Annotated in this window: 106 protein-coding genes and 14 tRNA genes (1 of these 120 running past the window's edge); 59 read left to right on the top strand and 61 right to left on the bottom strand. The window is 53.0% G+C overall.

What is annotated here, in order from left to right:
• Positions 1-352 precede the first annotated feature (352 nt).
• Positions 353-1,405, bottom strand: a complete 1,053-nt coding sequence (aroG, locus tag ACIPDS_RS13765) for a 3-deoxy-7-phosphoheptulonate synthase AroG (protein ID WP_400736694.1) — start codon at positions 1,403-1,405, stop codon at positions 353-355.
• Between the two features lie 334 nt (positions 1,406-1,739).
• On the opposite strand from aroG, the gene zitB reads away from it, so the two are divergent.
• Positions 1,740-2,684 (top strand): CDF family zinc transporter ZitB, encoded by a 945-nt coding sequence (zitB, locus tag ACIPDS_RS13760; protein ID WP_400736691.1) that lies wholly within the window; start codon positions 1,740-1,742, stop codon positions 2,682-2,684.
• On the opposite strand, the gene pnuC is transcribed toward zitB, so the two are convergent.
• From pnuC to sdhC, 28 genes are all read right to left on the bottom strand, one after another.
• Complete coding sequence (gene pnuC, locus ACIPDS_RS13755) at positions 2,681-3,400, bottom strand: nicotinamide riboside transporter PnuC (RefSeq protein ID WP_166514900.1); 720 nt, start codon at positions 3,398-3,400, stop codon at positions 2,681-2,683. The genes zitB and pnuC overlap by 4 nt on opposite strands.
• 23 nt (positions 3,401-3,423) lie before the next feature.
• Positions 3,424-4,467, bottom strand: a complete 1,044-nt coding sequence (gene nadA / locus ACIPDS_RS13750; protein ID WP_400736687.1) for a quinolinate synthase NadA — start codon at positions 4,465-4,467, stop codon at positions 3,424-3,426.
• A 282-nt stretch (positions 4,468-4,749) separates the two neighbouring features.
• A tRNA-Lys gene (locus ACIPDS_RS13745) sits at positions 4,750-4,825 on the bottom strand.
• Between the two features lie 33 nt (positions 4,826-4,858).
• Positions 4,859-4,934: transfer RNA gene (locus ACIPDS_RS13740), tRNA-Lys, on the bottom strand.
• Between the two features lie 145 nt (positions 4,935-5,079).
• Positions 5,080-5,155 (bottom strand) — tRNA-Lys (locus ACIPDS_RS13735).
• Between the two features lie 3 nt (positions 5,156-5,158).
• A tRNA-Val gene (locus ACIPDS_RS13730) sits at positions 5,159-5,234 on the bottom strand.
• 52 nt (positions 5,235-5,286) lie between these two features.
• Positions 5,287-5,362: transfer RNA gene (locus ACIPDS_RS13725), tRNA-Lys, on the bottom strand.
• Between the two features lie 2 nt (positions 5,363-5,364).
• Positions 5,365-5,440 (bottom strand) — tRNA-Val (locus ACIPDS_RS13720).
• A 127-nt stretch (positions 5,441-5,567) separates the two neighbouring features.
• Positions 5,568-5,643 (bottom strand) — tRNA-Lys (locus tag ACIPDS_RS13715).
• A gap of 165 nt (positions 5,644-5,808) precedes the next feature.
• On the bottom strand, positions 5,809-6,597 hold the full coding sequence (gene cpoB / locus ACIPDS_RS13710) for a cell division protein CpoB (protein ID WP_400736684.1): 789 nt from the start codon (positions 6,595-6,597) through the stop codon (positions 5,809-5,811).
• 9 nt (positions 6,598-6,606) lie between these two features.
• Entirely contained in the window at positions 6,607-7,128 is a 522-nt protein-coding gene (gene pal, locus ACIPDS_RS13705) for a peptidoglycan-associated lipoprotein Pal (RefSeq protein WP_166514892.1), read from the bottom strand.
• 38 nt (positions 7,129-7,166) lie between these two features.
• Positions 7,167-8,459, bottom strand: a complete 1,293-nt coding sequence (gene tolB / locus ACIPDS_RS13700; protein ID WP_400736774.1) for a Tol-Pal system protein TolB — start codon at positions 8,457-8,459, stop codon at positions 7,167-7,169.
• A 131-nt stretch (positions 8,460-8,590) separates the two neighbouring features.
• Positions 8,591-9,838, bottom strand: coding sequence for a cell envelope integrity protein TolA (gene tolA / locus ACIPDS_RS13695; RefSeq protein ID WP_400736679.1), 1,248 nt, complete (start codon positions 9,836-9,838; stop codon positions 8,591-8,593).
• A gap of 91 nt (positions 9,839-9,929) precedes the next feature.
• Positions 9,930-10,358 carry a colicin uptake protein TolR gene (tolR, locus tag ACIPDS_RS13690; protein WP_035892731.1) on the bottom strand — a complete coding sequence of 143 codons (429 nt, stop codon included), beginning with the start codon at positions 10,356-10,358 and terminating at the stop codon, positions 9,930-9,932.
• A gap of 3 nt (positions 10,359-10,361) precedes the next feature.
• A complete protein-coding gene (gene tolQ / locus ACIPDS_RS13685) occupies positions 10,362-11,054 on the bottom strand; it encodes a Tol-Pal system protein TolQ (protein ID WP_166514889.1) in 693 nt (230 codons plus the stop codon).
• Complete coding sequence (gene ybgC, locus ACIPDS_RS13680) at positions 11,051-11,455, bottom strand: tol-pal system-associated acyl-CoA thioesterase (protein ID WP_035892730.1); 405 nt, start codon at positions 11,453-11,455, stop codon at positions 11,051-11,053. Before ybgC ends, tolQ begins: the two co-directional genes overlap by 4 nt.
• Before the next feature lie 145 nt (positions 11,456-11,600).
• Positions 11,601-11,897: a cyd operon protein YbgE gene (gene ybgE, locus ACIPDS_RS13675; protein WP_400736673.1), complete on the bottom strand. Its 297-nt coding sequence runs from the start codon at positions 11,895-11,897 to the stop codon at positions 11,601-11,603.
• Complete coding sequence (cydX, locus tag ACIPDS_RS13670; RefSeq protein WP_166514887.1) at positions 11,897-12,010, bottom strand: cytochrome bd-I oxidase subunit CydX; 114 nt, start codon at positions 12,008-12,010, stop codon at positions 11,897-11,899. The genes ybgE and cydX overlap by 1 nt, the downstream gene beginning before the upstream one ends.
• 14 nt (positions 12,011-12,024) lie before the next feature.
• Positions 12,025-13,164, bottom strand: a complete 1,140-nt coding sequence (gene cydB, locus ACIPDS_RS13665; RefSeq protein WP_400736669.1) for a cytochrome d ubiquinol oxidase subunit II — start codon at positions 13,162-13,164, stop codon at positions 12,025-12,027.
• 15 nt (positions 13,165-13,179) lie between these two features.
• Positions 13,180-14,748: a cytochrome ubiquinol oxidase subunit I gene (gene cydA, locus ACIPDS_RS13660; protein WP_166515084.1), complete on the bottom strand. Its 1,569-nt coding sequence runs from the start codon at positions 14,746-14,748 to the stop codon at positions 13,180-13,182.
• A gap of 853 nt (positions 14,749-15,601) precedes the next feature.
• Positions 15,602-16,471, bottom strand: a complete 870-nt coding sequence (gene sucD / locus ACIPDS_RS13655; RefSeq protein ID WP_166514885.1) for a succinate--CoA ligase subunit alpha — start codon at positions 16,469-16,471, stop codon at positions 15,602-15,604.
• A complete protein-coding gene (sucC, locus tag ACIPDS_RS13650) occupies positions 16,471-17,637 on the bottom strand; it encodes an ADP-forming succinate--CoA ligase subunit beta (protein WP_003022927.1) in 1,167 nt (388 codons plus the stop codon). The genes sucD and sucC overlap by 1 nt, the downstream gene beginning before the upstream one ends.
• A 144-nt stretch (positions 17,638-17,781) precedes the next feature.
• Positions 17,782-19,011, bottom strand: a complete 1,230-nt coding sequence (odhB, locus tag ACIPDS_RS13645; protein ID WP_400736662.1) for a 2-oxoglutarate dehydrogenase complex dihydrolipoyllysine-residue succinyltransferase — start codon at positions 19,009-19,011, stop codon at positions 17,782-17,784.
• A 13-nt stretch (positions 19,012-19,024) separates the two neighbouring features.
• Positions 19,025-21,826, bottom strand: a complete 2,802-nt coding sequence (gene sucA, locus ACIPDS_RS13640) for a 2-oxoglutarate dehydrogenase E1 component (RefSeq protein ID WP_400736659.1) — start codon at positions 21,824-21,826, stop codon at positions 19,025-19,027.
• Positions 21,827-22,170: 344 nt separating this feature from the next.
• Positions 22,171-22,887 (bottom strand): succinate dehydrogenase iron-sulfur subunit SdhB, encoded by a 717-nt coding sequence (gene sdhB / locus ACIPDS_RS13635; RefSeq protein ID WP_035892722.1) that lies wholly within the window; start codon positions 22,885-22,887, stop codon positions 22,171-22,173.
• Positions 22,888-22,902: 15 nt separating this feature from the next.
• Positions 22,903-24,669, bottom strand: coding sequence for a succinate dehydrogenase flavoprotein subunit (sdhA, locus tag ACIPDS_RS13630; RefSeq protein ID WP_166514882.1), 1,767 nt, complete (start codon positions 24,667-24,669; stop codon positions 22,903-22,905).
• Positions 24,669-25,016: a succinate dehydrogenase membrane anchor subunit gene (gene sdhD, locus ACIPDS_RS13625; protein WP_153743392.1), complete on the bottom strand. Its 348-nt coding sequence runs from the start codon at positions 25,014-25,016 to the stop codon at positions 24,669-24,671. The genes sdhA and sdhD overlap by 1 nt, the downstream gene beginning before the upstream one ends.
• Positions 25,010-25,414, bottom strand: a complete 405-nt coding sequence (gene sdhC / locus ACIPDS_RS13620; protein ID WP_166514881.1) for a succinate dehydrogenase cytochrome b556 subunit — start codon at positions 25,412-25,414, stop codon at positions 25,010-25,012. The genes sdhD and sdhC overlap by 7 nt, the downstream gene beginning before the upstream one ends.
• A 636-nt stretch (positions 25,415-26,050) precedes the next feature.
• Between sdhC and ACIPDS_RS13615 the strand changes: the two genes are divergently transcribed.
• Positions 26,051-27,334 carry a citrate synthase gene (locus ACIPDS_RS13615; protein WP_166514880.1) on the top strand — a complete coding sequence of 428 codons (1,284 nt, stop codon included), beginning with the start codon at positions 26,051-26,053 and terminating at the stop codon, positions 27,332-27,334.
• 474 nt (positions 27,335-27,808) lie between these two features.
• Here the strand turns inward: ACIPDS_RS13615 and nei are convergent, their stop codons facing one another.
• Genes nei through ACIPDS_RS13590 form a run of 5 tightly spaced genes read right to left on the bottom strand, consistent with a single transcriptional unit; the run spans position 27,809 to position 31,694 of the window.
• Entirely contained in the window at positions 27,809-28,600 is a 792-nt protein-coding gene (gene nei / locus ACIPDS_RS13610) for an endonuclease VIII (protein ID WP_400736652.1), read from the bottom strand.
• Positions 28,601-28,628: 28 nt separating this feature from the next.
• Positions 28,629-29,363, bottom strand: coding sequence for a 5-oxoprolinase subunit PxpA (gene pxpA / locus ACIPDS_RS13605; RefSeq protein WP_400736649.1), 735 nt, complete (start codon positions 29,361-29,363; stop codon positions 28,629-28,631).
• Entirely contained in the window at positions 29,353-30,285 is a 933-nt protein-coding gene (pxpC, locus tag ACIPDS_RS13600; RefSeq protein WP_166514877.1) for a 5-oxoprolinase subunit PxpC, read from the bottom strand. The genes pxpA and pxpC overlap by 11 nt, the downstream gene beginning before the upstream one ends.
• On the bottom strand, positions 30,279-30,935 hold the full coding sequence (pxpB, locus tag ACIPDS_RS13595) for a 5-oxoprolinase subunit PxpB (protein WP_400736645.1): 657 nt from the start codon (positions 30,933-30,935) through the stop codon (positions 30,279-30,281). Before pxpB ends, pxpC begins: the two co-directional genes overlap by 7 nt.
• Positions 30,936-30,950: 15 nt before the next feature.
• Entirely contained in the window at positions 30,951-31,694 is a 744-nt protein-coding gene (locus tag ACIPDS_RS13590; protein WP_400736770.1) for a type 2 GTP cyclohydrolase I, read from the bottom strand.
• Between the two features lie 281 nt (positions 31,695-31,975).
• On the opposite strand from ACIPDS_RS13590, the gene dtpD reads away from it, so the two are divergent.
• Positions 31,976-33,457 (top strand): dipeptide permease DtpD, encoded by a 1,482-nt coding sequence (dtpD, locus tag ACIPDS_RS13585; RefSeq protein ID WP_400736642.1) that lies wholly within the window; start codon positions 31,976-31,978, stop codon positions 33,455-33,457.
• Between the two features lie 99 nt (positions 33,458-33,556).
• On the opposite strand, the gene phrB is transcribed toward dtpD, so the two are convergent.
• Together phrB and ACIPDS_RS13575 are read right to left on the bottom strand one after the other, a co-directional pair.
• A complete protein-coding gene (gene phrB / locus ACIPDS_RS13580) occupies positions 33,557-34,978 on the bottom strand; it encodes a deoxyribodipyrimidine photo-lyase (protein WP_400736639.1) in 1,422 nt (473 codons plus the stop codon).
• Between the two features lie 166 nt (positions 34,979-35,144).
• Positions 35,145-36,170 (bottom strand): NAD(P)-dependent alcohol dehydrogenase, encoded by a 1,026-nt coding sequence (locus tag ACIPDS_RS13575; protein ID WP_400736636.1) that lies wholly within the window; start codon positions 36,168-36,170, stop codon positions 35,145-35,147.
• Positions 36,171-36,275: 105 nt separating this feature from the next.
• Here ACIPDS_RS13575 and ACIPDS_RS13570 point away from each other — a divergent pair, with 105 nt between their 5' ends.
• A complete protein-coding gene (locus tag ACIPDS_RS13570; RefSeq protein WP_400736633.1) occupies positions 36,276-37,196 on the top strand; it encodes a LysR family transcriptional regulator in 921 nt (306 codons plus the stop codon).
• 49 nt (positions 37,197-37,245) lie between these two features.
• Here ACIPDS_RS13570 and ACIPDS_RS13565 read toward each other — a convergent pair whose 3' ends face one another.
• Positions 37,246-37,809: an RNA polymerase sigma factor gene (locus ACIPDS_RS13565; RefSeq protein WP_400736630.1), complete on the bottom strand. Its 564-nt coding sequence runs from the start codon at positions 37,807-37,809 to the stop codon at positions 37,246-37,248.
• A 5-nt stretch (positions 37,810-37,814) separates the two neighbouring features.
• On the bottom strand, positions 37,815-38,285 hold the full coding sequence (locus tag ACIPDS_RS13560) for a hypothetical protein (protein WP_400736627.1): 471 nt from the start codon (positions 38,283-38,285) through the stop codon (positions 37,815-37,817).
• Between the two features lie 463 nt (positions 38,286-38,748).
• On the opposite strand from ACIPDS_RS13560, the gene ACIPDS_RS13555 reads away from it, so the two are divergent.
• The gene (locus ACIPDS_RS13555) at positions 38,749-39,810 is read left to right on the top strand and encodes a glycosyltransferase family 32 protein (RefSeq protein WP_400736624.1); all 1,062 of its coding nucleotides are present in this window, start codon (positions 38,749-38,751) and stop codon (positions 39,808-39,810) included.
• A gap of 188 nt (positions 39,811-39,998) precedes the next feature.
• On the opposite strand, the gene ACIPDS_RS13550 is transcribed toward ACIPDS_RS13555, so the two are convergent.
• The 3 genes from ACIPDS_RS13550 to ACIPDS_RS13540 all read right to left on the bottom strand — a co-directional run bounded on the left by ACIPDS_RS13550 (position 39,999) and on the right by ACIPDS_RS13540 (position 43,560).
• Positions 39,999-40,889: a hypothetical protein gene (locus ACIPDS_RS13550; protein ID WP_400736621.1), complete on the bottom strand. Its 891-nt coding sequence runs from the start codon at positions 40,887-40,889 to the stop codon at positions 39,999-40,001.
• A gap of 823 nt (positions 40,890-41,712) precedes the next feature.
• On the bottom strand, positions 41,713-42,573 hold the full coding sequence (locus ACIPDS_RS13545; protein WP_400736618.1) for an alpha/beta hydrolase: 861 nt from the start codon (positions 42,571-42,573) through the stop codon (positions 41,713-41,715).
• A gap of 27 nt (positions 42,574-42,600) precedes the next feature.
• Positions 42,601-43,560, bottom strand: a complete 960-nt coding sequence (locus ACIPDS_RS13540) for an SGNH/GDSL hydrolase family protein (protein ID WP_400736615.1) — start codon at positions 43,558-43,560, stop codon at positions 42,601-42,603.
• A 491-nt stretch (positions 43,561-44,051) separates the two neighbouring features.
• On the opposite strand from ACIPDS_RS13540, the gene ACIPDS_RS13535 reads away from it, so the two are divergent.
• Positions 44,052-44,636 carry a helix-turn-helix domain-containing protein gene (locus ACIPDS_RS13535; RefSeq protein ID WP_400736612.1) on the top strand — a complete coding sequence of 195 codons (585 nt, stop codon included), beginning with the start codon at positions 44,052-44,054 and terminating at the stop codon, positions 44,634-44,636.
• Between the two features lie 20 nt (positions 44,637-44,656).
• On the opposite strand, the gene ACIPDS_RS13530 is transcribed toward ACIPDS_RS13535, so the two are convergent.
• Both ACIPDS_RS13530 and ACIPDS_RS13525 read right to left on the bottom strand, forming a co-directional pair.
• Positions 44,657-45,100: an acetyltransferase gene (locus tag ACIPDS_RS13530; RefSeq protein WP_400736609.1), complete on the bottom strand. Its 444-nt coding sequence runs from the start codon at positions 45,098-45,100 to the stop codon at positions 44,657-44,659.
• A 185-nt stretch (positions 45,101-45,285) separates the two neighbouring features.
• Positions 45,286-45,492, bottom strand: coding sequence for a YbfA family protein (locus tag ACIPDS_RS13525; protein WP_061283424.1), 207 nt, complete (start codon positions 45,490-45,492; stop codon positions 45,286-45,288).
• Positions 45,493-45,797: 305 nt separating this feature from the next.
• Between ACIPDS_RS13525 and kdpF the strand changes: the two genes are divergently transcribed.
• From kdpF to potE, 9 genes are all read left to right on the top strand, one after another.
• On the top strand, positions 45,798-45,887 hold the full coding sequence (gene kdpF, locus ACIPDS_RS13520; protein WP_077625464.1) for a K(+)-transporting ATPase subunit F: 90 nt from the start codon (positions 45,798-45,800) through the stop codon (positions 45,885-45,887).
• Positions 45,887-47,566 carry a potassium-transporting ATPase subunit KdpA gene (kdpA, locus tag ACIPDS_RS13515; RefSeq protein ID WP_400736603.1) on the top strand — a complete coding sequence of 560 codons (1,680 nt, stop codon included), beginning with the start codon at positions 45,887-45,889 and terminating at the stop codon, positions 47,564-47,566. The genes kdpF and kdpA overlap by 1 nt, the downstream gene beginning before the upstream one ends.
• 20 nt (positions 47,567-47,586) lie before the next feature.
• Positions 47,587-49,635, top strand: coding sequence for a potassium-transporting ATPase subunit KdpB (gene kdpB, locus ACIPDS_RS13510; RefSeq protein WP_400736600.1), 2,049 nt, complete (start codon positions 47,587-47,589; stop codon positions 49,633-49,635).
• A gap of 10 nt (positions 49,636-49,645) precedes the next feature.
• Positions 49,646-50,221, top strand: coding sequence for a potassium-transporting ATPase subunit KdpC (kdpC, locus tag ACIPDS_RS13505; RefSeq protein ID WP_400736768.1), 576 nt, complete (start codon positions 49,646-49,648; stop codon positions 50,219-50,221).
• Between the two features lie 2 nt (positions 50,222-50,223).
• Positions 50,224-52,911: a two-component system sensor histidine kinase KdpD gene (gene kdpD / locus ACIPDS_RS13500; protein ID WP_400736765.1), complete on the top strand. Its 2,688-nt coding sequence runs from the start codon at positions 50,224-50,226 to the stop codon at positions 52,909-52,911.
• The gene (gene kdpE, locus ACIPDS_RS13495; RefSeq protein WP_400736597.1) at positions 52,908-53,585 is read left to right on the top strand and encodes a two-component system response regulator KdpE; all 678 of its coding nucleotides are present in this window, start codon (positions 52,908-52,910) and stop codon (positions 53,583-53,585) included. The genes kdpD and kdpE overlap by 4 nt, the downstream gene beginning before the upstream one ends.
• Positions 53,586-53,864: 279 nt before the next feature.
• Positions 53,865-53,969, top strand: coding sequence for a leader peptide SpeFL (gene speFL / locus ACIPDS_RS13490; protein WP_006819052.1), 105 nt, complete (start codon positions 53,865-53,867; stop codon positions 53,967-53,969).
• A 243-nt stretch (positions 53,970-54,212) separates the two neighbouring features.
• Positions 54,213-56,408 (top strand): ornithine decarboxylase SpeF, encoded by a 2,196-nt coding sequence (gene speF / locus ACIPDS_RS13485; protein WP_400736592.1) that lies wholly within the window; start codon positions 54,213-54,215, stop codon positions 56,406-56,408.
• A complete protein-coding gene (potE, locus tag ACIPDS_RS13480; protein ID WP_166514857.1) occupies positions 56,405-57,721 on the top strand; it encodes a putrescine-ornithine antiporter in 1,317 nt (438 codons plus the stop codon). Before speF ends, potE begins: the two co-directional genes overlap by 4 nt.
• Before the next feature lie 582 nt (positions 57,722-58,303).
• On the opposite strand, the gene pgm is transcribed toward potE, so the two are convergent.
• Complete coding sequence (pgm, locus tag ACIPDS_RS13475; protein ID WP_400736587.1) at positions 58,304-59,944, bottom strand: phosphoglucomutase (alpha-D-glucose-1,6-bisphosphate-dependent); 1,641 nt, start codon at positions 59,942-59,944, stop codon at positions 58,304-58,306.
• 33 nt (positions 59,945-59,977) lie between these two features.
• Positions 59,978-60,544, bottom strand: a complete 567-nt coding sequence (gene seqA, locus ACIPDS_RS13470; RefSeq protein WP_166514855.1) for a replication initiation negative regulator SeqA — start codon at positions 60,542-60,544, stop codon at positions 59,978-59,980.
• Positions 60,545-60,726: 182 nt separating this feature from the next.
• On the opposite strand from seqA, the gene ybfF reads away from it, so the two are divergent.
• The 4 genes from ybfF to fur all read left to right on the top strand — a co-directional run bounded on the left by ybfF (position 60,727) and on the right by fur (position 63,342).
• A complete protein-coding gene (gene ybfF, locus ACIPDS_RS13465; RefSeq protein ID WP_400736584.1) occupies positions 60,727-61,491 on the top strand; it encodes an esterase in 765 nt (254 codons plus the stop codon).
• Between the two features lie 130 nt (positions 61,492-61,621).
• Complete coding sequence (gene ybfE / locus ACIPDS_RS13460; RefSeq protein WP_166514853.1) at positions 61,622-61,915, top strand: LexA regulated protein; 294 nt, start codon at positions 61,622-61,624, stop codon at positions 61,913-61,915.
• A gap of 150 nt (positions 61,916-62,065) precedes the next feature.
• Positions 62,066-62,596 carry a flavodoxin FldA gene (gene fldA, locus ACIPDS_RS13455; RefSeq protein ID WP_166514852.1) on the top strand — a complete coding sequence of 177 codons (531 nt, stop codon included), beginning with the start codon at positions 62,066-62,068 and terminating at the stop codon, positions 62,594-62,596.
• Positions 62,597-62,889: 293 nt separating this feature from the next.
• Entirely contained in the window at positions 62,890-63,342 is a 453-nt protein-coding gene (gene fur, locus ACIPDS_RS13450) for a ferric iron uptake transcriptional regulator (RefSeq protein ID WP_166514851.1), read from the top strand.
• A 122-nt stretch (positions 63,343-63,464) separates the two neighbouring features.
• Here fur and chiQ read toward each other — a convergent pair whose 3' ends face one another.
• The 5 genes from chiQ to nagE form a co-directional block, all read right to left on the bottom strand.
• Positions 63,465-63,806 carry a ChiQ/YbfN family lipoprotein gene (gene chiQ / locus ACIPDS_RS13445; protein ID WP_166514850.1) on the bottom strand — a complete coding sequence of 114 codons (342 nt, stop codon included), beginning with the start codon at positions 63,804-63,806 and terminating at the stop codon, positions 63,465-63,467.
• Positions 63,807-63,856: 50 nt separating this feature from the next.
• Positions 63,857-65,263: a chitoporin gene (chiP, locus tag ACIPDS_RS13440; RefSeq protein ID WP_166514849.1), complete on the bottom strand. Its 1,407-nt coding sequence runs from the start codon at positions 65,261-65,263 to the stop codon at positions 63,857-63,859.
• A gap of 499 nt (positions 65,264-65,762) precedes the next feature.
• Positions 65,763-67,421 carry a glutamine--tRNA ligase gene (gene glnS, locus ACIPDS_RS13435; RefSeq protein ID WP_400736577.1) on the bottom strand — a complete coding sequence of 553 codons (1,659 nt, stop codon included), beginning with the start codon at positions 67,419-67,421 and terminating at the stop codon, positions 65,763-65,765.
• A gap of 92 nt (positions 67,422-67,513) precedes the next feature.
• Positions 67,514-67,906 carry a hypothetical protein gene (locus ACIPDS_RS13430; protein WP_400736574.1) on the bottom strand — a complete coding sequence of 131 codons (393 nt, stop codon included), beginning with the start codon at positions 67,904-67,906 and terminating at the stop codon, positions 67,514-67,516.
• Between the two features lie 102 nt (positions 67,907-68,008).
• Complete coding sequence (gene nagE, locus ACIPDS_RS13425) at positions 68,009-69,955, bottom strand: PTS N-acetyl glucosamine transporter subunit IIABC (RefSeq protein ID WP_400736571.1); 1,947 nt, start codon at positions 69,953-69,955, stop codon at positions 68,009-68,011.
• A 340-nt stretch (positions 69,956-70,295) separates the two neighbouring features.
• Here nagE and nagB point away from each other — a divergent pair, with 340 nt between their 5' ends.
• The 5 genes from nagB (at position 70,296) to asnB (ending at position 76,380) form a co-directional block, all read left to right on the top strand.
• On the top strand, positions 70,296-71,096 hold the full coding sequence (gene nagB / locus ACIPDS_RS13420) for a glucosamine-6-phosphate deaminase (protein ID WP_166514846.1): 801 nt from the start codon (positions 70,296-70,298) through the stop codon (positions 71,094-71,096).
• 58 nt (positions 71,097-71,154) lie between these two features.
• Positions 71,155-72,303, top strand: coding sequence for an N-acetylglucosamine-6-phosphate deacetylase (nagA, locus tag ACIPDS_RS13415; protein ID WP_400736567.1), 1,149 nt, complete (start codon positions 71,155-71,157; stop codon positions 72,301-72,303).
• An 8-nt stretch (positions 72,304-72,311) separates the two neighbouring features.
• Positions 72,312-73,532, top strand: coding sequence for an N-acetylglucosamine repressor (locus ACIPDS_RS13410; protein ID WP_400736563.1), 1,221 nt, complete (start codon positions 72,312-72,314; stop codon positions 73,530-73,532).
• 68 nt (positions 73,533-73,600) lie between these two features.
• The gene (locus ACIPDS_RS13405) at positions 73,601-74,353 is read left to right on the top strand and encodes an HAD-IIA family hydrolase (protein ID WP_166514843.1); all 753 of its coding nucleotides are present in this window, start codon (positions 73,601-73,603) and stop codon (positions 74,351-74,353) included.
• Between the two features lie 362 nt (positions 74,354-74,715).
• Positions 74,716-76,380: an asparagine synthase B gene (gene asnB, locus ACIPDS_RS13400; protein ID WP_400736559.1), complete on the top strand. Its 1,665-nt coding sequence runs from the start codon at positions 74,716-74,718 to the stop codon at positions 76,378-76,380.
• Positions 76,381-76,846: 466 nt separating this feature from the next.
• Here the strand turns inward: asnB and ACIPDS_RS13395 are convergent, their stop codons facing one another.
• From ACIPDS_RS13395 to ACIPDS_RS13375, 5 genes are read right to left on the bottom strand one after another with little or no spacing between them, the layout of a single operon-like run.
• On the bottom strand, positions 76,847-78,931 hold the full coding sequence (locus ACIPDS_RS13395; RefSeq protein ID WP_400736556.1) for a heavy metal translocating P-type ATPase: 2,085 nt from the start codon (positions 78,929-78,931) through the stop codon (positions 76,847-76,849).
• On the bottom strand, positions 78,928-79,230 hold the full coding sequence (locus ACIPDS_RS13390) for a YtxH domain-containing protein (RefSeq protein WP_400736553.1): 303 nt from the start codon (positions 79,228-79,230) through the stop codon (positions 78,928-78,930). The genes ACIPDS_RS13395 and ACIPDS_RS13390 overlap by 4 nt, the downstream gene beginning before the upstream one ends.
• Positions 79,217-79,528 (bottom strand): hypothetical protein, encoded by a 312-nt coding sequence (locus ACIPDS_RS13385; RefSeq protein WP_400736550.1) that lies wholly within the window; start codon positions 79,526-79,528, stop codon positions 79,217-79,219. The genes ACIPDS_RS13390 and ACIPDS_RS13385 overlap by 14 nt, the downstream gene beginning before the upstream one ends.
• Positions 79,512-80,201, bottom strand: coding sequence for a hypothetical protein (locus ACIPDS_RS13380; RefSeq protein WP_400736548.1), 690 nt, complete (start codon positions 80,199-80,201; stop codon positions 79,512-79,514). The genes ACIPDS_RS13385 and ACIPDS_RS13380 overlap by 17 nt, the downstream gene beginning before the upstream one ends.
• A gap of 14 nt (positions 80,202-80,215) precedes the next feature.
• Entirely contained in the window at positions 80,216-80,545 is a 330-nt protein-coding gene (locus tag ACIPDS_RS13375) for an HMA2 domain-containing protein (RefSeq protein WP_400736545.1), read from the bottom strand.
• A 205-nt stretch (positions 80,546-80,750) separates the two neighbouring features.
• Between ACIPDS_RS13375 and ACIPDS_RS13370 the strand changes: the two genes are divergently transcribed.
• The 8 genes from ACIPDS_RS13370 (at position 80,751) to ACIPDS_RS13335 (ending at position 82,023) form a co-directional block, all read left to right on the top strand.
• Positions 80,751-81,116 carry a hypothetical protein gene (locus ACIPDS_RS13370; protein ID WP_400736542.1) on the top strand — a complete coding sequence of 122 codons (366 nt, stop codon included), beginning with the start codon at positions 80,751-80,753 and terminating at the stop codon, positions 81,114-81,116.
• A 200-nt stretch (positions 81,117-81,316) separates the two neighbouring features.
• Positions 81,317-81,393 (top strand) — tRNA-Met (locus ACIPDS_RS13365).
• A 9-nt stretch (positions 81,394-81,402) separates the two neighbouring features.
• Positions 81,403-81,487: transfer RNA gene (locus ACIPDS_RS13360), tRNA-Leu, on the top strand.
• 23 nt (positions 81,488-81,510) lie between these two features.
• Positions 81,511-81,585: transfer RNA gene (locus tag ACIPDS_RS13355), tRNA-Gln, on the top strand.
• A gap of 36 nt (positions 81,586-81,621) precedes the next feature.
• Positions 81,622-81,696, top strand: a tRNA-Gln gene (locus ACIPDS_RS13350).
• A gap of 19 nt (positions 81,697-81,715) precedes the next feature.
• A tRNA-Met gene (locus tag ACIPDS_RS13345) sits at positions 81,716-81,792 on the top strand.
• A gap of 46 nt (positions 81,793-81,838) precedes the next feature.
• Positions 81,839-81,913: transfer RNA gene (locus tag ACIPDS_RS13340), tRNA-Gln, on the top strand.
• 35 nt (positions 81,914-81,948) lie between these two features.
• A tRNA-Gln gene (locus ACIPDS_RS13335) sits at positions 81,949-82,023 on the top strand.
• A gap of 275 nt (positions 82,024-82,298) precedes the next feature.
• Here the strand turns inward: ACIPDS_RS13335 and ubiF are convergent.
• On the bottom strand, positions 82,299-83,474 hold the full coding sequence (gene ubiF / locus ACIPDS_RS13330) for a 3-demethoxyubiquinol 3-hydroxylase (protein ID WP_400736762.1): 1,176 nt from the start codon (positions 83,472-83,474) through the stop codon (positions 82,299-82,301).
• Between the two features lie 140 nt (positions 83,475-83,614).
• Between ubiF and miaB the strand changes: the two genes are divergently transcribed.
• The 10 genes from miaB (at position 83,615) to rihA (ending at position 94,434) form a co-directional block, all read left to right on the top strand.
• Entirely contained in the window at positions 83,615-85,039 is a 1,425-nt protein-coding gene (gene miaB / locus ACIPDS_RS13325; protein ID WP_400736539.1) for a tRNA (N6-isopentenyl adenosine(37)-C2)-methylthiotransferase MiaB, read from the top strand.
• A 155-nt stretch (positions 85,040-85,194) separates the two neighbouring features.
• Positions 85,195-86,241: a PhoH family protein gene (locus tag ACIPDS_RS13320; RefSeq protein WP_166514837.1), complete on the top strand. Its 1,047-nt coding sequence runs from the start codon at positions 85,195-85,197 to the stop codon at positions 86,239-86,241.
• Positions 86,238-86,711, top strand: coding sequence for an rRNA maturation RNase YbeY (gene ybeY / locus ACIPDS_RS13315; protein WP_400736535.1), 474 nt, complete (start codon positions 86,238-86,240; stop codon positions 86,709-86,711). The genes ACIPDS_RS13320 and ybeY overlap by 4 nt, the downstream gene beginning before the upstream one ends.
• A 156-nt stretch (positions 86,712-86,867) precedes the next feature.
• Positions 86,868-87,746 (top strand): CNNM family magnesium/cobalt transport protein CorC, encoded by an 879-nt coding sequence (corC, locus tag ACIPDS_RS13310; protein ID WP_166515079.1) that lies wholly within the window; start codon positions 86,868-86,870, stop codon positions 87,744-87,746.
• A gap of 5 nt (positions 87,747-87,751) precedes the next feature.
• On the top strand, positions 87,752-89,290 hold the full coding sequence (lnt, locus tag ACIPDS_RS13305) for an apolipoprotein N-acyltransferase (RefSeq protein ID WP_400736532.1): 1,539 nt from the start codon (positions 87,752-87,754) through the stop codon (positions 89,288-89,290).
• Positions 89,291-90,036: 746 nt separating this feature from the next.
• A complete protein-coding gene (locus tag ACIPDS_RS13300) occupies positions 90,037-90,948 on the top strand; it encodes an amino acid ABC transporter substrate-binding protein (protein ID WP_400736529.1) in 912 nt (303 codons plus the stop codon).
• A gap of 170 nt (positions 90,949-91,118) precedes the next feature.
• Positions 91,119-91,859, top strand: a complete 741-nt coding sequence (locus ACIPDS_RS13295; protein ID WP_166514833.1) for an amino acid ABC transporter permease — start codon at positions 91,119-91,121, stop codon at positions 91,857-91,859.
• Positions 91,859-92,536 (top strand): glutamate/aspartate ABC transporter permease GltK, encoded by a 678-nt coding sequence (gene gltK, locus ACIPDS_RS13290; protein WP_166514832.1) that lies wholly within the window; start codon positions 91,859-91,861, stop codon positions 92,534-92,536. The genes ACIPDS_RS13295 and gltK overlap by 1 nt, the downstream gene beginning before the upstream one ends.
• Positions 92,533-93,258, top strand: a complete 726-nt coding sequence (locus ACIPDS_RS13285) for an amino acid ABC transporter ATP-binding protein (RefSeq protein WP_400736524.1) — start codon at positions 92,533-92,535, stop codon at positions 93,256-93,258. Before gltK ends, ACIPDS_RS13285 begins: the two co-directional genes overlap by 4 nt.
• 240 nt (positions 93,259-93,498) lie before the next feature.
• Positions 93,499-94,434, top strand: a complete 936-nt coding sequence (rihA, locus tag ACIPDS_RS13280; protein ID WP_400736521.1) for a pyrimidine-specific ribonucleoside hydrolase RihA — start codon at positions 93,499-93,501, stop codon at positions 94,432-94,434.
• 92 nt (positions 94,435-94,526) lie between these two features.
• On the opposite strand, the gene ACIPDS_RS13275 is transcribed toward rihA, so the two are convergent.
• Positions 94,527-95,009 carry a zinc ribbon-containing protein gene (locus ACIPDS_RS13275; RefSeq protein ID WP_166514829.1) on the bottom strand — a complete coding sequence of 161 codons (483 nt, stop codon included), beginning with the start codon at positions 95,007-95,009 and terminating at the stop codon, positions 94,527-94,529.
• Between the two features lie 203 nt (positions 95,010-95,212).
• Here ACIPDS_RS13275 and leuS point away from each other — a divergent pair, with 203 nt between their 5' ends.
• The 15 genes from leuS to lipA all read left to right on the top strand — a co-directional run bounded on the left by leuS (position 95,213) and on the right by lipA (position 110,799).
• On the top strand, positions 95,213-97,795 hold the full coding sequence (leuS, locus tag ACIPDS_RS13270; RefSeq protein WP_400736518.1) for a leucine--tRNA ligase: 2,583 nt from the start codon (positions 95,213-95,215) through the stop codon (positions 97,793-97,795).
• A 14-nt stretch (positions 97,796-97,809) separates the two neighbouring features.
• Positions 97,810-98,382 carry an LPS assembly lipoprotein LptE gene (lptE, locus tag ACIPDS_RS13265; RefSeq protein ID WP_400736515.1) on the top strand — a complete coding sequence of 191 codons (573 nt, stop codon included), beginning with the start codon at positions 97,810-97,812 and terminating at the stop codon, positions 98,380-98,382.
• A complete protein-coding gene (gene holA / locus ACIPDS_RS13260) occupies positions 98,382-99,413 on the top strand; it encodes a DNA polymerase III subunit delta (protein WP_400736512.1) in 1,032 nt (343 codons plus the stop codon). Before lptE ends, holA begins: the two co-directional genes overlap by 1 nt.
• Positions 99,406-100,065, top strand: a complete 660-nt coding sequence (gene nadD / locus ACIPDS_RS13255) for a nicotinate-nucleotide adenylyltransferase (protein WP_166514825.1) — start codon at positions 99,406-99,408, stop codon at positions 100,063-100,065. Before holA ends, nadD begins: the two co-directional genes overlap by 8 nt.
• A 27-nt stretch (positions 100,066-100,092) precedes the next feature.
• Positions 100,093-100,704, top strand: a complete 612-nt coding sequence (locus ACIPDS_RS13250; protein ID WP_166514824.1) for an adenosylcobalamin/alpha-ribazole phosphatase — start codon at positions 100,093-100,095, stop codon at positions 100,702-100,704.
• A 258-nt stretch (positions 100,705-100,962) separates the two neighbouring features.
• The gene (rsfS, locus tag ACIPDS_RS13245; protein ID WP_166514823.1) at positions 100,963-101,280 is read left to right on the top strand and encodes a ribosome silencing factor; all 318 of its coding nucleotides are present in this window, start codon (positions 100,963-100,965) and stop codon (positions 101,278-101,280) included.
• Positions 101,281-101,283: 3 nt separating this feature from the next.
• Positions 101,284-101,751: a 23S rRNA (pseudouridine(1915)-N(3))-methyltransferase RlmH gene (gene rlmH, locus ACIPDS_RS13240; protein WP_400736505.1), complete on the top strand. Its 468-nt coding sequence runs from the start codon at positions 101,284-101,286 to the stop codon at positions 101,749-101,751.
• Between the two features lie 26 nt (positions 101,752-101,777).
• On the top strand, positions 101,778-103,679 hold the full coding sequence (gene mrdA, locus ACIPDS_RS13235) for a peptidoglycan DD-transpeptidase MrdA (RefSeq protein ID WP_166514822.1): 1,902 nt from the start codon (positions 101,778-101,780) through the stop codon (positions 103,677-103,679).
• Between the two features lie 2 nt (positions 103,680-103,681).
• Positions 103,682-104,794, top strand: a complete 1,113-nt coding sequence (gene mrdB / locus ACIPDS_RS13230; RefSeq protein WP_400736501.1) for a peptidoglycan glycosyltransferase MrdB — start codon at positions 103,682-103,684, stop codon at positions 104,792-104,794.
• A 10-nt stretch (positions 104,795-104,804) separates the two neighbouring features.
• Positions 104,805-105,914, top strand: coding sequence for an endolytic peptidoglycan transglycosylase RlpA (gene rlpA, locus ACIPDS_RS13225; protein ID WP_400736498.1), 1,110 nt, complete (start codon positions 104,805-104,807; stop codon positions 105,912-105,914).
• A gap of 138 nt (positions 105,915-106,052) precedes the next feature.
• The gene (gene dacA, locus ACIPDS_RS13220) at positions 106,053-107,252 is read left to right on the top strand and encodes a D-alanyl-D-alanine carboxypeptidase DacA (RefSeq protein WP_062775199.1); all 1,200 of its coding nucleotides are present in this window, start codon (positions 106,053-106,055) and stop codon (positions 107,250-107,252) included.
• Between the two features lie 106 nt (positions 107,253-107,358).
• The gene (gene ybeD, locus ACIPDS_RS13215; protein ID WP_062775201.1) at positions 107,359-107,622 is read left to right on the top strand and encodes a DUF493 family protein YbeD; all 264 of its coding nucleotides are present in this window, start codon (positions 107,359-107,361) and stop codon (positions 107,620-107,622) included.
• Between the two features lie 101 nt (positions 107,623-107,723).
• Positions 107,724-108,365, top strand: a complete 642-nt coding sequence (gene lipB / locus ACIPDS_RS13210; RefSeq protein ID WP_400736493.1) for a lipoyl(octanoyl) transferase LipB — start codon at positions 107,724-107,726, stop codon at positions 108,363-108,365.
• Between the two features lie 311 nt (positions 108,366-108,676).
• Positions 108,677-109,633 (top strand): YbeF family transcriptional regulator, encoded by a 957-nt coding sequence (locus ACIPDS_RS13205; RefSeq protein ID WP_400736490.1) that lies wholly within the window; start codon positions 108,677-108,679, stop codon positions 109,631-109,633.
• 200 nt (positions 109,634-109,833) lie between these two features.
• Positions 109,834-110,799, top strand: a complete 966-nt coding sequence (lipA, locus tag ACIPDS_RS13200; protein WP_400736487.1) for a lipoyl synthase — start codon at positions 109,834-109,836, stop codon at positions 110,797-110,799.
• Between the two features lie 210 nt (positions 110,800-111,009).
• Here the strand turns inward: lipA and tatE are convergent, their stop codons facing one another.
• Together tatE and ACIPDS_RS13190 are read right to left on the bottom strand one after the other, a co-directional pair.
• Complete coding sequence (tatE, locus tag ACIPDS_RS13195; protein ID WP_166514816.1) at positions 111,010-111,210, bottom strand: twin-arginine translocase subunit TatE; 201 nt, start codon at positions 111,208-111,210, stop codon at positions 111,010-111,012.
• 126 nt (positions 111,211-111,336) lie between these two features.
• The gene (locus tag ACIPDS_RS13190; RefSeq protein ID WP_400736482.1) at positions 111,337-112,125 is read right to left on the bottom strand and encodes a deaminated glutathione amidase; all 789 of its coding nucleotides are present in this window, start codon (positions 112,123-112,125) and stop codon (positions 111,337-111,339) included.
• A 117-nt stretch (positions 112,126-112,242) separates the two neighbouring features.
• Between ACIPDS_RS13190 and crcB the strand changes: the two genes are divergently transcribed.
• Positions 112,243-112,620 (top strand): fluoride efflux transporter CrcB, encoded by a 378-nt coding sequence (gene crcB, locus ACIPDS_RS13185; RefSeq protein ID WP_400736479.1) that lies wholly within the window; start codon positions 112,243-112,245, stop codon positions 112,618-112,620.
• Positions 112,621-112,687: 67 nt separating this feature from the next.
• On the opposite strand, the gene cspE is transcribed toward crcB, so the two are convergent.
• Both cspE and pagP read right to left on the bottom strand, forming a co-directional pair.
• Positions 112,688-112,897, bottom strand: a complete 210-nt coding sequence (gene cspE / locus ACIPDS_RS13180) for a transcription antiterminator/RNA stability regulator CspE (RefSeq protein WP_000034826.1) — start codon at positions 112,895-112,897, stop codon at positions 112,688-112,690.
• A gap of 162 nt (positions 112,898-113,059) precedes the next feature.
• Entirely contained in the window at positions 113,060-113,635 is a 576-nt protein-coding gene (gene pagP / locus ACIPDS_RS13175; RefSeq protein WP_400736759.1) for a lipid IV(A) palmitoyltransferase PagP, read from the bottom strand.
• 681 nt (positions 113,636-114,316) lie between these two features.
• On the opposite strand from pagP, the gene dcuC reads away from it, so the two are divergent.
• Positions 114,317-115,343, top strand: partial view of an anaerobic C4-dicarboxylate transporter DcuC gene (gene dcuC, locus ACIPDS_RS13170; protein WP_166514812.1) — the 5' portion only. The gene runs 344 nt beyond the window's last position; 1,027 of the gene's 1,371 nt are visible here — the first part of the coding sequence; it begins with the start codon at positions 114,317-114,319; its stop codon lies off the right edge, out of view.

Here is a 115,343-nt window from a genome sequence, read left to right as displayed (position 1 = left end):
TATTTCGGTGCATTCCCGGCGGCGCTTCGCTTGGCCGGGCTACTTTTGGACGTAGCCCGGGCGAGGTGCGGAGCACCGACCCCGGGGAACAACATCAGCCGCGACGCGCTTTTACCGCATTCGCCAGTTGACGCAGGATGGTGTCAGTATCTTCCCAGTTAATGCACGCATCGGTGATGCTTTTGCCGTACACCAGCGGCTCGCCGCTGTCTGTGACTGGTAAAATAAAAAAAGCGTGGAATTTTCCACGCTTTTTTTATTTCGGTGCATTCCCGGCGGCGCTTCGCTTGGCCGGGCTACTTTCTGGACGTAGCCCGGGCGAGGTGCGGAGCACCGCCCCCGGGGAAAAACATCAGCCGCGACGCGCTTTTACCGCATTCGCCAGTTGACGCAAGATGGTGTCAGTATCTTCCCAGTTAATGCACGCATCGGTGATGCTTTTGCCGTACACCAGCGGCTCGCCGTTGTCTGGGTTCTGATTGCCTTCTACCAGATGGCTTTCAATCATCACGCCCATAATCGCTTTCTCGCCGCTGGCAATTTGTTTGCTAACGTCAGCGCCCACTTCCATCTGCTTTTTGAACTGCTTGCTGGAGTTAGCATGGCTGAAATCAATCATGATTTGCGCCGGCAGGCCGGCTTTCGCCAGACCTTCTTTCACTTCTGCTACGTGAGCGGCGCTGTAGTTAGGCTCTTTGCCGCCGCGCAAAATGATATGGCAATCACCATTACCACTGGTATTCACAATGGCTGAGTGGCCCCATTTGGTCACAGAAAGGAAGCAATGCGGGGCGCCAGCGGCGTTAATGGCATCAATAGCCACCTTAATGGTGCCGTCGGTACCATTTTTGAAGCCCACCGGACATGAAAGGCCGGAAGCCAGCTCGCGGTGAACCTGAGATTCAGTGGTACGCGCACCAATCGCGCCCCAGCTCATCAAATCAGCCAGATACTGCGGGGTGATCATATCGAGGAACTCGCCCGCCGCCGGCAGGCCGGTATCGTTAATATCCAGCAGCAGCTTACGAGCAATGCGCAGGCCGTCGTTAATCTGGAAGCTGTTATCCATATGCGGATCGTTTATCAGCCCTTTCCAGCCTACGGTAGTGCGCGGTTTTTCAAAATAGACGCGCATGACGATTTCCAGTTCGCCATTAAGCTCCTGACGAATTTTCAACAGACGCTGTGCATACTCTTTCGCAGCAAGCGGATCGTGAATAGAGCATGGCCCAATCACCACCAGCAGACGATCGTCTTCACCTTTAAGGATCTGATGAATAGCCTTACGCGCATGAGAAACGGTGTTCGCGGCGTTTTCAGTGGCGGGGAATTTTTCAAGGAGTGCTACAGGAGGTAATAACTCGTTGATCTCTTTAATACGTAAATCGTCGTTCTGATAATTCATGACCATTCCAGTGTTGCCATACTTATATTGGTGAGTGCAATCCCTTCAATCTATCTCGCCAGTGAAAAAGTGTAAACTGGATTTTACACCTCAGCCGAATAATAACTAATAAAACCCTATAAAATGGAGTTTTATTTCATATGAATGAAATCAAAACCCCGCCAACAAGCATAAAACGCTTTAAAGATTCAAAAAAATAATATATTTCAATTAAGCACGACCTTCAATGCCCTATTTTCATCCTGCCACCTTCGTTTGGTATTTTTGTGCGCAGAATGCAAAGATCTGCAATGATGTCAGAGAGTCACATTAAAAATCAGGAAGGATAATCTTCATGGCGCATAGTCAGGATCAACATTCACACGCCGCACCTGATGACGGGAATGCCCGTCGTCTACTGCTGGCTTTTGGCGTTACCGCCGGATTTATGGTTATCGAGGCTATAGGCGGAGTCGTTTCCGGCTCGCTGGCGCTGCTGGCCGATGCCGGTCATATGTTGACGGACTCCGCCGCCCTGCTCTTTGCTTTGCTGGCCGTCCATTTCGCCCGCCGCCCGCCAGGCGGTCGCCATACCTTTGGCTGGCTAAGGCTGACCACGCTCGCGGCCTTCGTGAATGCCATTGCTCTGCTGTTTATTATTATTTTAATTGTCTGGGAAGCGGTTAAGCGCTTCTACACACCACAGCCAGTGGCGGGAACCACGATGATGGTGATCGCCGTTGCCGGGCTACTGGCAAATATTCTGGCGTTCTGGATATTGCATCGAGGCAGTGAAGAAAAGAATCTGAACGTGCGGGCGGCGGCGCTGCATGTGATGGGCGATCTATTGGGGTCAGTGGGAGCGATTATTGCCGCAGTCGTTATCATGACCACCAGCTGGACGCCTATTGATCCTATTTTGTCGGTACTGGTTTCATGCCTTGTCCTACGTAGTGCGTGGTCGCTGCTAAAAGAGAGCCTGAATGAACTTCTGGAAGGAGCGCCACAATCGCTTGATGTGGCTGCGCTTAAGCGCAATATGCGCCGATCCCTACCGGAGGTGCGCGATGTGCATCATGTGCATGTCTGGCTGGTGGGTGAAAAACCGCTGATGACGCTGCACGTGCAGGTGGTTCCACCGCACGATCATGACGGCCTTTTGGACCGCATCCATCATTTTCTCGAAGAACAGTATCAGATTGAACATGCCACCGTGCAGATGGAGTACCAGCCTTGTAGCGGCCCGGAATGCCGTCTTAACGAGGCGCATTCCGGGCACGACCATCATCATCACCATTAATGAGTTAACGCGCGAGAGCCTCGCTCACGCGCGCTTTTCATCCACATCCGGCTACCATTAAGCGCAATAAAGGTCAGGATTAAATATTCCAGCGCCATGGCATAGACGCCCTGAAGGGTAAAGATCGCCACGCTAATCACGTTTATCACCACCCAAAGAAGCCAGTTTTCAACGTATTTACGCGTCATCAATACCATCGCGGCAATCGACAATACCATCATGCATGAATCCCAGAATGGGAAAGCATCCGGTTGCAGCACCGGCATTGTCACATTCATGCCCAGCGTCTGCATCACGCTCACCGCTATATGCGTTAGCACCGCAAAGACGGGATCGATATAAACCGTCATTAAGCCAATCGCAATCACGCAGGCCGCCAGCCAGGCCAGCGCCTTGGGCAACGGCAGCCAGCGGATTTGCAGTTCCGCTTCGTTCTGACCGGTTTGCCGCGACCATGCGTACCAGCCGTAAAGATTGGCCGCAAAGAAGAAGAGCTGTAGCAGCAGGCTTGCGTAGAGCTGGATCTGGAAAAAGATAATCGCAAATAGCGTGACGTTAATCAGCCCAAACAGGTAGTTAACGATTTTCTCAAGGCTTGCCAGCCAGATGCACAGCAAACCCGCAATCGTTCCGATCGCTTCAATCCACGACAGATCGTAGCCACCGGCACCCAGGGGGATATGCACGAGGATATTCTGCGTACTTAAAAAATCCATTTTAACTCCAGCAAATTAGAGGATTACCCTCGAAGTGTAGCCGCAAAATCCAGCATCCGGTTGAGCGGAGTTAACGCTCCCTGCCGCAGCGCTTCATCCACATGGATTTCATGCGCCGCACCGCTATTTTCCAGACTCTCAGCAATCGCCTTAAGGCCATTCATCGCCATCCACGGACAGTGCGCGCAGGTGCGACAGGTCGCCCCTTCTCCGGCAGTAGGCGCTTCGAACAGTTCTTTGTCCGGCACCGCCTGCTGCATTTTATAAAAGATACCGCGGTCGGTTGCCACGATAAGCTGCTGGTGAGGCAGGGTTTTCGCCGCATTGATAAGCTGACTGGTGGAACCCACGGCATCAGCCATATCGACAATCGCCTGCGGTGATTCTGGATGCACGAGCACCGCCGCCTGCGGATAGAGTGCTTTCATGCGTTCCAGCGCCAGGGTTTTAAACTCATCATGAACGATACAGGCACCTTGCCAGCACAGAATGTCAGCGCCGGTTTGCTTTTGCACGTAACGTCCCAGATGACGATCCGGCGCCCAGATAATTTTCTCTCCCAGGCTGTCGAGATGTTCAATCAGTTCAACGGCAATACTGGAAGTCACCACCCAGTCGGCGCGCGCTTTTACCGCCGCGGAGGTATTGGCGTAGACCACCACCGTTCGATCGGGATGCGCATCGCAGAAATCATTGAAGGCATCAATGGGACAGCCGAGATCGAGCGAACATTCAGCTTCCAGGGTCGGCATCAGAATCGTTTTTTCCGGGCTGAGTATTTTTGCTGTCTCCCCCATAAAACGCACGCCGGCGACCAGCAGCGTGGAGGCCGGATGTTTGGCACCAAAGCGTGCCATCTCCAGCGAGTCTGATATACAGCCGCCGGTCTCTTCCGCTAGCTGTTGAATCTCCGGGTCGGTGTAGTAATGCGCCACCATGACGGCATCGCGCTCTTTGAGTAATCGTTTGATTTTCTCGCGATAAAATTGTTTCTCATCGAGAGTTAATGGAACAGGCTTAGGCGGGAATGGGTAAATTGCGGCTTCTGGGTCAAACATCACGCTCATTATGCTTCTCGTTTTACTGGCTTAACGAAATAAACGGTTATTCGGCGAAGATTCGCCGTTACCACGGCAATATGTTTTATATGCTAAACAAGATAGCCGATTGCGTGAGAAAAGTCGTGGTGAATTTTGTGCCCTTTTCCCGGAGTCGGTGCTTTGCACCTCGTCCGGGCTACAGGTACCGCACAGGTAGCCCGGCCGAGCGTCAGCGACGCCGGGGATAAGCTAAAGATGGGTATCAAATCGCAGATAGCAAAAAAGCGCCTTTAGGGCGCTTTTTTACATTGGTGGGTCGTGCAGGATTCGAACCTGCGACCAATTGATTAAAAGTCAACTGCTCTACCAACTGAGCTAACGACCCTTTGGTAAGGGTACTACGTAAATCATTTCAGGATGGTGGGGCGTGCAGGATTCGAACCTGCGACCAATTGATTAAAAGTCAACTGCTCTACCAACTGAGCTAACGCCCCATTAGGGTGCTGCCTGAAAGATTTCTACTCGGCACCATCATTAAGATGGTGAGTCGTGCAGGATGACTCGACTTAGTCTCGCCCTACGGGCCGTTGCTAAAGCAACGTTATCCTTCACGTTTAACACCCAAGTACGGTGTTGAATTGGTGGGTCGTGCAGGATTCGAACCTGCGACCAATTGATTAAAAGTCAACTGCTCTACCAACTGAGCTAACGACCCGAGTGGTGGGTGATGACGGGATCGAACCGCCGACCCCCTCCTTGTAAGGGAGGTGCTCTCCCAGCTGAGCTAATCACCCGAAACTGCGCTGGATACTACCTTTGTGGCTTCCACCGTGCCCACCATAATGATGGTGGGGCGTGCAGGATTCGAACCTGCGACCAATTGATTAAAAGTCAACTGCTCTACCAACTGAGCTAACGCCCCGGTGGTGGGTGATGACGGGATCGAACCGCCGACCCCCTCCTTGTAAGGGAGGTGCTCTCCCAGCTGAGCTAATCACCCGATACTACGCTGGATACTGCTTTAAGTGGTGGGTCGTGCAGGATGACTCGGCTTTGCCTCGCCCTACGGGCCATTGCTTACGCAACGTTATCCTTCACGTTTTACAATCGCGTTCCACCTTAGCGATTGGTGGGTCGTGCAGGATTCGAACCTGCGACCAATTGATTAAAAGTCAACTGCTCTACCAACTGAGCTAACGACCCACTTTTTTCATCGCTTTCAGGCTGTTCGATATCCCTTGGCAACGGCGGCATATATTACTGAATTCAGAATTCAGCGCAACAAATATTTCGACAAAGATCACTTAACTGCTTATGTTTCATGCGGGAAGACCAGAAATAACGCGATTTCTGGTCTTACTTCACGCATTACAGTCCGCTAAGACGTTTTTGCGCTTGCTTCGCACCGTCGGTACCTGGGTACTTGCTGACAACCTGCTGGTAAACCGCTTTCGCTTTTGCGGTATCACCCTTGTCTTGCATGATTACCCCAACCTTAAACATTGCGTCAGCCGCTTTAGGCGACTTCGGATAGTTTTTCACCACAGAGGCAAAGTAGAACGCTGCGTCATCTTTTTTCCCCTTGTTGTAGTTCAACTGCCCAAGCCAATAGTTCGCATTGGGTTGGTAGGTTGAGTCAGGGTACTTTTTGACGAAATTCTGAAAGGCAGCAATCGCATCGTCCTGACGAGCACTATCCTTCACCAGCGCGATAGCTGCGTTGTAATCAGTATTGGCATCACCTGTCTGTGCAGGTGCGCCTGAGGCCGCTGTATTACCGCCCGCAGGCGCTGGTGCTGCCGTCGCATTGCTTTGGTCGCCCGAAGCTTGCTGCGTCTGCGCCCCACCGCTGGTTAAGCCGTCAATTTGCAGCATGATCTGCTTTTGACGATCCATCACCTGATTCAGCTGATACTGACTTTCCTGGATCTGACCACGAAGCGCGTCAATATCGGTCTGGTTATCGGAGAGTTGTTGCTGGAGTTGGGTCAAAAGCTGACTGTGAGCATTGGAAATACGCTCGAGTTGAGTGACACGGTCTTCGACCGAGCCTGAGCCGACACTACTGATTGGCGCCTGCGCAAAAGCGGCCCAGGGGGCCGCTATGCCAACCAGTAACGACAGACTCAACATGTGATGTCTGAAGTTACTGCTCATGCAATTCTCTTAGTAAACCAGTACGGCACGACGGTTTTTGGAGTAAGCCGCTTCGTCGTGACCCAGTACTGCAGGTTTTTCTTTACCGTAAGAAACGATGGAGATCTGGTCAGCTGAAACGCCTTTACCCTGCAGGTACATTTTAACAGCGTTAGCACGACGTTCACCCAGGGAGATGTTGTACTCAGGAGTACCACGTTCGTCCGCGTGACCTTCTACGGTGACTTTGTAAGACGGGTTGCTACGCAGGAAGTTAGCGTGAGCATCCAGCATTGCAGCGAAGTCAGAACGGATATCGTACTTGTCCAGATCGAAATAAACGATGTTGTTCTGCTGCAGCTGCTGCATCTGAAGACGCGCTTGCTCTTCAGAGGACATGTTGCCGTTACCGTTCGCATCCATACCAGTGCCGGCACCCAGCATGCCTTCGCCGCTCTGGTCATTGCTAGCGTTCTTGTTTGAAGAACATGCCGCGATTGCCATAACAGGCAGAGCGATCAACAGCCCTTTCAGCACTTTGTTCAGTTGCATTTCTATGATTCCTTTAGTAATCAATTGTTTAATTATTATTACAGATACGGCGACCAGGCAGGGAATTTGACCTGTCCATCAGTTGCCGGAAGACGCGCTTTGAAACGCCCATCTGTAGAAACCAGATTCAGCACGGATCCCATCCCCTGAGAAGAGCTGTAGATTACCATAGTGCCGTTAGGTGCCAGACTTGGCGTTTCGTCCAGGAACGTTGACGACAGTACTTGCACGCCACCCGCTACCAGATCCTGCTTAGCAATGTGCTGCTGGCCGTTAGCCGAGCTGACCATTACCATTAACTTACCGTCGCTGCTGACATCAGCATCCTGGTTCTGTGAACCTTCCCAGGTGATACGCTGCGGAGCACCGCCGTTAACATTGACTTTATACACCTGCGGACGACCTGCCTGGTCAGAGGTAAAGGCCAGGTTCTGGCTGTCCGGGAACCAGGTTGGTTCGGTGTTGTTGCTGCGACCATCGGTCACCTGACGGATCTGGCCGGAGCCGATATCCATCACGTACAGGTTCAGACTACCGGTTTTAGACAATGCAAACGCCAGTTTGCTGCCGTCCGGTGAGAACGCTGGTGCACCGTTGTGACGCGGGAATGACGCAACCTGACGCACGGCACCGTTAGCCAGCGTCTGGATAACCAACGCAGAACGACCGCTTTCGAAGGTCACATAAGCCAGTTTAGAACCGTCTGGAGACCATGCCGGTGACATCAGCGGCTGTGGAGAACGGTGAACCACGAACTGGTTGTAACCATCGTAGTCAGAAACGCGCAGCTCATACGGGAACTGCCCGCCGTTGGTTTGAACGACGTAAGCAATACGGGTACGGAACGCGCCCTTAATGCTGGTCAGCTTCTCGAACACTTCGTCACTTGCAGTGTGCCCCGCATAGCGCAGCCACTGTTTGTTAACTTTATAGGTGTTCTGAGCCAATACGGTACCCGGTGCGGCTCCCGTATCAACCAGCTGATAGGACACATTGTAGCTACCGTCGGCGTTAGGGCTGACCTGGCCGACAACAACGGTATCAATACCCAGCGCAGACCAGGCCGCTGGCTGAACTTCCTGAGCGGAGGCCGGCTGCTGCGGCAGACGCGCTCTGTCTAATGGGTTGAATTTCCCGCTGTTACGCAGGTCAGCGCCAACGATGCCGCCGATATCTTCAGGCGCAGCGCCTGGCCCCGCCCACTTGAATGGAACCACACCAATCGGACGTGCCGAGTCTACCCCTTGGGTGATCTCGATACGTACTTCTGCGTGCAGCACGGCTGCCCACAGTATCAGAAAACCAAACGCTACTCGTAATGCCTGCTTCATCATTTCTCCCTTATCCAGGCGGAAAGCCCACGATAATTTAGCAGAATGTTAACAAACTAAAATATACAAAACTACCAAAACCCTGCGACGATCTTGCCTTTATTTTTCACGTTCTCACGCAAAAACGTTATTTACGGCTTGAAGTCCAGCGGCGCATTTTTAAAAGTCTGCCAGACCGCTTGTGACGGCGGTTTCGGGAACTTGGTCATCCGGTTGGTTGCCGCCAGCATTTGCTGACAGAACGCAGGATCGCCACCTTCCTGTTTAACGCTTAACACGGTGCCATCTTCAGCCATGTTCACCCTCAACGTACAGGTTTTCCCTTTATAGGTATCCCAGTCATAGAGATGGCCTTTGATAGCAGCCTGGACTTGAGCAATATAAGACGCAATTTCCGCCTGAGACGCCCCGCCCTGACCTGGCTTGTTACCTTTAGCAGGAGAATTACCACCAGCGCTACCGCTGGTATTACCTTTCGGCGCATTCTTACCCGAACTGAGATCGCCCAGCAGATCGTCTACGCCAGCTGCTGCCGCGGCTTTTTCGGCAGCGGCTTTCTTCGCTGCGGCCTTGTCGGCTGCCGCTTTTTCTGCCGCAGCTTTCTTATCCGCAGCCGCTTTCTCAGCGGCAGCTTTTTTGTCTGCCGCCGCTTTCGCAGCAGCAGCGGCCTTAGCAGCCTCAGCCTTTTCAGCAGCCGCGGCGGCTTTGTCGGCAGCAGCTTTTTCGGCTGCGGCTTTCTTAGCGGCTTCAGCTGCAGCTTTCTTCTCAGCATCTGCAGCCGCTTTCGCGGCGGCAGCTTCAGCAACCTTTTTCGCATCGGCTGCGGCTTTCGCGGCTTCAGCTTCGGCTTTTTTCTGTGCGTCGGCAGCGGCTTTCTTCGCAGCTTCCGCCGCGACCTTCGCCTGAGCGTCAGCTTTAACTTTAGCATCCGCTGCAGCTTTTACAGCAGCTTCTGCCGCTTCTTTAGCCTGCGCATCCGCTTTGGCTTTCGCATCAGCAGCCGCTTTAGCTGCCGCTTCTTCAGCCTGTTTTTGCTGTTCCTGGGCCTGCTTAGCCGCTTCCTGCGCCTTCAGACGTTCCTGCTCAGCGGCCTGTTTTTCACGTAGCTCTTCAGCCTGCTGCTGGGCCTTTTTCTCACGTTGCTCTTGCGCACGTTTAGCACTGGCCTGCTGCTGCTGTGTACGATTATAGTTCTCGACGACCGCACCGGGATCGACCATTACCGCGTCGATCGACGAACCGCCGCCACCGCCGGCTGCAGCGTCTATATGCTCATCGAACGAACTCCAGATCAGCCCTGCAAAAAGAATGACGTGCAGCACTGCGGAAATAATTATCGCTCGTTTAAGCTTGTCGTTTTGCTCGGTTGCCTTTGACACTCTCGGTTCCCAAAAACTGTTCACCCATTACCCTACCGCACGCGACGCAGGTTGTTTCCGACCCGCGTCAGCCTGTGCGGCATATCAGCGATTAGATCGGCTGAGTCATTAACCCGACCGATTTCACCCCGGCGCTGTGTAACAGGTTAAGCGCTTTAATTATTTCATCATAAGGCACGTCTTTCGCGCCCCCAATTAAGAAGACCGTTTTCGGATTCGCCTGTAAGCGGCGTTGCGCTTCAGCAACCACCTGTTCTGGCGGCAGCTGCGGCATCTTCTCTTGACCAACGTTCACACTGTATTGTCCTACACCGGACACTTCTACAATGACAGGTGGTTCATCATTGCTGCTGACAGCCTGTGATTCGGTTGCATCAGGGAGATCCACTTCCACGCTCTGCGTAATGATCGGCGCTGTCGCCATAAAGATCAGCAGCAGCACCAACAACACATCCAGCAGCGGAACGATGTTAATTTCGGACTTCAGTTCGCGACGCCCGCGTCCACGTGCTCTGGCCATGGCTTACCCCTTGTTGCTCTCGCTGACGGTAAAAGCCTGACGGTGCAGAATGGCAGTGAACTCTTCCATAAAGTTGTCGTAGTTCAGCTCCAGCTTGTTCACGCGCTGGTTTAGGCGGTTGTACGCCATAACCGCAGGAATTGCCGCGAACAGACCGATAGCCGTGGCGATCAACGCTTCCGCGATACCCGGAGCCACCATTTGCAGCGTTGCCTGTTTCACCGCACCCAATGCGATGAAGGCATGCATGATCCCCCAGACGGTACCAAACAGACCAATGTATGGACTGATAGAACCGACGGTTCCCAGGAAGGGAATATGCGTCTCCAGCGTTTCCAGTTCACGGTTCATGGAGATACGCATCGCACGCGACGCCCCTTCCACTACCGCTTCCGGCGCATGGCTGTTCGCCCGATGCAGTCGCGCAAACTCTTTAAACCCGCTGTAGAAGATTTGTTCTGAGCCCGCCAGATTATCACGACGCCCCTGGCTCTCCTGATACAGGCGAGACAGCTCGATACCGGACCAGAATTTATCTTCGAACGCCTCAGCTTCGCGGGTAGCCGCGTTGAGGATGCGCGTTCTCTGGATAATGATGGCCCAGGATGCGATTGAAAAACCAATCAAAATCAGCATGATAAGTTTAACCAGAAGGCTTGCCTTCAGGAACAAATCAAGGATATTCATGTCAGTCACTGCTTAAACTCCGCGACAATAGACTTGGGAAGCGCACGAGGCTTCATGATGAGTGGATCAACACAGACAATCAGGACTTCAGCTTCGTTCAGTACCTTATTTTCCGCGTTGACTATTCGCTGCGTGAACACCATTGAGGTACCCCGCATTGATGTAATTTCTGTCTGGACTTCGAGCATATCGTCGAGTCGCGCCGCTGCAAAATATTCCAGCGTCATTTTACGCACGACAAAGGCCACGCGTTCAGCCAGCAGAACCTGTTGGCTGAAGTGATGGTGACGCAGCATCTCTGTGCGTGCTCTTTCATAGAAAGCCACATAGCTGGCGTGGTAGACCACACCCCCAGCATCGGTGTCTTCGTAGTAGACCCGCACTGGCCATCGAAACAGCGTTGTATTCACTTTACGTCCCGGTAATGCAAAATAATTTTGGGTTTTTGAACTTCGCTACTATACGCGCGGCAATGATGGTTTGGAATGGGGAGAAGTAAACGGAGAGTAAATTTTTATGGGCTTGTGCAAGCCCATCTTTATCAGGCGAGAGTTTTTACTGGTTAAAGAAAAAAATCAGACCAGCAAACAGGACTAAATCAGCGATAAGAGGACAGAAAATCCCTTGCCAGTGAACCGAACGCGGGCGGAAGCCAACCCCGTGAATCACGCCTGCGCACACTGACCACATCAGCAGAAAACCGTGCCAGATTTCCAGCTCGCTGGTCTTCGCCGCAAAGCGCGTCGGATCCCAGAAGATGCAGCCTGCGAGTGCAAGGGCCATAACAAGGGAAAGCGCCCGCAAGGGGCGCTTATCCATTATCGCGTACAGCATTGCGATAATTTTTTTCATCAGTGCTTGTCTTCACCCGCATTGGTCGCTTCAACGTGCTCTAGCGCCAGGGCGGTAATCACGCCGAATGCACAGGCAAGAAGCGTTCCCAAAATCCATGCGAAATACCACATATTCAGCTCCTTACTTAGTACAGAGAGTGGGTGTTACGTTCGATATCGTCTTTGGTGATGCGACCGAACATTTTCCAGTAACACCAGCTGGTGTAGGCCAGAATAATCGGCACGAAGACAATCGCTACGTAGGTCATCAGATTCAGCGTCATCTGGCTGGATGTCGCATCCCACATGGTCAGGCTCGCATTCATCATTGTGCTTGAAGGCATAACGAACGGGAACATCGCAATACCGGCAGTCAGGATGATGCACGCCAGGGTGAGCGAGGAGAACAGGAACGCCCATGCGCCCTTGTCGGCCTTGGTCATCAGCGCAGTCAGCAACGGCAGCACCACACCAAGCGCAGGAATAGCCCACAGCGCTGGCATGTTGTTGAAGTTCACCATCCATGCACCCGCTTCACGCGCCACTTCTTTGGTCAGTGGGTTAGACGGGCCTGCGTGATCGATAACTGATTTCACCACGTAGCCATCGATGCCGTAGTACACCCAGACGCCTGCCAGAGCGAAGCACACCAGAGTGACCAGCGCCGTCACCATAGAGACGGTGCGGGTACGCAGGTGCAGTTCACCCACGGTACGCATTTGCAGGTAGGTCGCGCCCTGAGTCAGGATCATCGCGACGCTAACAATACCCGCCAGCAGACCAAACGGATTCAGCAGCTGGAAGAAGTTACCGGTGTAGTACAGACGCATATATTCGTCGACGTTAAACGGCACGCCCTGCAACAGGTTGCCAAACGCCACGCCAATCACCAGCGGCGGCACGAAGCTACCGATGAAGATGCCCCAGTCCCACATGTTGCGCCAGCGGCTGTCTTCAATCTTCGAACGGTAGTCAAAACCGACCGGACGGAAGAACAAGGATGCCAGCACAAGGATCATCGCCACATAGAAACCGGAGAACGCAGCGGCATACACCATCGGCCATGCGGCGAACAGCGCGCCACCAGCGGTGATGAGCCACACCTGGTTACCGTCCCAGTGTGGAGCGATGGAGTTAATCATGATCCGACGTTCGGTGTCATTACGACCGAGGAAACGGGTGAGCATGCCCACCCCCATGTCGAAACCATCGGTGACGGCGAATCCAATCAGCAAGACGCCGATCAGCAGCCACCAGATAAAACGCAATACTTCATAATCGATCATTTGACGACTCCTGTCTTAGCGTGCCGGCTGAGTAGTCGCGGTAGACTGCTCATAGTGGTAACGACCGGTTTTCAGGCTGCTTGGTCCCTTACGGGCGAATTTGAACATCAGATATAGCTCTGCCACGAGGAACAGGGTGTACAGACCACAAATCAGCAGCATCGAGAAGATCAGGTCGCCCGCGGTCAGGCTGGAGTTAGCCACTGCCGTTGGCAGCACCTCACCAATTGCCCACGGCTGACGGCCGTATTCGGCAACAAACCAACCGGACTCAATCGCAATCCATGGCAGAGGAATCGCATACAGCGCAGTGCGCAGCAGCCATTTTTTGCTACCAATCTGGTTACGAATAACGGTCCAGAAGGAGACAGCGATAATCGCCAGCATCAGGATGCCGCACGCGACCATGATACGGAAGGCGAAGTACAGCGGCGCCACGCGTGGAATAGAATCTTTGGTTGCCTGAGAAATCTGTGCTTCCGTCGCATCCGAAACATTCTCGGTATAGCGTTTGAGCAGCAGACCATAACCCAGGTCTTTCTTGACGTTGTTAAATTCATCACGCACCGTCTGGTCTTTCGAGCCACCGCGCAGCTGTTCCAGCAGCGAGTAGGCCTTCATACCGTTACGGATACGCTCTTCGTGCTGCACCATCAGGTCTTTCAGACCGGTCACCTGCTTATCAACAGAGCGGGTGGCAATGATACCGAGCGCGTAAGGAATTTGAATGGCGAAATGGTTTTCCTGCGCATCCTGATCCGGGATCCCAAACAGGGTAAAGGACGCAGGTGCTGGCTGAGTTTCCCATTCGGCTTCAATGGCTGCCAGTTTGGTTTTCTGAACGTCGCCCATTTCGTAGCCGGATTCATCACCCAGAACGATAACAGAGAGGATCGCCGCCATACCAAAGCTTGCTGCAATGGCGAAAGAGCGCTTCGCAAAAGCGAAGTCACGGCCGCGCAGCATGTAGTAGGAGCTGATACCGAGGACGAACATTGCGCCGCAGACGTAGCCTGAAGCAACGGTGTGAACGAATTTAACCTGTGCGACCGGGTTTAAGACCAGCTCGGAGAAGCTGACCATTTCCATACGCATGGTTTCGAAGTTGAAATCAGAAGCGATTGGGTTCTGCATCCAACCGTTCGCCACCAGAATCCACAGTGCGGAGAGGTTGGAGCCAAGCGCCACCAGCCAGGTGACAGCCATGTGCTGGACTTTACCCAGACGATCCCAACCGAAGAAGAACAGACCTACAAAGGTAGATTCGAGGAAGAAGGCCATTAAGCCTTCGATGGCCAGCGGCGCACCGAAGATATCGCCTACATAGTGGGAATAGTAGGACCAGTTAGTCCCGAACTGGAACTCCATGGTCAGACCGGTCGCCACACCCAGCGCAAAGTTGATACCAAACAACTTGCCCCAGAACTTGGTCATATCTTTATAAATCTGTTTGCCGGAAAGGACGTAAACCGTTTCCATGATTGCCAGCAGGAACGCCATACCGAGCGTCAGCGGAACAAACAGGAAGTGGTACATCGCGGTCAAGGCAAACTGCAAGCGCGACAGTTCGACTATATCTAACATCATGACTCCTTGCTCATCGCATGAAGACTCCGAGATTGAACCCGTCTCCGGGATTCAAACACATGCCCCAATACAAATTAATTTGTCCCCTTCCCTACTGCCGCCCCATGCTGAGGACAGAAAACGGTAATAAGTGAAAGTTACAAACGTGTTAATAAAAAACTCAATTGATCCCTAAAATATATTACGCTGTAAAACCCTTACAATAAACAGGTTTTTATTGGAGAAGTTTTACGTTTTTCGACGGTGATCAATTTATAGCGAATCAAGCGACTTTCAGCCAATTTGATCCACGACAATTTAACGGTTTTGATGAGTTATATCCAGTGATTACATATTGATTTAAATCAACTTAGGTTCACTTTGTTAATTTTGTTTTTAATTGGGAATCATGATGAACGAGTTGTTAACAATGTGTTTTTAATTTGAGTTTTTCAGTTGCCAAATAAAGCGTATTTGCACCAAAAGGTAATTGAATTTAACGCAACCGCGCGACGATAGTCAGAAATACTCTGTATAGTTCAAAATAGACCGTTCGTCATTTTTTTCTCTCTGCCAGCAAACCCCGCATCGAAAATAACATTTCTTTCACTTTAAATATTAATAAATTAACATTCACTGGATTCATCAATCTTGCCTCTCGCTACCCCCTTAGGGGCAAAAAAGATTGTTCGCGCAAAAATTAGTCGATAAAAGTCAACATTCTCTCCTCGCAGCGGTACCTGGATACGACGACATCAGTGAAAATGGCATAAAAAAAGGCCGCCCAGGGGCGGCCAACCATGTCGAAACTAGACATATAAAGCTCCCTCCTTCCCTGTATCTGCGGGAATTCATGAGGGAGCAGAGAGGATTACTTGATGACTGACTTCAGCGCTTCGCCAATGTCGGCCAGGCTGCGAACGGTTTTCACGCCAGCCGCTTCCAGAGCAGCAAACTTCTCGTCTGCAGTCCCTTTACCGCCTGCGATGATGGCGCCTGCGTGGCCCATACGCTTACCTTTCGGCGCGGTAACGCCGGCAATGTAGCCGACAACCGGTTTAGTCACGTGTTCTTTGATGTACGCAGCCGCTTCTTCTTCTGCGCTACCGCCGATTTCCCCGATCATCACGATCGCTTCAGTCTGCGGATCTTCCTGGAACAGCTTCAGGATATCGATAAAGTTAGAGCCCGGGATCGGGTCACCGCCGATGCCCACACAGGTGGACTGGCCGAAACCGTAATCGGTGGTCTGCTTAACCGCTTCATAGGTCAGGGTACCGGAACGGGAAACAATACCCACTTTACCCGGCTTGTGAATGTGACCCGGCATGATGCCGATTTTGCATTCGCCTGGGGTGATAACGCCCGGACAGTTCGGGCCGATCATGCGTACGCCAGCTTCATCCAGTTTCACTTTCACGGTCAGCATATCAAGCGTTGGGATGCCTTCGGTGATGGTGATAATCAGTTTGATGCCCGCATCGATAGCTTCCAGAATGGAGTCTTTGCAGAACGGTGCTGGAACGTAGATAACGGTCGCGGTTGCGCCCGTCGCTTCTACCGCTTCACGCACGGTGTTAAATACTGGCAGGCCCAGGTGAGTGGTGCCGCCTTTGCCTGGAGTCACGCCGCCAACCATCTGCGTACCGTAAGCAATCGCCTGTTCGGAGTGGAAAGAACCCTGGCTACCGGTGAAGCCCTGGCAGATAACCTTGGTGTTTTTATCGATTAAAATGGACATTATTTCCCCTCCACTGCGGCGACAACCTGCTGTGCTGCGTCCGTCAGACTTTTTGCTGCAATAATATTCAGGCCGCTGTCAGCCAATTTTTTCGCGCCGAGTTCGGCGTTGTTGCCTTCCAGACGAACGACAACCGGGACGTTAACGCCCACTTCTGCGACTGCGCCGATGATACCGTCAGCAATCAGATCACAGCGGACGATACCGCCGAAGATGTTCACCAGAACCGCTTTCACGTTGTCATCTGACAGGATGATTTTGAATGCTTCGGTTACGCGCTCTTTGGTCGCGCCGCCGCCAACGTCGAGGAAGTTAGCCGGTTCGCCGCCGTGCAGTTTCACGATGTCCATGGTGCCCATTGCCAGGCCCGCACCGTTAACCATACAGCCGATGTTGCCGTCGAGAGCAACGTAGTTCAGTTCCCACTGTGCAGCCTGCGCTTCACGTGGATCTTCCTGAGACTGGTCGCGCATTTCACGCAGATCAGCCTGGCGGAACAGTGCGTTGCCGTCAGCGCCCAGTTTGCCGTCGAGGCAGATAAGATCGCCCTGCTTGGTGACAACCAGCGGGTTAATTTCAATCAGCGCCAGATCGCGCTCAAGGAAGATAGTCGCCAGACCCATGAAGATCTTGGTGAACTGCTGAACCTGTTTACCTTCCAGACCCAGTTTGAACGCCAGTTCACGACCCTGATAAGGCATAGGACCGGCCAGCGGATCGAGCGCAACTTTGTGGATCAGGTGCGGGGTTTCTTCCGCCACTTTTTCAATTTCCACGCCGCCTTCGGTAGACGCCATGAACACCACGCGACGGGAGCTACGGTCAACAACCGCGCCCAGGTACAGTTCTTTACCGATGTCGGTCGCGGCTTCAACCAGAATCTGGTTAACCGGCTGACCGTGCGCATCTGTCTGATAGGTCACCAGACGTTTACCCAGCCAATGCTCAGCGAAAGCGCGGATGTCTTCTTTGGAGTTAACGACCTTCACACCGCCCGCTTTACCGCGGCCACCAGCGTGAACCTGACATTTCACTACCCACGGGCCAGCGCCGATTTTTGAAGCGGCTTCTTCTGCTTCGCGCGGAGTAGTACAGGCATAACCCACCGGAGCCGGTAAGCCATAGCGGGCAAAGAGTTGTTTTGCCTGATATTCATGTAAGTTCATGTGTTCTATCCATCCTTCAGGTAATCATTATCTTAAACCGTAGGCCTGATAAGGCGCGCTAGCGCCGCCATCAGGCATTGCATCAACGCCGGATGGCGGCGTGAACGCCTTACCCGGCCTACAGGCAGGTGATACTCTTATTTACTACACGTCCAGCAACAGACGGGTTGGATCTTCCAGCAACTCTTTGATGGCCACCAGGAAGCCTACAGACTCGCGTCCATCGATCAGACGGTGGTCGTAGGACAACGCCAGGTACATCATTGGCAGAATTTCCACTTTGCCATCTACCGCCATTGGACGGTCTTTAATGGCATGCATACCCAGAATCGCGCTCTGAGGCGGGTTGATAATCGGGGTAGACATCAGGGAACCAAATACGCCGCCGTTGGTAATGGTGAAGTTACCGCCGGTCAGGTCTTCGACGGTCAGCTTGCCGTCACGGCCTTTCAGGGCCAGCGTTTTGATGTTCTTTTCAATATCAGCCATGCCCAGCGCATCCACATCACGCAGCACTGGCGTCACCAGACCACGCGGGGTAGAAACCGCCATGCTCACATCGAAATAGTTGTGATAAACCACATCGTCGCCATCAATTGACGCGTTCACTTCCGGGTAGCGTTTTAGCGCTTCAACTACCGCTTTCACGTAGAACGACATAAAGCCCAGACGGATGCCGTGACGTTTTTCAAACGCGTCACCGTACTGCTTACGCAGATCCATGATTGGCTTCATGTTGACTTCGTTGAAGGTCGTCAGCATGGCGGTAGAGTTTTTCGCTTCCAGCAGACGCTCGGCAACGCGCTTGCGCAGACGGGTCATTGGAACGCGTTTCTCAGAACGGCCCGCCAGCGGTGCAACCGGTGCAGCGGCTGCTGCTGGTGCCGCTTCAGCTTTCGCCGGTGCTTTCGCCGGTGCTTTCGCCAGATGTTTCTCAACATCTTCACGGGTCAGACGACCACCCACACCCGAGCCTTTGATCGCGTTGGCATCGAGGTTGTGCTCAGCCAACAGACGACGGATCGCTGGGCTCAGTGCATCGTTGTTCTGCTCGGTTAGTGAAGCCTGTTGGCGCTGAGCCGGGGTAGACTCTTTGCTTTCAGATTTCGCGCTGGTTTCTTTACCACCGCTGTTGCCTTCACGCAGGCGACCCAGGATCTGACGGGAGGTGACGGTCGTACCTTCATCTTCCAGAACGGCATCCAGAATGCCATCCGCCGACGCCGGTACTTCCAGTACCACTTTGTCAGTTTCGATTTCTACCAGCACTTCATCACGAACAACCGCATCGCCAGGTTTTTTATGCCAGGTTGCCACGGTAGCATCCGCTACGGATTCAGGCAGGTCGGGAACCAGAATATCTACGCTACTCATTTTGTATCCTTAATTAATCGACGTTCAGCGCGTCATTGACCAGATCTTGTTGTTGCTTCTGGTGAACAGACATATACCCTACCGCCGGCGAGGCGGAGGCTGGGCGACCTGCGTAACGCAGAGCAGACCCAAATGGAATCACATCACGGAAATGATGCTGGCTGCAGTACCATGCGCCCTGGTTGAGGGGCTCTTCCTGACACCAGACAAAATCGTGCACGTGAGTAAATGGTTTTAATGCTTCTTGTACTGCGTGGTGCGGGAACGGATACAGCTGTTCGATACGCACGATAGCGACATCTTTTTGATCGTTTTTGCGGCGCTGTTCCAGCAGGTCGTAGTACACCTTACCCGAACACAGCACAACGCGTTTCACCGCCTGCGGATCCAGTTCATCAATCTCGCCGATGGCCGGCATAAAGGTGCCGTTCGCCAGTTCGTCGAGAGAAGATACCGCCAGCGGATGACGCAGCAGAGATTTAGGAGACATCACCACCAGCGGACGACGCATCCCGCGCAGCGCCTGACGACGCAGCATGTGATAAACCTGAGCTGGGGTTGATGGCACGCAAACCTGCATGTTTTGCTGCGCGCAAAGCTGCAGATAACGTTCCAGACGCGCGGAGGAGTGCTCCGGCCCCTGCCCTTCGTAGCCGTGCGGCAGCAGCATCACCAGACCGCACATACGGCCCCATTTCTGCTCGCCGGAGGAGATGAACTGGTCAATCACCACCTGCGCACCGTTGGCGAAGTCGCCAAACTGCGCTTCCCAGATGGTCAGCGTACGCGGTTCAGCCGTGGCATAGCCGTATTCAAAGGCCAGTACCGCTTCTTCAGACAGTACGGAGTCCCAGACTTTGAAGTCGCCCTGACCGTTGTGGACATGTTGCAGCGGCGTATAGGTAGAACCGTTAGTCTGGTTGTGAATGACCGCGTGACGGTGGAAGAAGGTTCCGCGCCCCGCATCTTCGCCGGACAGACGCACCGGTACGCCTTCATCAACCAGCGTGGCATACGCCAGGTTTTCCGCGCCGCCCCAGTCGAACAATTTCTCGCCCGTGGCCATTGACTGACGGTCGCCGTAGATTTTCGCCACGCGTGACTGCATTTCAATTGCGTCAGGAATGGTACTGATACGGGTAGCCAGCTCCTGCAAGCGCTTCATATCAACCTTGTTCGGGTAGCTCTCATCCCACTCGTGGTTGAGGTACGGCGACCAGGTAAAGGAGTGCAGGTTCATCGGACGCCACTCTTTCACCACGCATTCGCCCGCGTCGAGCGCATCGCGATACAGGTTAACCATCTCGGTTGCGTCTTCAAGCGTCGCGACTTTCTCCGCTTCCAGCTTGTCAGCGTAGATTTTGCGTGGGGTCGGATGCTTTTTGATTTTCTGATACATCAGCGGCTGAGTTGCACTCGGCTCGTCGGCTTCGTTGTGGCCGTGACGGCGATAGCAGACCAGATCGATGAACACATCGCGTTTGAAGGTATTACGGAAGTCCAGCGCCAGACGGGTAACGAAAGCGACCGCTTCCGGGTCATCCGCGTTCACGTGGAAGATTGGCGCCATCACCATCTTACCGATATCGGTACAGTACGGCGTCGAGCGCGCATCCAGCGGGTTGGAAGTAGTGAAACCCACCTGGTTGTTAATGACGATACGCACCGTACCGCCAACTTCATAACCGCGCGCTTTCGACATGTTCAGGGTTTCCTGAACCACGCCCTGACCCGCTACCGCCGCATCACCGTGAATGGTAATTGGCAGAACCTGATTGATGCTTGGTTTTTCCAGACGGTCAAGACGAGCGCGAACGGAACCGATAACCACCGGGCTAACGATTTCCAGGTGCGACGGGTTAAACGCCAGCGCCAGGTGAACCAGGCCGCCTTCGGTTTCGATGTCAGAAGAGAAGCCCATGTGGTACTTCACGTCACCGGTGCCGAGGTGTTCTTTATGTTTGCCGGAGAACTCGTCGAACAGCTCTTGAGACTGTTTGCCGAGGACGTTAATCAGGACGTTCAAACGACCGCGGTGCGCCATACCCAGCACCACTTCACGCGTGCCGCTCTTACCGGCATGGCGAATCATCTCTTTGAGCATTGGCACCAGCGCATCGCCGCCTTCCAGCGAGAAGCGTTTAGCGCCCGGGAATTTCGCGCCCAGGTAACGTTCCAGACCTTCAGCTGCGGTCAGTTCGCTCAGGAAACGTGTCTTTTCCTCAGCGCTAAATGTGGCGTGCCCCGCTTCAAAACGCTGCTGAATCCAACGTTTTTCTTCGGTGCTGGTAATGTGCATGTATTCCGCGCCGATATGGCCGCAGTAGGTCTGCTTGAGCGCATCAATCAGTTCACCCAGCTTCATCGTTTCTTTGCCGATAGCAAAGGAACCGACGTTAAAGGTTTCCTGGAAATCAGCTTCCGTCAGATCGTGGAAAGCAGGATCCAAATCAGCGACGATATCTTGTTTCCACAGCCCTAACGGGTCGAGGATCGCATGCTGGTGACCACGGAAGCGATAGGCGTTGATAAGCTGCAGGACTTTGACCTGCTTCGCGTTCGCATCAGGATCGGAAATAGAGGAAGAGTAACGTGAGGCATCCTTCGCGAGACGACGGAAATAATCACGTGTTGTTGAATGGAGTTGATCCGGTTTGACTCCGGTGCCAGGTAACTGCTGGAACGTCGAACGCCAGTTAGCGTCTACCGAGTCAGGGTCGGTTAAGAAGTCTTCATAGAGCTGTTCTATCCAGCTCTGGTTAGAGCCAGAGAGGTAAGAAGAGTCCAACCAGGCTTTCAAAGCGCTGTTCTGCATCGTGATCCCTTAAGCATTTTATGCTTACTTCGCCGTGGATACTACCACGCACACCGCTGTGCGTGCCGGGGTTCACCTGTTGCGGACTGTCGTGTTTTCTGCGTCCGCTAAGGAACCTTTAAAAACTGTCTAATCATCCCGATTAGGTAGCCCGGACGAGGTGCGGTAGCGCCGACTCCGGGGGTTCCCCGGCGTCGCTACGCTCGGCCGGGCTACTTATATGGCAGTTTTTAGAGATTTCCTGTACTGCTGTATTGCCTGATGGCGCTGCGCTTATCAGGCCTACGGGGGATGTGCCCTGTAGGCCGGATAAGACGTTTACGTCGCCATCCGGCAACCACTACTTATGCACTACGTTGCAGCAGCATCGACTTAATATGGCCGATGGCGCGCGTCGGGTTCAGCCCCTTAGGACATACACTGACGCAGTTCATGATGCTATGGCAGCGGAATACGCTGAAAGCGTCACTTAATCCCTCAAGGCGGCTGTCGGTTTCGGTATCGCGGCTGTCAATCAGGAAGCGATACGCCGCCAGCAGACCGGCCGGGCCGATAAACTTATCCGGGTTCCACCAGAACGACGGGCAAGACGTCGAGCAACATGCGCAGAGAATACACTCGTACAAACCGTCGAGCTTCTCACGCTGCTCTGGCATCTGCAGATGCTCACGAGCCGGAGGATTTTGCCCATTATTCAATAAGTAAGGCTTAATCTTCTCATATTGTGCATAGAATTGCCCCATGTCTACCACCAAATCGCGGATAACCGGCAAACCGGGCAGTGGACGGATAACAATTTTCTTGCCCGGCTGATTTAATGCCGAGATTGGCGTGATACATGCCAGGCCATTTTTGCCGTTCATGTTCAGGCCGTCGGAGCCACAAACCCCTTCACGGCAAGAGCGACGGAACGACAGCGACGGGTCTTTCTCTTTGAGCTGCATCAGCGCATCAAGCAGCATCATGTCACGACCTTCTTCCGCTTCCAGGGTGTAATCCTGCATGCGCGGAGCATCGTCTACGTCCGGGTTATAACGATAAACTGAGAATTCGAGTTTCATTGTCCTGTCTCCGCATTAGTAAGTACGAATCTTCGGCGGGAATGCCGGACGCAGTTTCGGTTCCATATTGACGTTACGACGCGTCATAGTTTCCGACTCTGGCAGATACAGGGAATGGCACAGCCAGTTTTCATCATCACGATCCGGGAAGTCGAAGCGGCTATGCGCGCCACGGCTTTCAGTACGGAAGTTCGCCGACACCGCGGTGGCGTAAGCGGTTTCCATCAGGTTATCCAGTTCCAGGCACTCAACGCGCTGGGTGTTGAACTCGCTGGAAGTGTCATCCAGACGGGCGTTTTTCAGGCGCTCGCGAATCGCTTTCAGCTGTTCAAGACCTTTCGCCATCGCATCGCCTTCACGGAATACCGAGAAGTTATGCTGCATACATTCTTGCAGTGCTTTACGGATCTCGACCGGATCTTCGCCGTTACGATTACCGTTCCAGCGGTTCAGGCGTTCCAGAGAAGCGTCGATTTCTTCTTCGGTTGCTTCGCGCAGATCGCCCTGTTCAGCGATAGACTCTTGCAGATGCAGACCGACCGCACGACCGAACACCACCAGGTCAAGCAGCGAGTTACCGCCCAGACGGTTAGCGCCGTGCACCGATACGCAGGCGATTTCACCGACGGCAAACAGGCCAGGAATCACCACATCTTCACCCTGCTCGTTCACGGTCAGCGCCTGGCCGCTTACTTTGGTCGGAATACCGCCCATCATGTAGTGGCAGGTTGGGATGACCGGAATCGGTTCTTTAACCGGGTCAACGTGAGCAAAGGTACGGGAGAGTTCCAGGATACCCGGCAGACGGGATTCCAGAACCTCTTTACCCAGGTGGTCGAGTTTCAGCTTCGCGTGCGGGCCCCACGGGCCGTCGCAGCCGCGACCTTCACGGATTTCGATCATGATGGAACGCGCCACCACGTCACGACCCGCCAGGTCTTTCGCATTCGGGGCGTAACGCTCCATAAAGCGCTCGCCGTGTTTGTTCAGCAGGTAACCGCCTTCACCACGGCAACCTTCGGTGACCAGAACCCCTGCCCCGGCAATACCGGTTGGGTGGAACTGCCACATTTCCATATCCTGCACCGGCACACCGGCACGGATAGCCATACCCACGCCGTCACCGGTGTTGATATGCGCGTTCGTCGTAGACTGGTAAATACGGCCTGCGCCGCCGGTTGCCAGCACGGTAGCGCGGGCTTTGAAGTACACCACTTCACCGGTTTCGATACACAGGGCGGTACAACCGACCACCGCGCCATCGGCGTTTTTCACCAGATCCAGCGCGTACCACTCAGAAAAAATTGTGGTGTGGTTTTTCAGGTTTTGCTGATACAGCGTGTGCAAAAGCGCATGACCGGTACGGTCAGCCGCCGCTGCGGTACGTGCCGCCTGCTCGCCGCCGAAGTTTTTCGACTGGCCGCCAAACGGACGTTGATAGATAGTACCGTCATCAAGACGGGAGAACGGTAGACCCATATGATCCAGCTCCAGAATCGCTTCCGGGCCGGTTTTACACATATATTCAATCGCGTCCTGGTCACCGATGTAGTCCGACCCTTTTACGGTGTCGTACATGTGCCATTCCCAGTTATCTTCATGGGTATTACCGAGCGCTACGGTGATACCACCTTGCGCTGAAACGGTATGGGAACGGGTCGGGAAGACTTTAGACAGTAGCGCACAGGTTTGTCCGCTCTGGGAAATTTGCAGCGCCGCGCGCATACCTGCGCCACCGGCCCCAATCACAACAGCATCAAATTCTCTGACTGGCAGTTTCATCACACACCCCACACCACAACAAATCCATAGATAACGTAAACCAGCAATGCAACAACAATCAGCAGTTGCAGCGTCAGGCGCAGGGCCAGCGGTTTAACGTAGTCGGTTAACACCTGCCACATGCCAATCCAGGCATGAATCAAGATTGAGAACAGAGCCAGCAAGGTGAACACTTTGGTGAACGCAGAGGCGAAGAAACCACTCCAGACTTCCCACGTGACGTCACCCGTTACCGCGAAGAAGCCAACCATATAGATAATGTAGAGCGTGAGGACAATGGCAGTGGCGCGGACCAGGATGAAGTCATGTACGCCGTTGCGTCCTAATGCTGAGGCGTTGCTTACCATACGAGGACTCCTGCAAGAATTGAAAGCACGACAGTAATAACAAAAGAGATCATCGCGGAGCGCTTACCGGCTTCCAGCGTTTCTTCAATGTAACCAAAATCCATTAACACGTGACGAATACCCACCACCGCGTGATACGCCAGCGCAGTCAGGATGCCCCACATAATGAATTTGGCGAAGAAGCCGCCCATGATGGAAGAAGCAGTCAGGAAGCCTTCCGGGGAGGAAAGACTGGTGCCCAGCAGCCACAGCAAAATACCGACCGCCACAAACGTAATCACACCGGATACGCGATGGAGAATGGACGCTATCGCTGTGATAGGGAACCGGATTGTTGTCAAATCCAGATTGACAGGTCTTTGTTTTTTCACATTTCTTATCATGAATAACGCCCACATGCTGTTCTTATTATTTCCTTCCTCCGGTCCGCAGGCGGGTCAAGCAGCGTCCTTTCTATAACTTCGCGTCATGGTTAAATCTGCTCACAGATGCTAAATCGACACGTTGCAACGCTGGGTGGCTCGGGATTGCAGGGTATTCCGGAGACCTGGCGGCAGTATAGGCCGTTCACAAAATCATTACAATTAACCTACATATAGTTTGTCCGGTTTTATGCAGAACAGTGATCATGCTCACGATTAAAACAATTATTTAAAAATTAACCACGTGATTTGACAAATATTAAACATTATTGTTACAACCATTACCTGATAAGGCATATAATGCTCAAAAGTTATGGGGTCACTCTTTCACCTGATAATAAGTTATGTAACAGTGTGATGGAGTTGACCTAACCTATCAGGACAGTTATTAGTGTTGTTCAGGTTTGAATCATCGGATTGCTAAGACCCTGATTTGCTGTTGTTTCAGTGTAGATTAGACGTGTACCGTCAAGCGCCCTTGCTCTGTACCCTTGCTTTATTACTTCAACAGAGTCGTGAGCCAAATAACAAACAGGCAACGTCGAAATATGTTTTGAATTGCAAATCCGGCATCCAGCAGTCTTAAGCAAAAAGGCGCTAAGGAGACCGTAAATGGCTGATACAAAGGCAAAAATCACTGTAACCGGTGAGAATGCTATTGAACTTGATGTGCTAAAAGGTACGCTCGGTCAGGATGTTATTGATATCCGTAGTCTTGGTTCGAAAGGCATTTTTACCTTTGACCCTGGTTTTACCTCAACCGCATCTTGCGAATCTAAAATTACTTTTATTGATGGTGATGAAGGGATCCTGCTGCACCGTGGCTTCCCAATCGACCAGTTAGCCACCGAGTCTAACTACCTCGAAGTGTGCTACATCCTGCTGTACGGTGAAAAACCAACTCAGGCTGAATTTACCGAATTCACCACCACCGTCACTCGCCATACCATGATCCACGAGCAGATCACCCGTCTGTTCCACGCGTTCCGTCGCGACTCTCACCCAATGGCGGTGATGTGCGGGATTACCGGTGCGCTGGCCGCGTTCTATCACGACTCACTGGATGTGAATAACCCACGCCATCGTGAAATTGCCGCCTTCCGCCTGCTGTCCAAAATGCCAACCATGGCGGCGATGTGTTACAAATACTCGATTGGTCAGCCGTTCGTTTATCCGCGTAATGATCTCTCCTACGCCGGTAATTTCCTGCGCATGATGTTCGCCACGCCGTGTGAAGATTATGAAGTGAATCCGGTGCTGGAACGCGCGATGGATCGTATTTTGATCCTGCATGCTGACCACGAGCAGAACGCCTCAACCTCTACCGTGCGTACCGCCGGTTCAAGCGGCGCTAACCCGTTCGCCTGTATCGCTGCGGGCATCGCCTCTCTGTGGGGGCCAGCACACGGTGGCGCTAACGAAGCGGCCCTGAAAATGCTCGAAGAGATAAGCTCCGTTGAGCATATTCCTGAGTTCGTGCGTCGTGCGAAAGACAAGAATGACTCCTTCCGCCTGATGGGCTTCGGTCACCGCGTTTATAAGAACTACGATCCGCGTGCCACCGTGATGCGTGAAACCTGTCATGAAGTGTTGAAAGAACTGGGCACCAAAGACGATCTGCTGGAAGTGGCCATGGAGCTTGAGCACATTGCGCTGAACGACCCATACTTCATCGAGAAAAAACTGTACCCGAACGTCGATTTCTACTCCGGCATCATCCTCAAAGCGATGGGCATTCCGTCTACCATGTTTACCGTTATCTTCGCGATGGCGCGTACGATTGGCTGGATTGCACACTGGAACGAAATGCACACCGACGGCATGAAGATTGCGCGTCCTCGCCAGCTGTACACCGGCTACGAGCAGCGTGATTTCAAATCAGACCTCAAGAAGTAATCGACGGTCTGTGTAAAAAAAGCGCCTGCGGGCGCTTTTTTTATGTCCCGGGGTCGCTTACGCTCGCCCGGGCTACGTCCGCGCACATTTGTAGCCCGGCCAAGCGCAGCGCCGCCGGGAAAACCACGCTCAACGCTGACACCCCGGGCTCTCCCCCGGTCAACGTCCGTGCACCTTTGTAGCCCGGCCAAGCGCAGCGCCGCCGGTAAAATCACACTCAACGCTGCCCCCGGGCTCTCCCCCGGTCAACGCCCGTGCACCTTTGTAGCCCGGCCAAGCGCAGCGCCGCCGGTAAAATCACACTCAACGCTGCCCCCGGGCTCTCCCCCGGTCAACGCCCGTGCACATTTGTAGCCCGGCCAAGCGCAGCGCCGCCGGGAAAACCACGCAACGCTGCCCCCCGAGCTCTCCCCCGGTCAACGTCCATGCATCTTTGTAGCCCGGCCAAGCGCAGCGCCGCCGGGAAAAGCGGGCTTAACGCTGACACCCCGGGCACCAATAAAACGGTCTCGACGACAGCATCGTTCTCTCAATAATCCCCCCGCAGCGCTCGCAGGCTTCCCCCTCACGATGGAATACCTTGAAGCGGAACAGCGCGCCGTGGTGCTTGTTATCATCCACCTTGCCGCGCGTGTTGTAGGAGAGACGAGGAATATCCAGTAGCGCGTGCGCAAGCTCATCCAACTGCTCGTCGTTAAGCTGCGAGGCCTTATGATTGCCGGTAAGCCCCACCTGCCACAGGATCTCTACGCGCAGATAGTTTCCCAATCCCGCAAGAAACGCCTGATCCAGCAGCAGCCCGGAGAACTGCCGATTGCGAAACTTCGCTGACAATAACCGGTCTTTCACCGCCTCAGGCGTAAGCGTCATATCAAGCACATCCGGCCCGACGCGCAGTAAAAACGGGTGCTGTTTAAGCATTTCCGGCGTCAGCATTTCGATGTCCGAAGCGCTATACAGCAAAATGGTTTTATCGGCCGTTTGCAATTTCACGCGCAGCACGCGCGTGGTCTCCGGCGTCTGACCGGTATTCACCACGCGCCACACACCATAAAGCTGATTATGGCTGTAGAGGGTTAATCCGCCGGAAAAATGGGTCAACAACGCCTTACCGCGCGTTTCCACGTGGGTAACATGCTGGCCGATGAGCGTGGCGATATAGGGCGTTAATTCAGGAAAGGCAAACCAGACATCGGTCAACGGTTTGCCTTTAATAGCCGCTTCCAGGCTATCCGCCGCACGGCGAATCTCTGGGCCTTCAGGCATGGTAATATCCTTAATTTAATAAAAGCGTTCAGGCGCAAACCGCTATCTTGAGCGCTTCAAAGGCGGTGCGCAATCGGCGAGCAAACGCCAGCGCATGTTCGCCGTCACCATGCAGGCAAACGGTCTGCGCATTGACCTGTGCCCACTGGCCATCAATACTTTGCACTCTTGCGCGCTGCACCATCTCCAGCGTTTGCGCCAGCGCCTGGGATTCGTTTTCAATCAGCGCCCCCGGCAGGCTACGCGGCACCAGCGAACCATCGGCGCGATATCCGCGGTCGGCGAACACTTCCTCACGCGTGGGTAAATGATAGCGTACCGCCGCACGGATAAGCTCGCTACCCGCTAACCCGACCAGAATCAGCGTGGGGTCAAAGGCATGAACCGCTTTGGCGATGGCGTCGGCGAGCGCACCGTCCTGCGCTGCCTGGTTGTATAACATGCCGTGCGGCTTCACATGCCGCAGCGCACCGCCTTCGGCCTTCACCACGGCAGCCAACGCGCCAATTTGATACAAGGTCTGGGCATAAACGCTTTCCGGCGGCAGCTGCATCGCCGTACGGCCAAAGTTCTCCCGGTCGGGAAAACTGGGGTGTGCGCCAATGGCTACGCCGTTTTTTAGTGCGTCGCGCACACAGGTGAGCATAGTTTGTGCATCGCCCGCGTGAAAACCGCAGGCGATATTGGCCGAGGACACCAGCGTCAACAGCTCGGCATCGCTTTCGCAGCCCTCGCCGACGTCAGCGTTCAGATCAATCATCATCGCCAAGCCGCCACGCAAGCTGTTCGAGATAACGATGCTGGTCGTGACGCGCTTTGAGCGCCTCTTCCAGACTACAACGCACAAAGTGGATTGGTTGCCCCAGCGGAATTTGCGCCAGCTGGAACATATCGGCTTCGATGATGCAGGCAATGCGTGGATAACCACCGGTCGTCTGGGCATCATTCATCAGTACAATAGGTTGACCGTTATGAGGCACCTGCACTACGCCGGGCACCAGCCCGTGGGAAAGCAGTTCACGACCGGCAGCGCGCTTGAGTGGCTGACCGCTCAGGCGATAGCCCATACGGTTGCTCTGCGGGCTGAGATACCACGGCGAACGCCAGAGTGATTCCTGCGATACCTCGTCAAATTCGTGATATTCCGGCCCCGGTAACGCGCGGATGCGATTGCTCGCCATCAGCGGTTTCACCCCGCGCGGCGCCTTGAATGTGCGTAACGGCTTACCCAGCGGCAGCACGTCGCCATCTTGTAAACGCCGCCCGCTAAGCCCGCCAATCCCCACGTTTAAATCGGTACTGCGCGAACCCATTATCAACGGAACATCAATGCCGCCCGCCAGCGCCAGATAGCTGCGGATCCCATGCTGTGGACGGTTGAGCGTCAACGTCTGGCCCGCTTTGGCAAAGTGTCGCCAGCCGCTCCACACCGCCTCACCGTCAAGCGTGGCTTCACAGCCAGCACCGGTCAGGGCAAACCAGCCATCGCGGGAAAATTCGAATGTCGCCAGCCCCAGCGTAATTTCAAGCGCAGCCGCATTGGCCTCGTTCCCCACCAGCAGGTTGGCGGTCACCAGCGCGGGTTTATCCATCGCTCCGCAGCGGCTAATCCCGGACTGACGTAATCCGTCGCGCCCGCTATCTTGTACCGAGGTATACATTCCGGCACGGACAACCTTCAGCATATTCCCTCCTTTTGCGGAACAAAACGCACGCTATCACCCGGATGGAGCAACACGGGATCGTCACGATTTGGCGCGAACAGCGCCAGCGGCGTGCGCCCGATCAACTGCCATCCGCCAGGGGTGGCCAGCGGATAAATACCCGTTTGCGCCCCGCCAATGCCGACCGAACCAGCTGGAACCTGCAAGCGTGGCTCGGCGCGACGCGGCATAGCCAGCCGCTCCGGCAGCCCGCCTAAATAAGGGAAACCGGGCTGGAAGCCAAGGAACCACACCACGTAATCTACCGAGGCATGCAGTTCAACCACCTGTTTTGGCGTCAGGCCGCTGAGTTCAGCAACCTTCGCAAGATCCGGGCCATGCTCTCCGCCGTAGACAACCGGTATTTCCATAAACCTGGATTCAGGCTCCAGCGCTTCGCTCTCTTCCCACCAGCGCTGCAAACGCTCAATAGCATCGAGCGCCTGAGCCTGCGGGTCGCGCAGGGTGACCGTGATATTATTCATTCCCGGAATGGCATCCACTACGCCCGGCATTTCGGCCGCACGCTGGGCTAAACGCCAGATCCGCTTTTGCGTGATCAGCGTGACCGGCGGTTCCAGCTCCAGCACCACCGCCGTCTCGCCTAATAAATAACAACGCGCTCGCTGCACTTTATATCCTCGTTATCAGGCCGGGTTGGGGATATCAATAAAGGTGACATCCAGGTCAGTCGTTTCGTTAAGCCATTCGCTCAATGCGCGAATGCCGCCGCGTTCTGTCGCGTGGTGACCGGCTGCGTAAAAATGAAGCCCCTGCTCGCGGGCGGAATGAATCGTCTGTTCAGAGACTTCACCGGTAATAAAAGCATCTACGCCAAAACGTGCCGCGCTATCGATAAAGCCCTGGCCACCGCCGGTACACCAGGCGACACGCTGAACCTTATCCGGCCCGGTATCGCCGCTCCACAGCGGCTTGCGGCCCAGACGCGCCTCAATCCACGACGCCAGTTCAAGGCCCGACACCGGCATCGATAGTTCCCCCCACGGCACCAGCGCTTCAATCTCGCCTTGCACATTGATTCCCAGCAATTGCGCCAGTTGCGCGTTATTGCCTAACTCAGGATGCGCATCCAGCGGTAAATGCCAGCCGTAGAGGTTGATATCATTTTCCAGCAGTGCCTTCAGGCGATTACGCTTCATTCCGCGAATGACCGGCGATTCGCCTTTCCAGAAGTATCCGTGATGCACGATCACCGCATCCACCTGCTGGCGCACCGCTTCATCAATGAGCGCCTGACTGGCGGTGACGCCGGTGACAATTTTTTGCACCGTGTCGCGCCCTTCAACTTGCAGGCCGTTAGGCGCGTAATCGCTAAAGGCGGCGCTGTTGAGTTTTTCATTAATCAGTTGTTCTAGTTCGGTATTTTTCATCATCGCTCCCTTCGCCATTGCGGCGTGACTACAGAATAAAATAGCGTTCTCTGGCCGTTGCGTCGATACGCAATTCGTCACGCTTCCACCTTGACCGCTTAAATACGCGCAATTAGTGCTTAAGCAACACAATTTCGCTGTTTTTATGCGACTAACTTCATGTATATTTATGCAACCATACCGCATATTACAAAGATAATACGATTTTCATCGTATTATTACATTATCGAAACAAAACCTTACGCAGCATGGCGTGCCGAGGGTTTGAGGTCAGATGTGCAATGAATAAAACACAACCACAGCCTAAGGCGATTTACTACGTCGTGGCTTTGCAAATTTGGGAATACTTCAGTTTCTACGGCATGCGCGCGCTGCTGATTTTGTATCTCACCAACCAACTCAAATATAACGATACCCACGCATACGAGCTGTTCAGCGCCTACTGTTCGCTGGTGTATGTGACGCCTATTCTGGGCGGCTACCTGGCGGATAAAGTCCTCGGTAACCGCGTGGCGGTGATGATTGGCGCGCTACTTATGGTCATCGGCCATATGGTGCTGGGGGCCAGTGAAGTGGCGCCTATGTTCCTTTATCTGTCGCTGGCGATTATTGTCTGCGGTTATGGGCTGTTTAAATCAAACGTGAGCTGCCTGCTGGGCGAGTTGTATGAACCGACCGACCCACGTCGCGACGGTGGCTTCTCGCTGATGTACGCGGCGGGTAACGTGGGCTCTATTATCGCCCCTATTGCCTGCGGTTTTGCTCAGGAACAGTATAGCTGGGCGATGGGCTTTACTCTTGCCGCCGTGGGGATGCTGGCCGGTTTGGTTATTTTCATCAGCGGTCGTCACCACTTCGCTCACACCCGTGGGGTGAATAAAGAAGTCCTGCACGCGAAAAACTTCCTGCTACCAAACTGGGGCTGGCTGCTGGCGCTGCTGGTTGTTGCACCGCTGTTTATTACCGTGCTGTTCTGGCAGGAGTGGTCGGTGTATGCCCTGATTGTGGCCTCGGTTATTGGCCTTGCGGTTCTGGCAAGAATTTATCGTCGCGCCGAGACCAGCGACCAGCGTAAAGATCTGCGTCTGATTATGGTGCTGACCTTCTTTAGCCTGCTGTTCTGGGCCTTCGCGCAACAGGGCGGTAGTTCAATCAGCCTGTACATCGACCGCTTCGTAAACCGCAATGTGCTGGGTTATGAAGTGCCAACCGCTATGTTCCAGTCGGTAAATGCCTTTGCGGTGATGCTGTGCGGTGTGGTGCTGGCGTGGTTGATTAAAGAGCAAGTGACCCGCAACCGCGATCTGCGCGTGTGGGGAAAATATGCGCTAGGTCTGGGGTTGATGAGTGCGGGCTTCTGTATTCTGACGCTGAGCGCGCGCTGGTCGGCAACGTACGGTCACTCATCTATGCCGCTGATGCTCCTCGGGCTGTCGGTAATGGGCTTTGCGGAGCTGTTCATCGACCCGGTTGCCATGTCACAGATCACGCGGATTCAGATCCCCGGCGTCACCGGCGTGCTGACCGGTATTTATATGCTGCTCTCAGGTGCGGTAGCAAACTACGTGGCTGGCCTGATTGCCGATCAAACCTCGCAGGCCTCTTTCGATGCGGCGGGCGCGGTGGATTACTCCATTAACGCTTATATCGACGTGTTTAGCCAAATCACCTGGGGCTCAGTGGCCTGCGTCGGCGCGGTGCTGGTCATCTGGCTTTATCACTCATTTAAAGTCCGCAGCCGTCGCCTGGCGGCCGAAGTATAAGCGGTCTGTGCCCGTCCCGGCGTCGCTTTGCTTGGCCGGGCTACATTTCGAGTGTAGCCCGGCCAAGCGCAGCGCCGCCGGGAATGCTCCAACGCCTTTTCACGCACTCTGCTTTTTCGCTGATTCATACGCGGCAAGCGTCGCCACCCTCGCCTTCGCGTGATCGACAATCGGCCGCGGATAGTTCAGTTTAATCCCCTGCTTATCGGCCCACGCCCACGGTTGATGAATGAATTTTTCCGGCACTGTTTTCAGTTCAGGCAGCCATTGGCGAATAAACGCCCCGCTTTTATCAAAGCGTTCTCCCTGCGTGGTCGGATTAAAAATACGAAAATACGGTGCCGCATCGGTGCCCGTTGAGGCCGCCCACTGCCAACCGCCGTTGTTCGCCGCCAGGCAACCGTCCACCAGCTGCGACATAAAATAACGCTCTCCTTCACGCCAGTCGACGAGCAGGTCTTTGACCAGGAAGCTGGCCACGATCATCCGCAGGCGGTTATGCATCCAGCCGGTTTCGTTTAGCTGACGCATCGCCGCATCCACTATCGGATAGCCGGTTTGCCCCTCTTGCCAGGCCTTTAGTGCATCTGGCACATCTTGCCAGCGCACATTGTCCGTCCAGTCAATAAACGGACGATGTTTGCACAGCCGCGGATTATAGGTCATCAGATGACGATAAAATTCGCGCCAGATAAGCTCGTTAAGCCAGACGCTGCCCGCACCACCGTCGAGGGCGGCGGGCTGCTCCGCCAGCAAACGATGCAGACACTGACGCGGCGAAAGCACGCCTACGGTCAAGCAGGCGGAGAGTCGACTGGTGCCTTCAACCGCCGGGAAATCACGCTGGTCTTCATACGCCGCCGCCGACTGCTGGCAGAATTGGCGAAGTTGGTGAATCGCGGCGTTCTCATCAACCGGGAATAGCGCAGGATCAAACGGCTGTTGCGGGAAATTTAGCGTAATGGTATCGACGTCTTTCACCGTCGGCGCGTTGCGTGTAGCCGGTGCACGAACGCATTCCGGTAAATGCTCGCGGACACGCCGCAGCCAGGCATTTTTATACGGGGTGAAGACTTTGTACATCTCGTGATTGCCGGTCGTGACCGATCCCGGTGGCAGGATCACGCTGTCATCAAAACCCTGGCACACCGTCTCTTCCAGCGCGCGTTCTACCGCCGCATCACGTTCGCGCTCATTAAATTCATATTGGTAGTTGTAGAAAAGCTGCGTGACATCGTGCTGCTGGCAGACCTTTTTCACCACCTCTACGCTCGCGGTAAAATCATCCACTTCTTCAAAAATCAACGGAATATTTTTCTCCGCCAGCGCCTGCCGCAATGCATTTAACTGCGCGGCAATGTAGGCGGCCTGGCGCGGTGCCATAACGTGCAAAGCCCACTGCTGCGGCGTGGCAACAAAGAGCGCCAGCACCCGTGCATTCGCATCGCGACAGGCGGCGGCAAGGGCAAGATTGTCATGCAGGCGTAAATCAGCGCGTAACCAGACCAGATGGGTGGACATAAACTTCCTGAATACATTTAGTTAAAGTATTTAATAGTATACCAATTTCCTGATAACACCGATTTGTGGCCCAGTAGATGAGGTCTGGAGCGATGCCAAAGAAGTGTTCACCCAGCTTTAAATAAGCAGAAGCGTTTGCAGAACGCTTCTGCCACCATGATTTCAATCAACCGACGTTGATAACGATTTTTCCGAACGCACCTTGATCGAGATGTTCAAGTGCTTCTGGCAATTCACTGAAGCTGTAGGATTTGTCTATAACCGGTTTCAATTTGACCGAGTCAACGGCGCGGACAAAATCTTCAAGTGCCCGGCGATGGCCGACACCAATGCCCTGAATAGTCGGAGATTTCAGCAGCAACATGGCACCCGGCGCTGAAGTATCGTGCGTGTCCATCATTCCAATCAGGGAGATCCGCCCGTGTGACGCTACCGCGCGAACAGAGTCGGCAAAGTTACGTCCTCCCACCGTATCGACAACGTGATCGATGCCTCGGTCATTCGTCAGTCGGTACAGGGTTTCGACCCAGTCCCCTTTTTTACGGTTAATACCATGATCGGCACCAAGCACCGCCGCCGCTGCCAGCTTCTCATCGCTGGATGAGGTCACGAAAACGTCAGCCCCCACAGCTTTCGCTATCTGCAGCGCGAAAAGAGCCACACCGCCGGTGCCCTGAACAAGGACAGTTTCGCCAGCACGAAGCCCCCCGCGCTCAATCAGAGCAAACCAGGCCGTCAGCCCAGCACAGACCAGCGTGCTGGCTTCAGCATCGGTAAGCGTCTGAGGGGCTTTGACCAGCCACTCTTCACTCATGACCACATATTCAGCCAGCACGCCCTGGAACGCGTAGCCTACGGTGTTGTAGTGCGGATTTTTGGCATTGTTGTTGAGCTTTCCGTCAATCCAGTCGGCGTTGAAAGATGAGATAACGCGATCCCCAAGGCTAAAGCGGGTTGTGCCTGGGCCTACCGCCTCAACCACGCCCGCCATATCAGAGCCGGGCGTAAAGGGCATAGGCATACCGTTACCCATTCCGCCTTCAATGATCACTTTGTCGCGAAAATTGAGGGAAACGGCATTTACCCGGACAAGAACTTCGTTTGGGCCAGGCGTAGGTATTTCAGCTTCTGTAAGCTTCAGATTCTGACGTCCAATTTCGTTTAATGCCCAACGTTTCATTGTGCTTTTCATCAACATTCCTGAGTAATAAATAACAGATAGCCAGAACTTTACCATTGCCCGTTAAGTGACAGTGACGATACTATTTCTTCCTATTGATTCCTTCAGGGCGACAATATGAAAAGCGAGATGAATAGCATTCCTGTTTTTGTGACCGCTGCGGAATCTTCCAGTTTCTCCCAAGCCGCTGAAAAACTTCACGTCACCCGATCGGCGGTGGCGAAAACGATATCCCGGCTTGAAGAGAGGCTCGGCGTCACCCTTTTTAACCGTACCACTCGCAGTCAGAGTCTGACCGACGAAGGCTCGCTTTATTATGAGTCCTGCCGACGCGCACTGAATGAAATAAAATTAGCTGAGGACATTCTGGAAAGTGGCAAACTCCAGGCAAGCGGAAAACTGAGAGTCTCTGTGCCGGTTCTGCTCGGACACTTCTGCATTTCTCCGTTATTGTCAGCGCTCGCACAAGAACATCCAAAACTGGAACTGGAAATTTCTTTTAGCGATAGACCGGTTGATTTGTCTGAAGAAGGTTTTGATCTGGCGGTTAGAATCGGCACGCTGGCTGACAGCAGCAGTCTGGTGGCCCGCAAGCTGGCCTCTCACACGATGGTGTTTTGTGCTTCCCCAGATTATCTCAGGCAAGCTGGCGAACCTGCCTCATCAGAAGAACTAAAGCACCATGAAGCTGTTGCTTACACCCGCTCGGGTCGCGTTCTGAAGTGGCAGATAAAAAATGAAAAAGGTGAAATGACAGAAATAACGCCTCCCGCCAGAATCATGATGGACGATATGCAGGCGGTAAAAAATATCGCAATCACAGGGGGTGGAATTGCCTGGCTGCCTTACTGGCTTGTCAGAGAGCAGTTCGTTAGCGGCAGCCTGAAAGAAATATTAAAAGATCGATCTTCAGGAAGCTGGCCTGTTTATGCGGTATGGCCGCGCACGCCTCACCTTTCTCTTAAAGTCAGGCTCACTATAGATAAACTGGTGAGCGAATTACCCGCAATGATGGCTGCGATTGAAGCTCAGATATAATTTTCGCGCCTCGCTCATGGCTAGCCATCACTCGGTTATCGTATCTGCTTCACTCCCCCGTCAGCTCATCATAAAGCGTATGCAGGCGAGACCGCAGATACAGCACGGCCTTGTGTTTACGCGACAGCAGTGCCTGAACGCTAACGCCCGTTTCCTCCGCCAGTTTTTTGAAGCTATAGCCTTCCAGCTCGGTTTTTTCAAACACAAAGCGTTGTGCTTCGGGCAGCTCGGAGAGTGCGTTAATTAGCTCATCCCAAATCAATTCACTGAGATAGGCCTCTTCCGGCGACTGTGGGACGCCAAACAGGGTCTCCGCCAGCTCATCCTCCAGAAAAGGCTCATCATCACTACCGTAAGCGTAGTGGGTCGGCAGCGGAAGTTCACGTTTCTTCCGCGCCTGGTCGGTCATCTCATTGCGCGCGGCGCGGAACAGCCAGGCCGCAACATTTTCTACCGGCTGTTCCACTTTCATGAGCTGATAAGTGATTTCCTGCAGGATATCGTCCGCATCGTCGCGCCCCGCCGTTCGGCCGCGAATAAAAGCCAATAGCTTCGACCTGCAGGCGGTAAGTGCCGATAAAATAGGAGAATTTTTTCTCTTTTCAGCGCACATATCGCTTACTCAGTTCCCGCAGGTTTCTGAGCATTTACCTCTGGTGATTGCGATTCAGCGGCGGGTTTATCTTCCGAAAACTCACGCTGTCCGTTACAAGTCCTATTTTCATCATTATGACGGTGAAAACCGTGCCAGCGATGCTCATGATGATGGCCGCCTTCGCGACGATGCTGCATAAACTGCTCGCGTTGCTCCGGTGTCATCTGCATCCAGCGTTCATGCATACGTCTGCGCCTGCCAAACATTCCCGGACGAACGCCCAGGCCGCCAAATAAGATACGGCAGAGTACCAGCAGCCCCAAAGCCTGCCAGAAACCAATACTTTTTACGCCAACGATCCCGGGAAGCAGCGCGTTCCACAGGGACATCACCAGCATCCCCAGTACCACAACCAGCGCGATACCAATCACTATAGGCTTCGCAATACCATGTCGGTGCATGTTGTTTTTTCTACTCATATTAAAATCTCTCATAACGTTCACTCCTCAACAGATAACAAAAAAATAGCTTCTGATGAGGTAGACGAATGAGGAGAGAAAATATTGCCAGGAAAAAAATTTTTTTAATGATAATGATGTTCCTTCGATGTCACAGGCAGTGTTTACGCACGGCGATGGTCGTGGGTATCTGTGCGTCCACCTGAAAAGAGATCCAGTAACTTTAGCCCCCTACAATCCCGCTAACCCTACATCCGATCCCCCGCTCATAAGGGACAACCCTATTCAAATCTTCGGCCTTGCGGGAGATAAGGAGTAGAACGGTGGTCCCTAGGACATGTTCCGAAGACGATCAAACGGTTGTTTTGGTTAAGCTGCGCATGACCGTCTGCGGGTATCGGAAGGTTTTGAGTAAATTATTATGAGCGGATTTTGAAATAGATTCACACAATCGTATGTTAAAAAGAGTTAGTGTATCAATTTAACCAGGTAGTAAAGCATGAAGATAAGTAATAGTAATGGATTATCCCCACTTCAGAGCACCGGAATGATTAATGGAAAAATCAGCGAAAGCACAAAATCAAAAATAGCAGAAAATATTATCGGCATTAGGCAAGGAAATGATATTCCAGCATTAAAAAAACCGGTGGAAAGTTTAAATAGTAGTGTTAGCAGCATTCCTAAAGAAATTCACTATATATGGTTAGGTGAGAAAGAAGTTCCTAACATAGCCATGCATAATATTATCAATTCATCGAAACAAAACCCAGAGTATAAAATCACGCTATGGTCAGACAATCCTGAAAAGATAAAAAGTCAAATTTTAAATGCAGGATATAGCAAAGCCATATTGACTAAAATTAATATTAAGCAACCAGATTTATCAACAAAAGTTGCAGCTGCAATTAGTCGAGAATGTACTGATAACAATTTCAAAAACTATGCAGCAGCGTCAGATATCATGAGGCTGGCGGTATTAAAAGACCATGGCGGTATTTATATGGATGTAGATGTCGCCATGAAAAATCCGTTAGGTGAAATTAAAGCGCAAAGACAAAGCAGTACAGGTGAAATTGACTGCCTTATTTTTCAGGAGAAAATCGAACGAGGTGTTAGATTTTCAAATGCTGTTATTGCGGCACCAAAGCATTCGAAAGGAATTGAAAAAATGCTTAATGCAGCGGTTGCTCCTTATGAGGGTGTCGTGCCTGAAATGGGGTGCGGAAAAACAACAGGAAGAGGTGAGCTAACAAAGCTAATGAACAATTACTCCAGAGATGACTTGACTATTGATGATCTCATGTGGGAGGGCAAAAGGTCTGTTCCATTACTCAGACATCTAGTAACTGTTTCTGCAACAGGTCCTGGAGTTGTGGCTTCTTACCTGGATGCAAGTGGTTTATCAAACAATCTCATGAGAAACAAGCTAATAGATGGGACTGATAATTTTGGACAAATTATTGCAGGGAAAAACTTCCCGCCCGGAGAATGGAAGCAAGGAATGAATGCTGATGGTAAATGGGTTTTACCTAAACCATCAAACAAAAGCTCAGAAATATAATAATATTTTTTAGCTTAGGCCGGAATACTCAGCTACTGCACATAGATGTCAGTCTGGCAGAATACTGCCCCAGACGTTCCGGCCATAATAATTTCATTGCACGATTTAATTGACTCTTTTTCAAGCTCCATTCTGTCGATAAACGAACCGTTGAGCTGCCATATGTGCAGATTCTGGCCTCTCTTTGCTTACTTAAAAAGTCCGCTTGGAGGGGGCGGTGGTAAAGGAATACCATTTTCATCCAGTTTGAGTGCTGCAATAGGCTTGTTCGAATTCTCGGCTGCAGCTGACTGTTGTTTTATTTTCTCTGCTGCTTCAGCTTGAAGTGCCGCCGCTACTCTTTTTTCTTCTTTAGCTTCAGCGGCTAAACGGTCGGGCGCCGATTTTATATAAGATTGCTGCGATTCATAGAGTTCCTTCTGCCAGGTTTTCAACCCCTCAAGGGTTGGTTTATTCATTATTTTCATTTCACCTGCTTGCTTTGCCAGCTTAGCGGTTAGCTCTTTGGTTAGTTCAACCAGGCTTTCAGATCTCTTTGGCTGGTTTTTTTGGGCATTCGGTTTATTAACCGCACGCGTAATATTGATTGACTTCATTGGCATGATCATTGGGGGTGGAGGCGGTAATGGAATACCGTTTGCGTCAAGTTTGAGTTGGATGACAGGAGTGTTCACCTTGCTGACTTCACTCGCTTTTAGTTTTGCTTTCTCTGCCGCTTCGATATTGAGGGCAGTTGCCACTCTTGCCTCTTCTTTTTTTTCGGCGGCCTCCCGATCAGGCGCTTTAAGTGCATAGGCTTTCTGTTGCTCTATGAGCTCTTTCTGCCAGGATTTTAGCTCCTGAACAAAGGATATTTTTTCACTACCCCCAACACCGATTTTGCGGCTCGCTAGTTTGCTTTTAAGCTCTGCGAACAAGTCTTCCTGGTTACTCAAACGATCGGGACTGTTTTGAACCCGTGTAAGATTACGCGCCATTTCGCTAGTGCTGTTAGTTTTATTTAAATCAGACTGCTTTGCCAATATTTGTTGAGGAGTCTGCACTGAAACTTGTCTTAATAGCAAATTTGTTTGGGTCATTATTAACTAATCCTAGTCAGAAGTCTTACTTAGCAAGTAATCTCGAGTATTAACCGTTCTAAAAAATGGAACGCCAAAAAAATTCAATTGGACGTTATATTTTGCAACTGCTATAAATTAAACTATATACTGAATTCGTCCTTTTTTAGAACATTCTATTTGTTAAAAGAGACTCTACATTCTGTAGTGTTTAACTATCCGCATATTTTTTCGCATTTCGCCCAATGAGTATGGCTAAGTGATTTTTTGCGGATCTGTTTATCACTTAATACATGGCATTCCCAACTTTCAGGGATAACAAAAACCAACAGTCTCCATCAGGACAGTCTGTAGGAAAAATTGAAATCATATGAAAACGGCGATAATTCCCATCGTCTACCTCCTCAATTCGAAGCATAGATCTGATTGATGGCATTCTGGTTAATATATACTGGTATCTAAAATCGGCTTCAGTAGCATTAGCTGCATAACCCATATCAATCATCCTTGCAATGGGTTAAGTGTTGACATTTAAATGCGCAATTTATGTTAAAGCCATTAGAATCATTTATTAACCGCAATACCATGATTGGCATCATAACCATAAGGATATTGGAATGTATATAATAAAACGCTCATTACTAGTCCTGACTATGAAAAAATCATCTACAAGTGAGTAAAAATTCTGTGTTTCAATATTCCTATGATGTTATTCATGAATACAGTAAACTCTGGAATAAAAGAAAACTGCTGTAGGCACAGCGGAAGCGAAGCGAAAAAATGCGATATTTAACGTTATCATAACGGTGGGTTCTGTGAACCCGCCGTTAGTCGTCATCTATAATTACAAGTGCATTTTAAACCATTCTGTTTGAATGCTGATTACATGCTTAAAGTGCTCTCCTTTATAAATGTCGTAGTGGTGGGCACTGCTTTCCTCATATAATCTTTTTTCTTTCGCCCCCACGGCGTCAAATAAAGCCCGTCCTTGCTCCGGTGGATTAACGGTATCCTGACCAGCAATAACAATCAGGGTCGGGCATGTCACCTGTGAGGCATCCAATGCGGGTTTGTACAGAAGAGTTTCACGCACCGTAAGAAACGGTATCTTAATATCCATCTTTGGATGTTGCGTTCTATTTTCTTCAAAGAATGATTTTGATTCTGGATCGCTCAGTACCCGATTGACGCCCACGAACATTTCTTTACCGGTGTTCTTCTGCTTTTCAGCCATCTTATCCAGGGTTGAAAGAAAAGCTTCTTTTTCATCATTATTCATATGCCCGGTGACTATTTCTTCACCATCTGCAAAAGCCAGTTGACTGACAATACATTTGATTCCAGGGTTTCTGACCGCCGCACCAAATACATGGCATCCCCCAAATGATGTTCCCCACAGACCAATACGCTGCGCATCAAGAGAGGGCTGTTCTTTTGCCCAGTTAACAACACAGAGAATATCGTCAATTTGCATAGCAGGGATCAGGCGTCCACGTTCACCGTCACTGTCCCCGAAGCCACGGTAATCAAACGTGATGGTGGAAAATCCCGCGCGGGTGAATGATTCAGCAAAATCAGGTAACAGAATTTCTCTGATACCGCAGAAACCATGACACAAAATGATCGCCGGGCTTTTTATCATGCCGGAGGGAGAGCGAAGCGTCAGAACGATGCCGTTAGACAGTTTTTGTGTTGAAATTTCCATCAAAATAGATGTCCTTTTATTAAATTTCTAACCATCGTGATTCGTAACCATGAACTCTTTGGAAATAAATTCATGGATTTTTATTGCAAAAATAGCGTGAAATTCTTGCGTGGGATGAACTCCATCATTAAAAATATATTGGGGTGAGATATCCAATGGTTTTGTCCCACCAATGTACCCCTGATGAAAAGGCTGACTAGTATTATAACCTATACTGTTTGCAGTATGAATGGTTGACATCAACACTTCATTCAGATTGAAGTATTTAACGTTAACCCCATGCTTACTGCTCATGTCAGAAACTTTGCTGGATAGTAATTCATTATGTTGCAATGATAACGCTTTCAATTCCTCTCTTTCTTTCTGAGTTTTAGTCTTTGCAAATGGCGTTTGTGAAAAATCCGGCAAGCCGATAACAATAATATTTTTGGCTCCTTTTTTTATCATTTTATTGATATTTGTAATCTGATCATTAACGACCTTTTTGACATCTTTCTTATTATAGGTAATATAATCATTCGAACCAATGCAGGAGATGGCCAAATCGTCTTTACTGAATTTAATCCCACTTATTTGTTTTTTCATACTAGAGATAAACATATATAGTGGATTCAATTTACAGTAATTACCGGCGACGGCCCCTCCTTCGGCTTTTGTTTCCACAGCGACATCCATGTATGCCGGTGAGGCCAGGAAATCAACCCAAGTATAACCATTGGTGAATCTTCCATTGTAATACTGCGGTGATGAAGGCATCAATCCTGATGTTTTAGAGAACATTCTACCTGTCGAATCAGATAAACTATCTCCCACAATAATCATTTTTTTGAATGGCGTTTTCCCGATTTTAGAGGTTGAATTCCCGATAGAAATAATCTTTTTCACCAGATTAAATTTGGCTGATACAGGACTGTCAACAGTATCGTATGTTCTGAATTTGCTGGCTGACTGGTGAAAAATTGGGTTTCCTTTAAAAGGTATATGCATATTGTGGTTACCATGTTGAATAATGGATTGTCAGATAAGCAGTCCGTTCCAAAAATTTGCGTTCCAGACAATAATGTTGCATGTATTTTGTCAAAGTTTTCGAAGTCTTTTTGATACAGTTTCATCCTTCATTTATACAAATGTATCTATTCATTGAAGCCATAACTATCAATAAATGATTATTGGAGTCGTGTTTACCTGCTCTCGCTTGACTAATATCGGTCACTGCCGCGCTGCCGGTAAGCTATTAACCCGCCTCTAAAGATGCTGACCGTAGCAATGTGCAAAAGAGTCCCCTTCAGATATCTCATCTCTAGGTATTGAAGGTGATATAACCTACGAGTGGCGGAAATCCTGGCATTACTCTGGAGAAGAGGCTAGTAAACGAAGCGGTTACCGGAGCACAGGCGATGTTGGCAGTTGGAGTCACTGTCAACTGGTTCACTGATTAACGTAATGGCATAATCAGGCGGGTAAAAGTGAGGGTAAAAATGGATAAAACAGCTAAAAATCAGATAGTCGACAGCGATATTGCGCGTTTACTGCTTAAACACAGGAAGGCCCGCAACTGGACCGTCGCTGAGCTTGCCCAACGTTCAGGCGTCAGCCAGGCCATGATCAGCAAGGTTGAACGAGGCGCTTCCAGCCCGAGCGCCACTATTCTGAGCCGTTTAGCTAACGCCATGAATATTACGCTTTCAAAACTTTTTGCCGAGCTGGAGCAGCATCAGAACTCACTGGTGCTCTTTGCCCATCAGCAGCAACACTGGACAGATGAGCAGTCAGGCATCACCCGCTGGTCGGTGTCGCCTGCAGGGGCGAGTCCAGAAATGATTAAAGTTGAGATTCCTGCAATGGCTCAACTGACGATCCCTGCCAGCGCAAACGAGCATCTTGCCGGACAAACGCTTTGGGTGCTTAGCGGCTGCCTGGATTTTCGAGTCAATCATCAGACCCATCATTTACGCGCGGGCGATTGCCTGGCGCTGACCTTTGCCAGCGAGTACCATATGAGCAATCCTGATAGCGAGCAGAGTTGTACCTACCTCGTGGCTTTTAGCCAAAAAAAACAATGATACTCCCCCTGCCGCAACGTTTAGACGGCCTGCGCTTTTTTCAGGTGTAACAGGGGATACGCCCTTCCCTGACCGTCCCGGTCGGAACGCCCTGACACCTCAAAGCCCATATGTTGATAAAACCCAACCGCCTGCTGGTTTTGTTCATTCACATCCACACTTAAATCAGGGTGCAGGGCCAGGGCATGTGAGATCAACTGCTTTCCTACGCCCAGTCCGCGAGCGGAGGCGTCAACAAACAGCGCTTCCAGATGACCTTCATGTAAAAACATAAATCCGATTGGCTGGTCTTCTTCATTTGTGGCAACCCATACCGGGGTCTGTGAAAAGAAACCGACAACTTCCTGTTCGATCTCCTGACGGTCGTGCGCGGTAAGAAAATCGTGGGTCGCATCCACGGAATTTCGCCAGATCTGAATAATTTCAGGTGCTTCAGAAGGCTGTGACATTCTGATTTTTAACATCGTGCTTTCCTCAAAGAGTCATTATTGGGTGGTATTGGCAGACAATACCCATCGCGCAAATTTACTATAGTAAATATAAATTCACAATAGTGTTCTTAAGGGGGTCTCTTACGCCAGTCAGCAGACGAAAAAAAACCGCTCCGTTTTAACGGAGCGGTTTTAAACACTGATACACGACCTCAATATTAATAGAAGTCGCAGGCGGCCTCTTCAGCCTGTTCCATCCATACCGGCTTATCGCTGGTTTTCGACCAGACGCGGTGCAGATAGCTATAAAAACGGGCGCGGTCTTTCCAGAACAACATCACCGGTAGCGCAACAATCCCCGCCACCACGGCGAAAGTACGGCGCAGCAATACTATGTGTGCAGGATATTTTTTATACAGTTCCATATTCTCTCCCCTAAGTTGGCCGGCAATCAGCGCCGGAAAATAAACCTGAGTAATCTGACTAAAAGAGTACCGCCTTTTGTGTAATTTTACTACTCATCCGACCACTTTTTTAGTCCCGTTTGGCCGTTATTTACATTCACCGCGTAACTGAGTTACACGGTTGTTAAATTAATACTAACCATTAGTTAAATTGTGCCTTTTGCCATTTTTATACTTTTTTTACACCCCGCCATTCTATTTTTGCAAAATCTTTGCACCCGAAATCCTACGCTTAGCGCCATAACATACCCGTTCGGAGGTGGATTGTGACTACAGGCGTAATAGCCGGCGTGGTGCTGGTGTTCCTGTTACTGGCGTATCTGGTTTATGCCCTTTTAAAGGCGGAGGCGCTGTGATGGCTGCTCAAGGATTTTTACTGGTCGCCAGCTTCCTGCTGGTGCTGTTTGTGCTCGCGCGCCCGCTGGGAAAAGTGCTGGCGGGGATGATCGCCAATACCCCACTGCCGGGTCTGGCCGGTTGCGAAAAGGGTCTCTGGCGTGTATTGGGTATCTCCAGGCAAGAGATGAGCTGGGGGCGATACGTTATCGCCATATTGCTGCTCAATGTTTGCGGGTTGGTGGCCCTGTTCGCGCTGCTGATGTTGCAAGGCTACCTGCCTTTGAACCCGCAGCAGCTGCCGGGGCTGTCCTGGCATCTGGCGCTCAATACCGCCGTCAGCTTTGTCAGCAACACCAACTGGCAATCCTACAGCGGTGAAACCACGCTGAGCTATCTAAGCCAGATGGCTGGGTTGACGGTGCAAAACTTCCTCTCCGCCGCGACCGGTATCGCCGTACTCTTTGCCCTGGTGCGTGCCTTTGCACGCCAGAGTACGAGTACCCTGGGTAACGCCTGGGTCGATATCACCCGCATAACGCTTTGGCTGTTGCTGCCAATATCCCTGTTGCTGGCGTTGTTCTTCATTCAGCAAGGCGCACTGCAAAACGTTTTACCTTATCAGCCGTTTACCACCCTTGAAGGTGTGCACCAGGTGCTGCCGATGGGGCCAGTGGCGTCGCAGGAAGCCATTAAAATGCTCGGCACAAACGGCGGTGGGTTCTTTAATGCCAACTCGTCGCACCCGTTTGAAAACCCGACCGCGCTGACAAACTTCGTGCAAATGCTGGCGATCTTCTTGATCCCGGCGGCCCTGTGTTTCGCGTTTGGCGATGCGGTGGGCGACAACCGTCAGGGCCGCGCCATCCTGTGGGCGATGAGCTTAATTTTCGTCATCTGCGTGGCAGTGGTGATGTGGGCCGAAACCGAGGGTAACCCGCATCTGTTACAGCTTGGCGCTAACAGCAGCATCAACATGGAAGGCAAAGAGAGCCGCTTTGGCATTCTTGCCAGCAGTCTGTATGCGGTCGTCACCACGGCGGCGTCGTGCGGGGCGGTAAACGCGATGCACGACTCCTTTACCGCGTTGGGTGGCATGATCCCAATGTGGCTGATGCAGATTGGCGAGGTGGTGTTTGGCGGCGTGGGCTCCGGCCTTTACGGCATGTTGCTGTTCGTTCTGCTGGCGGTGTTTATCGCCGGGCTGATGATTGGTCGTACCCCGGAATACCTCGGCAAGAAAATCGATGTCCCCGAGATGAAAATGACCGCGCTGGCGATTCTGGTGACGCCAACGCTGGTGCTGCTTGGTACGGCGCTGGCAATGATGACCGACGCAGGACGCAGCGCGATGGCCAACCCCGGCTCGCACGGTTTTAGCGAAGTGCTGTACGCCGTGTCATCTGCCGCCAACAACAACGGCAGCGCCTTTGCGGGGCTTAGCGCCAATACCCCGTTCTGGAACGTTCTTCTTGCCGTTTGTATGTTCGTTGGCCGCTTCGGCGTCATCATTCCGGTACTGGCAATTGCCGGTTCGCTGGTCACTAAAAAAATACAGCCCGCCACCCCGGGTACGCTGGCCACTCACGATGCGCTGTTTATCGGCCTGCTGATTGGCACCGTGCTGCTGGTCGGCGCCCTGACCTTTATTCCCGCCCTGGCGATTGGCCCGGTGGCGGAACATCTTTCCCTGTTTTGAGTGATGCGGAGCTATTGGTTATGAGTCGTAAACAACTGGCCCTGTTCGAACCGTCGCTGGTTCGTCAGGCGATTATCGACGCCGTGAAGAAGCTCAATCCTGCCCTTCAGTGGCGCAACCCGGTGATGTTCATCGTCTGGTTAGGCAGCGTCCTGACCACGGCCCTCACCGCCGCCATGGCGGGCGGTATCCTGCCCGGCAATGTCGGGTTTACCGGCGCAATTACGCTGTGGCTATGGTTTACCGTGCTGTTTGCCAACTTTGCCGAAGCCATGGCCGAGGGACGCAGCAAGGCGCAGGCCAACAGCCTAAGGGGAGTTAAGAAAACAGCATTTGCGCGTAAGCTGCGCGAAGCCCGTTACGGCGCGGAAATGGATCACGTTCCGGCCGACGAGCTGCGCAAAGGCGATGTGGTGCTGGTGGAAGCGGGCGACATTATTCCTTGCGACGGCGAAGTGATTGAAGGCGGCGCGTCGGTCGATGAGAGCGCGATTACCGGGGAGTCTGCCCCGGTTATTCGCGAGTCCGGCGGCGACTTTGCCTCGGTCACCGGCGGGACGCGCATTCTTTCCGACTGGCTGGTGGTGCGCTGTAGTGTAAACCCAGGCGAAACGTTCCTCGACCGCATGATAGCCATGGTGGAAGGCGCACAGCGTCGCAAAACGCCAAACGAAATCGCCCTGACCATTCTGCTGGTGGCGCTAACCATCGTCTTTTTACTGGCAACCGCCACGCTGTGGCCGTTTTCCGCCTGGAGCGGAACGCCGATAAGCGTCACCGTGCTGGTAGCCCTGCTGGTGTGTCTTATCCCCACGACTATCGGCGGCCTGCTGTCGGCGATTGGCGTGGCGGGGATGAGCAGGATGCTTGGGGCAAACGTGATTGCCACCAGCGGTCGTGCGGTAGAAGCCGCAGGCGACGTGGATGTGCTGCTGCTGGACAAAACCGGCACCATCACGCTCGGCAACCGTCAGGCCTCGCAGTTTCTCCCAGCCCTAGGCGTTGACGAGAAAACCCTGGCCGATGCCGCACAGCTTTCATCGCTGGCGGATGAAACGCCGGAAGGCCGCAGCATCGTGGTACTGGCAAAACAGCGCTTTAACCTGCGCGAACGCGATGTGCAGGTGCTGCACGCCACTTTCGTTCCGTTTACCGCCCAGAGCCGGATGAGCGGCATCAACATCGACAACCGCCTGATCCGTAAAGGCTCCGTTGACGCCATTCGCCGTCATATTGAAAGCAACGGCGGAAACTTCCCGCCAGACGTTGAGCAAAAGGTGGAAAGCGTCGCCAGCCTCGGCGCAACGCCATTAGTGGTCGCGGAAGGCGCGCGGGTACTCGGCGTCATTGCGCTTAAAGATATCGTCAAAGGCGGCATTAAAGAGCGTTTTGCCCAGCTGCGTAAAATGGGCATTAAGACGGTGATGATCACTGGCGATAACCGCCTGACCGCCGCGGCGATTGCTGCCGAAGCGGGGGTTGATGATTTTCTTGCCGAAGCCACGCCGGAAGCCAAGCTGGCGCTGATTCGTCAGTACCAGTCGGAAGGTCGAATGGTGGCCATGACCGGTGATGGCACCAACGACGCCCCGGCGCTGGCGCAGGCTGACGTCGCGGTGGCGATGAACTCCGGTACCCAGGCGGCGAAAGAAGCCGGCAACATGGTCGATCTCGATTCCAACCCGACCAAACTGATTGAAGTGGTGCATATCGGTAAACAGATGCTGATGACCCGTGGTTCGCTGACCACTTTTAGTATCGCTAACGACGTGGCGAAGTATTTCGCCATTATTCCAGCGGCATTTGCCGCCAGCTGGCCGCAGTTAGGCGTGCTGAATATTATGCATCTGCACTCCCCCAACTCGGCCATTCTCAGCGCCGTTATCTTTAACGCGTTGATTATCGTCTTCCTGCTGCCGCTGGCGCTCAAAGGCGTGAGCTATCGCCCGCTGTCCGCGTCGGCAATGCTGCGCCGCAACCTGTGGATTTATGGTGCAGGTGGCCTGGTGGTGCCGTTTATCGGTATTAAGATCATTGATGTACTGTTAACCCTGCTGGGTTGGGTGTGAGGAAAAAATGATGTCTGCATTACGTCCTGCTGTGGTGATTTTTCTGTTTCTGACCCTGGTCACCGGCGGGCTTTATCCGCTGCTGACCACCGCGCTCGGCCAATGGTTTTTTCATACCCAGGCTAACGGATCGCTTATTTTTGAAAACCATGAACTGCGCGGATCGCAGCTGATCGGCCAGCAGTTTAGCGATCCGCGTTATTTTCAGGGGCGTCCTTCCGCAACCGCCGATATGGCCGATAACCCGATGGCTTCCGGCGGCAGTAACCTGGCCGCCAGCAACCCGGCGCTGGATAAACAGTTCGCTGAGCGCATAGCGGCACTGCGCGCCGCTAATCCTGACGCCAGCCCTACCGTACCAGTAGAACTGGTGACCGCCTCCGCCAGCGGGTTGGATCCCAATCTGACGCCTGCCGCCGCATTGTGGCAGGTGCCGCGCATCGCCAAAGCACGTCAGGTTTCTACCCAGTGGCTGACCCAGCAAATTGAGGCCGCCACCTCGACGCCGCTGCTCGGCTTTCTCGGTCAACCTGTGGTAAATATTACTGAGCTGAATATGGCGCTGGATGCCCACAAGGATAATTGATGATGACCGACGAGCCGCTGCGTCCGAACCCGGATCGCCTGCTGGAACACACCGCTGACGCGCACCGGGGGAAATTAAAGATTTTCTTCGGTGCCTGCGCCGGGGTGGGAAAAACCTGGGCAATGCTGGCCGAGGCGCAGCGTCTGCGGCAGCAAGGGCTGGATGTGCTGGCGGGCGTAGTGGAAACTCACGGGCGCAAAGAGACGGCGGCGATGCTCAAGGGGCTCAGCACGCTGCCGCCTAAACGCAGCGCCTACCGTGGGCGCTACGTGGTGGAGTTCGATCTCGACGCCGCCCTCGCCCGTCGTCCGGCGCTGGTGTTAATGGATGAGCTGGCGCACAGCAATGCGCCCGGCTCCCGCCACCCCAAACGCTGGCAGGATATTGATGAACTGCTTGAGGCCGGCATCGATGTTTTTACTACCGTTAACGTCCAGCATCTTGAAAGCCTGAACGACGTGGTCAGCGGCGTCACCGGAATTCAGGTGCGCGAAACGGTTCCCGATCCCTTTTTTGATGCGGCTGATGAAGTGGTGCTGGTCGATCTGCCCCCGGACGATCTGCGCCAGCGTCTGAACGAAGGCAAGGTGTATCTGGCGGGGCAAGCCGAGCGGGCGATTGAAAACTTCTTTCGCAAGGGCAACCTGATTGCCCTGCGCGAACTGGCGTTGCGCCGCACCGCTGAACGGGTTGACGATCAGATGCGCGCCTGGCGCGATACGCAGGGGCAGGAGAAAGTCTGGCATACCCACGATGCTATCTTGCTGTGTATCGGCCATCATACCGGCAGTGAAAAGCTGGTGCGCACCGCCGCACGTCTGGCGTCGCGGCTGGGCAGCGCCTGGCATGCGGTGTATGTCGAAACGCCGACGCTGCACCGTCTGCCGGAGCCGCAGCGGCGCGCTATCCTCAACGCTTTACGTCTGGCGCAGGAGCTGGGGGCCGAAACCGCCACGCTTTCCGAGCCGTCGGAGGAAGCCGCGCTTATCCGCTACGCGCGCGAGCACAACCTCGGCAAAATCGTCATTGGTCGCCAGAAAAAGCGCCAGTGGTGGCGCGGCGAACGTTTTAGTGAACGGCTCTCGCGCCACGCGCCGGAGTTAGATCTGGTGGTCGTCGGCGTCGATGAAACCCCGCTGCCGCTGCCGGAGCGCCCGCACGACAAGCGGCCGTTTATCGATAAATGGCGTGTGCAGATCCGCGGCTGTCTGGTGGCGGTAGGGCTATGCGCGGCGATTACGCTTATCGCCAACCAATGGCTGATAGCCTTTGAGGCCGCCAACCTGGTGATGCTCTATTTACTGGGCGTGGTCATCGTGGCCCTGTTCTACGGTCGCTGGCCGTCGGTGCTGGCGACGGTGATTAACGTGGTCAGCTTTGATCTCTTCTTCATTGCGCCACGCGGCACGCTGGCAGTTTCGGATGTGCAGTACCTGCTGACGTTTGGCGTTATGCTCACCGTGGGGCTGGTGATTGGTAATCTGACCGCGGGCGTGCGTTATCAGGCGCGGGTGGCGCGTTATCGCGAGCAGCGAACCCGCCATCTGTACGAAATGTCGAAAACGCTGGCCGTGGGCCGTAACGCGTTCGATATTGCCCATACCTGCGAACAGTACATTCGTTCAACTTTCCACGCTCGCAGCCAGGTCCTATTACCGGATGAGCAGGGTAAATTAACGGCGGTGACCCATCAGGAAGGGATGACGCCGTGGGATGAGGCCATCGCCCACTGGAGCTTTGACAAAGGATTACCCGCCGGGGCCGGAACCGATACTTTGCCCGGCGTGCCCTATCAAATCTTACCGCTGCGCAGCGCTAACCATACCCACGGGCTTATCGTGGTTGAACCGAATAATCTGCGCCAACTGATGATCCCGGAACAACAGCGGCTACTGGAAACCTTTACTCTGCTGGTCGCCAGCGCCCTGGAGCGTCTGGCATTGACCGCCAGCGAAGAGCAGTCACGGCTTATCAGCGAACGTGAAAGCCTACGCAACTCGCTGCTGGCCGCCCTCTCCCACGATCTGCGCACGCCGCTCACCGTACTGTTTGGCCAGGCCGAAATTTTGACCCTCGATCTCGCCAGCAGCGGTTCGCCGTATGCCCCGCAGGCCAATGAGATCCGCCAGCACGTGCTGAACACAACCCGGCTGGTGAATAATTTGCTGGATATGGCCCGCATTCAGTCGGGAGGGTTTAATCTCAATAAAGAGTGGCTGACCCTCGAGGAGGTCGTCGGCAGCGCGCTAAGAATGCTGGAACCGGGACTTGGCGGGCGCAAAATCGCCCTCTCATTGCCCGATCCACTGATGCTGGTGCATCTTGACGGGCCACTGTTTGAACGGGTGCTGATTAATCTGCTGGAAAACGCGGTGAAATATGCCGGGCATGATGCGGAAATCGGTATTAGCGCCTCCCTTAAGGACGATAACCTGCTGCTTGATGTCTGGGATACCGGCCCGGGGATCCCTGGCGGCCAGGAGCAGCAGATTTTCGCCAAGTTTACCCGGGGCAGCAAGGAGTCGGCCATTCCTGGCGTCGGTCTGGGGCTCGCCATCTGTCAGGCAATTGTTGAGATTCACGGCGGTACGCTTACCGCGCACAACCGCCCGCAAGGCGGCGCCTGTTTTCGTGTTACACTGCCGCGAGAAACACCACCCGAACTTGAAGAGGTACCGGAGGAGCTGTGACCAGCGTTCTTATCGTTGAAGATGAACATGCCATTCGCCGTTTTCTGCGCACCGCGCTGGAAGCTGACGACCTGCGCGTTTATGACGCCGAGACCTTACAGCGTGGACTGCTGGAGGCCGCAACGCGTAAACCGGACCTGGTGATCCTCGACCTCGGCTTACCTGATGGCGACGGTCTTGAGTTTATTCGCGATATTCGTCAATGGAGTCCGGTGCCGATTATTGTGCTGTCGGCGCGTAGCGATGAGCACGATAAAATCGCCGCCCTCGATGCCGGAGCTGACGACTATCTCAGTAAACCTTTTGGCATCGGCGAATTGCAAGCGCGCCTGCGCGTGGCGCTGCGTCGTCATGCCAGCGCGCAGCCTCATGAACCGACCGTGACCTTCTCGAATATTACCGTTGACCTCGCGGCGCGTCGTATCGTCCGCGGCAGTGAAGAGATTCATCTCACCCCGATTGAGTTCCGCCTGCTGGCGGTGCTGCTCAATAACGTGGGTAAAGTGCTGACCCAACGCCAACTCTTAAGCCAGGTCTGGGGGCCAAATGCGGTGGAACATAGTCACTATTTACGCATTTATATGGGGCACCTGCGTCAGAAGCTGGAAATAGATCCCGCGCGCCCGCAGCATTTATTAACAGAAACCGGGATTGGCTACCGTTTTATGTTGTGAATATTTATTCACTATATCATTTCATATCCAGAAATTTATTAATCCACGTCTTTGTCCGCAAACTTAAATTATTAACCTGGCGTCACCATCTTTATTTAAATAGAATTAAAAACACTTCATTAACACAATCTCAACAATACAGCATTTCATCCTGCCGTTAAGCCTACCAATAACGAATTATTTTATTAATGATCTCCTGTTGTTGATCAACCTCACAGTTTTGAACCCATTCAGAGATAAAATGACTCCGCTTTAAGATATTCATTGGAGGTATACGAAATGGAAAATAATAACCGAATGATGCCCCACATAAGGCGGACAACACATATTATGATGTTTGCCCACCGCAATAGTTTCGACTTTCACTTCTTTAACGCCCGATAAGTCTTCCGACTTCGGGCGCCCCGCAGTTGTTCCTTGCTAATACAGGCTCTCGCCTGCTGCCAGCGCTCGCCATGACAAACCTATAATCTTCTGGCCACCGGACCAGTTGGGGTTTGTGACATCCTGAAAAAAATACCGACCTGATTTTATTATCAGCGGATCAGTATTGTTTTTTTCCGGCGATATCAATTTCTCATTTGAGAAATTGAGGGACTGCTATTACCTAAAATAAAGAGTCGAAAAATGTCTGAATTAAAAATTTCCGTCAGCCGTACATGTCCTGACTGTTTTACTACCCAGCGCAGTATTATCAACACCTGTGACACTAATTTTATTGATGTCGCCGCCGCCGTGTTATCCATTGAAGATATTGAGAGCGGTAAACTCGATGAAATAGATGCAACGGGTTATAACCTGCCTGTGTTTATTGCTATTAATAAAGACCAGATTGTGCCATCTGAATATCTCTCACGTATTCAAGGGGTATTTGAACACGACGAAACCCGCAACGATTTTTACGGTCGTCAGCTAGAAGCGGCAGCCCACAAGTATGAAGTGCAGTTACGCCCGCCGTTCTTTAGCGCGCTGGTGGATTACGTCGCGCAGGGTAACAGCGCCTTTGACTGCCCAGGGCATCAGGGCGGTGAATTCTTCCGTCGCCACCCCGCCGGTAATCAGTTCGTTGAATACTTTGGCGAAACGTTATTCCGCTCAGATTTGTGCAACGCCGACGTGGCGATGGGTGATCTGTTAATTCACGAAGGCGCGCCGTGCATTGCCCAGCAGCACGCGGCCAAAGTGTTTAACGCCGACAAGACCTATTTCGTGCTTAACGGGACCTCTTCCTCTAACAAAGTAGTGCTGAATGCGCTACTGACCCCAGGGGATTTGGTGCTGTTTGACCGTAACAACCATAAATCGAACCACCACGGCGCGCTGCTGCAAGCGGGCGCTACTCCGGTATATCTGGAAACCGCTCGTAACCCGTACGGCTTTATCGGCGGGATTGACGCCCACTGCTTTGAAGAGAGCTACCTGCGTGAATTAGTGGCGGAAGTGGCACCAAATCGCGCGCGCAACGAACGTCCGTTCCGCCTGGCGGTGATTCAGCTTGGCACCTACGACGGCACGATTTATAACGCCCGTCAGGTGGTGGATAAGATTGGTCACCTGTGCGACTACATCCTGTTTGACTCCGCCTGGGTAGGTTACGAGCAGTTTATCCCGATGATGGCCGACTGCTCGCCGCTGCTGCTCGAACTCAACGAAAATGACCCTGGTATTCTGGTGACTCAGTCGGTGCACAAACAGCAGGCCGGTTTCTCGCAGACATCGCAAATCCATAAAAAAGATAGCCATATCAAAGGCCAGCAGCGCTATGTTCCGCATAAACGCCTCAACAACGCCTTTATGATGCACGCTTCCACCAGCCCATTCTATCCGCTGTTTGCCGCGCTGGATATCAACGCCAAAATGCATGAAGGGCAAGCGGGCCGCAACATGTGGATGGACTGCGTCTCTAACGGTATCGAAGCGCGTAAGCTGATCCTCGACAACTGCCACCATATCCGTCCGTTTGTTCCAGAACAGGTAGACGGTAAAGCCTGGCAGTCCTACCCAACCAAACAAATCGCCAACGACCTGCACTTCTTCCACTTCGTTCCGGGCGAACGCTGGCATGGCTTTGAAGGCTACGCTGAGCATCAGTATTTTGTCGACCCGTGCAAACTGCTGCTGACCACGCCGGGCATTGACGGTAACGGCGAATACGACACCTTTGGGGTGCCTGCCACCATTCTGGCGAACTTCCTGCGCGAACACGGTGTGGTGCCGGAAAAATGCGATTTGAACTCCATTTTATTCCTGCTGACCCCGGCTGAGGACATGGCCAAACTGCAACAACTGGTGGCGCTGCTGGTGCGCTTTGAGGCGTTGCTGGAAGCCGATGCGCCGTTAAAAGAGGTTCTGCCTTCGCTATACGGTCAGTATAAAGAGCGCTATGCCGATTACACCCTGCGTCAGCTGTGTCAGGAGATGCATAACCTGTATGCCCGTCACAACGTTAAACAGCTGCAAAAAGAGATGTTCCGCAAGTCGCACTTCCCACGCGTCAGCATGAATCCGCAGGAAGCCAACTACGCCTACCTGCGCGGAGAGGTTGAGCTGGTTCCACTGGCGCTGGCGGAAGGTCGTATCGCCGCGGAAGGTGCACTGCCTTACCCTCCTGGCGTGCTGTGCGTTGTTCCGGGTGAAATCTGGGGGGATTCAGTCCTGCGTTACTTCACCGCGCTGGAAGAAGGGATCAACCTGTTGCCGGGCTTCGCGCCAGAGCTGCAGGGGGTTTATATCCAGGAGAATGATGGTCGCAAACAGGTGTGGTGCTATGTGATCCAGTCTCAGTTGCCGCAACCTGCGCTGCTGAAAGGGGAGAAATTATGAGCAAAGCCAACAATAAAATGGGTGTTATTCAGCTCACCATCCTGACAATGGTGAACATGATGGGCTCCGGTATTATCATGCTGCCCACCAAACTTGCTGAAGTCGGCACCATTTCCATTATCTCCTGGCTTGTCACCGCCGTCGGTTCGATGGCGCTGGCCTGGGCTTTCGCTAAGTGTGGGATGTTCAGCAAGAAATCCGGCGGGATGGGCGGCTATGCCGAGTATGCTTTTGGTAAGTCCGGCAACTTTATGGCCAACTATACCTACGGCGTTTCCCTGCTGATAGCCAACGTGGCAATCGCCATTTCGGCTGTGGGTTACGGCACCGAGTTATTCGGTGCCACGCTGAGCCCGGTGCAAATCGGCCTCGCCACCATCGGCGTGCTGTGGATTTGTACGGTTGCCAACTTCGGTGGCGCACGCATTACCGGGCAGATCAGTAGCATCACGGTATGGGGGGTTATCATTCCGGTGGTGGGTCTGTGCGTTATCGGTTGGTTCTGGTTTAGCCCAACGATGTACGTCGAATCCTGGAACCCGCATCACGTGCCGTTCTTCAGCGCCGTGGGCTCATCAATTGCCATGACGCTGTGGGCCTTCCTCGGTCTGGAATCCGCCTGTGCGAACGCAGAAGTAGTGGAAAATCCAGAACGTAACGTGCCTATCGCGGTACTGGGCGGGACGTTAGGGGCGGCGGTGATCTATATCGTCTCCACTAACGTGATTGCCGGGATTGTCCCGAATATGGATCTGGCAAACTCCACCGCGCCGTTCGGACTGGCCTTCGCGCAAATGTTCACGCCTGAAGTGGGTAAAGTGATTATGGCGCTGATGATCATGTCTTGCTGTGGTTCACTGCTTGGCTGGCAGTTCACTATCGCTCAGGTGTTCAAATCCTCTGCGGACGAGGGCTACTTCCCGAAAGTGTTCTCTAAGGTGAGCAAGGCTGATGCGCCGGTGAAAGGGATGCTGGTGATTGTGGTGATTCAGTCCGGGCTGTCGCTGATGACCATAAGCCCATCGCTGAATAACCAGTTCAACGTGCTGGTTAACCTGGCGGTTGTCACCAACATCATTCCGTACATCCTGTCGATGGCCGCTCTGGTCATTATCCAACGGATGGCGAATGTGCCGGCGGGTAAAGCGCGGATGGCTAATATCGTGGCCTTTATCGGTGCGATGTACAGCTTCTACGCCCTGTTCTCCTCTGGCGAAGAAGCCATGCTGTATGGTTCCATCGTGACCTTCCTCGGATGGACGCTCTACGGTCTGGTATCACCGCGTTTCGAATTGAAAAACAAACACGGTTAATCGCCATCCTCTGATTTTATCCATTAAAAAAGGGAGCCAATTGGCTCCCTTTTAAACGGGTGTTAAAGTCCAGATAGTCCAGTAGCCCGGACGAGGCGGCACGCCGACTCCGGGGAATTCCCGGCGGCGCTACGCCTGGACGGGCTACCGATTAGTGTTGACCGGAATTGAAAAACAAACACGGCTAATTCACCCTCCTCGGGTTTTATCCATTAAAAAAGGGAGCCAATTGGCTCCCTTTTAAACGGCTGATAAAGCCCAGATAGTCGAGTAGCCCGGACGAGGCGGCACGCCGACTCCGGGGAATTCCCGGCGGCGCTACGCTTGGCCGGGCTACCGATTAGTGTTGACCGGAATTGAAAAACAAACACGGTTAATCGCCATCCTCGGGTTTTATCCATTAAAAAAGGGAGCCAATTGGCTCCCTTTTAAACGGCTGATAAAGTCCAGATAGTCGAGTAGCCCGGACGAGGCGGTACGCCGACTCCGGGGAATTCCCGGCGGCGCTACGCCTGGACGGGCTACCGAATTGGTGTAGGCCGGATAAGGCGTAGCCGCCATCCGGCAACCTGCACTGAACGCTTAAGCGTTTTTCAACACTTCGCTGACAATATCTACCGCTTCTTTCTCAATCTGCTGACGATGCTCAGCGCCGAGGAAACTTTCACAGTAAATTTTGTAAGCATCTTCCGTACCAGATGGACGCGCAGCGAACCAGCCGTTGTCGGTCATGACTTTCAGCCCGCCAATAGACGCGCCGTTACCCGGTGCGGCCGTCAAACGCGCGGTGATAGGATCGCCTGCCAGCGTGCTGGCGCTCACCATTTCTGGAGACAGTTTAGACAGCGCCGCTTTCTGGGCAGAGGTTGCGCTCGCCTGCAAACGGTTATAGCTCGGCGCGCCAAAACGTTCCGCCAGCTCGTTGTAGTGCTCCTGCGGGTTCTTACCGGTGACTGCGGTAATTTCTGCCGCCAGCAGACACATGATGATGCCGTCTTTATCGGTAGACCACGGCGTGCCATCGAAACGCAGGAACGATGCCCCCGCGCTCTCTTCGCCGCCGAAACCGAAGCTGCCGTCGAACAGACCGTCAACAAACCATTTGAAGCCCACCGGGACTTCCACCAGCTTACGACCCAAATCGTTAACCACACGGTCAATCATGGCAGAAGAGACCAGCGTCTTACCGACCGCCACGTCTTTGCCCCACTGTGGACGATGCTGGAACAGATAGTTGATTGCCACGGCGAGATAATGGTTCGGGTTCATCAAACCGGCCGGGGTGACGATACCGTGACGGTCGTAATCCGGGTCGTTGGCAAACGCTAAATCAAATTTGTCACGCAGCGCCAGCAGACCGGCCATCGCACACTCGGAGGAACAGTCCATACGGATTGCGCCGTCTTTATCAAGGTGCATAAAGCGGAAGGTCTGGTCGACGTGGTCGTTGACGATAGTCAGATTCAGGTTGTAGTGCTTGGCAATACGTTTCCAGTATTCAATACCGGAGCCGCCCAGCGGGTCGACGCCCAGCGTCAGGCCCGCTTTCTGGATAGCCGCCATATCGACGATATCCGCCAGCCCTTCAATAAACGGTTGAACCAGATCGACTTCCTGCACATGGCCTGAAGCCAGGGCTTCGGCATAAGACAGACGCTTCACGCCGTTAAGGTCAGCGGCTAACAGTGCATTCGCACGGTCTTCAACCACTTTGGTGACGTTGGTATCAGCCGGGCCGCCGTTTGGCGGGTTGTATTTGATACCGCCATCTTCCGGCGGGTTGTGGGATGGGGTGATCACAATCCCATCAGCCAGCTTGCCACCCTTTTTGTTGTGAACCAGGATAGCGTTGGAAACCGCAGGCGTTGGCGTAAAGCCGTTATTTTCCTGCACAATGACATCGACACCATTTGCTGCCAACACTTCAAGGACGGAGATAAACGCAGGCTCAGAGAGCGCGTGAGTATCTTTTCCGACATAGCATGGGCCCGTAATTCCATTTTTCGCGCGCTCTTCAGCAATCGCCTGAGCAATGGCTAAAATATGCTTTTCGTTGAAGCTGTGACGACCTGCGCTGCCACGGTGACCGGAAGTCCCGAACTTCACCGCGTGTTCCGCGTTACCCACCTCGGGCTGCAATACGTAGTACTGAGCCGTCAATTGAGCGACGTTGATCAAATCACTTTGCTGTGCGGGTTGACCCGCACGGGTATGGTTTGCCATTGCCTGGTCCTTCTTATGCAAGGGTTAAAGTATTTAGATAGTACCGCAAACCTTTTCAATCAATTCCACCGGGAACTGCATTGACTGCATGATGTGTTCGACCATGCTGCATTTACGGCCTGTATTGGTGTTGGTAATGACCCAGTATGGCGTATCCGGCACCTGTTTCGGTTTGGTCTGGTTGCCGTTTTTGATAAGCGTTTGCTCATCGGCGGCAAAATAGACGCGGGTACGACCATGGAGCGATTCGGTGGCTTCAGCGAAAGCCTTGTTATCCAGCGAATACAGCGTGGTTAAAATCAGCATAAAACGGTTAACCGCTTTTTTCTGCTCGGCATATTCATCGGAGAGCAGCAGTTCGCGCATGGCGCGGACTTTGTCTTTAGCCGTTTTTACCGTTTTAACTTCAGCAACGGGAGCAGCCACTGGCGCGGGCGCCGATTGTTCTGCCTTGACGACCGGCGCAGCAATCGCTGCGGGCTGTGAAGCGGCGGAGAATTTCAACATACGCCGTAAAATGTCGGACGCGCTCTCGCCAATGTGCAGAGTGTGAGCCGCAATATAGCGATAGAGCTCGTCATCAACTTCGATCGTTTTCATCTTAATCCGGTGCGATAATTTTTCTGAATACAATTCATTGGGATTATAAAGTCAAAACCCAACAGCGGGTAGCGCCAAACCAGGAAGACGGCAAAATTAGGATGAGTTCCCGACTTGCCCCTGAGCGTTAGAATGTCCAACATGATACCCTAACCCGACAACGCGAAAAAAAGAACTTTGCTATGAAATTGAATGTCCGAGCGCAATCTGCACAAAACCTGCACAATAATTCCCCCATCGTTCTCGTTCACGGCCTGTTTGGCAGTCTGGACAATCTGGGGATCCTCGCCCGCGATCTGGTTTCTGACCACGATATTCTCCAGGTCGATATGCGTAACCACGGATTATCGCCGCGTTCTGAGGAGATGAACTATCCCGCGATGGCGCAGGATCTTGTGGATACCCTCGACGCGCACAATATTGAGAAGGCCACGGTTATCGGCCACTCGATGGGCGGCAAAGCGGTCATGGCGCTAACGGCGCTGGCCCCGGATCGTATTGACCATCTGGTGGCGATTGATATTGCTCCGGTGAATTATCACGTCCGCCGCCATGACGAAATTTTCGCCGCGATTAATGCTGTCACCAATGCGGGCGTAGCCACGCGCCAGCAGGCCGCCACGGTGATGCGTGAGTTCTTAAATGAAGAAGGCGTGATTCAGTTCCTGTTGAAATCGTTTGTCGACGGCGCGTGGCGCTTTAACGTCCCGGTGCTGTGGGAGCAATACGCCAATATCGTCGGCTGGGAAACCATTCCCGCGTGGGACCACCCTGCTCTGTTTATTCCCGGCGGCAATTCGCCGTACGTCACCGAAGCCTATCGCGACGACTTACTGGCGCAATTCCCGCAGGCCAAAGCGCACGTTATTGCCGGTGCCGGGCATTGGGTTCACGCCGAAAAACCTGACGCGGTACTGCGCGCGATTCGCCGCTACCTCGCAGAGTGATTAAAAATGCAACGACCGCGCGCCAGAATAGCCGCGGTCGTTGGCGTGCGGGTTCCACTGATGTATGATTGCGCGCTGTCTGCATCGGGCGCTGCCCGGTAGCTTGTTTTCCCCGAAGTCACTCAGAACCATGGCAAAAGAACAAACGGACCGTACGACACTAGATTTGTTCGCAAATGAGCGTCGGCCGGGAAGACCAAAAACCAATCCGCTTTCGCGTGACGAACAGCTCCGCATCAACAAGCGCAATCAGTTAAAACGCGACAAGGTTCGCGGGCTGAAGCGCGTTGAGCTAAAGCTGAACGTCGAGGCCGTTGATGCGCTCAACGAACTGGCGACTGCCCGTGATATGAGCCGCAGCGAACTTATCGAAGAAATGTTGATGAGTCAGCTTGCGCTGCTGCACGGACAGGGGAAAGTCTGAAAATCCCCCCAAAACACACTTTCATGTAGCAGAGTGTGCAGTACGGCACGATTGCTGTTTCCGCACCCTTCTCTGTTCTGCTATGATTGCCCTTATCTGTGGGCAATAATCCACCACCATCTCATTAAGTTTCAAGAGGTTATTTTACTCATGGCAATCGTTGGCATCTTCTTCGGTAGCGATACCGGTAATACCGAAAATATCGCAAAAATGATTCAAAAACAGCTTGGCAAAGATGTCGCTGAAGTACACGACATTGCCAAGAGCAGCAAAGAAGACCTGGCGGCCTTCGATATTCTGCTGCTGGGTATCCCAACCTGGTACTACGGCGAAGCACAGTGTGACTGGGATGATTTCTTCCCGACGCTGGAAGAAGTTGATTTCAATGGTAAACTGGTTGCGCTGTTCGGCTGTGGCGACCAGGAAGACTATGCTGAATACTTCTGTGATGCGCTTGGCACCATCCGCGATATTATCGAACCACGCGGTGCGACCATCGTCGGCCATTGGCCTACTGCGGGTTACCACTTCGAAGCGTCTAAAGGCCTTGCCGATGACGATCACTTTGTGGGCCTGGCCATTGATGAAGATCGCCAGCCAGAACTGACCGCTGAGCGCGTTGAGAAGTGGGTTAAGCAGGTGGCAGAAGAACTGCACCTGGATGAAATCAAAAACGCCTGATGCAAATGAGGCGCGATAATATAATCGCGCCTCATTAATAGGTAAAAGCAATCAAATTAATAGCTACATTTTTTTAACTTTTTGCCACATACCTGTACAATATCTTCTGATTTAGCGTTGTTCCATCGCCTGATTTGTCGATGAAGCCTCGTTTTTGAAAGCTTAGCTGACCCGAGTCTTGCTGTTTTCATTTTGCCAGGGGCATTCTATAATGAGACGCATTAATTCGGGTGCATTCTCTGTGAAACTTTCGCTGATGGAAGTTAATCGTTTAGCAACAGGACAGATTCCGCATGACTGACAATAATACCGCACTAAAGAAGGCTGGCCTGAAAGTCACACTTCCACGGTTGAAGATTCTCGAAGTTCTTCAGGAACCTGATAACCACCATGTCAGCGCGGAAGACTTATACAAACGCCTGATCGACATGGGTGAAGAGATTGGCCTCGCCACGGTTTACCGTGTTCTTAACCAATTTGATGATGCTGGCATTGTGACACGCCATAATTTTGAAGGCGGCAAATCCGTTTTCGAACTGACCCAGCAGCATCACCACGATCACCTGATCTGCCTCGACTGCGGCAAGGTTATCGAGTTTAGCGACGATTCCATTGAAGCGCGTCAGCGTGAAATTGCGACCAAGCATGGCATCCGCTTAACTAACCACAGTCTTTATCTTTACGGTCACTGCGCTGAAGGCGATTGCCGCGAAGATGAAAACGCTCACGAAATCATCGAAAAGTAATTTTCTGCTTTCGTAAAAAGCCAGCCATTGCGAGCTGGTTTTTTTTTGCCTGTCGTTAGGCTGGCGCCATAAAAAAACCGCTGCAAGCAGCGGTTTTTTCAGTTATCAGCGTTCGGTTTATTTTATTTTTGTGGCGTATTATTGCTGCGAATTTCCTGCCAGATTTTATCACAACGGGCAGCAACCGCCTGATCGTTACCCGTTTTGCGGGCCTGAATGCACTGCTGATAATCCAGCACGCGCACGCTTTCCTGATTGGCAAATTGTTCGTGCTTCTTATCCTGACGCAGGACGTTCAGCACGCTCTGACAGGCTTCAATTTTATCGGGATTCCCCTGCGCGGTGTTAATACAGGCGCTGTAGGCATCCTTGAGTTTGCTATCTTCTTTCGGTGCCGGTGAAGTTGACTGCCCGCAGGCGGTCAGGCCGGTAGCCATTAAGGCGACAATAATCAGTTTTTTCATACGACGGGCCTCTTAGCAGCGGCAGAGGTTTCCCCCTGCCGCATCCTGCATCAGAAAATAGTGAACGGTGCGATCATCATGAATTTCACGTCGCGCTCATCCTGGAAGATGTTGCCGTAACCACCGCCCCAGCTTGGGATATCGGAGTGGTTGTCGTATTGCGTGAAGTGCAGTTTGAACAATGTCCCCTTCGCACGACCTTCCTGAACGGTGTACATCATGTCGAGGCTGTACGCAGACTCTTTGATGGTGTTGTTCTTGTCGTAGTAGGCATCTGGGTTGATCTGCCAGGTCGCTGGTTTCGCATCCCATGCATAGACGTAAGACGCACCGATGGCCCAGCCTGGGAGGTTCCAGTTTTTCAGGTCATACATGGAACCGAAGAACACTGCCTTTTCGCCGTTGGCGTTAAAGTCAGAACGGTTATCCCACCAGATATCCAGACGACCGTTTGAAGACGCGTAGGTCGGGGTCATACGCTGCAGGAAGTAGCCCTGCTGACCATCCGCTTTCACCCACGTCCCTTCCAGACGGAAGTCGAAAACTTCGTTGAGCTTATAGCCAAAGGTTAATGCTTGCAGCCATGCGGTGCCGTCGTAAATATCGTTCACGCCGCCGTCGCTGACTTTGTCGCGCGTTCCGTAGAACTGGTAGCTGGTGGTCAGCGGGCCGCCAGGGATATCAAACTTGTAGCTCCCTTTCGCGAAGTACTGATCCACATAGCCTTCTGCCTGACCAAATGCCGCTTCCAGCACCAGGTCATTTTTAAAATCATATTTCGCACCGATGGAGTGCAGGTAATCGACCTTGGTCTTCTTATCGTTTTGATAGAAGTTATCCATCTCCAGATGCCATGGCGCCTTGTACTCATTGGTCCACATGTAGGAGAAGCTCAGCGCGCCATTATCGCCATAGTCAAAGTTTGCCCCGGCTTCAGCACCCTGATAGGTACCTGGCATAAAGCTCCAGTGTGGCGCCAGCAGCGTCTGACCGGTTGGCTGAATATAACCCGCGCGTGCCCAGGTTGGGCCGAGTTTAAATTTCGCGGCCGCTTTATACAGGCTGATACCGCTCTTATCACCGCTGTAATCTTCGCTATAGCCTTTATTTTTTGAGGAGAATGCGATTTCGTTCGGGTGGCCGCTTTCCGCGCTTTCGTTCATTTCAATCGCGGTAAACGCAGCAATATCAATACCGAACATATCGGCAGCATAACCAGACTGGAAGTCGAGGTTGGCGTTCCAGGTAGAATGCGAGAGGTTGGTTTTATATTTGTCGTGATCGGTGACATCTTTACGGTCACGTTCACGCTGCCAGTAATAGATACCGCCGGTTAATGTGGAGTCGTCGATAAAGCCTTCTGCTTTCGCATCTGGAGCGACTGCAAAGCCTGACAGTGCTGTCACACCGGCGATAGCCAGCGCCAGCGTACTACGTTTGCCACTAAACGTACGCATAGTTATATCCTCTTTGACTTTTAAAATGCCGCTGCAAAGCAGAGGCAAAAAATAAAAACTTTAAAAAAAATGAACTTCTTAAAAAAGTGTTTCGCTACACCGATAGACTATTTTTCGCGACGCGAATTATCAATCCTTTTCCGCAATGAAAGTGCAGGATTATGACAAGGCGCACATATTTGATTTCAATGTGTAACGGAATGCGTTGTTAACATTTATCTCCGTCAACCCTTACAGGGCCTGGAAGAAATGTTAATGAGACCGTTTACATCGGGAAAGATAAAACAAGAGTGTGACAAATTAAGAATGTCTTAGAGGCAGGAAATTCATATTAATTCGCTACGCGAATCTAGGGCGGTTCTGACAGCAAAAAAAACACCGCCGAAGCGGTGCCTTAAAGTTGCTACTGTGGACACGTAAACTTTGTAGTGCCTGATAGGCGAAGCGCCATCAGGCAGATTGCCGGATGGCGGCGTTGCCTTATCCGGCCTACAAGAATTTAGCCGACCCAGGTGTCACGCAGACCAACGGTGCGGTTAAACACCAGCTTCTCAGCGGTGCTGTAGCGGCTATCGAGGCAGAAGTAACCCTCACGCTCGAACTGGAACGCTTTACCGGCTTCAGCGGCCTGTAGAGACGGCTCAGCATAGCCCTGCTTGATAACCAGTGATTCTGGGTTCATCACGGTCAGGAAGTCTTCTGCTGCACCCGGGTTTGGCACGCTGAACAGACGGTCGTACAGGCGAATTTCCACCGGCAGCGCATGTGCCGCACTGACCCAATGAATCACACCCTTCACTTTACGGCCGTCGGCCGGATCTTTGCTCAGGGTATCGGCGTCATAGGTACAGAAGATGGTGGTGATATTGCCTTCGGCATCTTTCTCCACACGCTCTGCTTTCACCACGTAGGCGTTACGCAGACGTACTTCTTTGCCCATTACCAGACGCTTGTACTGCTTGTTCGCTTCTTCGCGGAAATCTGCACGGTCGATCCAGATCTCAGCGCTGAATGGCACGTCACGGCTACCCATTTCCGGTTTGTTCGGATGGTTAGGCATAGTAACCAGTTCGCTTTCGCCCTGCGGGTAGTTTTCGATAACCAGTTTAACCGGATCGATTACCGCCATCGCACGCGGTGCGTTTTCGTTGAGATCTTCACGAATGCAGGATTCCAGAGAAGCGATCTCAATGGTGTTGTCCTGCTTGGTCACGCCGATGCGTTTGCAGAACTCACGAATGGCCGCGGCGGTATAGCCACGACGACGCAGACCAGAGATGGTCGGCATACGCGGATCGTCCCAACCTTCTACGTGTTTTTCCATCACCAGCTGATTGAGCTTACGCTTGGACATCACGGTGTATTCCAGATTCAGGCGCGAGAACTCATACTGGCGCGGGTGAACCGGAATGGTGATGTTATCGAGCACCCAGTCGTACAGACGACGGTTGTCCTGGAATTCCAGCGTACACAGGGAGTGCGTAATGCCTTCCAGCGCATCGCTGATGCAGTGGGTGAAGTCGTACATCGGGTAGATGCACCACTTGGTGCCGGTCTGGTGGTGATCGGCAAATTTAATACGGTACAGCACCGGATCGCGCATCACGATAAACGGCGAAGCCATATCGATTTTAGCGCGCAGACAGGCAGTACCTTCCGCAAAGCCGCCGGTACGCATTTTTTCAAACAGCGCCAGGTTCTCTTCTACGCTGCGATCGCGGTACGGGCTGTTTTTACCCGGTGCGGTCAGCGAGCCGCGATATTCGCGGATCTGCTCTGGCGTCAGCTCATCGACGTACGCCAGGCCTTTGTTGATAAGCTCTACCGCATAGGCATGCAGCTGATCGAAGTAATCAGAGGAGTAGCGAACGTTGCCAGACCAGTGAAAACCTAACCATTCGACGTCGTTTTTGATGGACTCAACGTATTCGATGTCTTCTTTTACCGGGTTGGTGTCATCGAAACGCAGGTTGCACTGGCCCTGGTAGTCTTGCGCGATACCGAAGTTCAGGCAGATAGATTTCGCGTGGCCGATGTGCAGATAGCCATTCGGCTCTGGCGGAAAACGGGTATGCACCGTGTTGTGCTTACCGGTAGCCAGATCTTCATCAATGATCTGACGAATAAAGTTAGTCGGGCGGGCTTCAGCCTCACTCATCGTAGATTCCTCAAAGCGTAAACAACGTATAACGGAACATGATCTTATAAGCTGGCAACGGAAACAACCTTTAGTTAAACAAATTCGCGCGTTTATTTGGCAAACTCATTGCAGATCGTCGGGGATGCGCTGCGCTGCAAAATGATGGGCTTATCAAGCATCTGGGGAGTACCTTTGGCAGCGGAAAAACCTGGCGCATTGATGCACCACTGCCAGTGATAAAAAACCATCCCATGAATAAAGAAAGCCAGCGGCGACCATTCAGACTTTCGCGCAACAGCAATATGCCCCTGTTCATCAGCAACAAATTTCTCTTCCGAGGGAAGTCCATGGCTTGTAAACGTGACAAATTGCATTACTGCTGTGGGTATCGGCTCTCCCTGCGGGTCGCGGACATCAACTTCAAGATGGGGCCGGGTCGTCGCATAGCGAGGAATACAGCCGGTTAAAATTAATAGAATAAATGCCACACCAACGATTCTCATCGCGCCTCCATGCGTTTAGGCCGTAATAATAACTGCAAACACATAAAAAAAAGCGGCGCAGGTTTCGCTGCGCCGCTATGGCATAAACTCTACTCAGGAGCTTTACTTGCCTTTAATCTCATACAGCGGTGTTTGACCGGCAACCACGTGGCCTTCGGCTTTAATCACCAGCGCGCCGAAATCATCGCTGTTGCTGCAAACGACCGGACTGATCATCGAGCGCGCGTTAGCGTTGAGGAAATCCAGATCCATTTCCAGGATTGGCTGACCGGCAACCACTTCAGCGCCCTCTTCAACCAGGCGTTTAAAGCCTTTACCATCCAGCGCGACGGTATCGATACCCATGTGGACAACGATTTCCGCGCCTTTAGTGGTTTCAAGGCAGAATGCGTGATTGGTGTTGAAGATTTTGACAATCGTTCCCGCGGCTGGAGAAACGACGGTTTTATCCGTTGGTTTCACCGCCACACCGTCGCCGACCGCTTTGCTGGCGAAGGCTTCATCAGGAACCTGCTCAAGCGCCACCACGTCACCGGTAATCGGTGAAACCAGCGTTTCAACGGTCGCGGCATTCGCTACGGCCTGTGGTTTTGCCGCGCTTGCCGCAACCGGCGCGCTTTCTGCTGCTGCGGCGGCAACCGGGCCACGCGCAACCACTTTCTTCATTTCGTCACCGATAGATTCGGCTTTCGCACCCACAATGACCTGAATGGTTTGTTTGTTCAGTTTCACCACGCCGGAAGCGCCCAGACGTTTACACATCGCATCGCTTACCTTCGCGGAATCGCCAACGGTCAGACGCAGACGGGTAATACAGGCATCAATCGCTTTCAGGTTGTCAGTACCGCCAACCGCCGCGATGTAGTTAGTTGCCAGCTGAGCCAGACCTTCTTCGGTATTGCTGTTGGCTTCATTGGTGACCACATTGTCGTCCTGATCTTCACGGCCCGGCGTTTTCAGGTTGAACATGCGGATAACCACGCTGAACAGCACGAAGTAAATCACGAAGAACACCAGACCCATCACTACCAGCATCCAGACGTTCTTACTTGCTGCCGGCAGGCTGTACATCAACACGTAGTCAATCGCACCCGCGGAGAAGGAGAAGCCAGCGTGAATACCCAGCAGGGTCGCGAGGAACAGGCTCACCCCGGTCAGAATCGCGTGCAGGAGGTACAGCAGCGGCGCCAGGAACATGAACAGGAATTCCAGCGGCTCGGTAACACCGGTCAGGAACGCGGTGATGGCAACGGACAGCAGCATACCACCGACCATTGGACGACGCGCTTTCGGTGCCGCGAAGTACATTGCCAGCGCTGCACCCGGCAGACCGAACATCATGATTGGGAAGAAGCCGGACATGAACATGCCCGCGGTGCCGTCACCCGCGTAGAAGCGGTTGATATCACCGTGGAAGACTGCGCCAGCCGCGTTGGTGAATTCACCAATCTGGAACCAGGCGATAGTGTTCAGAACCTGATGCAGACCGGTTGGGATCAGCAGACGGTTGATGAAACCGAAGATACCGGAACCCAGCGCGCCTGCGCCAACGATCCACTCACCACCCGCGTGAATAGCGTTCTGCACCGGTGGCCACACGTAGCCAAAGATTGCTGCCAGCACCAGACAGAAGAAGCCTGTAGCGATTGGCACAAAGCGTTTGCCGCCAAAGAAGCTCAGGAAGTCAGGCAGTTTGATGCCAGACCAGCGGTTGTAAGTCGCACCGGCGACCAGACCGGTAATGATACCTGCCAACACGCCCATATTGATGGCCGGGTTGATGGTAATCATTGCTTTGGTCAGAACGAAATAACCTACTGCGCCTGCCAGAGCTGCCGCACCGGCGCTGTCTTTAGACCAGCTCGATGCCACACCAATGGCGAAAATCAGCGCCAGGTTATCAAAGATAGATCCACCCGCCTGGGCGATAAATGGAACGTTCAGTAAATCTGGCTGACCGAATCGCAGCAACAGTGCCGCCACCGGCAGCACGGCGATAGGGAGCTGTAATGCCCTACCTAGTCGCTGGAAAAAACCTAAAATATTCATCTTATTCCCCCTACGAGACCCCGATACGGCTCATTTAAGCCATTTTTTATTGTGCGAAAAAGCGTGGTACTGCGATGTCTTGTAAACTGTACTCACCCTTCCTCAGGATTATGAGTGTGTGGAAGTTTAATTCGTATCGCAAATTAAACACGTATTTTTTGTGATAAAAGTCACCAAATATTGTTCTCCCCATCCCCTTTCACTGGCTAACTATGAAAACTTATTTTATCATTCAAAAAATCGAAACGGATTGCTCCCTGTTGATGTAAACGGGTTACGCTTAAGATTACGTAGAGACGCCATCCGCCAACTGCTTACATTTTACATATTGAGGTGAAGAATGAGACTGATTCCTCTAGTTAACGCTGAACAAGTCGGCAAATGGGCGGCTCGCCACATCGTTAACCGTATCAACGCGTTTAAACCTACCGCCGATCGTCCATTTGTTCTTGGACTGCCGACCGGGGGTACTCCGCTGGCAACCTACAAAGAACTGGTTGCAATGCATAAAGCGGGCCAGGTGAGCTTCAAACACGTCGTCACCTTCAACATGGACGAATATGTTGGTCTGCCAAAAGATCATCCTGAAAGCTACTACACCTTCATGCACCGCAATTTCTTCGACCACATTGATATCCCGGCAGAAAACATCAACCTGCTGAATGGTAACGCACCGGATGTTGATGCAGAATGTCGTCGCTACGAAGAAAAAATTCGCTCCTACGGCAAGATTCATCTGTTCATGGGCGGCGTGGGCAATGATGGTCATATCGCGTTTAACGAACCGGCCTCATCGCTTTCATCACGTACCCGCATTAAAACGCTGACGCACGAAACGCGTGTCGCCAACTCACGTTTCTTCGACGGCGACGTCGCGCAGGTGCCGAAATATGCGCTGACCGTCGGCGTGGGCACCCTGCTGGATGCTGAAGAAGTGATGATTCTGGTACAGGGCGCAACCAAGGCGCTGGCCCTGCAACAGGCCGTTGAAGGTAACGTTAACCACATGTGGACCATTACCTGTCTGCAGCTGCACCCGAAATCACTGATCGTGTGCGATGAACCTTCCACCATGGAGTTGAAGGTCAAGACGCTGAAATATTTCCACGAACTCGAAGCGGAAAATATCAAAGGTCTGTAATGTCTTACCGTCCCGCAGCCGGTCTGTGGGACAACAATTTTGAACACCGGGGGTCGTAATGTATGCATTAACCCATGGCCGGATTTATACCGGTCACGAAATTCTGGATGACCATGCGATTATCGTCGCCGATGGCCTGATTGAACGTATTTGTCCACTGGCTGATGTACCCGCGAACGTCGAACAGCGTTCTGTTAATGGCGCCATTCTCGCCCCGGGGTTTATTGACGTTCAGCTTAACGGCTGTGGCGGCGTACAGTTCAACGATACGGCGGAAGCGGTTAGCGTTGAAACGCTGGAAATCATGCAGAAAGCCAACGAGAAATCAGGCTGCACCAACTTCCTGCCAACGCTCATCACCACCAGTGACGACCTGATGAAACAGGGCGTGCGCGTGATGCGTGAGTATCTGGCGAAACATCCAAACCAGGCGCTGGGTCTGCATCTTGAAGGTCCGTGGCTGAATATCGTCAAAAAAGGTACCCATAACCCGAGCTTCGTGCGTAAACCCGATGCTGAGCTGGTGCAGTTCCTTTGCGATAATGCTGACGTCATCACCAAAGTCACTCTGGCGCCGGAAATGGTTGCCCCGGAAGTGATCACCGCGCTGGTCAACGCCGGTATCGTGGTGTCTGCGGGCCACTCTAACGCCACGGCGAAAGAGGCACGTATTGGTTTCCGCGCAGGGATCTCCTTCGCTACCCACCTGTTCAACGCCATGCCGTATATGTCTGGCCGCGAACCGGGTCTGACCGGTGCCATCCTCGACGCTAATGAAATCTATTGCGGGATCATTGCCGACGGCCTGCACGTTGACTTTATCAATATCCGTAACGCCAAGCGCTTAAAAGGCGACAAGCTGTGCCTGGTTACCGACGCCACCGCACCTGCAGGTGCCAACATTGATCAGTTCATTTTTGCCGGTAAAACAATATACTACCGTAATGGACTGTGCGTTGATGAAAACGGCACCTTGAGCGGCTCATCCCTGACGATGATCGAAGGGGTTCGTAACCTGGTCCTGCACGCGAATATTGCGCTGGACGAAGTGCTGCGTATGGCAACGCTCTACCCTGCTCGCGCTATTGGCGTCGACAAAAAGCTTGGCAGCATTGCTCCGGGTAAAGTGGCGAACCTGACTGCGTTCACCCACGATTTTAAAATCATCAAGACCATCGTTAATGGCAACGAGGTCGTTACTGAGTAAGAGAAAGTATGACATCAGGCGGACAAGCTCAAATTGGTAATGTTGATCTCGTAAAACAGCTTAACAGCGCGGCCGTTTACCGCCTGATTGACCAGCATGGGCCAATCTCGCGAATTCAGATTGCCGAGCAGAGCCAGCTTGCCCCCGCCAGCGTGACAAAAATCACGCGTCAGCTTATTGAGCGCGGATTGATCAAAGAAGTCGATCAGCAGGCCTCCACCGGGGGCCGCCGCGCTATCTCGATCGTTACCGAAACCCGCAATTTCCACGCCATCGGCGTGCGCCTTGGCCGTCACGATACCACTCTCACGCTCTACGACCTGAGCAGCAAAGTGGTCGCTGAGGAGCACTTCCCGCTCCCTGAACGTACTCAGGAGACGCTGGAACACGCGTTGCTGAACACCATAGCCACGTTTATTGAATCGTATCAGCGCAAAATTCGTGAGCTGATCGCCATCTCCGTTATTTTGCCAGGGCTTGTGGATCCTGAAAGCGGCGTGATTCGCTATATGCCGCATATCCCGGTGGAAAACTGGCACCTGGTAGAAGCGCTGCAAAAACGCTTTAACGTCACCTGTTTTGTTGGCCATGATATCCGCAGTCTGGCGCTGGCAGAGCACTACTTCGGTGCAAGCCAGGACTGTGATGACTCCATTCTGGTGCGCGTCCACCGCGGTACAGGCGCAGGCATCATCTCTAACGGGCGGATATTTATCGGCCGTAACGGCAACGTAGGTGAAATCGGGCATATCCAGGTTGATCCGCTTGGCGAACGCTGCCACTGCGGTAACTTTGGCTGTCTTGAAACCGTGGCGGCCAATGCCGCCATCGAGCAGCGCGTCCGTCATCTGCTTGAGCAGGGCTACCATAGCCGCGTCACGTTGGATGATTGCCACATCAAATCAATTTGTAAGGCCGCCAACAAAGGCGATCCGCTGGCCACTGAGGTCATTGAGCACGTTGGCCGTCATCTGGGTAAAACCATCGCTATTGCCATTAACCTGTTCAACCCGCAGAAAGTGGTGATTGCCGGTGAAATCATCGAGGCCGACCGCGTCCTGCTGCCGGCCATTGAAGGCTGCATCAACACTCAGGTTCTGAAGGCGTTTCGCAAGAACCTGCCGGTGGTGCGCTCGACCCTCGACCACCGCTCCGCGATTGGCGCATTTGCGCTGGTCAAACGCGCCATGCTCAACGGCATCCTGCTACAACATTTACTGGAAGGTTAGCCGTAAGAGGAAACGCCGGGGATAACGTGTATAATTACGCCTCTTTAAAAACAAACGCCAGGTAGTCCATGACCATTCAGAATGTAATCTGTGATATTGACGGCGTGCTGATGCACGACAACGTTGCCGTTCCCGGTGCGGCGGAATTCGTCGCCCGCATACTGGAAAAAGGTATGCCGTTTCTCTGTCTGACCAACTACCCTTCACAGACGGGTCAGGATTTGGCGAACCGCTTCGCCACCGCTGGCATCGACGTGCCTGACAGCGTGTTTTATACCTCCGCCATGGCAACAGCCGATTTCCTGCGTCGCCAGGAAGGAAAAAAAGCGTACGTGGTCGGCGAAGGCGCATTAATTCACGAGCTCTATAAAGCTGGCTTCACGATTACCGACGTCAACCCTGACTTCGTTATCGTTGGCGAAACTCGCTCATTTAACTGGGATATGATGCACAAGGCGGCATTTTTCGTGGCGAACGGTGCACGCTTTATCGCCACGAACCCGGATACGCACGGCCGCGGCTACTACCCAGCCTGTGGCGCATTGTGCGCCGGTATCGAAAAAATTTCCGGCCGTAAGCCGTTTGTCGTTGGCAAGCCAAGCCCGTGGATCATCCGCGCAGCGCTCAATAAAATGCAGGCGCACTCAGAGCAGACGGTTATTGTGGGCGACAACCTGCGCACCGATATTCTGGCGGGTTTCCAGGCCGGCCTGGAGACGATTCTGGTGCTTTCCGGTGTTTCCACCGTTGATGACATCGATAATATGCCTTTCAGACCTTCATGGATTTACCCATCCGTTGCGGAAATCGATGTAATCTAAAACGCCCGCACCGCAAGCTACTAATCAATCCGCGTTGGCGTCAGACCAATGACGCCTCAGGCGGCCTCCAACCGGAGTGCCGCTTCGCCCCACTCCCCTTATGAATCATAAGCAGCCCAGCCATGCCAAAGTTGAATCATTAAAAAAACACGCTTTAAATTAACGATTCATCAATAGCCGAAGGTTTCGCATACGTATTTTTTAGTATTCAACAACACCTATTGAATTTTTTCTTAAAACCCCTGAAAAAGCCTTGCGCCTCTTGTCCCTTTACGGCATTTTTTTAGTAATGCAAAGGCACCGCGAGAGCGCAGCGCCACACAACAATACTGCACAACATTACAGGGTTAACGGAGAAGTCTATGTGTTCTATTTTCGGTGTACTGGATATTAAAACTGACGCGGGCGAGCTGCGTAAAAAAGCGCTGGAGCTTTCCCGCCTGATGCGCCACCGTGGCCCGGACTGGTCCGGTGTCTACGCCTGTGATAAAGCGATTCTGGCGCACGAACGCCTGTCGATTGTTGACGTCAACGCCGGTGCCCAGCCGCTGTATAACGAAAAGAAAACGCACGCTCTGGCCGTTAACGGTGAAATCTATAACCATCAAGCGCTGCGCGCAGAATATGCTGACCGCTATCAATTCCAGACCGGTTCAGACTGTGAAGTGATCCTCGCACTGTACCAGGAAAAAGGGCCGGACTTCCTTGACGAACTGGAAGGGATGTTTGCGTTCGTACTGTACGACAGCGAAAAAGACGCTTACCTGATTGGCCGCGACCACATCGGTATTATCCCGCTGTATATGGGGCATGACGAATTCGGTAACTTCTACGTGGCGTCTGAAATGAAAGCGCTGACGCCGGTTTGCCGCACCATTCAGGAATTCCCGGCAGGCAGCTACCTGTGGAGCAAAGACGGTGAAATCCGTCAGTACTATCAACGCGACTGGTTTGATTACGACGCGGTGAAAGATAACGTGACCGACAAAAACGAACTGCGTCAGGCGCTGGAAGATTCCGTGAAAAGCCACCTGATGTCCGACGTGCCTTACGGCGTATTGTTGTCCGGCGGTCTGGATTCTTCCGTTATCTCGGCTATCACCAAAAAATACGCCGCGCGCCGGGTGGAAGATCAGGAGCGTTCAGAAGCCTGGTGGCCGCAGTTGCACTCCTTCGCCGTCGGCCTGGAGGGTTCACCTGACCTGAAAGCCGCGCAGGAAGTCGCAAACCACCTCGGTACCGTGCACCACGAAATTCATTTCACCGTGCAGGAAGGTCTGGATGCGATTCGTGATGTGATTTACCACATCGAAACCTACGACGTGACGACTATCCGCGCCTCCACGCCGATGTATCTGATGTCGCGTAAAATCAAAGCGATGGGCATCAAAATGGTGCTGTCCGGTGAGGGTTCTGATGAGGTGTTTGGCGGCTATCTGTACTTCCACAAAGCGCCAAACGCTAAAGAGCTACACGAAGAGACCGTCCGTAAGCTGCAGGCGCTGCATATGTACGACTGCGCCCGCGCGAACAAAGCCATGTCCGCCTGGGGTGTAGAAGCACGCGTTCCGTTCCTGGATAAAAAATTCCTCGACGTGGCCATGCGCATCAACCCGCAGGACAAAATGTGCGGCAACGGCAAAATGGAAAAACACGTGCTGCGCGAGTGCTTCGAGTCTTATCTGCCAGCAAGCGTGGCATGGCGTCAGAAGGAGCAGTTCTCCGACGGCGTGGGCTATAGCTGGATTGATACATTAAAAGAAGTGGCGGCAAAACAGGTGACCGATCAGCAGCTGGAAACCGCGCACTTCCGCTTCCCGTATAACACGCCAACGTCAAAAGAAGGCTATCTGTACCGCGAAATCTTTGAAGAGCTGTTCCCTGTGCCAAGCGCCGCGGAATGTGTGCCAGGCGGCCCGTCCGTCGCATGTTCTTCTGCAAAAGCGATTGAGTGGGATGAAGCGTTTAAAAACATGGACGATCCGTCAGGACGTGCGGTCGGCGTGCACCAGTCTGCGTATCAGTAAGCGGAACGGTTGATGAGAAAGGCCCCTGATGGTGACATCGGGGGCTTTTTTTTAGGGAGGGGCAAGGGAGAAAAACATCTTGCTTTGATTTTGCAAATGGCATCGTCTGGCCCCTCACCCCGGTCCTCTCCCCGGAGGGGCGAGGGAGAAAACCATCGCGCTGTGATATTGCAAACGGCACCGTCTGGCCCCTCACCCCGGCCCTCTCCCCGGAGGGGCGAGGGAGAAAACCATCGCGCTGTGATTTTGCAAATGGCATCGTCTGGCCCCTCACCCCGGCCCTCTCCCCGGAGGGGGCGAGGGGGAAAGCCATCGCGCTGTGATTTTGCAAACGACACCGTCTGCCCCCTCACCCCGGCCCTCTCCCCGGAGGGGCGAGGGAGAAAACCATCGGGCTGAGATATTGCAAACGACACCGTTCGGTTCCCTCTCCCCTTTGGGGAGAGGGTTAGGGTGAGGGGAAACCCTACTCCCCACGCCCTTTCTTCGCCGCCAGTGACCGCAGCAACACCCCTAACGTCGTGCCGTTGTGTAACATCGCGCTCGCCCCCGGAGAGAGCCAGCCCAGCGCTGCCGCCAGCATAATGGCGCTGTTAATCCACTCGGTTAGCTTAATGTTGCTGTTCACCAGCTTCATCGCTTCAAGCGACAGTTCACGCGCAGCGATCACCCCGTGCAGATTATCCTGTAGCAGCACCGCATCCGCCGCCTGTTGCGCAAGTTCAGTACTCTGGTTCATCGCTAACCCGACGTCCGCCTGAGTCAGCACCGGGGCATCGTTAATACCATCCCCCACAAACAGAACCCGATGCCCTGCCGCCTGCAACGCCTGGACGACTTCAACCTTCCTTTCCGGCGTAGCATTCGCGACATAGCTGTCGATACCAACGCGTTCTGCCAGCTGACACGCTTTCTCAGCACGATCGCCGGTCAGCAGCACTACCTGACGAATACCTGACGCTTTCAGTTGGGCAACCACTTCGGAAGCTTCATCGCGCAGATGATCCTGCAAGCCAATCATCCCCACCAGTTGGTTATCAAAACCGATAAACAACAGATGGCGCCCCTTCGTCTCCAGCTCACGAATTTCCGCTTCATATGGCGAGAAATCAATATCATAGTGACAATCGAGGAAATGACGGCTGCCAATCACCATCTGGTGATCTTCCAGCGCGCAAAGTAAGCCGTGGGCAATCACGTATTCCACTTCACCGTGCGCAATGTGCGGCAACTCATGATGCTCGGCCGCCGCCACGACCGCATGGGCCAATGGGTGATTACTGTGCTCCTCCACGGAGGCGGCAATGGCCAGCAGACGCTTAGCGTGAACCAGTTGATCGTTGAAGCTGATAACGTCCGTCACCTGCATCTCGTCATGCGTGAGAGTCCCGGTTTTATCGAACACCACCGTGTCGACGTCGGCCAGTTTCTCAATCGCCCTGCCGCCTTTAAGCAGCAGCCCGCTTTGCGCCGCGCGATACATAATCGATTTAAAGGCAATCGGCGTGCTGAGCTTTAATGCACAGGAGTAATCGACCAGGAATACCGATGCCAGCCTTTCCCAGTTACGGGTCATGGCGAATACGGCAGCCCCAACGCCAAGCGTGATCGCAACGCGGCGGTCAGCCATCTGCTGAGTCACCTGCTGGGTTTCACTGCGCTGAGTTAGCGAGTCGCGGATAAAGCGACGGATGTGCGCCGTTGAAGACGACTCGCCCACCTGCTCGGCGCTTATCGCCACGTTGCCGTCCTGAATTTGCGTTCCCGCATACACCCAGGAGCCAGCTTCACGGCGTACCGGCACGCTTTCGCCGGTCATGGATGCCTGATTGACCTGAGCCACCCCACGCAGCACGGTGCCGTCGGCTGGGATATTATCGCCCGGGCCAAGTAACATCACGTCACCGGTAACCAGTTCGCTGCTATTGATCTCAACGCTTTCCCCGCCACGCTCAACCCACACCAGATGTTCACGCGGCTGCATCAGATCCGCCAGTAGCGCATCGGAATGACGGCTGGTCTCCTGCTCCATATACTCGCCAAGCGTCAGCAAAGACTGCGTTAGCATCGCGGTACGGTTATCGCCGCGCAGCATCGAGAGGCTCAACGCCAGCGCGTCCAGCACCTCAACTTTAAGCTGCCCCTGGCTTAGGGTATGCGCGCCTTCGAGGATTGTCGGCGCGGTCAGTAGCGCCGCCGGCAGACGCGCCCACCGCTGTGGTAACACCTGCGTTAACGCCAGCCCCGCCAGATTCAGCAGGTTATCGCCGCCGCAGTATTCGGTTTCAAACTCAACGTCGTTCGCCGTTTGCCAGTCCAGCGCGTTGACCGCCGTAACAATATCGGCCAGCGATGTCCGCGCGCAATCCCATTGAATCACCACGCTTTGCGCTGAGGGGCGAATGCGCACGCCGCTAACGCCGGTGAAGCTCAGAATCTGTTGCTTCAGCCATCCGGCAGCGTCGGGCACCTCTTTAAGCGTTGATATCCGCAAGCGCACGCGTCCTGGGATCTGGTGAACGATAGTCACACGTTCGCCAATGCCACTCACGCGATGTCATCCTGATTCTGGCTACGGTAGTAATCCACCTCAGCCTGAAGATCGGCAATACGCTCCTTGAGCTCTTCCATTTCACCACGCACGGTGCCCCAGGCTTTCGTCGCGGTATTGGAGATCCCCTGCTGCACGTTACGGTTGGTGAGCAAGTAGGTTATTGCCGCCCCCGCCACAAGACCGGTAATCAGATGCGTACGGTTATTGGACGCCGCGGGCATTTGTACCGGTCGCGCCGCCGGGTTAGGTTCCCACATACCGGTGTACGGGTTATACAGGTACTCAGGCTGATTCATTTTTTCCTCGCTTAGCTATCGCATCCATAAGATAAAGAGAAGCCGCGCCCACGCCGATGATGGTCAACACTGACTCAAGCGGGCGCGTCTTATTGGCATCCGCAATCGCCATCACCGTGCCGCTGATAAGGCTCGCTTTTGCCGTCGCCTTTATCACCGAACCGGCAGCTTCATTGAGCGTCTGTTCATTTTGCTGGTAGCGCTGCCATTCACGCAGGCAAGCCGCGCTCCCGCCGACAAGCGCACCGGCAACGGCGGCGCGACTTACCCGGCTATGTCGGTCACGGTTGCTGTTCATCCGCTACGTCCTCATCATCAAACGGCATGGCAGTGGGTTGACGATGACGCTCGACGGATTCCTGGAAGCCATCTTTTCCGGCTTTCACGGTGTCGCGAAAGATAGCCGCGCTGGAGGTGGCCGTCTCTTTAATGGCTTCTGAGCCGTTTTTGACGCCATCTTTTACTTTGCTGGAACCGGCTTTTAGCATGTCACCGGCACCCGCCAGCGTTTGCATCAACATGCCGCGCACGGAGTCATTGGTCAGTAACAGCGTCACCGCTGCGCCAACCATCGCGCCTTTCCAGAACTCTTTATCATCCATACCCACGGTGCTGATGATGTTTTTCAGCAGGCCAGCCTGCTCGCCCATCGCGCCGTCAACCACGTGCTGCGCATACTGACTCCAGTCCACGCCCGGTGCGGCTGAATGGTGATGCTGATGATGGTGTGGCTGCGCAAACTGTGGCGGGACGGCACCCTGTGGGAAGCCCATAGGCGGGAAGCCCATCGCCATCTGCGGCGGCATCTGCATTTGCGGCTGAGGGGGAACCTGCGGCTGAGCAGGCATCTGCCCGTTCTGCGGCCAGGCCATACCCTGCGGCATTGGCGGATACGGATACCATGGGTAACCGTACGGCGGATAGTAACCTGCTGGTGGGATCTGCTGTGCGTTGCTGTCATTAGTACTCATGATGACGTCCTTATTCATTTAGTGAGAGGGGCGAGAATGGCGGCAAGCTGCTCCAGAGCCTGTTGCGCTTGCTGACCATCATCACCGAACAGTTGATTTAAAATTTGCGGGCGAATTGCCGACGCGTCGTACTCAAGTACCAGCGAGCCGGTGTCACTGTTGATCTGATAGCGCCGAAGGTATCCGTCAGGATGGCAATAAGCATCAAGCTGTTTGAGCTTGCCCTGACTCAGGGTCGCCATCAGCTTGTTAGAAAAACGCAGGCGTAAACGCCCGGGTATATGGTGCGCCACTTCAACAAAGCGGCGCAGCGTCAGTAAGTCGCCAAAGGATTCGGCAGGCATATCATTAATACCCAGATATTTATAACGGATATGAATCAAATCACAGATATAGAACGCCAGACAGCGCTAATCGACCTTCTTTTGCGGTTTATCAAAATGAAATACACGATTCTTTTTTGCACTGCGTGCGGAGAGCACTGGACAGGGTGATAATGCAAATATAAATTACTCTCATTACTACTACATAAATAAATGTGAGGCAGTTATGACTCCCTACCTGCACCAGACTCCCCATCGCATTCGTATCCGTTCAAGCTGGATCCAGCGCCATCCTGAAGAGGTTCTGAGCCTGATTAAAACGCTACAGGCCCGCGACGGTATAAAGGAAATCGTGCACCGTCTGTATGCTGGATCGGTGGCGATTAATTTCGATCCATCACAAATTTCCGCAAGTGAGCTGCTGGCCGAACTGGAACACGCGCAGTGGCTAACGAGCCAGAAAGATAAAAGCTATATCGAGAACACCCTGCGTGTTGGCGCCGGTCATTTACTGAAAACGCTGGCTTTTGGTGCATTAAAGCGTACAGTCGGTGGCCCGATGGTTTCTCTGGTTAGCGTGTTAACGCGATAACCCTGCATGACATCAGGGCGTTTTGTGCGCCTGATATAACGGTAAATAACCAATAATTGCCGAATATTGCGCCAGGCTGTTCGCAACCTAACCAAACAGTCACATTCCAGTGAATTTCATTGAAAAAGGTGTTGACGGTATTAGGCTCAATAAGCATAATGCGCCCCGCAACGCCGATAAGGTAACGCGAGAAAAAAGATGGCTACGTAGCTCAGTTGGTTAGAGCACATCACTCATAATGATGGGGTCACAGGTTCGAATCCCGTCGTAGCCACCATCTTTTTTTGCGGGAGTGGCGAAATTGGTAGACGCACTAGATTTAGGTTCTAGCGCCGCAAGGTGTGCGAGTTCAAGTCTCGCCTCCCGCACCATTCACCCGTAAGCGTTGCACGGATGGGGTATCGCCAAGCGGTAAGGCACCGGTTTTTGATACCGGCATTCCCTGGTTCGAATCCAGGTACCCCAGCCATTTTTCTTCGATATTTGCGGGTCACCGCGACGGTATTGGGGTATCGCCAAGCGGTAAGGCACCGGTTTTTGATACCGGCATTCCCTGGTTCGAATCCAGGTACCCCAGCCATCGAAGAAACAACAGTACCGGCTACGTAGCTCAGTTGGTTAGAGCACATCACTCATAATGATGGGGTCACAGGTTCGAATCCCGTCGTAGCCACCAAATTCAGAATTTCTCGAGAGCATCGATAAATTCAAAACAAAATTGTTGGGGTATCGCCAAGCGGTAAGGCTCTGGTTTCTGATACCAGCATTCCGAGGTTCGAATCCTCGTACCCCAGCCATTTTCAAAAGTCGTTCACTGTGTGGACGCACCCGTTGGGGTATCGCCAAGCGGTAAGGCACTGGTTTCTGATACCAGCATTCCGAGGTTCGAATCCTCGTACCCCAGCCATCTTCGAAAAGCTCGCTTCGGCGAGCTTTTTTCGTTTTGATGTATTCTGAAAAATCCCCTTCCCTGGTTACCTGTCTTTTGGGCCAATGCTGGATTCTGATTATTTTCGTCGACAGTAGCGCGAAACGGGCAGCGTAGAGTGCCAGGACTTTGTGCAGAATGGAGAGGATGCTATGAGTGCAGCGTCCTCCCGGGGTCGGCTACGCCTCGCCCGGGCTACGGGGAATGTAGCCCGGCCAAGCGCAGCGCCGCCGGGATGGCTTATCGCGCGGGCTTTACAGCCCTAACGCGTATTTCAACGCCTGACGCTTTAAGACGCCCGCACGCTGCGCGGCCATCAAGCCCACGTTACGCAGCACGCGCAAGGGGCCCAGATCGTTGCTAAAGCCTGCGTAGAAAAGATCCATGCCGCTTTGCATCAGTAAATTATCCACCCGCCGACGCGCCTGATAGCGTTGCAGTACGGGCAGACTGGCCCAGTTTTCACCCACGCTTCGCGCGTTTGTCAGTACATCCAGGAGGGCATCCACGTCGCGGTAGCCCAGGTTTACCCCCTGTCCTGCCAGCGGATGAATGGTATGCGCCGCATCGCCCACCAGCGCCAGACCCGGCTGCACATACTGCTGCGCATGACGACGCGTCAGCGGGAAGGCTCCGGCAGCCATTGGCGTAACCTGCCCTAAACGTGCCGGGAAGTGGCTGGCGATTTCTTGCTTAAGCTGCGGCATCGATAATGACTGAAGCTGGCGGATCCGCGCCGGGGTGTCGTACCACACAAGCGAAGCCCAATGTTCAAATAGCGGTAAAAAGGCGCGCGGCCCGGTAGGTGAAAACTGCTGCCAGGTACTGTCTCCCGGCGCGTTTTCGCACTGTACGGTAATCAACATACAGGATTGCGGATATTGCCAGCCGTGAATGCCGATCCCCGCCTGTTTGCGTACCTGCGACAATGCGCCATCCGCCCCAACAACCAACTTCGCGTGAATTTCGCCAGCGTCCGCCAGACGCAATACATGCCCCTCGCCTTCCGGGTGCATATCATTGAGCGTTGTGCCCTCACACAGCGTGACCTGCGGATGCGCCTCCAGCGCTTGCCATAGCGCTCGTTGCAGCACGTTATTCTCAACCATATAGCCGAGATTTGGCAGCTTTAGCTCGGACGCATCAAACACCACATGTGCGTTTTGCCACTCCCAGGTTTCAAGACGACGCCATGGATGCGCGCGCATTGCCAGCACGGCATCCCAAACGCCCAGACTGCGTAACAAAGAGACAGAAGAAGCGCTAATCGCCGAAATACGGACATCCGGCGGTGCCGAGGCGTCAAAATCCGGTGGCGCACTTTTTTCCAGCACCGTAACCGCGAAACCGTTTTGCGCCAGCCCTAACGCCAACGCCCCACCGACCATGCCACCGCCGACCACGGCAACATCTGTGTGCAGGATTGTCATCATTTATTATCCTTAAGCCTGAATACCTTAAGTTTACCGGACTTGAGAGCAATAACCATCATACTGGTCACCATCGCATCAAAGCATTACAATACGCGCCCTGCAATGTTGGCAATTTCTAATCGAGCAAGAGCAAGTCGATGACAAAAAAACTCCATATAAAAACCTGGGGCTGTCAGATGAACGAGTACGATTCATCAAAGATGGCCGATCTGCTGGATGCTACGCACGGTTATAAACTGACCGATGTAGCAGAAGAGGCAGACGTATTGCTGCTGAACACCTGCTCAATTCGTGAGAAAGCTCAGGAAAAAGTCTTCCACCTATTAGGCCGCTGGAAATTACTTAAAGCTAAAAATCCAAAGCTTATCATTGGTGTAGGCGGCTGCGTCGCCTCGCAGGAAGGCAAACTTATCCGCCAACGCGCGCACTATGTGGACATCGTTTTTGGTCCACAAACTCTGCATCGTCTTCCTGAAATGATTGACGCGGTGCGTGATAACCGCCGCCCGGTTATCGACGTCAGTTTCCCGGAAATTGAGAAGTTCGACCGTCTGCCAGAACCCCGCGCCGACGGCCCAACCGCGTATGTGTCGATCATGGAAGGCTGCAATAAATACTGCACGTATTGCGTCGTGCCGTATACCCGTGGCGAAGAAGTCAGCCGTCCGTGCGATGATATTTTGTTCGAGATTGCCCAGCTGGCAGCTCAGGGCGTGCGCGAAGTGAACCTGCTGGGTCAGAACGTCAACGCCTGGCGCGGTGAGAACTACGATGGCACGACCGGTTCATTTGCTGAACTGCTGCGCCTGGTCGCCGCCATTGACGGTATTGACCGCGTGCGTTTCACCACCAGCCACCCTATCGAATTTACCGATGATATTATCGACGTCTATCGCGATACGCCGGAACTGGTGAGCTTCCTGCACCTGCCGATTCAAAGTGGTTCTGACCGCGTGCTTAACCTGATGGGCCGCACCCACACGGCGCTGGAGTACAAATCCATTATCCGTAAGCTGCGCGAAGCACGACCGAATATTCAGATTAGCTCCGACTTTATCGTCGGCTTCCCAGGCGAAACCGACCAGGACTTTGAGCAGACCATGAAGCTGATTGCCGACGTCAACTTTGATGTCAGCTTTAGCTTTGTCTTCTCCGCACGCCCGGGTACGCCAGCGGCGGATATGGTTGACGATGTTCCAGAAGCCGATAAAAAGCAGCGTCTGTATATTTTGCAGGAACGCATCAACCAACAGGTTATGGCCTGGAGCCGTCGTTTGCTCGGCACCGTCCAGCGAATCCTGGTGGAAGGCACCTCGCGCAAAAACATTATGGAACTGACCGGGCGTACCGAATGTAACCGCGTGGTCAATTTTGAAGGCACGCCGGAGATGATCGGCAAGTTTGTGGATGTTGAAATTGTCGATGTTTACACCAACTCTCTACGCGGTAAGCTGGTTCGCACCGAAGATGAGATGGGTCTGCGCATCGTAGAATCGCCTGAGTCGGTGATTGCCCGCACACGCAAAGATAATGAACTTGGCGTCGGCGTTTATCAGCCTTAATCTTCCTGGCCCGTCGACTTCTGACGGGCCTTGTATTTCTCCCCGCTATCCCCATATTTGTTGCAACGCTTGCGCCTTTTTACTGTGGCGTGAATAATTCCTTTATCAGCCGGTTAATGTAAGCCTTCCGGCAACTCATGCATAAGAGGAACAGTTTGAACATAGACACTCGCGAAATTACCCTGGAGCCAGTCGACAATGCCCGTCTGCTGAGCCTGTGTGGCCCGTTTGATGACAACATCAAGCAGCTGGAGCGACGACTGGGCATCGAAATCAACCGCCGCGATAACCATTTCAAACTGACGGGACGCGCGATTTGCGTGACCGCCGCTGCCGATATTCTGCGCAGCCTGTACGTGGACACCGCCCCGATGCGCGGTCAGATTCAGGACATTGAGCCTGAACAAATCCATCTGGCGATTAAAGAAGCCCGCGTACTGGAACAAAGTGCCGATAGCGTGCCGGAGTACGGCAAAGCGATTAATATCAAAACCAAGCGCGGCGTGATTAAACCGCGTACGCCAAACCAGGCCCAGTACATCGCGCATATTCTCGACCACGACATCACCTTTGGCGTGGGCCCGGCGGGTACTGGTAAAACTTATCTGGCCGTTGCGGCGGCGGTAGATGCGCTGGAACGCCAGGAAATTCGCCGAATTCTGCTGACTCGTCCGGCGGTGGAAGCCGGTGAAAAACTGGGCTTCCTGCCCGGCGATTTGAGCCAGAAAGTCGACCCGTATCTGCGCCCGCTATACGACGCGCTGTTCGAGATGCTCGGCTTTGAGAAGGTCGAGAAGCTGATGGAGCGCAACGTCATTGAAGTCGCCCCGCTGGCCTATATGCGCGGCCGTACGCTCAACGATGCGTTCATTATTCTCGATGAAAGTCAGAACACCACCATCGAACAGATGAAGATGTTCCTGACCCGTATTGGTTTTAACTCGAAAGCGGTGATTACCGGCGACATCACCCAGATTGACCTGCCGCGCAGCACCAAATCCGGCTTGCGCCATGCAATTGAAGTGTTGGCCGAAGTCGATGAAATTAGCTTTAACTTCTTCCACAGCGAAGACGTGGTCCGCCATCCGGTGGTTGCCCGTATCGTCAACGCCTATGAGGCGTGGGAAGAAGCCGACCAGAAACGTAAAGCCGAGCAGGCCGCAGAACGTAAACGCGACGCTCAGGCGCAGGAGCAGAAATGAGTCAGGTGATCCTCGATCTCCAGTTGGCCTGTGAAGATAACACCGGTTTACCCGAAGACAGTCAGTTTCAGACGTGGCTTGATGCCGTCGTCCCCCAGTTCCAGGAAGAGTCAGAAGTGACGATTCGTCTGGTGGATGAAGCAGAGAGCCATGAGCTTAACCTCACCTATCGCGGAATGGATAAACCCACCAACGTGCTGTCGTTCCCGTTTGAAGCACCACCGGGAATCGAGCTGCCGCTGCTGGGCGATCTGATCATCTGCCGTCAGGTGGTTGAACGGGAAGCGGCCGAACAAGGTAAGCCACTGGAGGCTCACTGGGCGCATATGGTCGTCCACGGTAGCCTGCATTTGCTGGGCTATGACCATATCGAAGATGAAGAAGCCGAAGAGATGGAAAGCCTTGAGACAGAGATAATGCTTGCTCTCGGCTATGAGGATCCGTACATTTCCGAGAAGATTGCTGAATAGTAGCTTGCCGGATGGCGGCGCTTGCGCCTTGTCCGGCCTACATTCATGCTTTTTTGGCCTGATAAGCGTAAGCGCATCAGGCAATATATGCCGTCCGGCGCTGACTTTACGCGCGACGAGCGACAATTAATTCAACATGAGAACCCAAACGACGCCATGAGCGACGACAATTCACACAGTAGTGACACAGTAAACAGCAAAAAGGGATTCTTTTCCCTCTTACTCAGCCAGCTTTTCCACGGTGAACCGAAAAACCGTGACGATCTCCTGGCGCTGATCCGTGATTCCGGGCAGAACGAGCTTATCGATGAAGATACGCGCGACATGCTTGAAGGGGTAATGGATATCGCCGACCAACGCGTCCGCGACATCATGATCCCGCGCTCTCAAATGATCACCTTAAAACGCAACCAAACCCTGGACGAATGTCTTGATGTCATCATCGAGTCCGCCCACTCGCGTTTCCCGGTTATCAGCGAGGACAAAGATCACATTGAAGGGATTCTGATGGCCAAAGACCTGCTGCCGTTTATGCGCAGCGATTCTGAAGCTTTCAGCATGGATAAAGTGTTACGCACCGCGGTTGTCGTACCGGAAAGCAAACGGGTTGACCGTATGCTCAAGGAATTCCGCTCCCAGCGCTACCATATGGCCATCGTTATCGATGAGTTTGGCGGCGTTTCTGGGCTGGTGACGATTGAAGATATTCTTGAACTGATCGTCGGTGAAATTGAAGATGAGTATGACGAAGAAGATGATATCGACTTCCGTCAGCTCAGCCGCCACACCTGGACGGTTCGCGCGCTGGCCTCAATTGAAGACTTCAACGACGCCTTCAGCACCCACTTCAGCGATGAAGAAGTCGATACTATCGGCGGGCTGGTGATGCAGGCATTCGGTCATCTGCCTGCGCGCGGTGAAACCATCGACATTGATGGTTACCAGTTTAAAGTCGCCATGGCGGATAGCCGTCGTATTATTCAGGTTCACGTTAAAATCCCGGACGATTCCCCACAACCGAAACTGGATGAATAATCTCCATGGCATTTGCCTCATTGCTTGAACGCCAGCGCATTCGTCTGCTGCTGGCGCTACTTTTCGGAGCCAGCGGTACGCTGGCTTTTTCTCCTTATGACTTCTGGCCAGCGGCGATTGTGTCGCTGCTGGGCCTACAGGCGCTGACGCTTAATCGCAGGCCTGTACAGTCCGCAGCCATCGGTTATGCCTGGGGCTTTGGTCTGTTTGGCACCGGCATTAATTGGGTCTACGTCAGTATTGCGCAGTTTGGCGGTATGCCGGGCCCGGTCAACGTCTTCCTCGTCGTTCTGCTGGCGGGTTATCTCTCGCTGTATACCGGTCTGTTCGCCGGGATTTTGTCGCGCCTGTGGCCGAAAACGAACTGGGTGCGTATGGCGATTGCCGCACCTGTCGTCTGGCAGGTCACCGAATTCCTGCGCGGCTGGGTGCTGACCGGCTTCCCGTGGCTCCAGTTCGGCTATAGCCAGATTGACGGCCCGCTGAAAGGGCTGGCCCCAGTGATGGGCGTTGGCGCGATTAACTTCCTGCTAATGGCGGTAAGCGGTCTGCTGGCGCTGGCGCTGGTAACCCGCAACTGGCGTCCGCTGGCGGTTGGCGTGGTGCTATTTGCCCTGCCTTTCCCGCTGCGTTACATCCAGTGGTATTCGCTGCAAACTGATAAAACCACTCAGGTTTCGATGGTTCAGGGCGATATCCCCCAGGCGCTGAAATGGGATGAAAATCAGCTGCTCAATACACTGAAAGTATATCTCGACGCCACCGAAAAAGTGATGGGCAAATCCGAGCTGATTATCTGGCCTGAGTCGGCGATCCCCGATCTGGAGATTAACCAGCAGCGTTTCCTCAGCATGATGGATGATTTGCTGCGGGCGAAAAACAGCACGCTGATTACCGGTATCGTTGATTCACGCCTCAACCAGCACAATCGCTACGACACCTACAACACCATCATCACGCTGGGCAAAGACAGTCCGTACAGCTATGAGTCGAAAAACCGCTACAACAAAAATCACCTGGTGCCGTTTGGTGAATTTGTGCCGCTGGAATCCATCCTGCGTCCGTTAGCGCCGTTCTTTGACCTGCCAATGTCGTCATTCAGCCGTGGGCCGTACGTGCAACCGCAGCTTCTGGCGCATAATCTCAAGCTGACGGCGGCTATCTGCTACGAGATTATTCTCGGCCAGCAGGTTCGCGATAATTTCCGCCCGGACACCAACTTCCTGCTGACTATCTCGAACGATGCATGGTTTGGTAAGTCCATCGGCCCGTGGCAGCACTTCCAGATGGCGCGCATGCGCGCGCTGGAGCTGGCGCGTCCTCTGCTGCGCAGCACCAATAACGGCATCACCGCCGTGATTGGCCCGCGCGGTGAAGTTCAGGCGATGATCCCCCAGTTCACCCGCCAGGTGCTGACCGCAAAAGTCACGCCTACGACCGGTTTAACGCCGTATGCGCGCACCGGCGACTGGACGCTGTGGCTGATTACCGTTGTGTTCGGCTTTGGTGCACTGGTGATGAGCCTGCGTCAACGCCGCAAGTAACACAGTGCACCATCCGGCAGCGGTGCCGCATTGTGCCCGATGGCGCTGCGCTTATCGGGCCTACATGACTGGTGATGAGCCTGCGTCAACGCCGTAAATAACACACGGCAATGTGTGCCGCATTATGCCCGATGGCGCTATGCTTATCGGGCCTACATGACTCGTGATGACCCTGGTTGCTCCATCAGATGTAGGCCGGATAAGGCGGTACGCCGCCATCCGGCAACGGTGCCGCATTGCGCTTGATGGTGCTATGCTTATCGGGCCTACATGACTCGTGATGACCCTGCGTGCTGCATCAAATGTAGGCCGGATAAGGCGATACGCCGCCATCCGGCAACGGTGCCGCATTGCGCCCGATGGCGCTATGCTTATCGGGCCTACACTCGAAACGTAGCCCGGCCGAGCAAAGCGACGCCGGGTTGACCCCCCCAAAACTCCCCATTCTGGCACGCCACTTGCTTAATATAATCAAGAGGCTGCATCTCGTCGCTTAGCGCAACCCGGTTGCACCAGCAAAAGTCACCGGTAGCACCATAATCGTGCAAACGATGTTTTTTGCCTCAAAGCGGTGCGGCGCGCCTCGCAAAAATAAACAATAAAGCAGCAAAATCTTTACATTAAGCCAAACTAAATGCTAACAAACACACATAACGCTGCACGCTAAAAGCACAGCCTATAACAACACAACAATCACAATGGGTATCAATGCATCCTGGCCGATGCAGAGGATAAAGGAGTTGGACATGCAATTACGTAAACTGGCCGCCACCATGCTGGTCATGGGTGTGACCGCAGGTCTGGCACACGCAGAAGACGCAAAGCCTGCTGAGCAGGGATCGACCCTGGACAAAATCGCTAAAAACGGCGTCATCGTCGTCGGTCACCGCGAATCGTCAGTGCCGTTCTCGTATTACGACAACCAACAAAAAGTCGTGGGTTACTCTCAGGACTACTCCAACGCCATCGTTGAAGCCATCAAGAAAAAGCTCAACAACCCGAAACTGGAAGTGAAGCTGATCCCGATTACCTCACAAAACCGTATTCCACTGCTGCAAAACGGCACCTTCGATTTTGAATGTGGCTCAACCACCAACAACGTTGAACGCCAGAAACAGGCCGCCTTCTCTGACACCATCTTCGTCGTCGGCACCCGCCTGCTGGCGAAAAAAGGCGGCGATGTGAAAGATTTCGCTGACCTGAAAGGCAAAGCGGTTGTCGTGACTTCCGGCACCACCTCCGAGATTCTGCTGCATAAACTCAATGACGAGCAGAAAATGAATATGCGCATCATCAGCGCTAAAGATCACGGCGACTCCTTCCGTACTCTGGAAAGCGGTCGTGCCGTTGCCTTTATGATGGATGATGCCCTGCTAGCAGGCGAACGCGCGAAAGCCAAAAAACCGGACAACTGGGAAATCGTCGGCAAGCCGCAATCTCAGGAAGCCTACGGCTGTATGCTGCGTAAAAACGATCCAGACTTTAAAAAGCTGATGGACGATACCATCGCGCAGGCGCAAACCTCTGGCGAAGCAGCTAAATGGTTTGATAAGTGGTTCAAAAATCCAATCCCACCGAAAAACCTGAACATGAACTTTGAGCTGTCTGACGAAATGAAAGCGTTGTTCAAAACGCCAAATGACAAAGCACTTAACTAATTAGAAAAACGGGGCGGAATCATCTGCCCTCTCGATTGTGGTTCAGCACGGACAGACTATAAGTCAGGTGGTCGTTCCCCACCTGACCTGAATACCGCAAAACGCTGTTCAACAATCTTCGAGGGTAGCAGGAGAGTTCCTGCTACCCTTTTTTTTCCAGGAGTTTATTTATGTCCATAGACTGGAACTGGGGTATCTTTTTACAAGAGGCCCCTTTCGGCAACACCACCTATCTCGGCTGGCTCTGGAGCGGTTTTCAGGTCACCGTCGCCCTTTCAATTACCGCCTGGATTATCGCTTTCCTGGTGGGATCGCTGTTTGGCATTCTGCGTACCGTCCCTAATCGCTTTTTGGCGGCTATCGGTACCTGCTATGTTGAGCTTTTCCGTAATGTTCCGCTGATTGTGCAGTTCTTTACCTGGTATCTGGTGGTGCCGGAATTACTGCCGGAAGATCTTGGGATGTGGTTCAAATCAGAACTGGATCCAAACATTCAATTCTTCCTCTCATCAATGATCTGTCTGGGCCTGTTTACCGCCGCGCGCGTCTGCGAACAGGTACGTGCTGCGATTCAGTCGCTGCCACGCGGGCAGAAAAACGCCGCGTTAGCCATGGGGCTGACGCTGCCGCAAGCCTACCGTTACGTGCTGTTGCCAAACGCCTATCGCGTTATCGTGCCGCCAATGACCTCGGAGATGATGAACCTGGTGAAAAACTCGGCCATCGCCTCAACTATCGGGCTGGTGGATATGGCGGCACAGGCGGGCAAACTGCTGGACTACTCCGCCCACGCCTGGGAATCCTTTACGGCGATCACCCTCGCCTATGTCTTGATAAACGCCATCATTATGCTGGTCATGGCTCTGGTGGAACGCAAAATTCGCCTGCCGGGCAACCTGGGGGGTAAATAATGTACGAATTTGACTGGAGTTCAATTGTCCCGTCGATGCCCTACCTGCTCGCAGGATTGGTTATCACCCTCAAAATTACCGTCACCGCGATCATTATCGGTATCGTCTGGGGAACGCTGCTGGCGGTCATGCGCTTGTCGACGTTCAAACCTATCGCCTGGTTTGCCAAAACCTACGTTAACGTCTTCCGCTCAATCCCGCTGGTCATGGTATTGCTGTGGTTCTACCTGATTGTGCCAGGCTTCCTGCAAAACGTGCTGGGGCTGTCGCCGAAAAGTGATATCCGCCTGATCTCCGCGATGGTGGCGTTTTCAATGTTTGAAGCCGCCTACTACTCGGAAATTATCCGCGCGGGTATTCAGAGTATCTCACGCGGACAATCAAGCGCCGCGCTGGCACTCGGAATGACCCACTGGCAGTCAATGAAGCTCATTATTCTGCCGCAGGCTTTCCGCGCGATGGTTCCGCTGCTGCTCACCCAAGGGATCGTCTTGTTCCAGGATACCTCGCTGGTGTATGTGCTGAGTCTTGCCGACTTCTTCCGTACCGCCTCAACGATTGGCGAGCGTGACGGTACTCAGGTCGAAATGATCCTGTTTGCCGGTTTTGTTTATTTTGTGATTAGCCTCAGCGCCTCGCTGCTGGTCAGCTATTTGAAGAAAAGGACTGTACAATGATTACCCTGAAAAATGTTTCTAAATGGTATGGTCACTTTCAGGTGCTGACCGACTGTTCCACGCAGGTGAAAAAAGGCGAGGTGGTGGTGGTTTGCGGGCCATCCGGTTCGGGTAAATCCACGCTGATTAAAACCGTCAACGGCCTGGAGCCAGTGCAACAAGGTGAGATTGTGGTTAACGGCACCAAGGTGAATGATAAGAAAACCAACCTTGCGGAACTGCGTTCCCATGTCGGCATGGTATTCCAGCACTTTGAGCTATTCCCGCATCTGTCGATTATTGAAAACCTCACGCTTGCGCAGGTGAAAGTGCTTAAGCGTGATAAAGCCGCCGCCCGCGATAAAGGCTTGAAATTGCTGGAGCGCGTGGGGCTTTCGGCGCATGCCAATAAGTTCCCGGCGCAGCTCTCCGGCGGTCAGCAGCAGCGTGTGGCTATTGCCCGCGCGCTGTGTATGGATCCGGTCGCCATGCTGTTTGATGAACCAACTTCCGCACTCGATCCTGAGATGATCAACGAAGTGCTGGACGTGATGGTGGAGCTTGCCAACGAAGGTATGACCATGATGGTGGTGACCCACGAAATGGGCTTTGCCCGTAAAGTGGCAAACCGGGTGATCTTTATGGATGAAGGTAAAATTGTCGAAGATGCCGATAAAGAAGCGTTTTTCGCCAACCCGAAATCCGAGCGCGCCAAAGACTTCCTCGCGAAGATTCTGCACTAAACCGTATGCATTGCCGGATGGCGGCTACGCCTTATCCGGCCTACACAAACCTACGCAAACCGGTAGCCCGGGTGAGGCGTTTACGCCGACCCCGGGGTAGTTTGTTGCCAAATCCCGGCGGCGCTTTGCCTGGACGGGCTACGCGTTCGTGCACCTCATCACGCTTTCAGGTTTCTATTCTCGTTCATTCCATTCACAAGCTTTACCCTTGTCACAAAACAACGCTGACAAGGAACCGCTATGGCACAGCCAATTATTCTTGATTGCGACCCGGGTCATGACGACGCGATCGCTATCGTACTCGCCCTCGCCTCTCCCGAGCTTCACGTGAAAGCTATCACCTCTTCCGCCGGCAACCAGACGCCGGACAAAACCCTGCGTAACGTGCTGCGCATGCTCACCTTGCTAAAACGCCCGGATATTCCGGTGGCTGGCGGCGCGGTAAAACCATTGATGCGTGAACTGATTATTGCCGATAACGTTCATGGCGAGAGCGGCCTTGATGGCCCGGCGCTGCCCGAACCGTCGTTCGCCCCGCAAAGCTGCACCGCCGTGGAGCTCATGGCCAAAACGCTGCGCGAAAGTTCGCAACCGGTGACCATCGTCGCCACCGGGCCGCAGACCAACGTCGCACTGCTGCTCAATAGCCATCCCGAACTTCACGCCAACATTGCGCGTATCGTTATCATGGGCGGCGCGATGGGGCTTGGGAACTGGACACCGGCGGCTGAGTTCAATATTTTCGTTGATCCTGAAGCCGCAGAGATTGTCTTTCAGTCGGGCATTCCGGTCGTCATGGCTGGACTGGATGTGACGCACAAAGCGCAAATCCATGCCACCGATACCGAACGTTTCCGCGCCATTGGCAATCCTGTCTCCACCATCGTGGCGGAATTGCTCGATTTCTTTATGGAGTACCATAAAGACGAAAAATGGGGATTTGTCGGCGCCCCGCTGCACGATCCGTGCACCATTGCATGGCTGCTGAAGCCGGAAATATTTACCACCGTAGAACGCTGGGTAGGCGTGGAAACGCAAGGCAAATATACCCAGGGAATGACGGTGGTGGATTATTACTTCCTGACGGGGAATAAGCCGAATACCACGGTGATGGTGGATGTTGATCGCCAGGCGTTTGTGGATTTGCTGGCAGAACGTTTGAAGTTTTACGGCTGAGCAATACCGGGTGGCGCTCCCCTTATCCGGCCTACAAAAACAGACCTGTAGGCCGGATAAGACGCTTTGCGTCGCCATCCGGCACTGCGATATTAAGGCTCAAACGGTCGACGCTGGAACTGGTCATGCCCGCATTTCGGACAGCGTGGCAGCACGTCCGGTGTATACACCGCCAGATGATAATGGCATTTCTCACACACCAGATTCCCCAGCCCCACCACCTCGCCGCTATGGTACACGCCGTGGTGGTTGAGATCCTGAAACACCTCACGCCACTCAAGCTGCGTTTTATCGGTAATATCCGCCAGCTCCTGCCAGATACTCTCTTTAATCACCCGCAGGAATACGCTGTCTGACTCGTCCTCCTGGCTTTCACCATAGCTCATGGCGAACTCTTCCAGGTCGCGACGGACGGCGCGGAAAAGTTCATCAATCTCGGTGCGCGTTAACTCGCTGGCTTGCGTCACTTTCGCGCGTGCTTCGGCCACCAGCGTATCAATATCGCGTTCGCCGTTACGTAAGCGTTCGGTCAATGTGGCGACCAGTTCCCGGTAAATTTGAGCAACCTTGTTCATTGTTTCCACTCCCAGCTAGTTAACCTACTCTAATAGTAGACGTTATTTCCTTTTCGCTTTGCCAACGTCACCACAGAGTTCACAATTTCTGGCGTGAGCTTTTCATCTGCTTAACGTGCGAAAGGCTGTTTTGACGTGAGCGTTTGGGCTATGCTATGCGGATCTCAGTTTATCGAATAATACAGACAGGATCATAGGCTGCCATGCAAGAGCAATACCGCCCGGAAGAGATAGAATCGAAAGTCCAGCTTCACTGGGATGAGAAGCGCACATTTGAAGTTACTGAAGACGAGAGCAAAGAGAAGTATTACTGCCTGTCGATGCTTCCCTATCCTTCTGGTCGACTACACATGGGCCACGTCCGCAACTACACCATCGGCGACGTTATTGCGCGCTACCAGCGTATGCTTGGCAAAAACGTTCTTCAGCCTATCGGCTGGGATGCTTTCGGCCTGCCGGCTGAAGGTGCTGCGGTAAAAAATAACACCGCGCCAGCGCCGTGGACGTACGACAACATCGCCTACATGAAAAACCAGCTCAAAATGCTGGGCTTTGGCTATGACTGGAGCCGCGAGCTGGCAACCTGTACCCCGGAATACTACCGCTGGGAACAGAAATTTTTCACCGAGCTTTATAAAAAAGGCCTGGTGTACAAAAAAACCTCTGCGGTTAACTGGTGCCCGAATGACCAGACCGTGCTGGCAAACGAGCAGGTTATCGACGGCTGCTGCTGGCGCTGTGACACCAAAGTTGAGCGTAAAGAGATCCCACAGTGGTTTATCAAAATCACCGCCTACGCTGACGAACTGTTAAACGATCTGGATAATCTGGACCACTGGCCTGACACCGTGAAAACGATGCAGCGCAACTGGATTGGCCGTTCTGAAGGTGTCGAAATCACCTTCGACGTTAAAGGCTATGACAACACGCTGACCGTTTACACCACCCGCCCGGACACCTTCATGGGTGCGACCTATCTGGCGGTTGCCGCAGGTCACCCTCTGGCGCAGAAGGCGGCAGAAAACAACGCAGAACTGGCGACCTTCATCGACGAATGCCGTAACACCAAAATGGCCGAAGCCGAAATGGCGACCATGGAGAAAAAAGGCGTCGATACCGGCTTTAAAGCGATTCACCCACTGACCGGTGAAGAAATCCCCGTTTGGGCGGCAAACTTCGTGCTGATGGAATACGGCACCGGTGCCGTGATGGCCGTTCCTGGCCACGATCAGCGTGACTATGAGTTCGCGACCAAATACAAGCTGAACATTAAGCCGGTTATTCTGACCGCCGACGGTTCCGCGCCGGATCTTTCCGAACAGGCATTGACCGAGAAAGGCGTACTGTTTAACTCCGGTGAGTTCGACGGTCTGAGCTTTGAAGAAGGGTTTAAAGCCATTGCCGACAAGCTGGTCGCAAAAGGCGTTGGCGAGCGCAAAGTTAACTACCGTCTGCGCGACTGGGGCGTTTCCCGTCAGCGTTACTGGGGCGCACCAATCCCGATGGTGACGTTGGAAGATGGCACCGTGCTGCCAACTCCAGAAGATCAGCTGCCGGTTATCCTGCCGGAAGACGTGGTTATGGACGGCATCACCAGCCCTATCAAGGCCGACCCAGAGTGGGCCAAAACCACCGTTAACGGTATGCCGGCACTGCGTGAAACCGACACCTTCGATACCTTTATGGAATCTTCATGGTACTACGCGCGCTACACCTGCCCGCAGTATCAGGAAGGCATGCTGGATTCAAAAGCGGCTAACTACTGGCTGCCGGTAGATATCTACATCGGCGGTATTGAACACGCCATCATGCACCTGCTCTACTTCCGCTTCTTCCACAAACTGATGCGTGATGCGGGTCTGGTGAACTCTGATGAGCCAGCTAAGCAGCTGCTGTGTCAGGGTATGGTGCTGGCCGACGCCTTCTACTACGTGGGCACAAACGGCGAGCGTAACTGGGTATCCCCGGTTGATGCTATCGTTGAACGTGACGAGAAAGGCCGTATCGTGAAGGCGCAGGACGCTGAAGGTCATGAACTGGTGTATACCGGCATGAGCAAAATGTCCAAGTCAAAAAATAACGGTATCGACCCGCAGGTGATGGTTGAACGTTACGGTGCCGACACCGTGCGTCTGTTCATGATGTTCGCCTCCCCAGCTGATATGACGCTGGAATGGCAGGAATCCGGCGTTGAAGGGGCAAACCGCTTCCTGAAACGTGTCTGGAAACTGGTGTTTGAACACACCTCTCGTGGCCCGGTTGCCGCGTTGAACACGGATTCCCTGAGCGAAGATCAGCAGGCGCTGCGTCGTGACGTTCATAAAACTATCGCCAAAGTCACCGATGATATCGGTCGTCGTCAGACCTTCAACACCGCTATCGCGGCGATTATGGAGCTGATGAATAAACTGGCGAAAGCACCACAGGAAAATGAGCAAGACCGTGCGCTGATGCAGGAAGCCCTGCTGGCGGTTGTACGTATGCTCAACCCGTTCACCCCACACGTCTGCTTCACCCTGTGGCAGGAGCTGGGCGGCGATGGCGATATCGACAACGCGCCGTGGCCGGTTGCCGATGAAAAAGCGATGGTAGAAAACACCACGCTGGTCGTTGTGCAGGTAAACGGGAAAGTCCGCGGCAAAATCACCGTCGCCGTTGATGCAACCGAAGAACAAGTCCGTGAACGTGCAGGCCAGGAACACCTGGTAGCAAAATACCTTGAGGGCGTGACCGTGCGTAAAGTAATTTACGTTCCGGGCAAGCTGCTTAACCTGGTCGTTGGCTAAGCGCGGGAGGAAGCGTGCGATATCTGACAACATTGTTGTTATCTTTGGCGGTGCTGGTCACCGCCGGATGTGGCTGGCACCTGCGCAGTACCACGCAGGTACCAGACGAAATGAAAACCTTGATCCTGCAATCTGGCGATCCAAACGGCCCGTTAAGCCGTGCGGTGCGTGAGCAGTTGCGCAGCAATGATATTACGTTGCTGGATCAAAGTACGCTGCGTAAGGACGTTCCGTCACTGCGTCTGGGCTCAAGCAGTATCCAAAAGGATACGGCATCGGTGTTCCAGAACGGTCAGACGGCGGAATACCAGATGGTAATGACGGTTAATGCCACCGTGTTGATTCCGGGACAGGACATCTTCCCAATCACCACTAAAGTCTATCGTTCGTTCTTTGATAACCCGCAAAAAGCGCTGGCCAAAGACAACGAAGAAGGCATCATCATCCAGGAGATGTACCAGAAAGCCGCTGAGCAGCTGATTCGTAAGTTGCCAAGCGTGCATATTGCAGATGTCAAAGAAAGCGAAGAAACGCCAGCCGTTAAACCGGCTGACAGCCCTCGCGTATCGACGACTCTGGGTAACTGATGATTCGGTTGTACCCAGAACAACTCCGCGCGCAGCTCTCTGAAGGGCTGCGCGCGGCGTATCTCCTGCTCGGTAATGACCCCCTCTTTCTCCAGGAAAGCCAGGACGCCATACGGCATGCTGCCGTGGGTGAAGGCTTTATCGAACACCATACTTTTACGCTCGATACCAGCACCGACTGGAGCGAGCTATTTTCGCTTTGTCAGGCGATGAGCCTGTTCGCCAGCCGCCAGACGCTGTTGCTGCTGTTACCGGAAAATGGCCCCAACGCGGCCATTAACGAGCAAATGAACACCCTGGTGAGCCTGCTGCATGACGATCTGCTGCTTATCGTGCGCGGTAATAAGCTGACCAAATCGCAGGAAAATGCGGCGTGGTTAACCTCGCTTGCTACCCGCGCGGTGCAGGTCAATTGTCAGACGCCAGAACAAGCGCAACTCCCGCGCTGGCTGGCAAACCGCGCAAAACAGCACAACCTCCAGCTTGATGAACCGGCAAGCCAGCTCCTTTGCTACTGCTATGAAGGCAATCTGCTGGCGTTAGCTCAGGCGCTCGACAGGCTGTCACTGCTGTGGCCCGACGGTAAGCTGACGCTGCCGCGCGTTGAGCAGGCGGTTAACGACGCGGCGCACTTCACCCCGTTCCACTGGGTCGATGCCCTGCTTGCCGGTAAAAGCAAACGCGCGCTGCATATCCTGCAACAGCTTCGGCTGGAAGGCAGCGAGCCGGTGATTTTGCTGCGCACCATTCAGCGTGAACTGCTGCTGCTGGTGACGCTAAAACGCCACAGCGCGCATACCCCGCTACGTTCACTTTTTGATAAACACCGCGTCTGGCAAAACCGTCGCGCCATGGTCACAGAGGCGGTCAATCGTCTTAGTGGCCCACAGCTGCGTCAGGCTGTGACGTTGCTGAGCCATGCAGAGCTCACGTTAAAACAGGATTATGGTCAGTCGGTATGGGCTGAACTGGAAAGTTTGTCGCTGCTGCTTTGTCATAAAGCGCTGCCCGACGTTTTTATTGATGGATGATATGGCAAAACTACAGGCGCTTTTCGGTGGGACGTTCGATCCCATTCATTATGGTCACCTGAAGCCGGTGGAAATTCTGGCCAACCAGATTGGCCTTTCGCGGGTAATTATTATGCCCAACAATGTGCCGCCGCATCGTCCGCAACCGGAAGCCAGCAGCGAGCAACGCAAACTGATGGTCGAGCTGGCGATTGCCGATAAACCGCTGTTTGTGCTCGACGAGCGGGAACTGCGCCGCGATACGCCGTCCTTCACGGCAGATACCCTTCAGGAATGGCGCCAGGAACAAGGGCCCGAGAAACCGCTGGCCTTTATTATCGGCCAGGATTCCCTGCTCACCTTTCCCAGCTGGCATCGTTACGAAACCATTTTAGAAAACGCCCATCTGCTGGTCACCCGCCGCCCGGGATATCCTCTGACAATGGCGCAAGAGGATTATCAGCATTGGCTGGATAAACACCTCACCAGCAATATTGAAGAACTGCATAATCAGCCTGCGGGAAAAATCTATCTCGCCGAAACGCCGTGGTTTGACGTTTCCGCTACCCTGATACGTGAGCGTCTCGAACGCGATGAGTCATGCGCAGAGATGATGCCGGAAGCAGTGCTGGCCTACATCATGCAGCAAGGTTTGTATCACCACGGCGCATAGGGCCGTCGCATTGAGGGGAAGCGCAGCATGAAACTCTGGTTAGTGCGTCATGGCGAAACCGAAGCCAACGTTGCCGGACTTTATAGCGGACATGCCCCGACGCCGCTTACCGAAAAAGGCCAGGCCCAGGCGCGGCGGTTAGGCGATATGCTGCGCCAGGTGCCCTTCGATCGCGTTTTATGCAGCGAGCTAGAGCGAACTCATCTCACCGCCCGGCTGTTATTGGCTGAGCGTAATATTCCGGTTACGCCCCACTCACGGCTAAACGAGATGTTCTTTGGCGACTGGGAAATGCGCCATCACCGCGACCTGCAGGTCGAAGATAAAGAAAACTACGCCGCCTGGTGCAACGACTGGCAACATGCCGCGCCTACCAACGGTGAAGGCTTTCCCGCCTTTTCACAGCGGGTCAGTGATTTCGCCGCAGAGCTTGCCCATTACGATGACCAGAATTTGCTTATTGTCAGCCATCAGGGCGTTCTCAGCCTGCTAACGGCGCTGCTGTTAGGGATGCCGACCGCCAGCATGTGGCATTTTCGCATCGATCATGGCGCATGGAGCGTCATTGATTTTTCGCCCGAGTTTGCCACGCTGAGAGTCCTCAATAGCCGCGCTATCTGGTTGCCAGACGAGGGATAAAACGGATTTCTGCCGCTGAGACTCGCCAATCCATTGACACACATAAATAGACTGTTATTCTCCGCAGCCTGAAAACATCCCCGCCAGCATTTGTAGACAGAAATTGTTTTACAAAAATGGCGATGCAATAGGCATTAATGAATGGGATGATAGCCCGCCTGAACGGCAGTAGCCGTTTTTAATCCCGACATGACGTTCAGTTCGGGTATACTGTCGGGCTGTTTTATATTGTTTATCTTCACACCCCAGGGGGAACGCTTGCAGGGTAAAGAACTCCAGGATTTTGTTGCTGACAAAATTGATGATTTGAAAGGTCAGGATATCGTCACTATCGATGTTCACGGTAAATCCAGCATCACCGATTGCATGATTATTTGCACCGGTACTTCCAGCCGCCACGTTATGTCCATTGCCGATCATGTGGTTCAGGAATCCCGCGCTGCCGGTTTGCTGCCACTGGGCGTTGAAGGCGAAAACGTAGCCGATTGGATCGTCGTCGATTTAGGCGATGTTATCGTCCACGTCATGCAGGAAGAGAGCCGTCGTCTGTATGAACTGGAAAAGCTCTGGGGTTAAGTTGTGAAGCTGCAGTTGGTCGCCGTCGGCACCAAAATGCCGGATTGGGTACAAACCGGTTTTACCGAATACCTGCGTCGCTTTCCGAAGGATATGCCGTTCGAACTGGTGGAAATTCCTGCCGGTAAACGCGGTAAGAATGCGGATATCAAACGTATTCTGGATAAAGAAGGCGAGATGATGATCGCCGCCGCGGGGAAAAACCGTATCGTCACGCTGGATATCCCTGGAAAGCCCTGGGATAGCCCCCAGCTTGCTCGCGAGCTGGAACGCTGGAAGCTTGATGGTCGTGACGTCAGTTTGCTAATTGGCGGCCCTGAAGGTCTTTCTCCAGCATGTAAAGCCGCAGCAGAACAAAGTTGGTCACTCTCCACATTGACGCTCCCTCACCCGCTCGTGCGCGTGCTGGTTGCTGAAAGCCTCTATCGGGCGTGGAGCATTACCACCAACCATCCTTACCACCGCGAGTAATGAGACCTAGGTAGATTAAGCAGCGAATGAAACTACAGAATTCTTTTCGCGACTATACGGCAGAGTCCGCGCTCTTTGTGCGCCGGGCGGTGGTCGCTTTTTTGGGAATTTTGCTGCTGACCGGCGTGCTGATTGCCAATCTCTACAATTTACAGATTGTGCGTTTCACCGACTACCAGACGCGTTCTAACGAAAACCGTATCAAACTGGTTCCTATCGCCCCAAGCCGCGGCATCATTTACGATCGCAACGGCGCGCCGCTGGCGTTAAACCGGACAATCTACCAGCTGGAAATCATGCCGGAGAAGGTCGACAGCGTACAGCAGACCATCGATGGCCTGCGTAGCGTGGTTGATCTTACCGATGACGATATTGCCGCTTTCAAAAAAGAGCGCGCCCGTTCACACCGTTTTACGTCAATACCGCTTAAAACTAATCTCACCGAAGTGCAGGTGGCGCGCTTTGCCGTCAACCAGTACCGCTTCCCGGGCGTAGAAGTGAAAGGCTATAAACGTCGTTTCTATCCTTACGGCTCCGCCCTGACCCACGTTATCGGCTATGTCTCCAAAATTAACGATAAAGACGTCGATAGACTGGATAAGGACGGCAAGCTTGCCAACTACGCCGCCACGCATGATATTGGTAAACTCGGTATCGAGCGCTATTACGAAGACATATTACACGGCCAGACCGGCTATGAAGAGGTTGAAGTCAACAACCGTGGCCGCGTGATTCGCCAGCTTAAAGAAGTGCCGCCACAGGCGGGGCACGATATTTATCTAACCATCGACCTGAAGCTTCAGCAGTATATTGAAACGCTGCTGGCGGGAAGCCGCGCCGCCGTGGTGGTTACCGACCCGCGCACCGGCAGCATTCTGGCGCTGGTCTCAATGCCAAGCTACGATCCGAATCTGTTCGTCGATGGTATCTCCAGTAAGGACTACAGCGGTCTGTTGAACGACCCGAATACGCCGCTGGTGAACCGTGCCACGCAGGGGGTTTACCCTCCAGCATCTACGGTAAAACCTTACGTCGCCGTCTCGGCAATGAGCGCAGGGGTAATCAACCGCAATACCAGCCTGTTTGACCCGGGCTGGTGGCAGCTCCCCGGCTCTGAAAAACGCTATCGTGACTGGAAAAAATGGGGCCACGGTCACCTGAACGTCACCAAAGCGCTGGAAGAATCCGCGGATACCTTCTTCTACCAGGTCGCCTACGACATGGGCATCGACCGTCTGTCAGAATGGATGACCAAATTTGGCTACGGCGACTATACCGGCATCGACCTCTCAGAAGAGCGCTCCGGGAACATGCCAACCCGCGACTGGAAGCTAAAACGCTTCAAAAAGCCGTGGTATCAGGGTGACACCATTCCGGTGGGTATCGGTCAGGGCTACTGGACAGCAACGCCTATCCAGATGAGTAAGGCGCTGATGATCCTGATTAACGACGGCATCATTAAAACCCCTCACCTTCTGGCAAGCACCGTCGAAGAAGGCAAAAAGGTGCCGTGGATGCAGCCGCAGGAACCGCCGATTGGCGATATCCACTCCGGCTTCTGGGAAATTGCCAAAGACGGGATGTATGGCGTTGCCAACCGTGGCAACGGTACTGCGCATAAATACTTTGCCAGCGCGCCTTATAAAATCGCGGCGAAATCCGGTACGGCACAGGTCTTTGGCCTGAAAGCCAACGAAACGTATAACGCGCATCGTATTGCCGAGCGCTTGCGTGACCATAAATTGATGACCGCCTTTGCCCCTTATAATGATCCACAGGTTGCTGTGGCGATCATTTTAGAAAACGGCGGCGCAGGCCCGGCGGTAGGTACCATCATGCGTCAGATTCTTGACCACATCATGCTGGGTGATAACAACACCGACCTGCCAGCCGAAAATCCAGCGGCTACCGCGGCGGAGGACCAATAATCATGACGGATAATCCGAATAAAAAATCCATATGGGATAAAATCCATATCGACCCAGCCATGCTGCTGATCCTGCTGGCGCTGCTGACTTACAGCGCGCTGGTAATCTGGAGCGCCAGCGGCCAGGACATGGGGATGACCGAACGTAAAATCGGCCAGATCGCTATGGGGCTGGTTATCATGGTGGTGATGGCGCAGATCCCCCCTCGCGTCTATGAAGGCTGGGCACCCTGGCTCTACATTATCTGTATTATTCTGCTGGTGGCGGTGGACGCCTTTGGGGCGATATCCAAAGGGGCGCAGCGCTGGCTTGACCTCGGTATCGTCCGTTTCCAGCCGTCAGAGATTGCTAAAATTGCCGTGCCCTTAATGGTGGCGCGCTTTATCAACCGTGATGTCTGCCCGCCTTCGCTGAAAAATACCGCCATTGCGCTGGTATTGATTTTCATGCCAACCCTGCTGGTTGCCGCCCAGCCTGACCTCGGCACCTCGATTCTGGTCGCGCTGTCCGGCCTGTTCGTTTTATTCCTCTCAGGCTTGAGCTGGCGCTTGATTCTGGTTGCCGTCCTGCTGGTGGCTGCCTTTATTCCGATTTTGTGGTTCTTCCTGATGCACGATTATCAGCGCCAACGCGTGATGATGCTGCTCGATCCCGAATCCGACCCGCTGGGCGCGGGCTACCACATCATCCAGTCTAAAATCGCCATTGGCTCCGGGGGGCTGCGCGGTAAAGGCTGGCTGCACGGTACGCAATCGCAGCTGGAATTCCTGCCTGAACGTCACACCGACTTTATTTTCGCGGTGCTGGCCGAAGAGTTAGGGCTTATCGGTATCCTGGTGCTGCTGGCGCTCTACGTGCTGCTGATTATGCGCGGCTTATGGATTGCCGCTCAGGCGCAAACCACCTTCGGCCGCGTGATGGCCGGTGGGTTGATGTTGATTTTATTCGTTTATGTATTCGTAAATATTGGTATGGTAAGTGGCATCTTGCCGGTGGTCGGCGTGCCGCTGCCGTTAGTCAGTTACGGGGGTTCCGCCCTTATCGTACTGATGGCCGGGTTCGGTATCGTGATGTCGATACATACCCACAGAAAAATGTTGTCAAAAAGCGTCTAAGGGGTGCTCAATGCGTAAGCAATGGCTTGGGATCTGCATAGCGGCAGGGCTGCTGGCGGCTTGTTCGAGTGATGATGTTCAACAGCAGACCGTTTCAGCACCACAACCTGCGGTATGTAATGGCCCAACGGTCGAAATTAGCGGGGCCGATCCACGCTTTGAACCGCTGAATGCCACCGCTAATCAGGATTACGAGCGCGACGGTAAGAAATACAAAATCGTCCAGGATCCGTCAAACTTCAGCCAGGCCGGTTTCGCCGCCATTTATGACGCCGAACCGGGCAGCAATTTGACGGCAAGCGGTGAAGCGTTCGATCCGAACCAGCTTACCGCCGCGCATCCGACGCTGCCAATCCCAAGCTATGCGCGTATCACTAACCTGGCCAACGGCCGGATGATCGTGGTGCGCATTAACGATCGTGGCCCTTACGGTAACGATCGCGTTATTTCACTCTCGCGCGCCTCCGCAGACCGTCTGAATACGTCGAACAATACCAAGGTTCGTATCGACCCTATTATTGTGGCGCAGGATGGTTCGCTGTCAGGGCCAGGAATGGCCTGTACGACCGTCGCCAAACAGACTTACGCACTCCCGGCTCGTCCAGACTTAAGCGGCGGCATGGGTAGCGCCTCTTCAGCACCGATGGCTGCAACACCGCAGGGCGATGTTCGTGCCATCAGCAATGACACGCTGACCTCTGAAAATGCCGGCGAAGGCGCGCCGGTGAAAAGCGGAGGGTTCCTGGGAGCACCAACACCGCTTAATAGCGGCGTACTTGAAGAGACCGCTCCGGCGGCGACAGCTCCGACTACCGCCCCTGTTACCGCGCCGGTAACTGCGCCCGCAAGCGCTGCCCCTGCCGCCGTAGCCGCTCCCGCAGCGGCCGCTGCAACGGGCGATTTTGTCGTTCAGGTCGGTGCCGTCAGCGATCAGGCTCGTGCCCAACAGTACCAGCAGCGTCTGAGCCAGCAATTTTCCGTTCCCGGCCGCGTGACGCAAAACGGTGCCGTCTGGCGTATCCAGCTCGGGCCGTTTAGCAGCAAAGGCGAAGCCAGTACCCTACAGCAACGTTTGCAGAGCGAAGCCCAGCTGCAATCGTTTATTACGCGCGCCAACTAGAACGCCCAGAGGTATCCGAATTTTCGTATATGTAAAAGTCTTTAACAAAGTCATATACGATGTCGGATGCCTGTCTTGAGGGCATTTGTTATAGTAAGGCACTTTTTTCACTCCATCACGGATGTCGTTGTTTTGACCATGAAGACCTCTTTCCTCGCTCGTTTACTGATCCCGGCGCTTTCCGTCGCAGCTCTGACTTCCGCTGCTCACGCCGACGACCTGAATATTAAAACAATGATCCCAGGCGTTCCGCAGATTGACGCGGAGTCCTACATTCTTATTGATTATAACTCTGGCAAGGTACTGGCAGAGCAAAACGCGGACACTCGTCGCGATCCCGCCAGCCTGACCAAAATGATGACCAGCTACGTCATCGGCCAGGCCATGAAGGCCGGTAAATTCAAAGAATCGGATCTGGTCACCATCGGCAACGATGCCTGGGCCACCGGCAACCCGGTTTTCAAAGGCTCATCCTTAATGTTCCTGAAGCCGGGCATGCAGGTGCCGGTATCTCAGCTGATTCGCGGGATTAACCTACAGTCAGGCAACGATGCCTGCGTGGCGATGGCCGACTATGTCGCCGGTAGCCAGGACGCTTTCGTCGGCCTGATGAACAGCTACGTCAACGCGCTGGGCCTGAAAAACACCCACTTCCAGACCGTTCACGGCCTGGATGCTGACGGGCAATACAGCTCCGCACGTGACATGGCGCTGATTGGTCAGTCACTTATCCGCGACGTGCCAAACGAATACACCATCTATAAAGAAAAAGAGTTCACCTTTAACGGCATCCGCCAGATGAACCGTAACGGCCTGCTGTGGGATAACAGCCTGAACGTTGACGGCATCAAAACCGGCCATACCGACAAAGCGGGCTATAACCTGGTGGCATCGGCAACCGAAGGCCAGATGCGTCTGGTCTCAGCGGTAATGGGTGGACGTACCTATAAAGGTCGTGAAACCGAAAGTAAAAAGCTGCTGACCTGGGGCTTCCGTTTCTTTGAAACCGTTAACCCAATCAAAGCGGGTAAAGAGTTCGCCTCAGAACCGGCCTGGTTTGGCGATAACGACCGCGCCTCCCTGGGCGTGGACAAAGACGTTTACCTGACCATCCCACGTGGTCGCATGAAAGACCTGAAAGCCAGCTACGTGCTGACCACCAGCGAGCTGCATGCACCACTACAGAAAAACCAGGTAGTCGGAACCATCAACTTCCAGCTGGACGGTAAGATTATCGACCAGCGTCCGCTGGTAGTGCTCCAGGAAATTCCTGAAGGCAACTTCTTCGGCAACATCATTGATTACATTAAATTAATGTTCCACCATTGGTTTGGCTAAAAATCACCCACTTGAAAGTGTGATTTCCATCCCCATATAATACGCATAGCAAAAACAACTCCCGCCCACGATGCGGGAGTTGTTCTTTTTTAACACTGGAGCTGACATGAAAACCAAACTGAACGAACTGCTTGAATTCCCTACACCATTTACTTACAAAGTAATGGGTCTGGCGAAACCTGAGCTGGTTGACCTGGTGGTTGAAGTGGTACAGCGCCATGCGCCAGGTGACTACTCTCCGCAGATAAAACCGAGCAGCAAAGGCAACTACCACTCGGTGTCCATTACCATTAATGCGACCCACGTTGAACAGGTCGAAACGCTGTATGAAGAGTTAGGCAATATTGAAATTGTTCGTATGGTGCTGTAATCGCCTCTGATGTTACCCGGTGTCACCGGGTAACACCGCCCTCCTCCTTCCCTGTGATATACTCTGCGTCCATCATTCCTCCTCTTTGCGGAGACCCTGTTTTGGACTTTAATACCCTCCTCATCCGTCAGCTTGGCCTTCAGCCCTATGAGCCCGTCTCACAAGCCATGCACGACTTCACCGATACCCGTGATGAAACTACGCTTGATGAAATCTGGCTGGTTGAGCACCCGCCGGTGTTTACGCAAGGACAGGCAGGCAAAGCTGAACACGTATTGGTTCCCGGCGATATTCCGGTTATTCAAAGCGACCGTGGCGGTCAGGTGACTTATCATGGACCAGGGCAGCAGGTGATGTACGTTCTGCTGAATCTCAAACGACGCAAACTCGGCGTGCGTGAGTTAGTGACGCTGCTGGAACAAACCGTGGTTAATACGCTGGCAGAGGTGAATATTGAAGCCCATCCCCGCGCGGATGCGCCAGGTGTTTACGTCGGTGAAAAAAAGATTTGCTCGCTGGGTCTGCGTATTCGTAAAGGGTGTTCATTCCACGGACTGGCGCTGAATATTGCGATGGATTTATCGCCGTTCCTCAGAATTAACCCTTGTGGTTATGCGGGAATGGAAATGACCCAGGTATCGCAATGGGATTTAGCAGCGACACCCGAAACTATTTCGCCCATTTTAGTCTCGCAATTTTTAGCGCTGCTTAACAATCCGCCTCACGAATATATCACCGCTTAATATATTATATATTCTGACCCAATATCTTATTGGGTCAATGTCCGCCATATCACCAAAATATGGCGACAAAGGCGCGCCACGTGGTCGTTCGTCTCCCCTGTTGAGGGTTAAAAATGTCGACCACCTCTCACTTTCATGCAAATAAGTCATTCATTACATTAATGCGCCTTAAGCATTATTAATATTAATGCATTGAGTTTTCAAATAAAAATCCGTTTTCACCTTGCACAAATGCTTCTGCCGTAATAATAATAACAATAATAAAATCATCAACTATCATTCATGGAGTGAATGAATTCGGAGTAAGCAGTGTGGATTACAACGATAAGCCAGAAAATAAAGTTAACCTGAACGTCGATAATGATACGCCACAAATTTTTCGCACCCTGCGTAATATAGACCTTAATTTATTGACCATATTTGAAGCAGTATATGTGCATAAAGGCATCGTCAATGCGGCAAAGATTTTAAACCTGACGCCGTCAGCTATTAGCCAATCTATTCAGAAACTCAGACTTCTTTTTCCCGACCCGCTGTTTATCCGTAAAGGCCAGGGCGTCACCCCTACCGCCTACGCGACGCATTTGCATGAGTATATTAGCCAGGGGCTGGAGTCGATTCTCGGAGCGCTGGATCTCAACGGCAGCTACGATAAACAGCGCGTTATCACTATCGGCACAGCGGCTTCGACCGGCGCTATCGTGATGCCGGTTATCTATCACGCCGTCAAGAAAACCTATCCCCATGTACTGCTACGAAACGTCGCGGTCACCGACGCCAATACCCAGCTCAGTCAGTTTCAGACCGACCTGGTTATCGACAATTACGAGCACAATAATCCGCGTACGCTGGGCCGTCATGCTTTGTTCAGCGATAACCTGGTTCTGGTCTGCCGCCACGATCATCCTGTGCGCCAGATCGAGCCCTCTCCTGATGCGCTTGTTCAGTACGAACACACGTTGCTGACCATGGATGGCGCCGGTCAAAATGATTTATATAAGCGTATTCGCGATATGCTACCCGACCGTCAGGTAAGCGTGAGCAGTTACAATCTGTTCACTATTGCGTCACTGATCGCCTCAAGCGACCTTATCGGTATCATGCCGCAGCGTTTTTATCATATCTTCAAGCAGTGCTGGCCGCTGAGTACGGTAGACTTTGCACCACTTCAGCGAGAACAGCTTGATTTTTCACTGCATTACAACAAACTCAGCCTGCGTGATCCGGTCATGCAAAACATTATCAACGTTATCCAGGAAGCCTTCTAAAGCGAATACTCCCTCATTCCTGTTGCCGGCAAAAAAGCATTATTCAACAACTATTTTACAATTTGCCGGCCTGATAGGCTGCTTTATACCCCGTTTCAATGGTATACTGCGTGCCATTAATTCAAAAATAGTTGATAAATACAACATTCCCTTGAATTGAAACGCTTTCCCTCGATACTCGGAACTGGAAGACGCACGCTATGAGTAAACCCATTGTGATGGAACGCGGTGTTAAGTACCGCGACGCCGATAAAATGGCCCTAATCCCGGTGAAAAACGTGGTAACTGAGCGCGAAGCGCTGCTGCGAAAACCGGAGTGGATGAAAATTAAACTTCCGGCCGACTCTTCCCGTATTCAGGGTATCAAAGCAGCCATGCGTAAAAATGGTCTGCACTCCGTGTGTGAAGAAGCCTCCTGCCCGAACCTGGCGGAATGCTTTAACCACGGCACCGCGACGTTTATGATCCTCGGGGCTATCTGTACCCGCCGCTGCCCGTTCTGCGACGTGGCCCATGGTCGTCCGGTTACGCCAGATGCTAACGAGCCGCAAAAACTGGCGCAGACCATCGCCGATATGGCGCTGCGTTATGTGGTTATTACCTCCGTGGATCGTGACGATCTGCGCGACGGCGGCGCTCAGCACTTTGCCGACTGTATTTCCGCCATCCGCGAGAAAAGCCCGAACATCAAAATTGAAACGCTGGTTCCCGACTTCCGTGGTCGTATGGATCGCGCGCTGGATATCCTTACCGCGACCCCACCAGACGTTTTCAACCACAACCTGGAGAACGTGCCGCGTATTTACCGTAACGTCCGTCCTGGCGCCGACTACAACTGGTCGCTGAAGCTGCTGGAGCGTTTCAAAGAAGCGCACCCTGAGATCCCTACCAAATCCGGGCTCATGGTCGGCTTAGGCGAAACTAACGCCGAAATCATCGAAGTCATGCGCGATCTGCGCCGTCATGGCGTCACCATGCTGACGCTGGGCCAGTATCTGCAACCGAGCCGTCACCACTTACCGGTGCAACGTTACGTAAGCCCGGATGAATTCGAAGAGATGAAAGCCGAAGCAATGGCGATGGGCTTCACCCATGCAGCCTGTGGCCCATTTGTGCGCTCGTCTTACCATGCAGATCTCCAGGCCAAAGGCATGGAAGTGAAGTAAGGTTCCCGGTTAAAAAAAAGCCGCGCTCATTGAGAACGCGGTTTTTTTTATGTCCTGGCGAGAAATAAATTGTTGCAATAGGACAATATTAGCAATGATTTTTGCATAAAAAAGGGCGACAACGTTATACCATTGTCACCCTTCCTGCGAGTGATAACCCTCGCGCGTGGCACGCCTTGTAACGGCATACCACGTTAGACGCTGCCCTGCTTACTCTTTATGAGAGAGCTTTTCTGCCGGAGCTTCTTCAGCGCTTTTCTGCGCAGTGGTTTCATCGTCATTCATGGCTTTCTTAAAGCCTTTGATCGCTGAACCCAGGTCTCCACCCAGTGTCCGTAATTTTTTGGTACCAAACACCAGAACAATCAGTGCTGCCACTACCAGCAGTTTGGTAATACTAATCTCACCCATAGATACCTTCTTCAAAAAAACAGGCTGCAGAATGCGCCACATCACTGTAGGTTATTAACGGTCATCTGGCGCGCGCACACAATAGCAATCTGTAACAAGGTGAATCAAGCGTTGTTTAAAAAAACGTCATATTAATTGCGGTAGCGCAAAGCGTCGGTTCTCCAGCACCGGTAACTGTTGTCGAACGCTGAGAAGATGTTCGCGTGAGACCTCAGAAACGATGAGCTGCGGTGACATTCCCGCCCCCGCAAGAGTGACACCGAGTGGGTCAATTATATAACTTTGACCAATATTCCGAGTGCCGCATTCACCGCTGGCGACCACATAGCAGGTGGTGTCCAGCGCTCGCGCCGCCAGCAGCGTAGACCAATGATGCTCCTTCAATGGCCCGCGCACCCAGGCCGCGGGTAACGCCAGTATTTCCGCCCCTTGCAAGGCCAACGCAAGCGCCATATCGGGAAAGCGTAAGTCATAGCAGGTCATCACCCCGACCTTAAAGCCAGCCACCTCAATCAACGGCGGTAACGCCTGCCCGGCATCGACCCGTCGGGACTCCTGAATCGAGAAGGCATCATAAAGATGCAGTTTGTGATAGTGGGCAATCACCTCTCCAGCCCGCAGCGCCACCAGCGTATTCCTTGCCCTACCGTCGCTTACGGGCGTATGCACGGTAAAAATGGTGGTGAGCGTATCGCAACGACTCTGCGCTTTAAGATGGCCAATAAAATCGCCGTCTAATGGCTGAGCGGATTTTACCGACAGGTCAGGATCGCGGTCATCGCGCGCCAGCAATGCCTCCGGCAAGACCAACAGTTCCGCCCCTTGTTCCGCCGCCTTTTGCATCAGCGACACGCAGGTTTGCGCATTGACCCGCCATTCGGGCGTAACAGCAAACTGTCCTACGGCAACTCGCATGTCTGCTCCTTAAATTTGGCAATTATTTCAACATCATGAATAATGGTTAGTATAGAGTCTTACCAGCCCTTGCCGCATATAGTTCAGGGGATTTTCCTAAAATGGCAGGAAATACGCATGACGCAACTTTTGTTAGCTGTTTTTATTGGTGGAGGCACCGGCAGCGTCGCCCGTTGGTTCCTAAGCCTTAAGCTTAATCCAATGCACCATGCTCTGCCCCTGGGGACGCTGACGGCAAACCTGATAGGCGCCTTTATTATTGGGGCTGGCCTTGCGTGGTTTAACCGCCTGCCTCAGGTTGACCCGATGTGGAAATTGCTTATCACCACCGGCTTTTGCGGTGGGCTGACGACCTTTTCGACATTCTCGTCAGAAGTGGTTTTTCTACTGCAAGCGGGGAGATTTGGCTGGGCGCTGTTAAACGTTGCGGTCAATCTACTGGGATCGTTTGCGATGACGGCTCTCGCCTTCTGGTTGTTCTCGACCAGTCGGTAAGGCAAAAAACGGATGAAAAAAACCCGCGATTAAGCGGGTTTTGAATTCTGAGTGCTAAAGTCGCTTATTACAGAGCGGTTACGTTAGCAGCAGAAGGGCCTTTGGCACCGTTAGTGATTTCGAACTCTACGCGCTGACCTTCAGCCAGAGTTTTGAAACCGTTGGTCTGGATTGCAGAGAAGTGTACGAATACATCTTTGCTACCATCTTCAGGAGTAATGAAACCGAATCCTTTGGACTCATTAAACCACTTAACGTTACCTTTAATCTTAGACATCAAAATTACCTTTATATGAAAAAACGACACTAATCTGTGTCAGTAACCAGTACAACAATTGTGATGCGTTTTGTCCAGTCCCAGTTCGTTAAAAAGTGATAAATGTCGCTAACTTTTATTTACGGGTTGACTTTATCCTGCACTCATCTAAGGAACTCGATTTCAGAACTGGAAACGCAGCCAGGCGAAGTAGACATTACCGTTGTTATAGGTTCCGGGAATGTAGGTCATCTGGAAAGTCGCCGGGCCGTAGCCTATCGACGCCATCGGTAGCACCACCGGCACCGGAATGTATTTCCAATTGTCGCGCGCGGTTACCCCGACCGTATACCCCAGCCCCCAATGGAAATTATCGTCTGCCAACGGCCGCCAGGTGGCTTCCCAACCGTAGCCGCCGATAGGCTCCCATTTGTTATAGGAGTCTTTAAAGGCCATCAGATAAATGCCGTGCCAGTTGCCCTTTTCATCCCAGCGCGACACGCCGCCGCCTGCCCCCCAGGGACGTTCGTTATAACGATCCGTTTTATCTTTGTCGTAGGCAAATCGTGCATGCCAGGTAATTGCCGGTACGTACAAATCATAATTTTGCGGCGCTTGCCATGTTTCGGCGATGTTGTTACTCAACGTGTTATAGCCGTCTTTTACCGTTTGTGTAAAAGATGCATAGGCAGGTTGTACCGCACTGAACAGTCCAGCAGAAACACACACCAGTGGAATAAATCTTTTTAATTTTAACACCATACTCTTGCCTATTAATCATCCATTACGAATAGTCTATCAAGAGTAAGCTTAATCGCACCTTAACAGCATCGAAAACACGCGCTTTTTCATCCCTTGAATTGCAAATTAGAATATTCCTGGAGCCTTAGTCAAGAAAACCATAAACAAAACTATGAATATTTATGACGCAGCACCGCTCATTTTATGCACTTGTGTTATCCACCTTGTACAGACTACCTAATCTAAACGAACGTATATTTTATTAAATTACCCTTAACTGAATATTATTCAGATTTCATATCATTCACTTATATTTTTTATTTAATAATAAACAGGTTGGCATTTTATAATATTTCAATTAACGCTTGTTAAAGACATAGCGTAGGGTTACAACCGCGTTTTGTAGGGCTATCATGCTGTATCCCAGCTGCCGCTTCCTTACAGACATTCCTGCCTCCCTGGCAAAAAATAACATTCCATTCACCTCATTTGTTTATTATTTCACCATCACGCTATACTCACTGTGATGATAATGTTCAGCTTTGTGAGTACATCGCGTAAACTGAACTCTCGTTGCCTTAATCAGGCTATTTTTTGATTTTCATCAGCTAAATTTGCCGCATTTTTCGGCACATTCCACCCCTGACTTTTTGGTGCAAATCTGCACCAACGTATACAACTGGGCGATAGGTGTTAATAATGTTAACGTTCTTTGAACTCCTGATTGGTGTTGTGGTTATTGTTGGCGTAGCCCGCTACATCATCAAAGGTTATTCCGCAACGGGAGTCCTTTTTGTAGGAGGCCTGTTGCTGCTGATTGCCAGCGCATTGATGGGCCATAAGATTTTACCGAGCAGTGCAACCAGTACCGGTTACTCCGCGACCGATATCATCGAATATATCAAAATCCTGCTGATGAGCCGTGGCGGCGACCTCGGTATGATGATCATGATGCTGTGTGGTTTTGCAGCTTATATGACGCATATTGGCGCCAATGATATGGTGGTTAAGCTGGCTTCCAAGCCACTCCAGTTTATCAACTCACCCTATTTACTGATGATTGCCGCTTATTTTGTGGCGTGTCTGATGTCGCTGGCCGTATCCTCCGCAACCGGACTCGGCGTATTATTAATGGCAACGCTGTTCCCTGTTATGGTGAACGTCGGTATCAGCCGTGGCGCTGCTGCCGCTATTTGTGCTTCACCAGCGGCAATTATTTTGTCTCCGACTTCCGGCGACGTTGTCCTGGCTGCGAAAGCGGCTGAAATGCCGTTAATTGATTTTGCCTTCAAGACCACCCTGCCAATTTCTATTGCCGCCATTATCGCTATGGCTATCGCCCATTTCTTCTGGCAGCGCTATCTTGATAAAAAAGAAAATATCTCTCATGAGATGTTGGACGTTAATGAAATTACCACCACCGCGCCAAACTTCTACGCCATCCTGCCATTTACGCCGATTATTGGCGTATTAATTTTCGACGGCAAATGGGGCCCGGAACTGCATATCATTGCCATTCTGGTTATCTGCATGCTGCTGGCCGCGGTGCTGGAATTCTGCCGTGGCTTTAACACGCAAAAAGTGTTTGCCGGTCTTGAAGTTGCCTATCGCGGCATGGCAGACGCCTTCGCAGGCGTGGTGATGCTGTTAGTCGCGGCGGGCGTATTCGCTCAGGGCCTGAGCACCATCGGCTTTATTAATAGCCTGATCTCTATCGCCACCTCGT

This window comes from Kluyvera sp. NPDC087067 (assembly GCF_044745165.1).
GTDB lineage: Bacteria > Pseudomonadota > Gammaproteobacteria > Enterobacterales > Enterobacteriaceae > Kluyvera.
This window is presented reverse-complemented; position numbering and strand designations above follow the sequence as displayed.

Bases quoted from the DNA above. Each gene is read 5' to 3' on its own strand.
- aroG (WP_400736694.1), bottom strand. From the start codon at position 1,405: ATGAATTATCAGAACGACGATTTACGTATTAAAGAGATCAACGAGTTA.
- zitB (WP_400736691.1), top strand. From the start codon at position 1,740: ATGGCGCATAGTCAGGATCAACATTCACACGCCGCACCTGATGACGGG.
- pnuC (WP_166514900.1), bottom strand. From the start codon at position 3,400: ATGGATTTTTTAAGTACGCAGAATATCCTCGTGCATATCCCCCTGGGT.
- nadA (WP_400736687.1), bottom strand. From the start codon at position 4,467: ATGAGCGTGATGTTTGACCCAGAAGCCGCAATTTACCCATTCCCGCCT.
- cpoB (WP_400736684.1), bottom strand. From the start codon at position 6,597: ATGAGCAGTAACTTCAGACATCACATGTTGAGTCTGTCGTTACTGGTT.
- pal (WP_166514892.1), bottom strand. From the start codon at position 7,128: ATGCAACTGAACAAAGTGCTGAAAGGGCTGTTGATCGCTCTGCCTGTT.
- tolB (WP_400736774.1), bottom strand. From the start codon at position 8,459: ATGAAGCAGGCATTACGAGTAGCGTTTGGTTTTCTGATACTGTGGGCA.
- tolR (WP_035892731.1), bottom strand. From the start codon at position 10,358: ATGGCCAGAGCACGTGGACGCGGGCGTCGCGAACTGAAGTCCGAAATT.
- ybgE (WP_400736673.1), bottom strand. From the start codon at position 11,897: ATGAAAAAAATTATCGCAATGCTGTACGCGATAATGGATAAGCGCCCC.
- cydX (WP_166514887.1), bottom strand. From the start codon at position 12,010: ATGTGGTATTTCGCATGGATTTTGGGAACGCTTCTTGCCTGTGCATTC.
- cydB (WP_400736669.1), bottom strand. From the start codon at position 13,164: ATGATCGATTATGAAGTATTGCGTTTTATCTGGTGGCTGCTGATCGGC.
- cydA (WP_166515084.1), bottom strand. From the start codon at position 14,748: ATGTTAGATATAGTCGAACTGTCGCGCTTGCAGTTTGCCTTGACCGCG.
- sucD (WP_166514885.1), bottom strand. From the start codon at position 16,471: ATGTCCATTTTAATCGATAAAAACACCAAGGTTATCTGCCAGGGCTTC.
- sucC (WP_003022927.1), bottom strand. From the start codon at position 17,637: ATGAACTTACATGAATATCAGGCAAAACAACTCTTTGCCCGCTATGGC.
- odhB (WP_400736662.1), bottom strand. From the start codon at position 19,011: ATGAGTAGCGTAGATATTCTGGTTCCCGACCTGCCTGAATCCGTAGCG.
- sucA (WP_400736659.1), bottom strand. From the start codon at position 21,826: ATGCAGAACAGCGCTTTGAAAGCCTGGTTGGACTCTTCTTACCTCTCT.
- sdhB (WP_035892722.1), bottom strand. From the start codon at position 22,887: ATGAAACTCGAATTCTCAGTTTATCGTTATAACCCGGACGTAGACGAT.
- sdhA (WP_166514882.1), bottom strand. From the start codon at position 24,669: ATGAAACTGCCAGTCAGAGAATTTGATGCTGTTGTGATTGGGGCCGGT.
- sdhD (WP_153743392.1), bottom strand. From the start codon at position 25,016: ATGGTAAGCAACGCCTCAGCATTAGGACGCAACGGCGTACATGACTTC.
- sdhC (WP_166514881.1), bottom strand. From the start codon at position 25,414: ATGTGGGCGTTATTCATGATAAGAAATGTGAAAAAACAAAGACCTGTC.
- ACIPDS_RS13615 (WP_166514880.1), top strand. From the start codon at position 26,051: ATGGCTGATACAAAGGCAAAAATCACTGTAACCGGTGAGAATGCTATT.
- nei (WP_400736652.1), bottom strand. From the start codon at position 28,600: ATGCCTGAAGGCCCAGAGATTCGCCGTGCGGCGGATAGCCTGGAAGCG.
- pxpA (WP_400736649.1), bottom strand. From the start codon at position 29,363: ATGATGATTGATCTGAACGCTGACGTCGGCGAGGGCTGCGAAAGCGAT.
- pxpC (WP_166514877.1), bottom strand. From the start codon at position 30,285: ATGCTGAAGGTTGTCCGTGCCGGAATGTATACCTCGGTACAAGATAGC.
- ACIPDS_RS13590 (WP_400736770.1), bottom strand. From the start codon at position 31,694: ATGAAAAATACCGAACTAGAACAACTGATTAATGAAAAACTCAACAGC.
- dtpD (WP_400736642.1), top strand. From the start codon at position 31,976: ATGAATAAAACACAACCACAGCCTAAGGCGATTTACTACGTCGTGGCT.
- phrB (WP_400736639.1), bottom strand. From the start codon at position 34,978: ATGTCCACCCATCTGGTCTGGTTACGCGCTGATTTACGCCTGCATGAC.
- ACIPDS_RS13575 (WP_400736636.1), bottom strand. From the start codon at position 36,170: ATGAAAAGCACAATGAAACGTTGGGCATTAAACGAAATTGGACGTCAG.
- ACIPDS_RS13570 (WP_400736633.1), top strand. From the start codon at position 36,276: ATGAAAAGCGAGATGAATAGCATTCCTGTTTTTGTGACCGCTGCGGAA.
- ACIPDS_RS13565 (WP_400736630.1), bottom strand. From the start codon at position 37,809: ATGTGCGCTGAAAAGAGAAAAAATTCTCCTATTTTATCGGCACTTACC.
- ACIPDS_RS13560 (WP_400736627.1), bottom strand. From the start codon at position 38,285: ATGAGAGATTTTAATATGAGTAGAAAAAACAACATGCACCGACATGGT.
- ACIPDS_RS13555 (WP_400736624.1), top strand. From the start codon at position 38,749: ATGAAGATAAGTAATAGTAATGGATTATCCCCACTTCAGAGCACCGGA.
- ACIPDS_RS13550 (WP_400736621.1), bottom strand. From the start codon at position 40,889: ATGACCCAAACAAATTTGCTATTAAGACAAGTTTCAGTGCAGACTCCT.
- ACIPDS_RS13545 (WP_400736618.1), bottom strand. From the start codon at position 42,573: ATGGAAATTTCAACACAAAAACTGTCTAACGGCATCGTTCTGACGCTT.
- ACIPDS_RS13540 (WP_400736615.1), bottom strand. From the start codon at position 43,560: ATGCATATACCTTTTAAAGGAAACCCAATTTTTCACCAGTCAGCCAGC.
- ACIPDS_RS13535 (WP_400736612.1), top strand. From the start codon at position 44,052: ATGGATAAAACAGCTAAAAATCAGATAGTCGACAGCGATATTGCGCGT.
- ACIPDS_RS13530 (WP_400736609.1), bottom strand. From the start codon at position 45,100: ATGTTAAAAATCAGAATGTCACAGCCTTCTGAAGCACCTGAAATTATT.
- ACIPDS_RS13525 (WP_061283424.1), bottom strand. From the start codon at position 45,492: ATGGAACTGTATAAAAAATATCCTGCACACATAGTATTGCTGCGCCGT.
- kdpA (WP_400736603.1), top strand. From the start codon at position 45,887: ATGGCTGCTCAAGGATTTTTACTGGTCGCCAGCTTCCTGCTGGTGCTG.
- kdpB (WP_400736600.1), top strand. From the start codon at position 47,587: ATGAGTCGTAAACAACTGGCCCTGTTCGAACCGTCGCTGGTTCGTCAG.
- kdpC (WP_400736768.1), top strand. From the start codon at position 49,646: ATGTCTGCATTACGTCCTGCTGTGGTGATTTTTCTGTTTCTGACCCTG.
- kdpD (WP_400736765.1), top strand. From the start codon at position 50,224: ATGACCGACGAGCCGCTGCGTCCGAACCCGGATCGCCTGCTGGAACAC.
- speFL (WP_006819052.1), top strand. From the start codon at position 53,865: ATGGAAAATAATAACCGAATGATGCCCCACATAAGGCGGACAACACAT.
- speF (WP_400736592.1), top strand. From the start codon at position 54,213: ATGTCTGAATTAAAAATTTCCGTCAGCCGTACATGTCCTGACTGTTTT.
- potE (WP_166514857.1), top strand. From the start codon at position 56,405: ATGAGCAAAGCCAACAATAAAATGGGTGTTATTCAGCTCACCATCCTG.
- pgm (WP_400736587.1), bottom strand. From the start codon at position 59,944: ATGGCAAACCATACCCGTGCGGGTCAACCCGCACAGCAAAGTGATTTG.
- seqA (WP_166514855.1), bottom strand. From the start codon at position 60,544: ATGAAAACGATCGAAGTTGATGACGAGCTCTATCGCTATATTGCGGCT.
- ybfF (WP_400736584.1), top strand. From the start codon at position 60,727: ATGAAATTGAATGTCCGAGCGCAATCTGCACAAAACCTGCACAATAAT.
- ybfE (WP_166514853.1), top strand. From the start codon at position 61,622: ATGGCAAAAGAACAAACGGACCGTACGACACTAGATTTGTTCGCAAAT.
- fldA (WP_166514852.1), top strand. From the start codon at position 62,066: ATGGCAATCGTTGGCATCTTCTTCGGTAGCGATACCGGTAATACCGAA.
- fur (WP_166514851.1), top strand. From the start codon at position 62,890: ATGACTGACAATAATACCGCACTAAAGAAGGCTGGCCTGAAAGTCACA.
- chiQ (WP_166514850.1), bottom strand. From the start codon at position 63,806: ATGAAAAAACTGATTATTGTCGCCTTAATGGCTACCGGCCTGACCGCC.
- chiP (WP_166514849.1), bottom strand. From the start codon at position 65,263: ATGCGTACGTTTAGTGGCAAACGTAGTACGCTGGCGCTGGCTATCGCC.
- glnS (WP_400736577.1), bottom strand. From the start codon at position 67,421: ATGAGTGAGGCTGAAGCCCGCCCGACTAACTTTATTCGTCAGATCATT.
- ACIPDS_RS13430 (WP_400736574.1), bottom strand. From the start codon at position 67,906: ATGAGAATCGTTGGTGTGGCATTTATTCTATTAATTTTAACCGGCTGT.
- nagE (WP_400736571.1), bottom strand. From the start codon at position 69,955: ATGAATATTTTAGGTTTTTTCCAGCGACTAGGTAGGGCATTACAGCTC.
- nagB (WP_166514846.1), top strand. From the start codon at position 70,296: ATGAGACTGATTCCTCTAGTTAACGCTGAACAAGTCGGCAAATGGGCG.
- nagA (WP_400736567.1), top strand. From the start codon at position 71,155: ATGTATGCATTAACCCATGGCCGGATTTATACCGGTCACGAAATTCTG.
- ACIPDS_RS13410 (WP_400736563.1), top strand. From the start codon at position 72,312: ATGACATCAGGCGGACAAGCTCAAATTGGTAATGTTGATCTCGTAAAA.
- ACIPDS_RS13405 (WP_166514843.1), top strand. From the start codon at position 73,601: ATGACCATTCAGAATGTAATCTGTGATATTGACGGCGTGCTGATGCAC.
- asnB (WP_400736559.1), top strand. From the start codon at position 74,716: ATGTGTTCTATTTTCGGTGTACTGGATATTAAAACTGACGCGGGCGAG.
- ACIPDS_RS13390 (WP_400736553.1), bottom strand. From the start codon at position 79,230: ATGAATCAGCCTGAGTACCTGTATAACCCGTACACCGGTATGTGGGAA.
- ACIPDS_RS13385 (WP_400736550.1), bottom strand. From the start codon at position 79,528: ATGAACAGCAACCGTGACCGACATAGCCGGGTAAGTCGCGCCGCCGTT.
- ACIPDS_RS13380 (WP_400736548.1), bottom strand. From the start codon at position 80,201: ATGAGTACTAATGACAGCAACGCACAGCAGATCCCACCAGCAGGTTAC.
- ACIPDS_RS13375 (WP_400736545.1), bottom strand. From the start codon at position 80,545: ATGCCTGCCGAATCCTTTGGCGACTTACTGACGCTGCGCCGCTTTGTT.
- ACIPDS_RS13370 (WP_400736542.1), top strand. From the start codon at position 80,751: ATGACTCCCTACCTGCACCAGACTCCCCATCGCATTCGTATCCGTTCA.
- ubiF (WP_400736762.1), bottom strand. From the start codon at position 83,474: ATGACAATCCTGCACACAGATGTTGCCGTGGTCGGCGGTGGCATGGTC.
- miaB (WP_400736539.1), top strand. From the start codon at position 83,615: ATGACAAAAAAACTCCATATAAAAACCTGGGGCTGTCAGATGAACGAG.
- ybeY (WP_400736535.1), top strand. From the start codon at position 86,238: ATGAGTCAGGTGATCCTCGATCTCCAGTTGGCCTGTGAAGATAACACC.
- corC (WP_166515079.1), top strand. From the start codon at position 86,868: ATGAGCGACGACAATTCACACAGTAGTGACACAGTAAACAGCAAAAAG.
- lnt (WP_400736532.1), top strand. From the start codon at position 87,752: ATGGCATTTGCCTCATTGCTTGAACGCCAGCGCATTCGTCTGCTGCTG.
- ACIPDS_RS13300 (WP_400736529.1), top strand. From the start codon at position 90,037: ATGCAATTACGTAAACTGGCCGCCACCATGCTGGTCATGGGTGTGACC.
- ACIPDS_RS13295 (WP_166514833.1), top strand. From the start codon at position 91,119: ATGTCCATAGACTGGAACTGGGGTATCTTTTTACAAGAGGCCCCTTTC.
- gltK (WP_166514832.1), top strand. From the start codon at position 91,859: ATGTACGAATTTGACTGGAGTTCAATTGTCCCGTCGATGCCCTACCTG.
- ACIPDS_RS13285 (WP_400736524.1), top strand. From the start codon at position 92,533: ATGATTACCCTGAAAAATGTTTCTAAATGGTATGGTCACTTTCAGGTG.
- rihA (WP_400736521.1), top strand. From the start codon at position 93,499: ATGGCACAGCCAATTATTCTTGATTGCGACCCGGGTCATGACGACGCG.
- ACIPDS_RS13275 (WP_166514829.1), bottom strand. From the start codon at position 95,009: ATGAACAAGGTTGCTCAAATTTACCGGGAACTGGTCGCCACATTGACC.
- leuS (WP_400736518.1), top strand. From the start codon at position 95,213: ATGCAAGAGCAATACCGCCCGGAAGAGATAGAATCGAAAGTCCAGCTT.
- holA (WP_400736512.1), top strand. From the start codon at position 98,382: ATGATTCGGTTGTACCCAGAACAACTCCGCGCGCAGCTCTCTGAAGGG.
- nadD (WP_166514825.1), top strand. From the start codon at position 99,406: ATGGATGATATGGCAAAACTACAGGCGCTTTTCGGTGGGACGTTCGAT.
- ACIPDS_RS13250 (WP_166514824.1), top strand. From the start codon at position 100,093: ATGAAACTCTGGTTAGTGCGTCATGGCGAAACCGAAGCCAACGTTGCC.
- mrdA (WP_166514822.1), top strand. From the start codon at position 101,778: ATGAAACTACAGAATTCTTTTCGCGACTATACGGCAGAGTCCGCGCTC.
- mrdB (WP_400736501.1), top strand. From the start codon at position 103,682: ATGACGGATAATCCGAATAAAAAATCCATATGGGATAAAATCCATATC.
- rlpA (WP_400736498.1), top strand. From the start codon at position 104,805: ATGCGTAAGCAATGGCTTGGGATCTGCATAGCGGCAGGGCTGCTGGCG.
- dacA (WP_062775199.1), top strand. From the start codon at position 106,053: ATGAAGACCTCTTTCCTCGCTCGTTTACTGATCCCGGCGCTTTCCGTC.
- ybeD (WP_062775201.1), top strand. From the start codon at position 107,359: ATGAAAACCAAACTGAACGAACTGCTTGAATTCCCTACACCATTTACT.
- lipA (WP_400736487.1), top strand. From the start codon at position 109,834: ATGAGTAAACCCATTGTGATGGAACGCGGTGTTAAGTACCGCGACGCC.
- tatE (WP_166514816.1), bottom strand. From the start codon at position 111,210: ATGGGTGAGATTAGTATTACCAAACTGCTGGTAGTGGCAGCACTGATT.
- ACIPDS_RS13190 (WP_400736482.1), bottom strand. From the start codon at position 112,125: ATGCGAGTTGCCGTAGGACAGTTTGCTGTTACGCCCGAATGGCGGGTC.
- crcB (WP_400736479.1), top strand. From the start codon at position 112,243: ATGACGCAACTTTTGTTAGCTGTTTTTATTGGTGGAGGCACCGGCAGC.
- cspE (WP_000034826.1), bottom strand. From the start codon at position 112,897: ATGTCTAAGATTAAAGGTAACGTTAAGTGGTTTAATGAGTCCAAAGGA.